The organism is Georgenia sp. G2120 (genome assembly GCF_055326485.1).
In genome coordinates this window covers 114,813-225,050 of the sequence record NZ_JBUZNL010000004.1, presented here as the reverse complement: position 1 = coordinate 225,050, position 110,238 = coordinate 114,813, and the positions used below count along the sequence as shown (strand labels likewise).

Annotated in this window: 108 protein-coding genes and 2 pseudogenes (2 of these 110 running past the window's edge); 56 read left to right on the top strand and 54 right to left on the bottom strand. The window is 73.4% G+C overall.

Translation table 11 applies throughout. The features are described from left to right. A protein-coding gene (locus tag ACZLMO_RS06675) for a TA system VapC family ribonuclease toxin (RefSeq protein ID WP_463653261.1) crosses the window boundary here: on the top strand, positions 1-135 show its end. It extends 315 nt beyond the left edge of the window; 135 of the gene's 450 nt are visible here — the last part of the coding sequence; its start codon lies off the left edge, out of view; the stop codon is at positions 133-135. A gap of 84 nt (positions 136-219) precedes the next feature. Here ACZLMO_RS06675 and ACZLMO_RS06670 read toward each other — a convergent pair whose 3' ends face one another. After that, a complete protein-coding gene (locus ACZLMO_RS06670; RefSeq protein WP_463653260.1) occupies positions 220-714 on the bottom strand; it encodes a VOC family protein in 495 nt (164 codons plus the stop codon). Between the two features lie 137 nt (positions 715-851). Between ACZLMO_RS06670 and ACZLMO_RS06665 the strand changes: the two genes are divergently transcribed. After that, positions 852-1,613, top strand: a complete 762-nt coding sequence (locus ACZLMO_RS06665; RefSeq protein ID WP_463653259.1) for a DedA family protein — start codon at positions 852-854, stop codon at positions 1,611-1,613. Next, positions 1,610-2,242 (top strand): GNAT family N-acetyltransferase, encoded by a 633-nt coding sequence (locus ACZLMO_RS06660; protein ID WP_463653258.1) that lies wholly within the window; start codon positions 1,610-1,612, stop codon positions 2,240-2,242. The genes ACZLMO_RS06665 and ACZLMO_RS06660 overlap by 4 nt, the downstream gene beginning before the upstream one ends. A gap of 118 nt (positions 2,243-2,360) precedes the next feature. Here ACZLMO_RS06660 and ACZLMO_RS06655 read toward each other — a convergent pair whose 3' ends face one another. The 3 genes and pseudogenes from ACZLMO_RS06655 to ACZLMO_RS06645 all read right to left on the bottom strand — a co-directional run. Next, positions 2,361-3,377: a Ppx/GppA family phosphatase gene (locus ACZLMO_RS06655; RefSeq protein WP_463653257.1), complete on the bottom strand. Its 1,017-nt coding sequence runs from the start codon at positions 3,375-3,377 to the stop codon at positions 2,361-2,363. 31 nt (positions 3,378-3,408) lie between these two features. Continuing rightward, on the bottom strand, positions 3,409-4,431 hold the full coding sequence (locus ACZLMO_RS06650; protein ID WP_463653256.1) for an SRPBCC domain-containing protein: 1,023 nt from the start codon (positions 4,429-4,431) through the stop codon (positions 3,409-3,411). A 103-nt stretch (positions 4,432-4,534) separates the two neighbouring features. Beyond that, positions 4,535-4,921 (bottom strand): annotated as a pseudogene (locus ACZLMO_RS06645) (ArsR/SmtB family transcription factor); the annotation flags it as partial. A 129-nt stretch (positions 4,922-5,050) separates the two neighbouring features. Here ACZLMO_RS06645 and ACZLMO_RS06640 point away from each other — a divergent pair. From ACZLMO_RS06640 to ACZLMO_RS06605, 8 genes are all read left to right on the top strand, one after another. Further along, the gene (locus ACZLMO_RS06640) at positions 5,051-6,550 is read left to right on the top strand and encodes a hypothetical protein (protein ID WP_463653255.1); all 1,500 of its coding nucleotides are present in this window, start codon (positions 5,051-5,053) and stop codon (positions 6,548-6,550) included. A gap of 232 nt (positions 6,551-6,782) precedes the next feature. Beyond that, on the top strand, positions 6,783-8,831 hold the full coding sequence (locus ACZLMO_RS06635) for an SPFH domain-containing protein (protein WP_425713873.1): 2,049 nt from the start codon (positions 6,783-6,785) through the stop codon (positions 8,829-8,831). Then, entirely contained in the window at positions 8,824-10,251 is a 1,428-nt protein-coding gene (locus ACZLMO_RS06630; protein WP_425713874.1) for an SPFH domain-containing protein, read from the top strand. The genes ACZLMO_RS06635 and ACZLMO_RS06630 overlap by 8 nt, the downstream gene beginning before the upstream one ends. A gap of 46 nt (positions 10,252-10,297) precedes the next feature. Continuing rightward, positions 10,298-13,261 (top strand): lysylphosphatidylglycerol synthase domain-containing protein, encoded by a 2,964-nt coding sequence (locus ACZLMO_RS06625; protein ID WP_463653254.1) that lies wholly within the window; start codon positions 10,298-10,300, stop codon positions 13,259-13,261. Continuing rightward, positions 13,258-14,856 (top strand): DUF2079 domain-containing protein, encoded by a 1,599-nt coding sequence (locus ACZLMO_RS06620; RefSeq protein WP_463653253.1) that lies wholly within the window; start codon positions 13,258-13,260, stop codon positions 14,854-14,856. The genes ACZLMO_RS06625 and ACZLMO_RS06620 overlap by 4 nt, the downstream gene beginning before the upstream one ends. Positions 14,857-14,959: 103 nt before the next feature. After that, on the top strand, positions 14,960-15,904 hold the full coding sequence (locus ACZLMO_RS06615; protein ID WP_463653252.1) for a copper resistance CopC family protein: 945 nt from the start codon (positions 14,960-14,962) through the stop codon (positions 15,902-15,904). A gap of 127 nt (positions 15,905-16,031) precedes the next feature. After that, a complete protein-coding gene (gene ilvA / locus ACZLMO_RS06610; protein ID WP_463653251.1) occupies positions 16,032-17,291 on the top strand; it encodes a threonine ammonia-lyase IlvA in 1,260 nt (419 codons plus the stop codon). Continuing rightward, a complete protein-coding gene (locus tag ACZLMO_RS06605; RefSeq protein ID WP_463653250.1) occupies positions 17,288-18,250 on the top strand; it encodes a hypothetical protein in 963 nt (320 codons plus the stop codon). The genes ilvA and ACZLMO_RS06605 overlap by 4 nt, the downstream gene beginning before the upstream one ends. A gap of 726 nt (positions 18,251-18,976) precedes the next feature. Here the strand turns inward: ACZLMO_RS06605 and ACZLMO_RS06600 are convergent. After that, on the bottom strand, positions 18,977-19,207 hold the full coding sequence (locus ACZLMO_RS06600; RefSeq protein WP_463653249.1) for a hypothetical protein: 231 nt from the start codon (positions 19,205-19,207) through the stop codon (positions 18,977-18,979). An 82-nt stretch (positions 19,208-19,289) separates the two neighbouring features. Between ACZLMO_RS06600 and ACZLMO_RS06595 the strand changes: the two genes are divergently transcribed. After that, positions 19,290-20,696 (top strand): HNH endonuclease, encoded by a 1,407-nt coding sequence (locus ACZLMO_RS06595; protein WP_463653248.1) that lies wholly within the window; start codon positions 19,290-19,292, stop codon positions 20,694-20,696. 122 nt (positions 20,697-20,818) lie between these two features. Here the strand turns inward: ACZLMO_RS06595 and ACZLMO_RS06590 are convergent, their stop codons facing one another. Continuing rightward, positions 20,819-23,620 (bottom strand): MMPL family transporter, encoded by a 2,802-nt coding sequence (locus ACZLMO_RS06590; RefSeq protein ID WP_463653247.1) that lies wholly within the window; start codon positions 23,618-23,620, stop codon positions 20,819-20,821. Positions 23,621-23,757: 137 nt separating this feature from the next. Here ACZLMO_RS06590 and ACZLMO_RS06585 point away from each other — a divergent pair, with 137 nt between their 5' ends. From ACZLMO_RS06585 to ACZLMO_RS06575, 3 genes are all read left to right on the top strand, one after another. Then, the gene (locus tag ACZLMO_RS06585) at positions 23,758-24,339 is read left to right on the top strand and encodes a TetR/AcrR family transcriptional regulator (RefSeq protein ID WP_425713882.1); all 582 of its coding nucleotides are present in this window, start codon (positions 23,758-23,760) and stop codon (positions 24,337-24,339) included. A 53-nt stretch (positions 24,340-24,392) separates the two neighbouring features. Further along, the gene (locus tag ACZLMO_RS06580; RefSeq protein WP_463653246.1) at positions 24,393-26,108 is read left to right on the top strand and encodes a patatin-like phospholipase family protein; all 1,716 of its coding nucleotides are present in this window, start codon (positions 24,393-24,395) and stop codon (positions 26,106-26,108) included. A 128-nt stretch (positions 26,109-26,236) separates the two neighbouring features. Further along, complete coding sequence (locus ACZLMO_RS06575; RefSeq protein WP_463653245.1) at positions 26,237-27,298, top strand: zinc-binding dehydrogenase; 1,062 nt, start codon at positions 26,237-26,239, stop codon at positions 27,296-27,298. A 70-nt stretch (positions 27,299-27,368) separates the two neighbouring features. Here the strand turns inward: ACZLMO_RS06575 and ACZLMO_RS06570 are convergent, their stop codons facing one another. Then, positions 27,369-28,007 carry a CYTH domain-containing protein gene (locus tag ACZLMO_RS06570; protein ID WP_463653244.1) on the bottom strand — a complete coding sequence of 213 codons (639 nt, stop codon included), beginning with the start codon at positions 28,005-28,007 and terminating at the stop codon, positions 27,369-27,371. Between the two features lie 344 nt (positions 28,008-28,351). Here ACZLMO_RS06570 and ACZLMO_RS06565 point away from each other — a divergent pair, with 344 nt between their 5' ends. After that, on the top strand, positions 28,352-28,972 hold the full coding sequence (locus tag ACZLMO_RS06565) for a 1-acyl-sn-glycerol-3-phosphate acyltransferase (RefSeq protein ID WP_463653243.1): 621 nt from the start codon (positions 28,352-28,354) through the stop codon (positions 28,970-28,972). Between the two features lie 170 nt (positions 28,973-29,142). Here the strand turns inward: ACZLMO_RS06565 and ACZLMO_RS06560 are convergent, their stop codons facing one another. Both ACZLMO_RS06560 and ACZLMO_RS06555 read right to left on the bottom strand, forming a co-directional pair. Next, complete coding sequence (locus ACZLMO_RS06560) at positions 29,143-30,288, bottom strand: glycerol dehydrogenase (RefSeq protein ID WP_463653242.1); 1,146 nt, start codon at positions 30,286-30,288, stop codon at positions 29,143-29,145. A 143-nt stretch (positions 30,289-30,431) separates the two neighbouring features. Beyond that, on the bottom strand, positions 30,432-31,031 hold the full coding sequence (locus ACZLMO_RS06555; protein WP_463653241.1) for a TetR/AcrR family transcriptional regulator: 600 nt from the start codon (positions 31,029-31,031) through the stop codon (positions 30,432-30,434). 87 nt (positions 31,032-31,118) lie between these two features. Between ACZLMO_RS06555 and ACZLMO_RS06550 the strand changes: the two genes are divergently transcribed. Beyond that, positions 31,119-31,988, top strand: coding sequence for an SDR family NAD(P)-dependent oxidoreductase (locus ACZLMO_RS06550; protein ID WP_463653240.1), 870 nt, complete (start codon positions 31,119-31,121; stop codon positions 31,986-31,988). Positions 31,989-32,094: 106 nt separating this feature from the next. Here the strand turns inward: ACZLMO_RS06550 and ACZLMO_RS06545 are convergent, their stop codons facing one another. After that, positions 32,095-32,859 (bottom strand): dihydrofolate reductase family protein, encoded by a 765-nt coding sequence (locus tag ACZLMO_RS06545; RefSeq protein ID WP_463653239.1) that lies wholly within the window; start codon positions 32,857-32,859, stop codon positions 32,095-32,097. A 188-nt stretch (positions 32,860-33,047) separates the two neighbouring features. Here ACZLMO_RS06545 and ACZLMO_RS06540 point away from each other — a divergent pair, with 188 nt between their 5' ends. Next, on the top strand, positions 33,048-34,538 hold the full coding sequence (locus ACZLMO_RS06540) for a gluconokinase (protein WP_463653238.1): 1,491 nt from the start codon (positions 33,048-33,050) through the stop codon (positions 34,536-34,538). Between the two features lie 34 nt (positions 34,539-34,572). On the opposite strand, the gene ACZLMO_RS06535 is transcribed toward ACZLMO_RS06540, so the two are convergent. After that, positions 34,573-35,358 (bottom strand): hypothetical protein, encoded by a 786-nt coding sequence (locus ACZLMO_RS06535; RefSeq protein WP_463653237.1) that lies wholly within the window; start codon positions 35,356-35,358, stop codon positions 34,573-34,575. Positions 35,359-35,509: 151 nt separating this feature from the next. Here ACZLMO_RS06535 and ACZLMO_RS06530 point away from each other — a divergent pair, with 151 nt between their 5' ends. The 5 genes from ACZLMO_RS06530 (at position 35,510) to ACZLMO_RS06510 (ending at position 37,722) form a co-directional block, all read left to right on the top strand. Then, entirely contained in the window at positions 35,510-35,779 is a 270-nt protein-coding gene (locus ACZLMO_RS06530) for a WhiB family transcriptional regulator (protein WP_425713893.1), read from the top strand. 314 nt (positions 35,780-36,093) lie between these two features. Beyond that, a complete protein-coding gene (locus ACZLMO_RS06525; protein ID WP_463653236.1) occupies positions 36,094-36,447 on the top strand; it encodes a VOC family protein in 354 nt (117 codons plus the stop codon). 11 nt (positions 36,448-36,458) lie between these two features. Then, entirely contained in the window at positions 36,459-36,803 is a 345-nt protein-coding gene (locus tag ACZLMO_RS06520) for an ArsR/SmtB family transcription factor (RefSeq protein WP_463653235.1), read from the top strand. Further along, positions 36,793-37,242, top strand: coding sequence for an SRPBCC family protein (locus ACZLMO_RS06515; RefSeq protein WP_463653234.1), 450 nt, complete (start codon positions 36,793-36,795; stop codon positions 37,240-37,242). The genes ACZLMO_RS06520 and ACZLMO_RS06515 overlap by 11 nt, the downstream gene beginning before the upstream one ends. Before the next feature lie 102 nt (positions 37,243-37,344). Next, positions 37,345-37,722 carry a DUF3052 family protein gene (locus tag ACZLMO_RS06510; RefSeq protein ID WP_463653233.1) on the top strand — a complete coding sequence of 126 codons (378 nt, stop codon included), beginning with the start codon at positions 37,345-37,347 and terminating at the stop codon, positions 37,720-37,722. Positions 37,723-37,870: 148 nt separating this feature from the next. Here the strand turns inward: ACZLMO_RS06510 and ACZLMO_RS06505 are convergent, their stop codons facing one another. Continuing rightward, positions 37,871-39,328: a UTP--glucose-1-phosphate uridylyltransferase gene (locus ACZLMO_RS06505; RefSeq protein ID WP_463653232.1), complete on the bottom strand. Its 1,458-nt coding sequence runs from the start codon at positions 39,326-39,328 to the stop codon at positions 37,871-37,873. Positions 39,329-39,419: 91 nt separating this feature from the next. Between ACZLMO_RS06505 and ACZLMO_RS06500 the strand changes: the two genes are divergently transcribed. The 3 genes from ACZLMO_RS06500 (at position 39,420) to thiD (ending at position 43,068) form a co-directional block, all read left to right on the top strand. Continuing rightward, positions 39,420-41,090 carry an AI-2E family transporter gene (locus ACZLMO_RS06500; protein ID WP_463653231.1) on the top strand — a complete coding sequence of 557 codons (1,671 nt, stop codon included), beginning with the start codon at positions 39,420-39,422 and terminating at the stop codon, positions 41,088-41,090. Positions 41,091-41,164: 74 nt separating this feature from the next. Beyond that, positions 41,165-42,013, top strand: coding sequence for an aldo/keto reductase (locus tag ACZLMO_RS06495; protein WP_463653230.1), 849 nt, complete (start codon positions 41,165-41,167; stop codon positions 42,011-42,013). 251 nt (positions 42,014-42,264) lie between these two features. Further along, positions 42,265-43,068 carry a bifunctional hydroxymethylpyrimidine kinase/phosphomethylpyrimidine kinase gene (gene thiD / locus ACZLMO_RS06490; protein WP_425713901.1) on the top strand — a complete coding sequence of 268 codons (804 nt, stop codon included), beginning with the start codon at positions 42,265-42,267 and terminating at the stop codon, positions 43,066-43,068. Positions 43,069-43,138: 70 nt separating this feature from the next. Here the strand turns inward: thiD and ACZLMO_RS06485 are convergent, their stop codons facing one another. The 3 genes from ACZLMO_RS06485 to ACZLMO_RS06475 form a co-directional block, all read right to left on the bottom strand. Continuing rightward, entirely contained in the window at positions 43,139-43,564 is a 426-nt protein-coding gene (locus ACZLMO_RS06485) for a type II toxin-antitoxin system VapC family toxin (RefSeq protein ID WP_425713902.1), read from the bottom strand. Beyond that, entirely contained in the window at positions 43,561-43,824 is a 264-nt protein-coding gene (locus tag ACZLMO_RS06480; RefSeq protein ID WP_425713903.1) for a hypothetical protein, read from the bottom strand. The genes ACZLMO_RS06485 and ACZLMO_RS06480 overlap by 4 nt, the downstream gene beginning before the upstream one ends. Before the next feature lie 121 nt (positions 43,825-43,945). Further along, complete coding sequence (locus ACZLMO_RS06475; RefSeq protein WP_425713904.1) at positions 43,946-44,164, bottom strand: hypothetical protein; 219 nt, start codon at positions 44,162-44,164, stop codon at positions 43,946-43,948. Between the two features lie 301 nt (positions 44,165-44,465). Between ACZLMO_RS06475 and ACZLMO_RS06470 the strand changes: the two genes are divergently transcribed. Next, positions 44,466-47,861 carry a DEAD/DEAH box helicase gene (locus tag ACZLMO_RS06470; protein WP_463653229.1) on the top strand — a complete coding sequence of 1,132 codons (3,396 nt, stop codon included), beginning with the start codon at positions 44,466-44,468 and terminating at the stop codon, positions 47,859-47,861. A 108-nt stretch (positions 47,862-47,969) separates the two neighbouring features. On the opposite strand, the gene ACZLMO_RS06465 is transcribed toward ACZLMO_RS06470, so the two are convergent. The 3 genes from ACZLMO_RS06465 to ACZLMO_RS06455 all read right to left on the bottom strand — a co-directional run bounded on the left by ACZLMO_RS06465 (position 47,970) and on the right by ACZLMO_RS06455 (position 51,482). Next, positions 47,970-49,205, bottom strand: coding sequence for an MFS transporter (locus ACZLMO_RS06465; protein ID WP_425713906.1), 1,236 nt, complete (start codon positions 49,203-49,205; stop codon positions 47,970-47,972). Between the two features lie 208 nt (positions 49,206-49,413). Then, complete coding sequence (locus tag ACZLMO_RS06460) at positions 49,414-50,046, bottom strand: HdeD family acid-resistance protein (RefSeq protein ID WP_463653228.1); 633 nt, start codon at positions 50,044-50,046, stop codon at positions 49,414-49,416. A 35-nt stretch (positions 50,047-50,081) separates the two neighbouring features. Next, positions 50,082-51,482 carry an Nramp family divalent metal transporter gene (locus ACZLMO_RS06455; protein WP_463653227.1) on the bottom strand — a complete coding sequence of 467 codons (1,401 nt, stop codon included), beginning with the start codon at positions 51,480-51,482 and terminating at the stop codon, positions 50,082-50,084. A 241-nt stretch (positions 51,483-51,723) separates the two neighbouring features. Between ACZLMO_RS06455 and ACZLMO_RS06450 the strand changes: the two genes are divergently transcribed. Continuing rightward, positions 51,724-52,116, top strand: a complete 393-nt coding sequence (locus ACZLMO_RS06450; protein ID WP_425713909.1) for an ectoine synthase — start codon at positions 51,724-51,726, stop codon at positions 52,114-52,116. Positions 52,117-52,317: 201 nt separating this feature from the next. On the opposite strand, the gene ACZLMO_RS06445 is transcribed toward ACZLMO_RS06450, so the two are convergent. The 5 genes from ACZLMO_RS06445 to ACZLMO_RS06425 all read right to left on the bottom strand — a co-directional run bounded on the left by ACZLMO_RS06445 (position 52,318) and on the right by ACZLMO_RS06425 (position 60,288). Continuing rightward, a complete protein-coding gene (locus ACZLMO_RS06445) occupies positions 52,318-53,607 on the bottom strand; it encodes a hydantoinase/carbamoylase family amidase (RefSeq protein ID WP_425713910.1) in 1,290 nt (429 codons plus the stop codon). Next, entirely contained in the window at positions 53,604-54,167 is a 564-nt protein-coding gene (locus ACZLMO_RS06440) for an L-2-amino-thiazoline-4-carboxylic acid hydrolase (protein ID WP_425713911.1), read from the bottom strand. Before ACZLMO_RS06440 ends, ACZLMO_RS06445 begins: the two co-directional genes overlap by 4 nt. A gap of 46 nt (positions 54,168-54,213) precedes the next feature. Continuing rightward, positions 54,214-57,096 carry an alpha-amylase family glycosyl hydrolase gene (locus tag ACZLMO_RS06435; RefSeq protein WP_425713912.1) on the bottom strand — a complete coding sequence of 961 codons (2,883 nt, stop codon included), beginning with the start codon at positions 57,094-57,096 and terminating at the stop codon, positions 54,214-54,216. Between the two features lie 453 nt (positions 57,097-57,549). After that, entirely contained in the window at positions 57,550-59,196 is a 1,647-nt protein-coding gene (locus tag ACZLMO_RS06430; protein ID WP_425713913.1) for a DEAD/DEAH box helicase, read from the bottom strand. A 279-nt stretch (positions 59,197-59,475) separates the two neighbouring features. Continuing rightward, positions 59,476-60,288: a VOC family protein gene (locus ACZLMO_RS06425; protein ID WP_425713914.1), complete on the bottom strand. Its 813-nt coding sequence runs from the start codon at positions 60,286-60,288 to the stop codon at positions 59,476-59,478. 240 nt (positions 60,289-60,528) lie between these two features. On the opposite strand from ACZLMO_RS06425, the gene ACZLMO_RS06420 reads away from it, so the two are divergent. From ACZLMO_RS06420 to ACZLMO_RS06410, 3 genes are read left to right on the top strand one after another with little or no spacing between them, the layout of a single operon-like run. Further along, the gene (locus tag ACZLMO_RS06420; protein WP_463653226.1) at positions 60,529-61,344 is read left to right on the top strand and encodes a CoA transferase subunit A; all 816 of its coding nucleotides are present in this window, start codon (positions 60,529-60,531) and stop codon (positions 61,342-61,344) included. Positions 61,345-61,348: 4 nt separating this feature from the next. Further along, positions 61,349-62,002, top strand: a complete 654-nt coding sequence (locus ACZLMO_RS06415; RefSeq protein ID WP_463653225.1) for a CoA transferase subunit B — start codon at positions 61,349-61,351, stop codon at positions 62,000-62,002. Then, on the top strand, positions 61,999-63,279 hold the full coding sequence (locus ACZLMO_RS06410) for an acetyl-CoA C-acyltransferase (protein WP_463653224.1): 1,281 nt from the start codon (positions 61,999-62,001) through the stop codon (positions 63,277-63,279). The genes ACZLMO_RS06415 and ACZLMO_RS06410 overlap by 4 nt, the downstream gene beginning before the upstream one ends. 21 nt (positions 63,280-63,300) lie before the next feature. Here the strand turns inward: ACZLMO_RS06410 and ACZLMO_RS06405 are convergent, their stop codons facing one another. Then, positions 63,301-63,801 (bottom strand): SRPBCC family protein, encoded by a 501-nt coding sequence (locus tag ACZLMO_RS06405; RefSeq protein WP_463653223.1) that lies wholly within the window; start codon positions 63,799-63,801, stop codon positions 63,301-63,303. Between the two features lie 115 nt (positions 63,802-63,916). On the opposite strand from ACZLMO_RS06405, the gene ACZLMO_RS06400 reads away from it, so the two are divergent. Together ACZLMO_RS06400 and ACZLMO_RS06395 are read left to right on the top strand one after the other, a co-directional pair. After that, complete coding sequence (locus ACZLMO_RS06400; RefSeq protein WP_463653222.1) at positions 63,917-64,504, top strand: TetR/AcrR family transcriptional regulator; 588 nt, start codon at positions 63,917-63,919, stop codon at positions 64,502-64,504. A gap of 67 nt (positions 64,505-64,571) precedes the next feature. Beyond that, entirely contained in the window at positions 64,572-66,533 is a 1,962-nt protein-coding gene (locus ACZLMO_RS06395) for a BCCT family transporter (RefSeq protein WP_463653221.1), read from the top strand. 58 nt (positions 66,534-66,591) lie between these two features. Here the strand turns inward: ACZLMO_RS06395 and ACZLMO_RS06390 are convergent, their stop codons facing one another. Both ACZLMO_RS06390 and ACZLMO_RS06385 read right to left on the bottom strand, forming a co-directional pair. Further along, a complete protein-coding gene (locus tag ACZLMO_RS06390; RefSeq protein ID WP_463653220.1) occupies positions 66,592-67,395 on the bottom strand; it encodes a sulfite exporter TauE/SafE family protein in 804 nt (267 codons plus the stop codon). 56 nt (positions 67,396-67,451) lie between these two features. Beyond that, complete coding sequence (locus tag ACZLMO_RS06385) at positions 67,452-69,149, bottom strand: thiamine pyrophosphate-binding protein (RefSeq protein WP_463653219.1); 1,698 nt, start codon at positions 69,147-69,149, stop codon at positions 67,452-67,454. A 187-nt stretch (positions 69,150-69,336) separates the two neighbouring features. Here ACZLMO_RS06385 and ACZLMO_RS06380 point away from each other — a divergent pair, with 187 nt between their 5' ends. The 4 genes from ACZLMO_RS06380 to ACZLMO_RS06365 all read left to right on the top strand — a co-directional run bounded on the left by ACZLMO_RS06380 (position 69,337) and on the right by ACZLMO_RS06365 (position 72,221). Next, positions 69,337-69,735 (top strand): RidA family protein, encoded by a 399-nt coding sequence (locus ACZLMO_RS06380; protein WP_463653218.1) that lies wholly within the window; start codon positions 69,337-69,339, stop codon positions 69,733-69,735. A gap of 91 nt (positions 69,736-69,826) precedes the next feature. After that, positions 69,827-70,612: a cyclase family protein gene (locus ACZLMO_RS06375; protein ID WP_425713925.1), complete on the top strand. Its 786-nt coding sequence runs from the start codon at positions 69,827-69,829 to the stop codon at positions 70,610-70,612. 104 nt (positions 70,613-70,716) lie between these two features. Further along, a complete protein-coding gene (locus ACZLMO_RS06370) occupies positions 70,717-71,163 on the top strand; it encodes a thiol-disulfide oxidoreductase DCC family protein (RefSeq protein WP_463653217.1) in 447 nt (148 codons plus the stop codon). 179 nt (positions 71,164-71,342) lie between these two features. Beyond that, entirely contained in the window at positions 71,343-72,221 is an 879-nt protein-coding gene (locus ACZLMO_RS06365) for an HAD-IIA family hydrolase (protein ID WP_463653216.1), read from the top strand. Positions 72,222-72,301: 80 nt separating this feature from the next. Here the strand turns inward: ACZLMO_RS06365 and ACZLMO_RS06360 are convergent, their stop codons facing one another. Beyond that, positions 72,302-73,048, bottom strand: coding sequence for an SRPBCC family protein (locus tag ACZLMO_RS06360; RefSeq protein ID WP_463653215.1), 747 nt, complete (start codon positions 73,046-73,048; stop codon positions 72,302-72,304). A gap of 42 nt (positions 73,049-73,090) precedes the next feature. Between ACZLMO_RS06360 and ACZLMO_RS06355 the strand changes: the two genes are divergently transcribed. Together ACZLMO_RS06355 and ACZLMO_RS06350 are read left to right on the top strand one after the other, a co-directional pair. Next, positions 73,091-74,098 (top strand): aldo/keto reductase family protein, encoded by a 1,008-nt coding sequence (locus ACZLMO_RS06355; protein ID WP_463653214.1) that lies wholly within the window; start codon positions 73,091-73,093, stop codon positions 74,096-74,098. A gap of 65 nt (positions 74,099-74,163) precedes the next feature. Further along, positions 74,164-74,802 carry a hypothetical protein gene (locus ACZLMO_RS06350; RefSeq protein ID WP_463653213.1) on the top strand — a complete coding sequence of 213 codons (639 nt, stop codon included), beginning with the start codon at positions 74,164-74,166 and terminating at the stop codon, positions 74,800-74,802. 224 nt (positions 74,803-75,026) lie between these two features. Here ACZLMO_RS06350 and ACZLMO_RS06345 read toward each other — a convergent pair. After that, positions 75,027-75,227: pseudogene (locus tag ACZLMO_RS06345) on the bottom strand (helix-turn-helix domain-containing protein); the annotation flags it as partial. Then, complete coding sequence (locus ACZLMO_RS06340) at positions 75,227-75,709, bottom strand: DUF2975 domain-containing protein (protein ID WP_425713932.1); 483 nt, start codon at positions 75,707-75,709, stop codon at positions 75,227-75,229. The pseudogene ACZLMO_RS06345 and the gene ACZLMO_RS06340, both read right to left, overlap by 1 nt. 126 nt (positions 75,710-75,835) lie before the next feature. Here ACZLMO_RS06340 and ectA point away from each other — a divergent pair, with 126 nt between their 5' ends. The 4 genes from ectA (at position 75,836) to ACZLMO_RS06320 (ending at position 79,224) form a co-directional block, all read left to right on the top strand. After that, complete coding sequence (gene ectA / locus ACZLMO_RS06335; RefSeq protein WP_463653212.1) at positions 75,836-76,366, top strand: diaminobutyrate acetyltransferase; 531 nt, start codon at positions 75,836-75,838, stop codon at positions 76,364-76,366. A gap of 152 nt (positions 76,367-76,518) precedes the next feature. After that, positions 76,519-77,784, top strand: coding sequence for a diaminobutyrate--2-oxoglutarate transaminase (gene ectB, locus ACZLMO_RS06330; RefSeq protein ID WP_425713934.1), 1,266 nt, complete (start codon positions 76,519-76,521; stop codon positions 77,782-77,784). Positions 77,785-77,892: 108 nt separating this feature from the next. Further along, complete coding sequence (locus tag ACZLMO_RS06325; RefSeq protein ID WP_425713935.1) at positions 77,893-78,288, top strand: ectoine synthase; 396 nt, start codon at positions 77,893-77,895, stop codon at positions 78,286-78,288. Between the two features lie 141 nt (positions 78,289-78,429). Next, positions 78,430-79,224 (top strand): methyltransferase domain-containing protein, encoded by a 795-nt coding sequence (locus tag ACZLMO_RS06320; RefSeq protein WP_463653211.1) that lies wholly within the window; start codon positions 78,430-78,432, stop codon positions 79,222-79,224. 74 nt (positions 79,225-79,298) lie between these two features. Here the strand turns inward: ACZLMO_RS06320 and ACZLMO_RS06315 are convergent, their stop codons facing one another. The 4 genes from ACZLMO_RS06315 to ACZLMO_RS06300 all read right to left on the bottom strand — a co-directional run bounded on the left by ACZLMO_RS06315 (position 79,299) and on the right by ACZLMO_RS06300 (position 82,015). Next, positions 79,299-79,637: a GNAT family N-acetyltransferase gene (locus tag ACZLMO_RS06315; RefSeq protein WP_425713937.1), complete on the bottom strand. Its 339-nt coding sequence runs from the start codon at positions 79,635-79,637 to the stop codon at positions 79,299-79,301. After that, positions 79,630-80,193: a carboxymuconolactone decarboxylase family protein gene (locus ACZLMO_RS06310; RefSeq protein WP_425713938.1), complete on the bottom strand. Its 564-nt coding sequence runs from the start codon at positions 80,191-80,193 to the stop codon at positions 79,630-79,632. The genes ACZLMO_RS06315 and ACZLMO_RS06310 overlap by 8 nt, the downstream gene beginning before the upstream one ends. Beyond that, the gene (locus ACZLMO_RS06305; protein WP_463653210.1) at positions 80,193-81,230 is read right to left on the bottom strand and encodes a pirin family protein; all 1,038 of its coding nucleotides are present in this window, start codon (positions 81,228-81,230) and stop codon (positions 80,193-80,195) included. Before ACZLMO_RS06305 ends, ACZLMO_RS06310 begins: the two co-directional genes overlap by 1 nt. 215 nt (positions 81,231-81,445) lie before the next feature. After that, a complete protein-coding gene (locus tag ACZLMO_RS06300) occupies positions 81,446-82,015 on the bottom strand; it encodes a GNAT family N-acetyltransferase (protein ID WP_425713940.1) in 570 nt (189 codons plus the stop codon). A 74-nt stretch (positions 82,016-82,089) separates the two neighbouring features. Between ACZLMO_RS06300 and ACZLMO_RS06295 the strand changes: the two genes are divergently transcribed. The 3 genes from ACZLMO_RS06295 (at position 82,090) to ACZLMO_RS06285 (ending at position 84,597) form a co-directional block, all read left to right on the top strand. Then, complete coding sequence (locus ACZLMO_RS06295) at positions 82,090-82,713, top strand: CDP-alcohol phosphatidyltransferase family protein (protein ID WP_463653209.1); 624 nt, start codon at positions 82,090-82,092, stop codon at positions 82,711-82,713. 73 nt (positions 82,714-82,786) lie between these two features. After that, the gene (locus ACZLMO_RS06290; RefSeq protein WP_463653208.1) at positions 82,787-83,803 is read left to right on the top strand and encodes a hypothetical protein; all 1,017 of its coding nucleotides are present in this window, start codon (positions 82,787-82,789) and stop codon (positions 83,801-83,803) included. Positions 83,804-83,868: 65 nt separating this feature from the next. Next, complete coding sequence (locus ACZLMO_RS06285; protein ID WP_463653207.1) at positions 83,869-84,597, top strand: hypothetical protein; 729 nt, start codon at positions 83,869-83,871, stop codon at positions 84,595-84,597. Between the two features lie 356 nt (positions 84,598-84,953). Here ACZLMO_RS06285 and ACZLMO_RS06280 read toward each other — a convergent pair whose 3' ends face one another. Then, entirely contained in the window at positions 84,954-85,649 is a 696-nt protein-coding gene (locus tag ACZLMO_RS06280) for a DsbA family oxidoreductase (RefSeq protein ID WP_463653206.1), read from the bottom strand. A gap of 79 nt (positions 85,650-85,728) precedes the next feature. After that, a complete protein-coding gene (locus ACZLMO_RS06275) occupies positions 85,729-85,986 on the bottom strand; it encodes a hypothetical protein (protein ID WP_463653205.1) in 258 nt (85 codons plus the stop codon). A 243-nt stretch (positions 85,987-86,229) separates the two neighbouring features. Here ACZLMO_RS06275 and ACZLMO_RS06270 point away from each other — a divergent pair, with 243 nt between their 5' ends. Together ACZLMO_RS06270 and ACZLMO_RS06265 are read left to right on the top strand one after the other, a co-directional pair. Then, positions 86,230-86,763 (top strand): MarR family winged helix-turn-helix transcriptional regulator, encoded by a 534-nt coding sequence (locus tag ACZLMO_RS06270; RefSeq protein WP_463653204.1) that lies wholly within the window; start codon positions 86,230-86,232, stop codon positions 86,761-86,763. A gap of 9 nt (positions 86,764-86,772) precedes the next feature. Continuing rightward, entirely contained in the window at positions 86,773-87,063 is a 291-nt protein-coding gene (locus ACZLMO_RS06265; protein WP_425713947.1) for a DUF1905 domain-containing protein, read from the top strand. Positions 87,064-87,172: 109 nt separating this feature from the next. Here the strand turns inward: ACZLMO_RS06265 and ACZLMO_RS06260 are convergent, their stop codons facing one another. From ACZLMO_RS06260 to ACZLMO_RS06240, 5 genes are all read right to left on the bottom strand, one after another. Beyond that, positions 87,173-87,760 carry a dihydrofolate reductase family protein gene (locus tag ACZLMO_RS06260; protein WP_463653203.1) on the bottom strand — a complete coding sequence of 196 codons (588 nt, stop codon included), beginning with the start codon at positions 87,758-87,760 and terminating at the stop codon, positions 87,173-87,175. 97 nt (positions 87,761-87,857) lie between these two features. Beyond that, positions 87,858-88,220 (bottom strand): hypothetical protein, encoded by a 363-nt coding sequence (locus ACZLMO_RS06255; protein ID WP_463653202.1) that lies wholly within the window; start codon positions 88,218-88,220, stop codon positions 87,858-87,860. Between the two features lie 116 nt (positions 88,221-88,336). Beyond that, complete coding sequence (locus ACZLMO_RS06250) at positions 88,337-88,825, bottom strand: SRPBCC family protein (RefSeq protein WP_463653201.1); 489 nt, start codon at positions 88,823-88,825, stop codon at positions 88,337-88,339. 1 nt (position 88,826) lies between these two features. After that, a complete protein-coding gene (locus tag ACZLMO_RS06245; protein ID WP_425714046.1) occupies positions 88,827-89,171 on the bottom strand; it encodes an ArsR/SmtB family transcription factor in 345 nt (114 codons plus the stop codon). 117 nt (positions 89,172-89,288) lie between these two features. Continuing rightward, positions 89,289-91,118: an FUSC family protein gene (locus tag ACZLMO_RS06240; RefSeq protein WP_463653200.1), complete on the bottom strand. Its 1,830-nt coding sequence runs from the start codon at positions 91,116-91,118 to the stop codon at positions 89,289-89,291. 151 nt (positions 91,119-91,269) lie between these two features. Here ACZLMO_RS06240 and ACZLMO_RS06235 point away from each other — a divergent pair, with 151 nt between their 5' ends. Further along, positions 91,270-92,547 (top strand): serine hydrolase domain-containing protein, encoded by a 1,278-nt coding sequence (locus ACZLMO_RS06235; RefSeq protein ID WP_463653199.1) that lies wholly within the window; start codon positions 91,270-91,272, stop codon positions 92,545-92,547. 76 nt (positions 92,548-92,623) lie between these two features. On the opposite strand, the gene ACZLMO_RS06230 is transcribed toward ACZLMO_RS06235, so the two are convergent. The 6 genes from ACZLMO_RS06230 to ACZLMO_RS06205 all read right to left on the bottom strand — a co-directional run bounded on the left by ACZLMO_RS06230 (position 92,624) and on the right by ACZLMO_RS06205 (position 97,485). Further along, on the bottom strand, positions 92,624-92,770 hold the full coding sequence (locus tag ACZLMO_RS06230; RefSeq protein WP_463653198.1) for a hypothetical protein: 147 nt from the start codon (positions 92,768-92,770) through the stop codon (positions 92,624-92,626). A 32-nt stretch (positions 92,771-92,802) separates the two neighbouring features. Beyond that, the gene (locus ACZLMO_RS06225) at positions 92,803-94,338 is read right to left on the bottom strand and encodes a serine hydrolase (protein ID WP_463653197.1); all 1,536 of its coding nucleotides are present in this window, start codon (positions 94,336-94,338) and stop codon (positions 92,803-92,805) included. Between the two features lie 77 nt (positions 94,339-94,415). Then, positions 94,416-94,754, bottom strand: coding sequence for a formate/nitrite transporter family protein (locus tag ACZLMO_RS06220; protein ID WP_425713956.1), 339 nt, complete (start codon positions 94,752-94,754; stop codon positions 94,416-94,418). A 12-nt stretch (positions 94,755-94,766) separates the two neighbouring features. Beyond that, a complete protein-coding gene (locus ACZLMO_RS06215) occupies positions 94,767-94,985 on the bottom strand; it encodes a hypothetical protein (protein WP_425713957.1) in 219 nt (72 codons plus the stop codon). A gap of 15 nt (positions 94,986-95,000) precedes the next feature. Then, positions 95,001-96,521, bottom strand: coding sequence for a molybdopterin-dependent oxidoreductase (locus ACZLMO_RS06210; RefSeq protein WP_463653196.1), 1,521 nt, complete (start codon positions 96,519-96,521; stop codon positions 95,001-95,003). Between the two features lie 235 nt (positions 96,522-96,756). Next, a complete protein-coding gene (locus ACZLMO_RS06205) occupies positions 96,757-97,485 on the bottom strand; it encodes a TetR/AcrR family transcriptional regulator (RefSeq protein ID WP_463653195.1) in 729 nt (242 codons plus the stop codon). Positions 97,486-97,531: 46 nt separating this feature from the next. Between ACZLMO_RS06205 and ACZLMO_RS06200 the strand changes: the two genes are divergently transcribed. From ACZLMO_RS06200 to ACZLMO_RS06185, 4 genes are all read left to right on the top strand, one after another. Next, on the top strand, positions 97,532-98,650 hold the full coding sequence (locus ACZLMO_RS06200) for a hypothetical protein (RefSeq protein ID WP_463653194.1): 1,119 nt from the start codon (positions 97,532-97,534) through the stop codon (positions 98,648-98,650). A 118-nt stretch (positions 98,651-98,768) separates the two neighbouring features. After that, positions 98,769-99,791, top strand: coding sequence for an alpha/beta hydrolase (locus tag ACZLMO_RS06195; RefSeq protein WP_463653193.1), 1,023 nt, complete (start codon positions 98,769-98,771; stop codon positions 99,789-99,791). Continuing rightward, positions 99,788-100,888 (top strand): ABC transporter ATP-binding protein, encoded by a 1,101-nt coding sequence (locus ACZLMO_RS06190; protein WP_463653192.1) that lies wholly within the window; start codon positions 99,788-99,790, stop codon positions 100,886-100,888. The genes ACZLMO_RS06195 and ACZLMO_RS06190 overlap by 4 nt, the downstream gene beginning before the upstream one ends. Then, positions 100,885-101,853: an ABC transporter permease gene (locus ACZLMO_RS06185; RefSeq protein WP_463653191.1), complete on the top strand. Its 969-nt coding sequence runs from the start codon at positions 100,885-100,887 to the stop codon at positions 101,851-101,853. Before ACZLMO_RS06190 ends, ACZLMO_RS06185 begins: the two co-directional genes overlap by 4 nt. A gap of 138 nt (positions 101,854-101,991) precedes the next feature. On the opposite strand, the gene ACZLMO_RS06180 is transcribed toward ACZLMO_RS06185, so the two are convergent. Both ACZLMO_RS06180 and ACZLMO_RS06175 read right to left on the bottom strand, forming a co-directional pair. Continuing rightward, a complete protein-coding gene (locus ACZLMO_RS06180) occupies positions 101,992-103,590 on the bottom strand; it encodes an MDR family MFS transporter (RefSeq protein WP_463653190.1) in 1,599 nt (532 codons plus the stop codon). A 252-nt stretch (positions 103,591-103,842) separates the two neighbouring features. Further along, complete coding sequence (locus ACZLMO_RS06175; protein ID WP_463653189.1) at positions 103,843-104,856, bottom strand: MsnO8 family LLM class oxidoreductase; 1,014 nt, start codon at positions 104,854-104,856, stop codon at positions 103,843-103,845. A 156-nt stretch (positions 104,857-105,012) separates the two neighbouring features. Here ACZLMO_RS06175 and ACZLMO_RS06170 point away from each other — a divergent pair, with 156 nt between their 5' ends. The 3 genes from ACZLMO_RS06170 (at position 105,013) to ACZLMO_RS06160 (ending at position 107,543) form a co-directional block, all read left to right on the top strand. Further along, positions 105,013-105,609 carry a maleylpyruvate isomerase family mycothiol-dependent enzyme gene (locus tag ACZLMO_RS06170; RefSeq protein ID WP_463653188.1) on the top strand — a complete coding sequence of 199 codons (597 nt, stop codon included), beginning with the start codon at positions 105,013-105,015 and terminating at the stop codon, positions 105,607-105,609. 10 nt (positions 105,610-105,619) lie between these two features. After that, the gene (locus tag ACZLMO_RS06165; RefSeq protein ID WP_463653187.1) at positions 105,620-106,591 is read left to right on the top strand and encodes an RNA polymerase subunit sigma-70; all 972 of its coding nucleotides are present in this window, start codon (positions 105,620-105,622) and stop codon (positions 106,589-106,591) included. 88 nt (positions 106,592-106,679) lie between these two features. Continuing rightward, positions 106,680-107,543 carry a GNAT family N-acetyltransferase gene (locus ACZLMO_RS06160; protein ID WP_463653186.1) on the top strand — a complete coding sequence of 288 codons (864 nt, stop codon included), beginning with the start codon at positions 106,680-106,682 and terminating at the stop codon, positions 107,541-107,543. 84 nt (positions 107,544-107,627) lie between these two features. Here ACZLMO_RS06160 and ACZLMO_RS06155 read toward each other — a convergent pair whose 3' ends face one another. The 6 genes from ACZLMO_RS06155 to cmtR all read right to left on the bottom strand — a co-directional run. Next, complete coding sequence (locus ACZLMO_RS06155; RefSeq protein ID WP_463653185.1) at positions 107,628-108,296, bottom strand: DUF2461 domain-containing protein; 669 nt, start codon at positions 108,294-108,296, stop codon at positions 107,628-107,630. Beyond that, positions 108,293-108,640, bottom strand: coding sequence for a TfoX/Sxy family protein (locus ACZLMO_RS06150; protein ID WP_463653184.1), 348 nt, complete (start codon positions 108,638-108,640; stop codon positions 108,293-108,295). Before ACZLMO_RS06150 ends, ACZLMO_RS06155 begins: the two co-directional genes overlap by 4 nt. A 44-nt stretch (positions 108,641-108,684) precedes the next feature. Then, positions 108,685-109,119, bottom strand: a complete 435-nt coding sequence (locus ACZLMO_RS06145) for an SRPBCC family protein (RefSeq protein ID WP_463653183.1) — start codon at positions 109,117-109,119, stop codon at positions 108,685-108,687. Then, positions 109,112-109,447: an ArsR/SmtB family transcription factor gene (locus tag ACZLMO_RS06140; protein ID WP_463653182.1), complete on the bottom strand. Its 336-nt coding sequence runs from the start codon at positions 109,445-109,447 to the stop codon at positions 109,112-109,114. The genes ACZLMO_RS06145 and ACZLMO_RS06140 overlap by 8 nt, the downstream gene beginning before the upstream one ends. A gap of 84 nt (positions 109,448-109,531) precedes the next feature. After that, the gene (locus tag ACZLMO_RS06135) at positions 109,532-110,212 is read right to left on the bottom strand and encodes a cation efflux transmembrane domain-containing protein (protein ID WP_463653181.1); all 681 of its coding nucleotides are present in this window, start codon (positions 110,210-110,212) and stop codon (positions 109,532-109,534) included. Beyond that, positions 110,209-110,238, bottom strand: the 3' portion of a protein-coding gene (cmtR, locus tag ACZLMO_RS06130; RefSeq protein WP_463653180.1) for a Cd(II)/Pb(II)-sensing metalloregulatory transcriptional regulator CmtR. It continues 330 nt past the right edge of the window; only the last 30 of its 360 coding nucleotides appear in the window; the start codon falls outside the window, past its right edge; its stop codon occupies positions 110,209-110,211. The genes ACZLMO_RS06135 and cmtR overlap by 4 nt, the downstream gene beginning before the upstream one ends.

Sequence of the window (110,238 nt, the reverse complement as noted above, 5' to 3'; positions counted from 1 at the left end):
ACCACCGACGCCCAGATCGCCGCGCACGCGACGCTCGAAGGCGCGACCGTCGCGTCCAACGACGCCGACTTTCATCGTTTTGACGGACTCGCCGTGATCAATCCGCTCGCCGGGTCGAAGCGTTCGGCCGACTGACGGTGCCGCACACGGTTGCACTGACCCGGTTCGAGGACGCCGAGGGCTGACCGCGCTCAGTTCCCCCGGGCGCCCCTCGCGAACTCAGTCCGACTGGCCCTGGCCGGGATGGACGAGCGCGCCCTGCACGTACTCCATGTTCGCGACGAACTCCGGGTCGGCGGCCCGGCGTGCCATCTCGTCCTCGTCGACCTCCTCGATCCGTTCCATCAACCAGTACAGGTTGCCGAACGGGTCACGCACGCGTGCCGCCATATCGCCCCAGAACAGCTGGGTCGGTCGGGTCACCGACAGTGCTCCGGCGGCGAGCGCGCGGTCGTGGACCTGCTCGATGTCGCTCACGTAGAGCCGGAGGAATCCTGGGGTCGGCGGCCAGTCAGGCTGGTCGAACATCAGCACCACCGAGTCACCGATCCGGACCTCGGCGTGGGCGATCCCGCCGTCGTCGGTCGTCGTCCGGCCCAGCTCGGTCGCGTCGAAGGCTTCGACGAGGAAGTCGATGAGGCCGGCGGTGTCCTGGCCGATTATCCAGGGCGTGACGGTGTGGTAGCCGTCGGGAACGGTGCTCGGGCGGTTCATGGTGCACTCCTCGTCGTCGGTGAGGTCCTCATGTCGCGGCGACGGTAGGAGGGAATGCGGACAACGACTGACCTCCGTCGGCCATCTCACGGGCACGCCGCCGCACGCGCACACCCCATGCGCCATAGGTTGGAGCGGTGACGACCCCAGCCCTCGCCCACGCGACCCCCACGGCACTCGGCCCCGCCGCACCGCTCGCCGCGTCCGCAGGCGGGACCGACGACCTCACCGGCATCGCCGGCTGGGCCGTGTCGATGATGGAGAGCCTCGGCGCCTTCGGGGCGGCTCTGCTCGTGGCCATCGAGAACCTGTTCCCGCCGATCCCGTCGGAGATCATCCTCCCGCTCGCCGGGTTCACCGCCTCGCAGGGTCAGACGTTCGGGCTGGTCGAGGTCATCATCTGGTGCACCGCCGGCTCGGTGGTCGGCGCCTACGCGCTGTACGGCGTCGGCGCGCTCCTGGGCCGCGACCGGACGCGGGCGATCATGAACTGGCTGCCGCTCGTCGACGTCGAGGACGTGACGAAGACCGAGGACTGGTTCGACAAGCACGGCCACTGGACGGTGCTGCTCGGCCGGTGCCTGCCGATCTTCCGCTCGCTCATCTCGATCCCCGCCGGCATCACGCGGATGCCGCTCCTCATGTTCGGCCTGCTCACCACCGTCGGCTCGCTCGTGTGGAACACCGTGCTCATCCTCGCCGGCTACTACCTCGGCGAGAACTGGGACGTGGTCGAGCAGTACACCGGCTGGCTGCAGTACGCGGTCATCGCGGCCGTCCTCATCCTGCTCGTGTGGTTCGTCGTCAGCCACGTCCGCAAGCGCCGGGCGCGCGGGGCCGCGGGCGAGGGCACGGTCGACGGACAGGGAGCCACCGACACCGCCGACCCCGCGTCGTGAGCACACCCGAGGTCGTCCCCGTCACGGGGTCCGACGTCGAACGGCTCGGCGCGGTCATCGCCGACGCCTTCGACGACGATCCCCTGTTCACGTGGGCCGTCCCGGACCGGGAGCGTCGTCACCGGCGCCTGCCCGCGTGGGCCACGGCGAGCGTGCGGACCGGGCTCGCGCACGGCGTGGCCGACACGGCCGGCGGCGGATCGATCGCGGTCTGGTACGCACCGGGCCGGGCGCCGCGGATGGTCGACCAGCTCAGGGGCGGCGCGCTCGGCGCGCTGCTCCGGCTCCGTCCGGGCGACGTGCGCCGGCTCGCCGCCGCCGAGCGCCAGGCCGAGGTCGCGCACCGTCGGCACGACCCGGGATCGGCCGCGTGGTACCTCGCGTTCCTCGCGGTGGCGCCGGAGGACCAGGGCAAGGGCCACGCCGGCGCACTGCTGCGCCACGGGCTCGCTCGCGCGGACCGCACGGGCGCGCCGGTCTGGCTCGAGACGAACACGGCCCGCAACGTGGCGATGTACGAGCGCTTCGGCTTCGAGGTCGTGGCGCACGAGCCCGCCGGCGCGCTGCCGGAGTTCTGGGGACTGCTCCGCCAGGGCCGCGGCGCCGACGAGCCGCTCCGCGACGACTGATCCCTCGCCCCCGGGGGCAGCGCACGTCCGCCGCCAGGCGCAGCACTCGTCGCCGAGCGCGACACCACCGGCCGGGCGCCACGGACGCCGGTCTCTCGCCGCGCCTCCGAACCCCTGCTCAGACGAACGAGGACCGCAGCGCGCCCCCGGGCGGCCCCCCGGCCGAGGCGCCGCCACCGACGGGAGCGAGGTTGTCCCCGTTCTCCGGCCCGGACATGTGGTCGATGCGCCGCAGAATCGCACCCTCGCGCAGGGCCCACGGGCACACCTCGACCCGGTCCACGCCCAGGTGCCGCATCGCCGACTCCGCCACGACGGCCCCGGCCACGATCTGGTGCGTGCGCTCGGGCGTGATCCCGGGCAGCTCCATCCGCTGCTCGGCGGGGATGCGGGCCAGCCTCGGCACCCAGTCCTGGAGGTCGCGCAGGGCCATCCGGCGCCTCTCCTCGGGCCCGATCACCGCCTGCGAGTGCCCGGCGAGCCGCGCGAGCGAGCGGAACGTCTTCGAGGTGACGACCACGTGGTCAGGGGCGGGCAGCTCGGCGAGGTCCTCCGCGACCGGCGCGAGCAGCTTGTCCACGCGCCGCTGGAGGGTGGTCATCTGGTTCTTCTCCGGCGGGTCCGTCTTGAGGAAGTGCCGCGTGAGCCGGCCGGCGCCGAGCGGCAGCGAGACCCGGTACTCGGGGGACTCGTCGATGCCGAGCGCGACCTCGAGGGAGCCGCCGCCGATGTCGAGCACGAGCAGCCGGCCCGACGCCCAGCCGTGCCACCGCCGCGCCGCGAGGAACGTCAGTTCCGCCTCCTGGTCGCCGCTGAGCACCCGCAACGGCACGCCGGCCGCCTTCTCGAGCTTGGCCAGCACCTCGGGACCGTTGCGCGCCTCGCGGATGGCGGACGTCGCCATGCCGACGAGCTCCTCGCACCCGAACTTCTCGGCGGCCTTCCGGGCCCGCTTGACGGCCTTCTTCAGCGCCTTGACGCCGTCGTCGTCGATCGTGCCGTCGTCGGTGAGGTACTGCATGAGCCGCACCGTCGACCGGTCCGAGGACTCCGGGTCGGGACGCGCGTCGCGCACGGCGTCGAGCACCACGAGGTGCACGGTGTTGGATCCGACGTCGAGGACTCCCAGGCGCATCCGGACACGGTAGTCCCCACCGCCGCGCCGATCAGACAGCCGCGGCGAGCGCGCCGAGGGTGAACGCCCAGCCCTGCCGGTAGCTCGACGCGGGCGCGTCGTCGGCCCACGGTCCCGAGTGCCGCACGACGACGAACGACCCGCCCGGCCCGCCGCCCCGCGCATCGGTCCCGTCGGTGGGCCCGTCGGGCACCACCGCTGCCTCGGCGCTGCCGGCCGCTTCCCCACTGCCGTGCTCGACCCGGATCTCCACGGCCTCGTCGGCGCTCGTGCCGTCGGCGTCGGCCCACCGCCACGTCATCGCGAGGCGCCCGGGCCTGCCGGCGGCCGGGGGTTCGACGTCGAGGTAGCGCCCGTCGAGCACGATCCCCGCGCCGGGGGCCTCGATCCGGTAGGCGCCGCCCACCCGCACGTCCGCCTCGACAGTGACGTCGTCCCAGTGGTTCCACCACCAGCTGCGCAGGCCGTCGGCTGTGGCGAGGGCGGTCCACACGCGCGCCGGGTCGGCGTCGACAGCGCGTCCCAGCTCGAGCGGCGCTCGCGTGATCGTGCGCCAGACCTTCACCGCGGCGGCCTCGATCTCGTCGTCGCTCGCGCTCACCGCACCAGCAGCACCTTCCTCCACGGCGCCGAGCGCGCGGGCGAGCGCCTGGAGGACCTGCTCCCACCCGCCGCCGTAGCCCACGGCGTGGCCGGGCTCGGCGAGCTCGTGGCGCAGGGTGAGCTCGGCGCGGTCGGCGTCGACCTCCCGGAAGCGCGCGGAGATCACGCTCGTGGCCTCGCCCTGCCAGGCCCACTCCACCGCGACCTCGTCGTCCGTGCACCTGAGCACGCGGCCGGTCGCGCGGTCGTCCGGGTCCTCGGACAGGGCGGCCTCGAAGGCGTCGCCCACGCGGGCCGGGTCGCCGGTGACCGTGCCGAACCAGCGCGCGAGGCGGCCGATGTCCGTGCAGGCGTCGCGCAGGTCGGCGGCTCCGGCGCGGTAGGTGCGGGCGAAGGTGAGGACGGGCTGGTCACGCGGTCCGGTCAGCGCCCGGACGATGCTCTGGTCCACGGTCGGTCTCCTTGTCGGTGCGTGCGTTCCGATGGATGGTCGGTCGGCGGGGCGTGCCGGACGTGCGGCCGGCGCTCTGCCGGTCGGCGTCCCGCCGGCCGGCGCCCTGCCGGTCGGTGCTCTGCCGGTCGGCGCTCTGCCGGTCGGCGCTCTGCCGGTCGGCGTCCCGCGAGTCACGCCTCCCGCGGGCGAGCTCGGTCTCGAGGGCGTCGAGGCGCTGGGGCCACAGGCGCGCGTACCGCTCGGCCCAGGCGTCGACCTCGTCGAACGCCCCGTCGGCGAGCCGGTAGATGCGGCGGGAGCCGCGGGCCTCGACCTCGACGGCCCCCGCCTCCCGAAGCACGCGCAGCTGGTTGGACACGGCCGGCTGGCCGATCCCGAACTCGCCCTGGACGAGCGCCCCGACCTCGCCGGCCGCACTCTCGCCGTCGGCGAGCACCTCGACGATCCGGCGTCGGACCGGGTCGGCGAGAAGGGCGAAGGCGTCCACGCGCCATTTATATCAGTGTTGACTGATATCAGCAATTCCTGAAGCACTACCGAACCGCCCGAGCACCACCCACCGGCCCCCGCCGACTCACGTACCGTTGCCACCAGGATCCCGACCCGGAAGGCCCCCATGTCCCAGCTCGTCCTGCAGAAGGCCGTCACCCCCGCGATGGCGAAGGTCTACCTCGAGAAGGGCCTCGACCGGGTCTCCGGCTTCGTCGTCCCGGCGGCCGAGGTCGCCACCCTCGGAAACACCGAGGACCTGTTCCGCCTGCACGCTCTGGGCTTCACGGGCTCGCCCTTCTCGCCGGACCAGCCGATCGACGTCCTCCACGTCCCGCTGTCCCCGACCTGGCAGATGGTCCCGGCGACCGGCGGCCGCACCGAGGCCGAGCGCGCCAAGGTCCGCGGCAACTTCCTCGAGCGCGAGCCCTTCGACGGCTCCGGGTTCAGCCAGGTCGGCGACGTCCGCGCCCCGCTCGCGTGGATCGAGCACGACCGCCTCACCGTGGGCGCCCGCCTCTGGCGCTTCCTGCCCGGCCAGGCCGAGCCGGAGCACCTGGGGACCTACCACGGCCCCGCGTACGGCTGGCAGAACCACGCGGCCGGCGACCTCTTCGCCACCGCCGTGCCGTCCAAGCTCGTCGGCTACGTCGCGCGGGTCGACGGCACCGCCTGGGCCGCGGACGTCCGTCTCGACGACGACAACAAGCCCTCCCTCATCACCCTCGTCTCGCCGAGCAAGGACGCCGAGGAGCAGGGCTTCACGATGACCGAGGCCGGGACGTGGGCCAAGCAGGTCGTCCGCTCCGAGGTCGACGAGCTGTTCTCCATGCACTGCACCGCCCGCTGGAACGGCGTGCCGGTCCGCGTGGTCGACGACCAGGTCGACCCGCAGGGCACCCGCCGCGCCCGGATCTTCTCCATCGCCCGCGACGCCAACGTCAACGAGCGGCACAAGATGGACAAGCTCGACGCCGGGGTCTACGAGAAGACCGTCGAGTGGGACGAGCTGAGCGACGTCGTCTACGCGCAGCGCATCCCCAAGCAGTGGGCCACCGAGGAGCAGCTGGCCAAGGGCGAGGAGTACCAGCGCGAGCGCCGGTCGGGAACCTCGGTCACGCCCGCCCCGCACTCGGTCGCCGGCGCGAACACGCAGGTCTCGCTCGGCACGCCCGAGGGCGCCGACGACTCCCACCCCGCCGTCAAGCACCGCGCCGAGCTGCAGACGATCGTGCGCGGCATGGTCGACGTGGTCCCCGCGGACTGGAAGCGTGCCCGCCTCGTCGCCGTCATGCTCGGCACGCGCGGCGAGATCCGCTCCGGCGCCACGACCGCCGACGGCACCGAGGTCACCCTGACAGGCCTGACCAAGGAGGTCGCGCAGGCGGTCGCCAAGCTCCGCGTGGACTCGGCGGACAACGGCGGCAAGGGCGCGTGGCTGACGGCGGTCATCACGGTCGAGCCCGCCGGATCGGTCAAGCTCGCCACGGACCACGACATCCAGCCGACCTGGCGCACGAAGCCTGCCGAGACCGACTACCGCCTCGAGCTCGAGCGCCACCCGCGCGCGCCGGAGAACATCCCGGACTGGTGGCAGGAGCACCTCACCGCCGGCACCACCGACTGAGGCGCGCGTGCGCGCCCGGGGCGAGCGACGCCGTCGGACGACGTCGACACTCCGGATGCACGGCGATGCACCCGGGGCGAGCGACGCCGTCGGACGACGTCGACACTCCGGACGCACGGCGATGCACCCGGGCCGATCTCCCCGCCCGGACCGTGACCCGCGCCGCACTCTCCTGGGACACTGAACCCGCCGGGGCCCACCCCCGGTCCAGGTTCCCCAGGAGAGGTACCCCATGTCACAGGACAGCGGCTGGGTCGGGCGAGCCCGCGGCCTCGCGCAGAAGGCCCAGCAGGGCCTGCAGAGCGTCGAGGAGGCAGCGACCGCACTCGGTGGCGGCGGCTCCGACTCGTTCAGCGTCGACATCGACGCGTTCAGCACGGCGAAGACCACGGGCGGCGTCGGCACGCGGATCACGTCGAAGCGGTCCTCGCTCAACGACGCCGGGCAGACGCTCAACCGGTCCGAGTACGAGAACGGCCCGTCGGGCCCGGTCCACGTCATCACGCCGATGGTCATGCCGAGCGGCGGTCGCGTGCGGGCGCTCGTCCCCGTCGTCGTGCTCGCGATCGTCGGCGCGGTCGGGTACTGGCTCCTCGCGGCGACGAACGTCGTCGACGTCACCCGCATCGCCGGCGACGGCGGACTGACCGGCGGACTCGCGACCACGCTGTTCGGCATCCACTACTGGGTGCTGCTGCTCGCGCTCGCGCTGTTCCTGTGGTGGCGCGCGGGGATGGTCATGGTCCCGGACGGCTGCCAGGCGCTCATCTCCCGGTTCGGGAAGGTCGAGCGCGTGGTCGGGCCCGGGCTCGTCACGCTGCTCAACCCGTGGCGCCGCGTCTCCTACATCGTCAACACCACGCGCGAGTATCCCTTCAACGCGCCGATCCACCAGGCGCCCACGCGCTCCGGGGTTCAGGCCTCGGTCGACCTCTTCCTCCAGTTCCGGATCAACGACCCGCGCGAGTTCATCTTCGTGCTCGGCGCCGTCCAGGGCTTCCAGGACAAGCTGAACAACGCGATCTCCGAGACCACGCGCTCGCTCATCTACGAGCAGGAGGCGGCGGACATCTACGACCTGGTCGGTGAGTCCACGCAGATCCTCCTTGACCAGCTCAACGAGCAGTTCCGCCCCGCGGTCGAGCTCACGCACGCGAACATCACGCACGCCGAGCCCTCGAGCGCGGAGTACCGGGCGGACCTCGGCGCGCCGGAGATGATCCGCGTGGCGAAGGAGGCCTACACCTACGAGTACGAGCTCCAGCTGAAGAAGGAGCAGAACGAGGGTGACCTCAACAAGGACCTCGCCTCGCTGCGGGAGACGCTGAGCTCGATCCAGGCGGACATCGCCAAGTACCAGGCACAGATGGACACCGCCCTCGAGCGCGAGACGAACCGCGCGGATGCCATGGCCCGCCAGCGCTTCGTCGAGTCCGAGTCGACGGCCCACGCGAACGCCGCCCTCCTCGAGGCCCAGGCGCTCGATATCCGCGCCCTCTCGGCCGCGAACGCCCCGGAGATCCTCTCCTTCCGTTACCAGCAGGACCTCCTCGACCGCCTCGAGCAGGTGGCCGAGTCCCTGCCGCAGATCGTCCAGGTGGGCGAGCACGGCGGCGGCGTCGACTTCCTCAAGATCGCCTCCGAGCTCGTGGGCGGCAGCGACCTCGAGCTGTTCTCCGAGGACGAGCTCGCCCAGATCCGCGAGCGTGCCGCCGCGATCGAGTCCCGCGTGGCCGAGCGGCAGGACCGCATCGCCGAGCTGCTCGAGCCGCCGGAGGAGACCGAGGTGGCGATCGTCGCCCCGTCCGACGAGGACGAGCTCCCCGGCGCCGACCGCCTCGAGGAGATCCGCCGCTCGGTCGCGCAGGAGATCGACGAGCCGGGCGCGGAGGGGAGACCCGACGACGACGAGCGGCGCCGTCGTGGTGCGCACGCCGCTCCTGTGACACCCGCCGGGTCCGACGCCGACGCACCGCGCGATCCGGCCCCCGACTTCGGCGGCGACCTCCCGCCGTACCCGGCAGGCACGGAACGGACCGCCGAGGAGTACTCCACCGGCAGCACCGGCCCCGACAGCTCCGACACCGCGGACCGCACGACCTCCGCGTTCGCCTCCGACGCCGCCGCCCTCGCGGCGCGCGTGCGCAGCGGGGGCGGCGCGAGCGCCACCGACGACGCGGCCGCCACCGGCCCGGGCAGCCCGCCCGACACGGCCGGCACCGACCAGGCCGCCACCGACCACCCGGCCACCGACACAACCGAGGAGAACCGCGATGTCTGAGGCACCCGTCGCCCGGTCGATGTCGTCGATCAAGGAGTCGCTCGCGTCGTGGAGCGACGTCGCCCAGCTGCTGCGCGGCGGCGACCGCGGGGCGCTCGTCCCCGTCGTCATCCCCAAGGACCAGCGCGGGCTGCGCTGGCTGTTCCTCGCGGGCATCGGGCTGTGGCTCGTCGTCGGCGGGGTACTCACCGCGATCGACGGCCACGGCGGCCGCGCGATGTGGCTGTGGATCGTCGGGGCGCTCGTCATCGCGCTGTCGGTCGTGTGGTGGTGGCGCTCGTCGATCATCGAGATCGAGGAGGGCACCGTCGGCGTCCGCTCGCGCTTCGGCGCGATCACGGCCGCCCCGCTGAGCCCGGGCCGCCACTACCTGTGGCACCCGTGGACGCGCGTGGACTACGTGGTCGACGTCAGCACGGAGATCCCCTACACGGCACCCGTCCTCGCCTGCCCCACGGCCGAGTCCGTCCCGCTGCGCTCGATCGAGTTCTTCCTCAAGTTCCGCATCCACGACGCGATCCAGTTCGTCCGCACGATCGGCGCCGGCAACTTCGACCTCGTCCTGTCCAACGCGGTCCAGGACGCGATCCGCCAGCGCTCGCGGCTCGTGCGCACGGAGCGGGCGCACGACCTGCGCGGATCCGACGTCGCCGACATGCAGGCCCTGCTCAACCGCCAGCTCGCCCGCTACGGCGTGCAGATCATGGGCTGCAACATCCCGGACGTGCAGCTGCCCGAGCAGTACCAGCAGCACATCGCGACCCGCGAGCGGGTGGCCAAGGAGCTCCAGGCGTACGAGAAGGAGTGGGACCTCACCCGCAAGCGCCGCATCGACACGCTCCTCATGGACATCGAGCGGTCGAAGAAGGTGCGCGACGCGAAGATCGTCGAGGTCAACGCCTCCCTCAACGAGGCCCGCAAGAACGTGGCCCAGATGCTCGAGGAGCAGGAGACCGAGGCCCAGAAGATCAAGTGGGAGATCGAGACGAAGGGGCGGACGAACCTCGTGGCCGCCCAGGGTGAGGCCCGCGCGCAGGAGCAGCTCGCCACGTCCTACCGGGACAACCGCGCGGTGCTCGGCTACGAGCTCGCCCGGCGCCGGCTCGAGGTCGGCTCCGAGCTCACCTCGCAGGCCCCGCGCCCGGTCCTCGTCCGCACGGACGGCGCCTCGACCGACACCTCCGCGCTCTCCACGCTCCTGCTCGCGCAGATCCTGCCGGGCATGGAGACGGGTCGCCGCGGACCGCGCCCCGACCCGTCCACGCGCCGGCCGGGCCCCGACCAGGGCGACGTCGACGACATGGCCCGGGCCGCCCAGGCCGTCCTGTCCCGGCGGCTCGGCGACGAGCAGCAGGCCGACGAGCCGTTCGACGGACCCGGGGACGTCCCCGGGGGTGGCCGGGATCGCGGTCGCCGCTGATCAGGAGGTCCCGGCGGGCGCGGCGGGTCGGTCCTAGACTCCCCGCATGACCGGACCGGCCGAGGAGCCGGGCACGAGCGTGCCCGAGGCGACGGGCCGTCCGGCATCCCCCGCCGGGACCACCACCCCCGACACCCCTGACACCCCGGACGACGACGCCGCGCACCACACGCAGGCCGCGGCGCCCGTCCCCCTCCCCGGAGCCGCGGACGAGACCCGTGACCGCACGGCGATCACGGCGGTCACGCCGGACGAGGACGGCGACGGCCCACAGATCGACCCGGTCAGCGGCCGCCCCGTCTACCTCCGCACGCCGGTGCCGCCGCCGACCGCCCGCGCACCGCGCCGTGAGGTCCTCCTCGTCGACGCGCTCGAGAGCCGTGTACGGCGCCCGGTCGACCTGCTCCGCCTTTTCACCGCGGTCCTGGGCCTCGCCCTCGTCCTCGTCCTCGCGGTCTACGCGCGCGGCACCACACTGGCGGTGACCGAGGACGTGCAGGACGCCGTCACCGGGTTCTTCCGGCAGCTCTTCCAGCTGCCCGTCACGGCGCTCGGCGGCCTGCTGACATTCTTCGTCCCGATCGCAGTGCTCGCCGAGCGCGCCTGGCGGCGACGATGGCGGTCCGCCCTCCAGGGCCTCGTCGCCGGCGCGCTCGGCGTCGGCCTCGCGCTCGGCTCGCTCGAGCTGCTCGACGCGCTCACGGGCTCCGAGCTGTTCACGTCGCTGACGATCACGAGCGTCGGCCGCGCCACGGTGGTCCTCTCCCCCTTCATCGCGGGGCTCGCCGGCGTGCTCACGGCGGTGGGTCCGGCGACCACGAACCGGGTCGCGCGGTGGTCGTGGAACCTGCTGTGGGTGGTGCTCGCACTCGAGATCATCCAGGGAGCGCAGACCCTGCCGGGCGCCATCATCGCCGTCCTGCTCGGCGCGATCGCGGGCTACACCGTGCGGTACGTCGACGGGGTCACGCACGAGCGCGCGGACGGCACCTCGCTCGTGCGCGGCCTGCGCCGGGCGGGCATCGACGCCGTCTCGGTCATCCGCATGGACCGGCCGAGCCGCTCCGCCGTCGCGGCCTACACGGTGACCACCGAGGCGCCGCTCGGCTACATCGAGCCCGCCGCCCCGGGACGCGTCGGCGCCGACACCGGACGCACGGCACGGACCGGACGCGCGGACGAGGACGCCTCAGCCACCACCGCCGGCATGCTCGACGCCGAGGAGCCGCCGAGCGCCGAGTCCCTCATGGCGGCCGTCGACGCCGCGGGGACCGACACGATCCGCCCGGACCCCGTGACCGACGTGCCCGCGCTGCTCGAGCGCGTGGGCTCCGAGGCCCACCCCGCGCGCCGCGGCGACTCCGCGCCCGGCCGCCAGTACGCCGTGTGGGACACCGCCGGCGCGCGGCACGACCTCCGTCTGCTCGACGGCGACCGGCAGGTCGTCGGCCTGCTGTCCTCGATCTGGGAGGCCATCCGGTTGCGCGGCATCGACCGCCGCCCGGTCACCTCGCTCAAGGACGCCGCCGGTCGCACGTCGCTCATGTCGCTCGCCGCGACGGCCGCCGGGGTGCGCACGCCGGCGATCTCGTCGGTGACGACGGCGCGGAACTCGGTCCTCGTCGTCGAGGACCACGTCGACGAGATCGCCCCGATCGACGAGGTTCCCGCCGAGGACCTCCAGGACGACGTCCTCGACGACGTCTGGCGCCAGCTCCGACGCGCCCACGCCGCCGGCCTCACGCACCGCGACCTCACCACCGAGAACGTGCTCGTCGACGGCTCCGGCGCGGTGTGGCTCGTCGGCTGGGAGGCGGGCGAGGTCGCCTCCACCGAGCTCTCCCGCCGGATGGACCTCGCGCAGACCCTCGCGCTGCTCGGCGTCGTCGCCGGTCCCGAGCGGGCGCTCGCGTCCGCCGGCCGCGCGCTCACCCGCGAGCAGATGGCCGCCGTCGCGCCCGTCCTCCAGCGGGTCGCCCTCCCGGTCTCCACGCGGCAGGAGCTCCGGCGCAGCCCCCAGCTGCTCGGCTCCCTGCGGGACACGCTCGTGGCCCTCGTCCCGACGGCGGACGTCCCCCCGATCCAGCTCGCCCGGTTCTCGGTCTCGCGGGTCGTCATGACGACGCTGCTCCTCGTCGTCGTGTACGTCCTCATCACCTCGCTCAACTTCCAGGAGGTCTGGACGACCCTGACGTCGGCCGACCCCACCCTCATGGCGATCGCCTACGTGCTCGGCCTGGCCACCTACATCGGCGCGGCGATGTCCCTCATGGCGTTCTCGCCGAACCGGCTGCCGTTCGGGCAGACCGTCCTCGCGCAGTCGGCGGGGGCGATCGTCGCGCTCGTGGCGCCGGCGGGCATCGGTCCGGCCGCGGTCAACATGCGGTTTCTCGCCAAGCACAAGGTGCCGACGCCGCTCGCGGTCGCCTCGGTCGCGCTCGTGCAGGTCTTCCAGTTCGTGGCAACGATCCTCCTGCTCGTCCTCGTCGGGCTGACGACCGGCTCGGTGGGGACGCTCAGCCTGCCGAGCGGCTCGGTGCTGTGGGGCGCCGGAGCGGTGATCGTGGTCGTGGCGGTCGCGCTCGCGGTGCCGCCGGTGCGGCGCTGGGTGTGGTCGAAGACGGCGCCCACGATCAAGCAGATCGGGCCGCGCATCATGTGGCTCGTCTCGAGCCCGCAGCGGCTGATCGTCGGCGTGTCCGGCAACCTCCTGCTCACCGCGTTCTACGTGGCGACGTTCGGATTCTGCCTCGCGGCGTACGGCGAGTCGCTCCCGCTGACGACGCTCGCGCTCACCTACCTCGTCTCGAACTCGGTCGGCGCCCTCATCCCCTCCCCGGGCGGCATCGGGCCGGTCGAGGCGGCGCTCACCGGCGGCCTCACCGTGGCGGGGATCCCGCCTGCCACGGCGCTGTCCGTCGCGCTGCTCTACCGGCTGCTGACGATGTGGGGCCGCGTCCCGATCGGCTGGGGCGCCCTGACCTACCTGCGGCGGAAGAACCTCGTGTGACGGGTCGGGCGCAGCGCGGCCGGCCCGTCGGGTCATCGCCGCGCCGCTGGGACGACCACCTCGTGCCGTGGCTCGTGGCGGCCGCGGCCGCGCTCGCGTACGTCGCCCTCGCATGGCCCGCGTGGCGGGACGTCGCGACGCCGTCGTGGGACCTCGGGATCTTCACCCAGCTCGCGCGCGCGTACAGCGAGGGCGGTCCGCCGGTCGTCGACATCAAGGGGCACGGGTTCAACCTGCTCGGCGACCACTTCCACCCCCTGCTCGTCCTCCTCGGGCCGCTCTACCGGCTGCACCCGTCGGGGTGGACGCTGCTCGTCACGCAGGCGGTGCTGCTCGCGGTCTCGGCGGTGCCGATCACGTCGGTCGCCCGGCAGATGCTGGGGCGCGCGGTGGGCACGGTCCTCGGCGTCGGGTACGCGTTCTCGTGGGGGCTGCAGGGCGCCGTGCTCGCGCAGTTCCACGAGATCGCGTTCGCCGTCCCGCTGGTCGCGATGTCGCTCGCCGCGTTCCTCCGCGGCCGCGCGCTCGCCACGGCGCTGTGGGCCGCGCCGCTCGTGCTCGTCAAGGAGGACCTCGGCCTGACGGTCGCCGCGCTCGGCCTCGTGCTGGTGTGGCGGGCGGCGCCGCCCTCCGCCGGGACGAGCGGGGCGCACGACGACGAACCCCCTGCTCGGCACGCCGCCCTGTCCGACCCACGGCCCGGCGCGCCGGCCGAACCACCCACCTCGTCGCCGCCCGGCCTGCGGGAGCGCGCCCGCTCCTTCGTCACCCGCACGACCACGGCACTCGACACCCGCGACGGCCGGATCGGCGCCGTGCTGACGATCTGGGGCGTCGTATGGGTGGTGCTCGCCGTCGTCGTCATCCTTCCCCTGCTCAACCCCGGCGGCGAGTACGACTACGTCGGGCGCATCGGCGAGGAGCACTCCGACTGGTTCGCGACGGCGGTGACGATCCTGTGGCCGCCGGTCAAGGTCGTCACGCTCGTCCTCCTCGTGCTCGCCGCGGGGATCGTCGGCGTCCGCTCGCCGCTGGCGTGGCTGCTGCTTCCCACCCTCGCGTGGCGGTTCGTCGGCAACGTCGAGTACTACTGGGGCTGGGAGTGGCACTACTCGGCGATCCTCATGCCGGTGGTGGCGGCGGCGCTGATCGACGTCGTCCGCCGGCCGCAGTGGCCCGACCTCGCCCGGTCGGTCGCGGTGGGGGCCTCGGTGGCGAGCACGCTCGCGGTGTGGCCGACGCTCCCGCTCGTCACCACGTTCGGGGACGGGCCGCCGGAGCCGAGCATGCGCATCGACGCGGCGCACGCGGCCGTCGCGGCCGCCGGCGCGGTCACGCCCCGCCACGGCGACGAGCCGCTCGTCGTCGGCGACATCTTCCTGCTCGCGCACCTCGTCCCCACGACCGACGTGCACTGGATCGGCAACGAGGGGAACCCCGTGCCGGACGCCGTCGTGCTCGACACGTGGCGGCGCGAGCCGGGCGATCAGGACGTCGAGGTCGTCGCCGAGCGCGAGTTCCCGGGCTGGGACTTCGAGGTGGTCCAGGACGAGCTCGGGTACGCGGTCGCGGCGCTGGTCGGGCCGCGCGACTGACGTGGCGGCGCACGGACCTCGCGGCGCACCGGAGGGCCGCGGTCCTACGGTGGGGGCGAGCGTCCGGAGTCCGGGCGCCGGCTCGTCGAGGAGGAACCCACCGATGTCACGCCCGTCCGCCCGCACCGCAACGACCTCGTCGATCTCCCCGGCGGCCCGGCACGGCGCAACGGGCGGGGGCGGCGCAGCGACCAGGCACGACGTACCGGGCGGTGACGGCGCCACGGCCGCCTCCCGGACCTCGCCCCGACGGCGAGCCCTGGCCGTGCGCGCCGTCGCGGTCGCCACGTTCGCCTCGCTCGGCCTCGGGCTCGCGGCCACGCCGGCCCTCGCGCACGACACCCTCGTCGAGTCGGACCCCGCCGACGGCGCGACGCTCACGGAGGCGCCGGAGGAGGCGGTCCTGACCTTCTCGGCCGACCTCACCCCGAGCGGCGCCGTCGCGGTGCTCCAGGGCCCGGGCGGCGAGGAGATCGAGCTCGAGGAGCCCGAGTACGACGGCCGCGACGCCGTCTGGGAGCTCCCCGAGGTCGAGGCCGGCGAGCAGGTGCTCGTGTGGTCGGTCATCTCCTCCGACGGGCACCGCATCGAGGGCGAGCTCCCCTTCACCCTCGAGACCTCGGGCGACGACGCGGACGCCGACGGCTCGGACGACGACGCGAACGAGGACGACGCGAACGAGGACGACGACAACGCGGACGACTCCGACTCCGCGCCCGGCGCCGCGGCCGACGGGTCCGGCGAGAACCCGTCCGACGACGCCGGGGCCGACGACGACACGTCCGCCGACTCGTCCGACGACGCCGGCGACGCGGGCGACAGCGACGGGTCCGCCGCCGGGTCGGACGACGGTGCCGGCGACGGCTCCGACGAGGCCGGCTCCGACGAGGACTCCTGGCTCCCCGGCAGCCGCAACGCGTGGATCGTCGGCGGTCTTGCGCTCGTCGTCGCCGCCGCGGCCGCCGTGTGGTTCTTCGCGGTCCGCAACCGCGGCAAGGAGACCGACGCCAAGGACCGCCGCGACGAGTCCGACGACCAGGTGTTCTGACCTTCGCGCACCCGCTCCACCCACGGCACGCATCCGCTCCGCGCGCGCTGACCACCCACCGTCGCCGGCGCCAGCCACCCGCTGACCGCCCACGCCGCCGACCCCGGCGCGGTGCCACGATGGGGGGATGGACGTTCCCAACGCGACCGCGGTGAGCCGGGCCGCGCACCTGCTGCGCCCCGTCGTGCGCCGCACCCCGCTCGAGACGAACCCGCGCCTGTCGGAGGCGGTCGACCACCGGGTCCTCCTCAAGCGGGAGGACCTCCAGCTGACCCGCTCGTACAAGGTCCGTGGCGCCTACACGGTGATGGCGGGGCTCACCGATGAGCAGCGCGCCGCGGGGGTCGTGTGCGCGTCGGCCGGGAACCACGCGCAAGGCGTCGCGCTCGCGTGCGCGCGCCTGTCGATCCACGGCACGGTCGTCCTCCCGGGCACGACGCCGCGGCAGAAGCGCGCCCGCATCGCGGAGATCGGCGGCAGCTGGGTGACGACCGTCGTCGTCGACGGTCCGTTCGAGGACGCCGACGCCCGCGCCCGCGAGCTCGTCACCGAGCAGGGCCTGACCTACGTCCACCCGTTCGACCACCCGCTGACGATCTCGGGGCAGGGCAGCGTCGGCGTCGAGATCGCCGAGCAGAGCGCGGACCGGGGCGAGCGGCCGGGTGTCGTCGTCGTGCCCGTGGGTGGTGGCGGTCTTCTCGCGGGTGTCGCGCTCGCGCTGAAGAACCGCGTGCCGGGGGTGCGGATCGTCGGCGTCGAGCCGGAGGGGGCGGCGTCGATGCAGGCGGCGCTGGCCGCGGGCGGGCCGGTGCGGCTCCCCGAGGTCGACGCATTCGTCGACGGTGCGGCCGTCGCGCGCGCGGGGCAGGTCGGCTTCGACATCGCGCGCGACCTGGTCGACGACATCATCTCCGTCCCCACCGGCGCCGTGTGCACCGAGATGCTCGCGATGTACCAGACCGACGGGATCATCGCCGAGCCGGCCGGGGCGCTGGCGACGGCGGCGGTCGCGAACGGGCTCGTCGAGGTCGGGGACGCCGGGCCGGTCGTCTGCATCGTCTCGGGCGGGAACAACGACGTGTCGCGGTATGCCGAGATCGTCGAACGCTCGGCGATCCACGAGGGGCTGCGGCACTACTTCCTCGTGACGTTCCCGCAGGAGCCCGGGGCTCTGCGGAGCTTCCTCGAGGAGACGCTCACCGGCGACGAGGACATCATCCACTTCGAGTACACGAAGAAGAACAACCGGGAGACCGGCCCCGCGCTCGTCGGCATCGACCTCGCGCGCGCCTCCGACCGCGCAGGGCTCGAGGACCGGATGGAGCGCTCGCACATGCGGATCGAGCGGCTCACGCTCGGGAGCGGCGTGCTGGGGATGCTGCTGTGAACACCGCGTCCGACGGCGCCGCTCCGGCCGACGGGTCCGCCCCCGACGCCGGCGGCTCCCGAGCCGACGGGACCTCGCCGGCCGACAGCCTCTCCCCCACCACGCGGCTGGTCATCACCGCGGCGCAGGCGTACGCGGCGCTGCCCGGCGTCGTCGGGGTCGCGGCCGGCGGCTCCCTCGCGACGGGTCAGGAGGACGCGCGTTCCGACGTCGACCTGTACGTCCTCTCCGACGGCGGACCCCCGCCCGTCGAGCTGCGCCGCGCGGTCGTCGAGGCGCTCGGCGGTGCGCGCCGGCTCGACCTCGACCAGCGCTACTGGGACGTCACCGACCTGTGGACGCACGCGAGCGGCACCGACCTCGACGTCATGTTCTGGGACACGAGCTGGGTGACCGACCGCCTCGACGCCGTGCTCGAGCGCCACGAACCGTCCGCGGGGTACACGACGGCGCACTGGCACACGGTGCGGCACTGGCTTCCCGTGGCGGACCCCGACGGGTGGGTCACGCGTGCCCGGGAGCGTGCGCTGGCGGAGTACCCGGAAGAGCTGCGGGTGGCCGTCGTGCGGCACTGCTGGCCGCTCGTGCGCGGGACGATCACGAGCTTCCCCGCGCAGATCGCCACAGCCGCGGCGCGCGAGGACCTCGTCGCACTCAACCATCGCGTGGCCGAGCTGCTCGCCGTCGTCCACGACGTCGTGCTCGCCGTCAACCGCGTGCCGCACCCCGGGGAGAAGCGGCTCGGCAGGCGCGTGCAGGAGCTGTGCCGCTCGCTCCCCGAGGGCTTCTCCGAGCGCACGACGGCGGTCCTCACCTCCGCCGCCGATCCCACCTCGGTGGTCGGTGCGGTCGTGCGGCTCGTCGACGCCGTGGAGGAGTGGCTTCGGGTCGAGCTGCCCGAGGCCGAGATGCCTGGGGTCGAGATTCCTGGCGGCGTCTCGCCTCGCACGGGGTCGTAGCTCGGGTCTCTTAGCGCAGGACTCGTCGCGCAGGTCCCGTAGGCGCGTGGCGCCCTCGCGGGCGGTCCTCTCACCTCCCACGACGCCGCAGCGCGGGTACCGCACGTCGGCGCGACCTTGCGGTCGCCACCTCACCTCCCACGTCGTCGCAGCGCGTCTCACCTGGCGCGCTCTCGCTGACGGGCCCTTCACATCGCACGACGCCGCAGCGCGGCCCACGTGGGCCGGCGCGCCCTCCCGGGTCGCCAACTCACCGCCCACGACGCCGAAGCGCACCTACCGCAAGCCCGCGCACCCTCCCGGATCGCCACCTCGCCCCCCACGAGGCCAGAGCTCCCCTCTTCGTCGGCGTGCCGCGCGCCTCGGGTGCTCTACGTCCGCGCCTGCGCGCACCGTGACGTCGCGCCCTCGCGACCTCCGCGCCGCCGCACCCCAGTCCCAGACCTCCGCGCCGCCGCACCGCAGACCCAGACCTCCGCGCCGCCGCACCGCAGACCCAGACCTCCACGCCGCCGCACCGCAGACCCAGACCTCCACGCCGCCGCACCGCAGACCCAGACCTCGACGCGCTGGACGGCCACACTCCCGGACCTTTGCGCCGCTGGGCGGTCCCCCGGTCACACCCCGATACTGCTGTTTGCTTGCGGTCAATGCGTCCACATGCCTGTCTATTACCAGCCTGTCCACAGATTTGCACTGAATCCTTCCATGTGTCGTTTGATACCGCTAGAGTGAGGAGTGTTCGAACACGCGTTCGGATTGTTCCGGCTCGACGACGAGGGAGGCAGCAGCAATGACGACCCACGACTCCGACGGCGACACCACCACTGCCACCCCCTCGTCGGATCCCGTCGCCGTCATGGACTCGCCGACAGCAACCGGGCAGCCACCGCTCCCACCGAGCAGCGGCAGCGGCAGCGGCAGCGGCAGCGGCAGAACAATTACGAGCACGAGCACGAGCGACCATCCCAAGGACGCCGGCTCGACAGACGCACGAGGTTCGGCGCTGCCGGTGCTGGGTGCGACGGACGTGCGCGCGATGCGCGACGCGCTGGTCGGGCTCCGCCGCGATAACGAGGCCGACGCGATCGAGCAGATCACCGCCCTGGACGAGCTCGTTGCCGCCGCCCACGCCGCCCAGGCCCGGGCTGCCGCGGACCTGCGACACACGCGCATCGAAGCCGAGCGCGCCAGAGGTGTCCCGGTTGCGAAACAGGGCGCCGGCCTGGCGCAGGAGATCGCGCTCGCCCGCCGCACCACCGGCGGTCGCGGAGAACAAGCACTCGCTCTAGCCCGGGCTCTGGACGAGGACCTCCCCCACACCCTCGACCTCATGGAACAGGGCCAGGTCACCGAGCACCGGGCGGCCATCGTCATGCGCGAGACGTTCGGCCTCGACCCCGCCGACCGGCGCGAGGTCGATGCCCGGCTGGCCCCCGACCTGCCCACCATGAGCGATCACCAGGCCCACACCCACACGCGCAAGCACGCCATGGAGCTCGACACCGAGCACGAGAGCGCCCGCCGCAAGCACGAAGCCGCCCAGCGCCGGGTCACGATCCGCGGTGGAAAGGGCTCGATGGCCTACGTCACCGCCCATCTCCCCATGGCCGACGCCGTCCGGGTCCACGCCTCCCTCGTCACCCAGGCCCACGCGATCACCAACGACGGGGCAGCCGACGGCCGGACCCGGCACCAGATCGCCGCTGACCTCCTCGTCGAGCACGTCACCGGCACTGCTGTCACCGAACCCCGCGACATCGAGCTGAACATCGTCATGCCCGCCGGCACTCTGGTCGGCGGGAACGAGCCCGCCTGGATCCCCGGCGTCGGCCCGCTCCCCGCCGCCACCGCCCGCGACCAGGTCCGCGACGCCGGCTCCGTCTGGTTCACCCGACTGTGGACCGACCCCGCCCACGGCGGCGTGCTGACCACCGAGTCCCGCTCCCGCACCTTCACCGGCCGCCTCCGCCAGCTCATCCTCACCAGGGACGACACCTGCCGGACCCCCTACTGCACCAACCCCGCCGAGCACGCCGACCACACGACCAGCCACGCCCGCGGCGGACGCACCACGGCCGAGAACGGCACCGGGCTCTGCGCCTCCTGCAACTACACCAAGCAGAACCCCCAGTGGCACCACACCACGAGCCCCAACGGCAGCCACGAGGTACGCACCCCGACCGGCCACCGGTACGCCGTCCCCCGCTCTCCCTTCCCCTACCGCCGCACACCCACGCCAGAGATCTCCCCCGAGAAGTACCGGGAGATGAAGGATCGCGTTGCCGCCCGCGTGGCCAACAATCGCGCCCCCGAACGCGAACGGGAACGCGAACGCGAACGCAAACGCAAACGCGAACGAGTACGTGAGCGAGGCCGAGAACGGGAACGAGAACGGGAACGGAAGCAGGAACAGGACCGCGCAGACGAACTCGTTCCCGACTAGCACCTCCACGCCCACACACAGCAGGACGCCCGGCCCCCAACGGCACATCTGCCGCTGGTGGACCGGGCGTCAAGCGCGCCGTCGGGCCTCAGGTGTCAGGTGTCAGATGTCAGGCCGAGGGCCTACGGCCCCGAGCTCGCGTCGGCATCGGTCGTCGGCGCGGAGTGGCGCCCGGCCCTGGCGTCAGCACGTCGGGTGTCGTCGTCCTCGGCATCACGCACGTGCTTCCCACCGGCGCCAGTGGCGGAACCTGACCGAGCCCCGTCCATGTCCCCGGCCACGGCCCCGTCCCCGTCCCCGTCCATGTCCCCGGCCGGCGCCGCACCATGCTCGACCTCCTCGACGAGCGCCGATCCCTCGACGTCGACGTTCGGCACGACCTTGTCGAGCCAGCGCGGCAGCCACCAGGCCGAGCGCCCGAGGATGTGCAGGGATGCCGGCACGATGAGCATCCGCACGACGAACGCATCGAGCACGACGCCGACCGCGAGGCCCACGCCGAACGACTTGATCATCACCGAGTCCGAGGTGATGAAGCCCGCGAACACGGCGATCATGATGAGCGCGGCCGCCGTCACCACGCGCCGGCCCGCACGGAAGCCCTCGGCCACCGCCTCCCGTGCGCTCGCTCCGTGCACGTACGCCTCGCGCATGCCCGTGGTGAGGAACAGCTGGTAGTCCATCGCCAGCCCGAACAGCACGCCCACGACGATCACGGGCAGGAAGCTGAGGATCGGGCCCGTCGTGTGGACCCCGATCAGCTCGGCGAGCCATCCCCACTGGAACACGGCGGTGGCCACGCCGTAGGTGGCGAACAGCGACAGCACGAACCCGGCGGTCGCCACCAGCGGCACGAGGAGCGAGCGGAACACCGCGACCATGATGAGGAACGACAGTCCGACGACGACCGCGAGGTAGCCCGGCAGCGCGTCCGAGAGCCCCTCGGAGATGTCGATGTTGATGGCCGACTGCCCGGCGACACCGAGCTCGTACTCGCCGCTCACCGGAGGCAGGGCGCGCAGGTCGTTGACGAGCTCCGCCGTCGACTCGCCGTTGGCGTCCTCCTCCGGCAGCACCTGGAAGGAGGCGAGCGTGCCGTCCTCGGACACGGCGATCGGCGCGACGGCGACCACAGCCTCCTGCGAACCGATCTCGCGGACGACCTCGACCTGGGCCTCGAGCAGCTCGTTCTCGTCGAGGCCGCCGGGCAGGTCCGCCGTGACCAGCAGCGGCCCGTTCGCGCCCTCCCCGAACTCCTCGGAGACGATCTCGTACGCGCGGTAGGCGTCGGAGTCCACCGGCTCGTTCTCACCCGTCGGCAGGCCGAGGCGCATGTCCAGCGCCGGGATCGCGAGCACGAGCAGAGCGACGACGCCGACGAGCACCCGGCCGACCGCCGAGCCCATCGACATCGGTCGCACAGCCTTCCTGCCGGACGACGACGGGCTCGTCGCTGCGTCGTTCGTCGTCGTACCGGTGTCTCCGGGTCCCTCGACCGCGACCCCGCCCGCACTCTCGGCGAGCGCCGCCTCGCGGCGCGCCCTCCCCTTGCGACCGAGCATGCGCAGGCCGGCCATCGACAGGAGGGCCGGCGTCGCCGTGACGGCGAGCAGCACGGCCACGACGATGCTCACGGCACCGGCGGTGCCCATGATCCCGAGGAACGGGATGCCGACGACGTTGAGCGCGAGCAGCGCGAGCACCACGGTCGCGCCGGCAAACACGACCGCCGTCCCCGCGGTCCCGTTCGCGAGAGCGATCGACCGGCGCACGTCGACCCCCTCGAGCAGCTGCGTGCGGTGCCGATTGATGATGAACAACGAGTAGTCGATACCGACGGCCAGCCCGAGCATGACGCCGAACACGGGCGTCACCGAGGACATCTGCACGACCCCCGAGAACGCGAGGGTGGCGAGCGAGCCGATCGCCACGCCCATGACCGCGGTGACGATCGGGAACGAGGCGGCCAGGGCCGAGCCCAGCACGACGACCAGGACGATGCCGGCGATGACGACACCGATGACCTCGCCGATCCCGAGGATCTCCGGGACGGTCTGCGACAGGTCGGAGGCGGGGACGATCTCCACGCCCTCGATCTCGGCGGACTCGACGACGTCGACGACCGCCTGCCGCGAGGCGTCGTCGAGCTCGAGCATGGGCTCGCTGAAGGAGACGGTGAGGCGCGCGGTCGAGCCGTCCTCGGAGACGACCCCGATGCCCTCGGAGTGCTCGAGGAGCTCGGCGCCCAGCTCCGTCTGCGTGCGGCCGGCGTCGAGCTCGGCCTGCCCGGTCTCGAGCTCGGCGAGCCCGTCGTCGATGCGCTCCTGCTCGGCGTCGAGCTCGGCGCGCTGCTCGTCGAGGAGGGTCTGTCCGGCGTCGATCTCGTCCGTCGGGGCGCCCGCGGCCTCCGCCTGCTCGCGCGCCCCGTCGAGCCTGGTCTGCTCCTCGTCCAGCGCGGCACGCCCCTCGTCGAGGAGCGCCTGGCCGTCCTCGAGCTCGGTGCGGCCGGCGTCGAGCTCCGCCTGACCCGACTCGACCTCGGCGGCCCCGGACTCGAGCTCGGCGGCGCTGCCGGCGAGCTGCTCCTGGGTGGCGAAGGGATCGACGACGGCGGCCACGTCGTCCTGCTGCTCGATCTCCGCACCGAGGTCGGCGACGGCGGAGATCTGCTCCTCGGTGAACGCCCCGTCCTCCGAGCGCAGGACCACCGTGCCGGTGGCGCCGCTCTGGTCGGGCAGCTCCTCCTCGAGCTCGGCGATGACCTCCGACGACGCCGTGTCCGGCATGTCGAACGATCCGGTCAGCGTGCCGGCGAACGCGGCGAACGCACCACCGGCCAGGATCAGCACTGCGAGCCACGCCCCCAGCACCGCCTTCGCGTGCCGCGCGGCGAACCTTCCTACCCCGAACAACCATCCGGCCATGAACGTGCCACTCCCCGACGTCGACAGGCCGCCGCAGGCACGGATCGGCCTGCGTTAGGATAAGACGAGACGTTTCGTCTCGTCAACGAGATCCGGCCGCCTATGGTGACGGCCACAGCAGGAAGGACGCCGACGCCATGACCTCGACCCGCAGCGGACCCGTCCGGTCCGAGACGGCCCGGCTCGCGATCCTCGAGGCGACCGCCCGACTCTTCGACGAGCACGGGTACGACGCCATGACGATGGCCAGGATCGCGACCGAGGCCGGCGTCGGCAAGCAGACGATCTACCGGTGGTGGAGCTCGAAGGCCGACCTGGTCGCCGAGTGCCTCGTCGAGGGGATGCTGCTTCCCGTCGACGTCGTCGTCCCGGACACCGGCGACCTGCGGGCCGACCTCGTCAGCTGGATCCTCGCGATCTTCCGCACCGTCGGCCGGCCCGAGGGCGAGGGCACTGTGCGCTCGCTCATCTCCGCCAGCATCGAGAGCGCCGACATCGGCCTGCGCGTGCGCGACAGCCTGACCGGCGAGGAGTCCCTCGCGTCCCGCCTGCAGGCCGCGACCGGAACGTCGGCCAACCTCTACCCCGGCGCGCCTCTGGACGAGATCGCCGAGTCGCTCGTCGGCACGGTGGTCCTCAGGGTCATCAGCCGCACGCCGCCGGAGCCCGCGGAGGCGCAGCGGATGGTCGACGCCGTCCTCGGACCGCCGACGAGATAGGCCGCCCCGAGTCCCATCGCGGCCTCCCGTCCTCTCGCCCTACCCTGGAGGGCATGAGTCGCCGCCTCCCGCCCGGCCGATGGGTGCCGAGCGTCGGCCGGCGCCGCGCCCGCACGACCGGCCTCGTACTGTCCGGCGGAGGCTCGCGTGCCGACTTCCACCTCGGCGCGCTGCGCTACCTCTACGACGAGGTCGGCATCGAGCCCAAGGTGATGGCGGGCGCCTCCGCGGGCGCGATCGTCGCGGCGATCCTCTCCCAGGGCCGCACCCGGGACGAGCAGCGCGCCTGGCTCGACCACCTCGACACGCTGTGGCGCTCGATGGACTCCCCCGACGCCATGTTCCGGCCGCTCCCCTGGTGGAAGGCCCTCAGCGAGCGCGGTCCCGGCTACCTCCAGCTCCTCGACCCGGTCAACCGCGGCAGCACCCAGCGCACATCCACGCCCCCGGGCACGGTCCCGGAGACCGCGGCCGAGGCGCGCGCCGCACGGGCCACGCAGGGCGAGGAGCCCGAGCGGGGCTGGAGCGCCGCCCAGATCGTCCAGATGATCGGCAACCTCCCGGCGCTCGGGAGAGCGGGCGGCGATCTCGCCGCGATCCTGCGCAGCGCCTCCGAGGCGAGGTCGATGTACACGCCGGGACTCGTCGTCGACTCACTCATCGACACCGAGACGTTCGATCCTGCGCGCGTGCGAGCCTCCGGCGTCGTGCTCCGCATCGCGATGGTGGGACTGCAGTCCGGCGAGCTGCGCTTCGCCGACCAGGACGGGGTCATCCGCGACCGGGGCGACGTCCCGCTCCTTGGGGACGACGGCGAGCCGGTGACCGCCGCCGACCTCGCCCTCGCCGTGTGGGCCTCGTGCGCGATCCCCGCGGTCTTCGAGCCGATCCCCATCGCCGGCGAGCACTACATCGACGGCGGCGTGCGCGAGAACCTGCCCGCCGACGTCGTCATCGACAAGCTCGGCGTGCCCGACGTCTGGGCGATCGTCTGCCACCCGCCCGGCGCCGACGCCGGCGACTCCCCGGTCGGCACCGACATCGTCTCCGTCATGATGCGCACGGGAACCTCGATCATGTCCGACGAGCAGCTCCGCGACGAGGTCGTCTTCGCCCGCAGGGCGGGTGCGCGAGTCGTCCACGCGACCGTCGACGTCCACGACACGATGACGGTGGACCGGGGCCTGACGGCGCTCATGGCCGACCACGGCTGGATCCGGGCCGCGCAGACCCATCTCGGGGCGAGCGAGGCGGACGAGGACGCCGGCTCGGCGCTCATCCGCGCCCGACGCCGCGCGTGGGAGATCGAGGAGCTCATGCTCGCGCCCGACGGGTCCGGGAGCGTCCAGCCCCCCGACGGCGCCTCGGGGCTCGCGAGCCTCGCGCGTCCCTCGTCGGCCGGCGCACGGGCGCCCACGGCCACACCGGCCACACGCACTCCCGAGGCGGGCCGCACCTCCGCCGCCCGCACCCCCGAGGCCGCCCGCCCGCCCGCGCATCGCACGGACCTGCGCACCGAGCTCCGCCGCCTCCTCCACCGCGAGCCGGCGGGCGACTCCCGCACGGGTCTCGTCGAGGAGCTGACCGCGGTGAAGACCGAGATCCGCGCCCTCCTCGAGATCCTGCCCGCCGGGCACGTCCCCGCCCACGCCGACTCGTGGTGGCGCACGTGGGAGACCCACGGCGAGCAGATCGAGGCCCCGCCGCTCTGGCGGCTCGACGACGACGACGCCGGCACGTCCGGCGGGCCGCGGCCCGGCGGCGCCTGAGGCGTCGCGCGGCGCCCGAACCCACCGGGCGGGTGACGCCCGCGGCACCCCGCGCCGCACGTACCCGCAGGGTGGCGCCAGAGGCATCGCGCGCAGCACCCCAACCCACCGGGTGGCACGCTGGTGCCATGCGCGCCACCGTCCTCCACGCCGCCCGCGACATCCGGGTCGAGGACCGCCCCGACCCCACCCTCCTCGCCCCCACCGACGCCGTCGTCCGCATCACCGCCGCGTGCGTGTGCGGGTCCGACCTGTGGCACTACCGGGGGATCGTCCCCGTCGAGGAGCCCCGCACGATCGGGCACGAGGCGGTCGGCGTCGTCGAGGAGGCGGGCGCGGAGGTGACGACGGTTCGCACGGGGGACGTCGTCGTCGTGCCCTTCGCGTTCTCGTGCGGCGAGTGCTTCTCGTGCCGGAACGGCATCCAGACCTCGTGCGAGCGCGGCGGGTTCTGGGGCGCCCCCGACGGCGACGGACTGCCCACCGGACGCCTCCAGGCCGAGGCCGTGCGCGTCCCCTTCGCGGACGGCACGCTCGTGGGCGCGGGCCTCGACACCGCCGACGTCGACGACACCCTGCTCGCCCACCTCCTCACGTTGTCCGACGTCATGGGGACCGGCTGGCACGCCGCCCGCGCGGCCGGGCTGCGCGCGGGCACGACGGTCGCCGTGGTGGGGGACGGCGCCGTCGGGCTGTCCGCCGTGCTCGCGGCGTCGCGCCTCGGCGCGTCCCGGGTCGTCGCCTTCTCCCGCTACGCCGACCGGCAGGCTCTCGCGCGCCGCTTCGGCGCGACCGACATCCTCACCACCCGCGGCGACGAGGCCGCCGAGGAGCTGGGCGAGCTGCTCGGCGTCCCGGGCGCCGACGTCGTCCTCGAGGCCGTCGGCACCGACGAGTCGATGGACCAGGCGATCACGTGCGCCCGGCCCGGCGGGACGGTCGGGTACGTCGGCGTGCCCAACGGCGTCACCCGAGGCATCCGGCCGCGCTCGTTGTTCGGCCGCAACGTCGCGCTCGCCGGCGGGGTCGCTCCCGCCCGCGCCTACCTGCCGGAGCTGCTTGCGGAGGTCACGGCCGGCCGGATCCAGCCCGGCGCCGTGTTCACCGCGAGCGTGCTGCTCGAGGACGTGGCCGAGGCTTACGCCGCGATGGACGAGCGACGCGAGATCAAGGTGATGGTCCGGCCGTAGCGGGTGGGCGGTCGTAGCGGGTCGGCGGCCGTAGCGGGTCGGCGGCCGGGCGGCCGGGCGGTGACGGACGCTACCCCTGGCTCGGCAGCCGGTTCTGCCCGAACTCCTGGGAGAACACGGGGCCGGTGACGGCGAGCTCCCGCTCGAACGTCGAGCGCCAGGTCGAGTACGGCTCGACGGCGAGGTGCTCGTTCCCGAACCGCGCGTCCGCCGTCACCTCGCTCACGCAGAAGTCGGGCACGACGAGGTCGACGACCGGGCCCCCGCGCTCGCACTCCGCCACGACGAGCGGCGCGTTGGCTCCGGCGAACTCGTCGATCACCCACCCGTCGTCGCCGAGCCAGACTGCGTGCCGGAGCTTGACCACGTGGTGCCGACCGCGCCTCACGAGCTCGACGGCGACACCCGGGTCCAGCTCCCGCTCCGCCTCGTAGCGCGTCCCCCCGACGTGCGGACCCTTGGCCGTCAGCGCGGCGAACTCGACGCGCGGCGCCAGCTCGTCGAGCACATCGTCGGTCCGCCCGAGGTCCGCCGCGGTCAGTCCCGCCCCCGGGCCCTGGACGCGAACGCGCACCGCGTAGCCCTCGTCGGCCAGCAGGTAGGCCTGCACGATGAGGACGGGGTCCGCCTCGGCGGCGACGATCTCCGGCAGGCCCGCGCAGACGAACTTGCGCTCGAACTCGAAGTCCCCGTAGCCGGTGTCGCTCATGACCCGAACCTACTGCCCGCCCCCGCCGACGCACGGGACCCCGCCCCGCGACCGGTCGAGAGTGCGACTCGGGCGCGCCACTCCGTCGAGATTGCGGTTGGGCCCCCTCCCATCGAGATTGCGGTTGGGCCCCCTCCCGTCGAGATTGCGGTGGGAACCCCTCCCGTCGAGATTGCGGTTGGGAACCCCCTCCCGTCGAGATTGCGGTTGGGAACCCGCGACCGGTCGAGTGTGCGGCTCAGGTGCCCACCCCCATCACTTGCCGGGAGTGCGGTTCGGGTGCGCGCCCTCCGAGAGAACGGCTCGGACGCGCGCGGGCGCGGACCGGCGATTACCGTGGCCGTGTGTCCGCCCCCCGCATGCTGCGCCGCGCCCTCGGCAAGGCTCTCCTCGCCGCCGTCCGCTACCGACTCGTCGCACCCGACGTCCGGGAGCCACGCGCGATCTTCATCGGCGCCCCGCACACCGCCCGCCTCGACTTCGTGCTCATGCTCGGCATCGCCTGGTCCCGCGACCTCACGCCCAAGGTGCTGATGAAGAGGGAGTACTTCGACGGCATCGCGGGCCCGTTCTTCCGGGCGCTCGGCGGTATCGCGGTCGACCGCGGGAACCCGGAGGGACTCGTGGCCGACCTCGTCGCCCGGGCGGAGCGCGGCGAACGGTTCCACCTCGTCATCACCCCGGAGGGCACGCGCGGGCGCCGCGAGCACTGGAAGTCCGGCTTCTACCGGATCGCGCTGGCCGCCGACCTGCCCGTGGTGCTCGGCTTCCTCGACTCGGTCACGCGCACCACGGGCCTCGGCCCCACGATCCGCCTCACCGGCGACGTCCGCGCGGACATGGACCGATTCCGGGCCTTCTACGCCGACAAGGTGGGCGTCCACCCCGAGCTCGGCACCCCGCCGTCGCTGGCCGACGAGGAGGCGGCGACCTACGCGGACCCCGCACCGGCGCCGGCAGGCTGACGCACCGTGCGGACCTGCGCCCGCCCGTCGGCGCGGGCCGACCGGCCCGGACGACGGCACGGGCGCGGCGTCTCCTCGGACGCCGCGCCCGCCGCACGGCCACCGGGCGCCCCACCGACGCCCGCCGCGCGGCCGGCGGGCGCTCCACCGACGCCCGCCGGCGCGCCACCTCAGTGCTGGTGCATCGGCGCCGGCGCAGGCAGCCCGGCCTCCTCGCGCACGCGCGCCGCATAGTCGTCGAGGAAGCGGAGGGCGTCGACGAGCGTCGTCGTCGTGATCTCGACGTCCATGTTGTGGATCGTCTCCCCCTCGGCGGTGGCGGCCTCGGCGACGGTCCGCAGCGAGTCGAGGTCGTCGACGTCGATCCCGGCCTCGACCAGCGTGTTCGGCAGGCCGACGCGCGTGGTGAACCGGATGTGCTCGTCGAGCTCCTCGGTGGGCGCCGACTCGAGGACGAGCTGCGTGGTGGTCCCGACGTTGACCTTCTCGCCGTGCGTGAGGTGGTGCGTCTGCGGCACGGCCGTCAGCCCGTCGTGGATCGCGTGCGCGGCCGCCAGCCCGCTCGACTCGAAGCCGAGCCCGGACAGGAGCGTGTTGGCCTCGACGACCCGGTCGACCGCCGGCGTGACGACGTTCCGCTCCACGGCGGCGATCGCCGGCAGCGCGTCCTCGTGGAGGATGTCCCAGCTCAGCCGGGCGAGTGCCTTCGCGGACATCGTCGCCTGACCGCCGGCCATCGTGGACTTCTTCGCGCGGGCGACGGCCCGGGCCTCCGGCCAGGTGGCGAGCGCGTCGCCGATCCCGGCCACGAGCAGCCGCGCCGGGGCGTTCGCCACGAGCTGCGTGTCGACGAGCACGAGGTCGGGGTTGCGCGGGAAGAAGCGGTACTCCTCCATCGCCCCCTCCTCCGTGTAGACCACGGACAGGGCCGAGCACGGGGCGTCCGTCGACGCGATCGTCGGGACCGAGGCCCAGCGGATCCCGGCGAGGTGGCCGGCCGCCTTGACGGCGTCGATCGTCGACCCGCCGCCCACGCCCGCCATGACGTCCGCGCCGAGCTCCTTCGCGCTCGCCGCGAGCGAGTCGATCGAGCGCGCCGTCGCGTAGCCCTCGAACGGCACGCGGTGCACCGGCAGGCCCTTCGCCTCGAGCGAGGCGGTGACCGTCTCGGCGACGATGCCCCACACGACGTCGTCCGCCACGATCATCGGCACCTCGCCGAGCCGCGCGAGCTCCTCCCCGATCGAGGCCATGGCGCCGCGGCCCTGCGTGTAGCGGGACGGGGCGATGAGCGACATGAGCGACTGGGCGGACATCCGGGTCTCCTTCGTGAGCCGTTGACGGGTTCACGAACCACGCTAGGAGCCGCGCCGGTCGGAGTCCCGGGCCGGAGGTCCCGAACCCCTTCCAGCCCGACGACGAACACCGACACCCCCGTCGTCGCCCGTCACCGCGCCCGCTACGGCCCGGCGAGCGCACGCACGAGCAGGTCGATCTCCGCAGGGCCGAACAGCTCCTCGACCTCTGCTCCGTCGCCGCGGAAGGCGGCCGCCGCCATGATCGACCCGACGACGACGAGCGCCGCCCGGTCCGCGTCCACGGCCGGCTCGTCCCCGCGGTCGTGCGCCCGCGCCAGGATCGCCGCCAGTGCATCGCGGGTCGGGCGGTAGACGATCCCCCGGACGACGCCCGCCAGCTCGGCGTCGTGGGCGGACTCGGCGATCAGCGACAGGAGGGCCGTCACGACCCGGCCCGTGAGGACCTCGTTCTTGTGCTCGAGCATCGCGCGCACGTCCCCGGCGGTCGACCCGGTGTCGACGTCCTTCTCCTCGTTGCCCACCGCAGACGCCGCGGCCAGGACGAGGTCCCGCCTGGTCGGCCAGCGCCGGTAGAGGGTCGCCGTCGAGACGCCGGCCCGTCGAGCGACGACCGCCGTCGTCATGGCCGCGTACCCGGACTCGGCGATGACGTCGATGACGGCCTCGAGGATGCGCGGGCCGAGGGTCGGGTCCACGGGGCGGCCCTGACGCGTGCGGCCGCCGGCGTCGGGGAGGTCCATGCGGCCACCATATCCGAGCGATACGAAACTATTTCGTTTCGCTTCGTGGTACGGTCGTCACGCCCACCTCGACCCCGGAGGCACCCCATGCGCACGATCGTCCTCACCGGCGCCAGCGACGGCATCGGCGCGGCCGCCGCTCAGCGGCTCGCCGGAGACCCGGTGCGGCTCGTCGTCGTCGGCCGCTCCCCCGAGAAGACCCGCTCCGTGGCCGGGCGCGTGGGCGCCGAGCACCACGTCGCCGACTTCACCCGCCTCGACGAGGTGCGCGACCTGGCCGCCGAGCTCGACGGCACGCTCGACCGGATCGACGTCCTCGCCAACAACGCTGGCGGGTTCTTCGCCGGCCCCGTCCGCACCAAGGACGGCTTCGAGAAGACGTTCCAGGTCAACCACCTCGCCCCGTACCTGCTGACGAACCTGCTGCGGGAGAAGCTCGTCGCGAGCAGTGCGAGCGTGGTGGCGACCGCCAGCGTCGCGAACATCGTCTACGCCCGGCTCGACCTCGACGACATCGAGAGCCTCTCGGACTTCCGCCCGGACCGCGCGTACGGGAACGCGAAGCTCGCCAACATCCTGTTCACGCGCGGGCTGCACGCCGCCCTCCACCGACACGGGGTCTCGTCGGTCGCGTTCCACCCCGGCGTCGTCGCGACGAGCTTCGGCGCCGAGACGAGCGGCCTCCTGCGCCGGATGTACCACGGCGCGCTCCGTCCGCTCCTCACCCGACCCGCGCGTGGGGGAGCGACCCTCGCGCACTTCGTCGACGGCACGCCCGGCACCACGTGGGAGTCGGGCCGCTACTACAACGACCGGCGCCGGCCCGGCCTGCTCAACCGCGCGGCGAAGGACCCCGCGACCGTCCGGCAGCACTGGGAGATGTCCGCGCAGATGCTCGGCGTCGACTGGTCGCTCGCCTCGGTCGATTCCCCCGACGACGGCGCCGCACCCGGGTAGGCCGAGCACCCCGCGCATTCGAGGGCACGCGGACAGGACGGGCGGGTGCGCGCAGGTGGCCGCCCACCCGCGCACGGCTCGCCCGCGTTACCGGCCCGACGTCGACCTACGTCAGGCGATAGCGCGCCACCAGCAGCGAGTCCGACCGCAGCAGCGAGACCAGCTCCGCCTCGCGCACCGCCTCGGCCGCGCCGAGCACCATCCGGCGCCCGGTGCCGCCCGCGACGACCGGCGAGTAGCTGACGAGCATCTCGTCGAGCGCGTCCTCGGCCACGAGGGCGCCCAGGAGCGTCGGACCGCCCTCGGTGAGGATCCGCGCGTGCCCGCGCTCGCGCAGGGCGTCGACGGCGGCACGCCCGCTCACCCCGCCGCCCTCACCGGGCGGCAGCAGGACGACCTCGGCGACCTCCTCGAGCGCCGCCACACGATCCTGCGGGGCTCCGGTCACGGTGAGCACGAGCGGCCGCTCGGGGGCGGCGCGGAACATCGGGGAGGACTCGTCGAGGTCGAGGCTCGCCGAGACGGCGGCGAGCCGCGGGTGGTCGCTCTGGCCGGCGGCGCGGCGGCGGGCCACCCCGGTCTCGTCGGTGCGCACCGGTCCGTAGCCCTCGGCGCGCAGCGTCCCGGCGCCGACGAGCAGGACGTCCGCGGCGCTCCTGGCCAGGTGGAGGTGCGCCTGGTCGACCGGGTCCGACAACCCGCCGGCCCGGCCGTCCATCGTCAGCGAGCCGTCGATCGAGGTGACCATGTTCGACCGCACCCCGGGCTCGAGGTAGGTCGCCGCGAGCTCGTCGGCCGTCACCTCACCCGGCTCCGGCCACAGCCGGTCGAACAGGGCACCCGGCACCGCGTCACGCGTCTCGTCCGTCACGCCGCACAGGCTATCCGCGGGGGTAGCGGGATGTGATGGAAAGGCGGCGAGCGGCTGTGGATGCGGGCGGTGGCGCAGCGGCCGCCGGGCGATCGGTGGACGGTCGCGGGAACGGCACTCCCGGCGGGCCGCTACCGTGGCCGCATCGTTCACCCGCGTGGGGAGAAGCCCACCCGTCAGGGAGACACATGTCCGACGCCTTCCGCACGACCTTGTCCGACGCCGAACGGCCGCTCGTCCTCGCCATCGACGTCGGCTCCACGGCTACCCGCGGAGGGCTGTACGACGCGGCGGGCCGACCCCTGCGCGACTCCCGGCACAAGGTCTCCCATGCGTTCACCACCGACGTCGACGGCACGTCGGTATTCGACGCCGACCAGGCGACCGACGAGGTCTCCGAGGTGATCGAGAAGGTGCTCGACGGCGTCGACGGAGAGGTCGCGGGCGTCTCGCTCGACGCCTTCGCCGCCTCGCTGGTCGGCGTCGATGCGTCGGGGGCCGCGGTCACGCCCTGCTACACCTACGCCGACTCCCGCAGCGGGCCCCAGGTCGCCGCGCTGCGCACCAAGCTGGGCGAGTCCGAGCTCCAGCAGCGCACGGGCACCCGCCTGCACACGAGCTACCTCGCGCCCCGGCTGCGGTGGCTGCGCGAGACGGAGCCGAACCTGTTCTCGAGCGTCGACCGGTGGATGTCCCTGCCGGAGTACGTCCACCTGCGGCTCCTCGGCGTCGCCGTCGCGAGCACGCCCACCGCCTCGTGGACCGGCCTGCTCAACCGCCGCACGGGCGAGTGGGACACGCAGCTGCTGCGGCTGTCCGGGATCCGGCGCGCCCAGCTCTCACCGGTCCAGGACCCCGGCGTGCCGATCGTCCTCGAGCCCAAGGCCGCTCGCGCGATCGCAAAGAGGTGGCCCGCCCTCGCCGACGCGCGGTGGTTCCCCGGGATCCCCGACGGGCTCGGGTCGAGCCTCGGCGCCGGTGGCACAGGCAGCTCGACCGCCGTCCTCGCGGCATCGACGACCGGCGCGATGCGCCTGCTCGTCGAGACGATCCCCGCCACCCTGCCCCCCGGCCTGTGGGGCTACCGGGTCGACCACGGGCACTCGCTCCTCGGCGGCGCCCTCACCGACGTCGGCAGCGCCGTGACCTGGCTCCGGGAGAACATCCGGATCGACGACGACCTCGACGCTGTCCTCGAACCCGAGCCGCTGTCCTCCACGCCGCTCGTCCTGCCGTTCCTGTCCGGCGAGCGCTCGACGGGGTGGTCCGCCGGGGCGCTCGGCACCGTCCTCGGCATCTCGGCGGCCCACACGCCCACGGACCTCGCCCGCGGCCTCCTCGAGGGCGTGGCGCTCAGCTTCGCGCGCCTGGCCAAGCAGCTGCGCGGGGTCGCCGGCATGCCCTCGGAGATCCGGGTGAGCGGCGGACTGATCGGCGCGATCCCGGGCTTCGCCCAGCTCCTCGCCGACGTCCTCGGCGCACCGGTGACGCCCGTGACCTACAAGCGCACGACGATGCGGGGCTCCGCCCTCCTCGCGCTGCGGGTGCTCGCGCCGAACGTCACGCCGGCCGTGGGCCCGCTCGGGGAACGGTGCGAGCCGGTCCCGGCCCGCACCGCGCACTACGCGCGTCGGCTCGCCCAGCTCGAGGACGCCTACGCGGCGGTCACGCCGCTCTGACGGGCGCCCCCGGGGAGGCCGACGGGTCGCGGAACTACCGCTGCGCGCCCCAGCCCGGCGGGAGTCCCTGGCCGGGCTCGCCGGCCCACCCGGGCTGCTCGCCCGGTCGGCCCTGGGGAGCGCCCTGCGGCGGTCCCGGCTGCCACTGACCCGGCTGACCCTGCGGCGGGCCGGGCTGCCACTGACCCGGCTGGCCCTGCTGACCGTGCGGCTGCCCCTGCGGCGGCCCAGGCTGCCACTGGCCGGGCTGACCGGCCGGCTGGCCGTGGGGGGCGCCCTGCGGCTGACCGTTGCCCTGCGGCTGCCCGTGCCCCTGCGGCGCCTGGCCGCCCCCGGCGCGCTGCGCCCGGCCGTTGATCTCCTGCTCCATCGCCTGCCAGGTCGGCAGGTCCCGCTTGCCGATGGAGAACTCCCAGTGGTTGCCGTCGCGCATCGTCACGTGGACGGCGTAGTACGCCATGCCGACCTTCTCGTGCCAGAGGCGGTCGAGCGCCGAGTAGTCGAAGCTGGCGAACACCCGCTCGGGGATCCACTTGCCGAAGCCCGCACGGGTGTCGATGCAGATGGCCGCCGTCGGCGTCATCGCCCAGACCACCGGACCCTCGGGCGGGAACGGCATCCCCAGGACGTGACCGCCGGGGCGGACCTCGGTCTTGACGATGGCGTCCGCGACCAGACCGCCGATCGAGAACTTCTTCGGCCCCTTGTCCATGCTCTGCGCCACCCAGTTCTGGCCGTCCCTGGGGAGCATGAGCACGGCGTCCTCGGGGGCGTACCCGAGCACCTCCGTCACCTTCGCGGCGAGCTTCGGGTTGGCCATGGGATCTCCTCGTGTCGGCGCTTCCGGATCGACTCTGCTGTGCCGGTCGGGGACTCCCCGGCCAGGGAGAACCTAGCGCGATCCAGGATTCGCAGATGATTGTGCGGCCATTCCCAGGCTCCATCCAGGTTCGACCGGTGAAGTCATACCCATGAACAGTTTCCCGGAGGACACCGACCCGAACTGGCGAGTCCAGGGTGCGTGCACCGACCTCCCCACGGACGACTTCTTCCCCGAGGGGCAGGGCAAGGCCGTGGACGCACAGGTGGCCCGGGCCAAGGCGGTCTGCGCGAGCTGCCCGGTCGCGGAGATGTGCCTCGAGTTCTCGCTCCGGACGAATCAGCCCTTCGGCATCTTCGGCGGCACCACGCCGTCGGAGCGTCGGGCGATCCGGAAGGAGCGTCGCATCGTCGCTGCGTAGGCGGGTGGGCCGCCTCGCAGGGGACGGGGGATGAGGGCCATGGGGACGCCTGGTACACGGACCCGTGGTTCTCGCACAGAAGGAGATCCACCACCCCGGGGGGGAGTGGTGAGGTCACCGGCCCTTCGTGCGTCTACCGGGCGCCGGCCCTTCGTGCGTCTACCGGGCGCCGGCCCTTCGTGCGTCTGCCTGCCGCCGGCCCTTCGTGCGTCTGCCTGCCGCCGGCCCTTCGTGCGTCTGCCTGGCGCCCGCCCTTCGCATCGCCGGCTTCAAGGCCCTTGACGTGTAGGTTTATTCCTACCTATTCTATCGGCATGGCTGTCACCACCGTGAGGACCGTGACCGTGTTCGTCGCTGACCAGGACCGTGCCCGCGACTTCTACGTCGACGCGCTCGGGCTCGAGGTCACGACAGACCAGACCTTCGGCGAGAACCGCTGGCTCGAGGTCGGCGCACCGGGCGGCACCACGCTCGTGCTGCACACGCCGTTCCCCGGCATGAGCGCCGGCGGCGGGCAGGGCATCCTGTTCGCCAGCTCGGACCTGGACGCCGATGTCGAACGTCTGCGGGCGGCCGGCGTGGTCGTCGACGGCCCGAACGAGATGCCGTGGGGCCGGCAGGCCACCTTCTCGGACCCGGACGGCAACGGCTACATCCTGCAGGGCTGAGGTCGTCCAGCTTGCCTCGACGTCTCAAGAACGGCCCGCTGGACGAGGTGTTCGGCGCGCTCGCCAACCCCACGCGTCGCGACATCCTCGACGCGCTCCTCGGCGGCGAGCACACCGCCGGGGAGCTCGCCGGGAAGTTCGACATGGCTCGTCCCAGCGTCTCCGAGCACCTCCGCGCGTTGCGCGAGTCCGGACTCGTCGAGGAGCGGCAGGAGGGCCGTCACCGCTACTACCGCGTCACGGGCGAGCCGATGGCCGAGCTGATCGACTGGCTCACTCCCTACGAGCGCTTCTGGCGCGACCGGATGACCGCGCTCGGCGGTGTCCTCGACGAGATGGACGACGATGACGCATGACGACCTGACCCGGATCGAGGTCGACCAGTACTTCCCACACCCGCCATCGAAGGTCTGGCGTGCCCTGACGACACCGGAGCTGATGGCGCAGTGGCTGATGCCCAACGACTTCGCACCCGTCGCGGGTCACCGGTTCACGTTCTGGGCACGCCCGGTCGCGCAGACCGGGTTCTCCGGACGGATCGCATGCCGGGTGCTCGACCTGCGACCACAGAAGATGCTCCGGATCAGCTGGGCCGACGCCGAACAGCCCGACTGGATGGCGACCACCGTCACCTGGATGCTGCAGCCCGAGGGGAAGGGCACCCGCCTGTTCCTCGAGCACGCCGGCTTCGACCTCGACGACCCGACCCAGCAGCTCGCGCGGAAGTTCATGAACGGCGGTTGGCGGAGCCACGTCCTGCGCCGACTGAGCGAGCTGCTCGAGCACCTCCACTGATCCGCTCGACCCATCTGTCCTGCATGTTCTCTGGGAGGGCAGGACCGCATCCACCACCTGTGGCCGGCACCCGCCAGCCACGACACGACGAGAGGCCACGTCATGGCGCGCACGATCGCGGAGAAGCTTCAGATCAAGCCCGGCACCGAGCTGCTGCTCGGCCCCGCCACGCCAGACCAGCGAGCACTGCTCGATCCCCTTCCCGAGAACGTCACCGTCGTCGACGGGATCGACCGCGACACCACCGGGGTCGCGGTGATGTTCGCCCACAGCCGCGACGAGCTGGACACGCTGCTCGACGACGTCTTCCCGCTGCTGTCGACGCCGAAGGCCGTCTGGATCGGCTACCCCAAGGGCAACAAGGCCGACATCAACCGCGACAGCATCTGGAAGCGCGCCGAGGAGTCAGGCTGGACCCTCAACGGCAACATCTCGCTCTCCGACACCTGGTCGTCGGCCCGTCTCAAGCCCGCGAGCTGACCGCGGGTACGCGAGCGTCACCAGGACGCCAGGACGGTGCGGGGGACGGTCGGCCGGGCCGGACAGCACGCCGCCGTCGTCGCCCGGCCGGGCGCTGTCGGGTACGTGTCCCTACGTCCCTCACGCACGTTCCGCTCCGGCCGCCGGGCTACTCCCCACCCAGCCGGGCGCCGTCGGGCACGTGGTCCCCGACCTCGTCGGCGCGCACGACGACCTCGCCGGTGACGACGACGTCCCCACCGAAGGTCACGTCCCCCTCGACGGCGAACGACCGGGCCCCGCGCAGCGACGGCGGGCCGGCCGGGAACCGCGACTCGAGGGCGTCGACCAGCTTGTAGACGTCGCGGTCGAGGTCCACCGACGGGACCGGGTCGACCTGCGCGACGAGCCGGTACTCGTCGTCGAGCTCGTAGGCGTCCGACCGCACGAGCAGGAGGTCGTCCGTGGTCTTGACCGGCGAGAACCGGTCGCGCCCCACCTCGAGCGCCACGGCCCCCTCGAACAGCTCGATCGCCGCTCCCATCGCCGTCTCGACCTGGACGACCGACGTGGACCCCTTGTCGGACGGGTCGACCGTCTTGACGTTGCGGATGAGCGGCAGCCCCAGTGCGCCGTCGTGCTCGGCGAGCGCCGCGTCGAGGGCCTCGAGGTCGAACCACAGCGAGTTCGTGTTGAAGTACCGGTGCCGCTCGACGTCCTGGAACGCGCCCAGGTCCTCCTCGGCCGTCTGCGCGACCTCGCGCAGCACGAGCTGCTCGTCCTCCGTACGGACCGCGAGGTGCCCGCCCTTGCGGTCGGCCCGGGTACGGCGGCACACCTCCATGGCGAAGGGCGCCCCGCTCGCGGCGAACCAGCCCGCGAGCCGGCCGTCCGGCGTCGCCCCGAGGTTGTCGATGTTGGACACCGAGAGGTAGCGGTACCCGCCGTCGAGCAGCGTGCGCGGCAGGCCGGTGTCGTGCAGGACCGTGTAGAGGTCGCCGTGCCCCGGCGGCGCCCACTCGAGCTCGGGGTCCTCCGGCCAGTCCACGGGCACGAGGTCGTCGGCACGCAGGCGCGGGACCCGGTTCTGCACGACGTCGGTCGGCACCCCGTCGACCGCGAGGTCCGGGTGGGCGGCGAGCGCCTCCCGGGTGGGGCCCTGGGTGCGGAACGACTGCATGAGGACGAGCGGCAGCGTCGCCCCGGAGGACTCCCTCGCGCTGCGGACCTGGTCGATGACGATGTCGAGGAACGTCCGCCCGTCGCGCACGGTGAGGAGCGACTTCGGGCCCGACATGCCCATCGACGTCCCCAGGCCGCCGTTGAGCCGCAGGAGCGCGGTGGCCCGCAGCGCGGCGTCGGCGGCCGCCTCGTCCACCTCGACGTCGGCGAGCCGCGTGACGTCGTCGAGCGGGCGGAGCGTGGACTCGGGCAGCGTGCCGGACGCGCCGCGGGCCAGCTGGTCGTACTGGGCGGCGAAGACCCGGCGGGCCGTCTCGGAGGTGTCGGCGTCGGCCATCCGGCGGAGCGCCTCGTCGAGGCCGGCGGCGCGTCCGTCGTCGGAGCCGTGGTCCGGTCCGTCGTGACGTCCGGCGCCGGGGCCGTGGTGGTGACCTGCGTCAGTCATCCCCGCACGCTACCGCCGCTCCCCCGGCCTGGCAGGATGTGCCTCGCCCGCCGAGCACCGCGGCGGTGCACCGGGCACCCGTGGAGGATCGATGAGCACGAGCGACATGGCCGACCACCGGAGGTCGTTCCCGATCGGGCTGGTGGTCCTCGGCGTCGCCGCGGTCACCGTCATCGCGATGGCCGGCGTCCAGACGATCAGCTCGATCATCGCGCCCGCGTTCTTCGGCCTGACCATGGTCGTCACCGCTCGGCCGCTCATCGTCTGGCTGCGGAAGTACCTCCACCTGCCCGGCTGGCTCGCGACCCTGCTCATGCTGCTCGCGGTCTACCTCATCCTGCTCGGCATCATCGGCGGGATCGCGTACGGCGTGGCGGAGACGGGCACGCTGCTCGCCCGCGAGGAGTACCGCGAGACGTACCAGCAGATGTACACGGACTCGCTCGCCTGGCTGTCGAGCCTCGGGGTCGACGTCTCGAACTTCGAGCAGTACCTCTCGGGCATCGACTTCAACCAGATCCTCAGCGTGGTCAGCGGCGCGGCGAACATGCTCACCTCCGGCACGTCGCAGGCCGTGCTGTTCGTCGTCATCACCGCGTTCATGGGCTTCGACACCATCAACGTGCGCGGCCGCACCGAGTCCCTCCGCGAGGCCGCGCCCTACCTCACCGACGCTCTGACCGGCTTCACCACGCAGGTCCGCAAGTACTGGATCGTCTCCACCGTGTTCGGCGCCATCGTCGCGATCGGCGACGGCGTCGCCCTCACCGTCATGGACGTCCCGCTGGCCTGGACGTTCGCCCTGTTCGCGTTCGTCACGAACTACATCCCCAACATCGGCTTCTTCATCGGCCTCATCCCGCCGGCGCTGGTCGGGCTGCTCGACGGCGGCGTCAGCACGATGATCTGGATCATCGTCGTCTACACGGTCATCAACAACGGCTTCCAGACGTTCATCCAGCCCAAGGTCACCGGCGACGCCGTGGGCCTCAACTCCACCGTCACGTTCGTGTCGCTGGTCTTCTGGACCTCGATCGTCGGGCCGCTCGGCTCGATCCTCGCCGTCCCGCTCACCCTGTTCGCCAAGGCCGTCCTCATCGACTCCGACCCGCGCACGAAGGTCTTCGCCGTGTTCCTCCAGTCGGGCGACAAGAAGGTCACCGGCACCCAGGCCGAGCTCGACGCCGCCGACCGCATGCGCGCCGAACGCCGTGGCCGCAACGCGCGGCGGGAACCGAGCGGCGAGGACGGCGCCGAGGATCTCGCCGGCAGCCGTCACAAGTCGGGCGAGATCACGGTCGGCGAGCTCCGACGGGCACGCGCCGGGTCCGGTGGGTCCCACCCCATCGCCCCGACGACGCAGCGCACCTCCGTGGACGGCGCCGGGACCGCGGGAGCCACCGGGTGGGCCGCGTCGCGCGGCACGCACCCGGGGACGCACCCCTCCGACGACGCCGGACAGGCCGGCCATGCGGGTGACACGGGGCGCGGGGGCCGTGCAGGCGGCGCCGGGACGGCGGGCGACACCCGACCGGTCCGCGTCCAGCCCCGCCGGGACGGCGATGCGGCGGGCGGCGCGACCGTCGACGACCGGGCTGCCGCCGGAGCCGGACCGGGCGCGGAGGAGCCGGCCGGCACCGGCAGGAGCGACGCCCGCGGGCCGAGGTGGACCGACGCGCAACGGCGCGACGCTCGCGGACCCGGCGGCACCGAGCCGGGGAACGACGCCCCGCACGCTCCCGACGACGACGCGCAGCGGTAGCCGCCCCGCCGTCGGAGGCGTCCGATCGGTGGTCCCGGGTCGCCCCGACGGCCCTTGGCCGTTAGAACAGAGGCATGACACCTGCTGACGACCACCACGTCACTCTGGCCTCGGGCGTGACCATCCCGCAGGTCGGGTTCGGCACGTTCCAGATCCCGCCGGAGGAGACCCAGGCCGCCGTCGAGCACGCGCTCGGCTACGGCTACCGGCACATCGACACCGCCGCTGCCTACAACAACGAGGCCGGCGTCGGCGCCGCCCTGCGCGGGTCCGGCCTCGCCCGCGACGACATTTTCGTCACCACCAAGCTCCGCAACGGCGAGCAGGGGCACGACGCCGCCCTGCGCGCCTTCGACGACAGCCGTCAGCGCCTCGGCGTCGACGTCGTCGACCTCTACCTCATCCACTGGCCGGTCCCGAGCAAGGACCTCTACGTCGAGACCTGGCGCGCGCTCGCCGAGATCAAGGAGAGCGGCGCCGTCCGCGCGATCGGCGTCTCGAACTTCCTCCCCGAGCACCTCCAGCGCCTCGCGGACGAGACGGGTGTGCTGCCCGACGTCAACCAGATCGAGGTCCACCCGACCTTCCAGCAGCGCGCCACGCTCGAGGCCACCCGCACCGCCGGCATCGCCGTCGAGGCCTACTCGCCGCTCGGTCAGGGTGCCGACCTGCAGTCCGAGGAGGTCGCCGAGCTCGCGGACGCCCACGGCGTGACGCCGGGCCAGATCGTGCTGCGCTGGCACGTCCAGCACGGCCACATCGTCATCCCCAAGTCGGTCAACCCGGCGCGCATCGAGGCCAACCTCGACCTCTTCCGGTTCGAGCTGACGGCGGACGAGATGGCCGTCCTCGACGCCATGGACTCCGAGGACCGCGTCGGCGGCGACCCCGCCGTCTTCGACCGCTCGCAGATCCGGGCCTGACACAACCGGTCCCGTCCCACGACCGATCGGGGGCGCTGCCTGCGGGCGGCGCCCCCGTCGTCGTACCGGGGGTCGGCCCACGGCGTCGTTCGTCGTCGTGCGGGGTGGTTGTCGTCGCGCGGATGGTCGTCGTCCCGGATGGTGGCCCTCGCGGCGCCGGCGATGACGGCCCGCCCGGCCCGGCGTATCGTTCCCTGCCACACGCGACGCCGCCCGGCGCCCGCCCGACCAGCTCCCGAAGGAAGTCCTCAGTGACCGTCCCCCTCGCCTACGTCATCGCCGGCTCCGAGGCGACCGGCGGCGCCGGCATCCAGGCCGACCTCAAGACGTTCCAGCAGCTCGGCGTCTACGGCGTCGGCACGCTGACCTGCATCGTCAGCTTCGACCCGACGAACGGCTGGGGCCACCGGTTCGTCCCTGTCGACCCCCAGGTCATCGCCGACCAGATCGAGGCCGCCACCGCGACCCACCCGCTGCGCACCGTGAAGATCGGCATGCTCGGCACCCCGGCCACGATCGACACCGTCGCCGCTGGGCTCGGCTCGCAGGAGTGGGAGAACGTCGTCGTCGACCCGGTGCTCATCTGCAAGGGGCAGGAGCCCGGCGCCGCGCTCGACACCGACAACGCGCTGCGCGAGCAGATCCTGCCGTTCGCCACGGTCATCACCCCGAACGTCTTCGAGTCGACGATCCTGTCCGGCGCGGACTCGATCGGCACCGTGGACGAGCTCGTCGAGGCGGCCAAGGTCATCGGCGCGCACGGCCCGCAGTACGTCTACGCCAAGGGCGGGGCCGAGCTGCCCGGCGACGAGGCCGTCGACGTCCTGTGGGACGGCACCGACATCCACGTCTTCGCCGAGCCCAAGATCGGGGAGCACCGCGTCTCCGGCGCCGGCTGCACCGTCGCCGCGGCGATCACGGCCGAGCTCGCCAAGGGCACCGAGATCCACGACGCCGTGCGGGTCGCCAAGGACATGGTCACCACGGGCATCCGGGCCCGCGTCTCGGCGGCCACCCCGTTCGACACGGTGTGGCAGGGCGCCTACACGCGCTGACCGGTGGGCGGTGGCTGGCGGCAGGTGGCAGGTGACTACCCGCCGGTAGCCACGGCGGCGCGGTCAGGCGCTACCCGTTCCGCTCTAGGTCGGCGGGCCTCACGCGCGTCAGCGCGGGGACCGCGTCGAAGTCAGTGTCGCTGCTCAGCAGCGTCGGCAGTCCGTGGAGCAGAGCGGTCGCTGCATGGACGGCGTCGCGGCCCCGCACGGAGGTCGTCGCGACGAGCTCGAGCGCCCGCTCGAGGACGGTGGTGTCGAACGGGTGCAGGACGCACAGGTCCCTGACCGCACGCACCTGCCGAAGGGCGGCGTCGCGATCGACGCGACGCATCCGGTGGTGGAGGAGTTCCTGGAGCATCTCGACGCTGGCATGCAGCTCGAGCTCACCGGCGGTCGCGAGCTCGACGACGCGCCGGGACGGGGCACGCTCGGCGTGCTCCCCGCCGAGGGCGTACGCGAAGATCGATGTGTCGACGTAGCAGCGCTGCACCGTCATGGCAGCTTCGAGTCGAGGTCGTGCTCGAGGGCGGCCTTCGACCCGGCCCAGTCAGGCTCGGTCGCGGCCTCGTCGGAGTACTCCGCCATCAGTCGCCGTCCGGCGTCCGCACGAGCGTCGTACGCACCCCGCAGCCGGAGGTCGATCGCGTCACGCACGATCGAGGCCACGCTGCGCCCAGACTCACGCGCCTCGCGCTCGAGCCGCTCGTGCCGCTCGGCATCGAGCAGGACCTGCAGCCGCCGCTCCAGCTGGGACATGCTCATACATTAGCAGGTGCAGGTCGTTGGACAACGGGAGCGCGACGGGTGCCGGGGTGAAGGGGACCAGGACGGGGGCCCGGGCCACCCCGGCCCGGACCCCCGTCGATGCGCCTCGCGGTCAGCGGCGGTCGCCGCGCCTCGACGACCAGGCGATGGCCATCCACATCAGCGCGATGAGCGGGGCACCGATCCACAGGTAGTAGGGCTGGGCGCCGGTGTCCCCGACCCAGATCCAGCCGATCCCCCACGCCATCGTGAGGACGACCGCGACCATCGAGATCATCCGTGTCGTGTCCTGCGGCCGGTCGGCCGCCGTGCTGCTCGGTTCCGTCGTCATGAGCTCGCTCCAGTTCTCGGTACGGGAAGGTGTGCGGTCGTCTCGGCATCGGTGTCGGGTACGGGCACGGGCCGGACGCGCGTCGAGGCGGCCGAACCGCGCCATGATGTGACCTGGGCCACGCGCGGAGCATCCCGCATGTCGACCGGGCGCGCAAGTGGTGGCGCGCGGCGGGTCGGGCGCGGGCGCTTGGGCGGGCGTGCGCGCCTGGTCGGGCGGGCGCCTGGTCGAGCGCGCGCGTGCGCGCCTCAGCATCGGCCGCGCGGCCCCGGGTGTCTGCTCGGCAACCTAGAGTGTCGGGGTGCCTCAGGACGTCGTGCTCGAGTGGGTCTCTGAGCTGACCGACGGCGAGATCGAGGCGGCCCTCGGCTCGGCGGCGCTCGAGCGCGCCCAGGGTCTGGCCGGAGCCGGCCACGTCGCGGACGTGACCACCAACGGCGAGGGCAGCGTCGTCGTCGCGCAGGTCGTCGGCAGCCAGGGGGACCGGTACACGGTCGTCGTCCGGGCCGACATCGGTCCGTCCGCCACCGTGTGGCACGGCTCGTGCACGTGCCCGGTCGCGAGCTCCTGCAAGCACGTCGGCGCCGTCCTCCTCGAGCTGCGGGACCGCGCCCGTCGCAGCCCGGACGGCCGGGGATGGGAGGACATCCTCGCCCCCATCGTGGCCGACGGCGCCGCCGCCGGCTCCGAGCTGGCCCCGCTCGGCCTCCAGGTCAGCGAGGTGCAGCGATCGTCAGGGCTGCGCACCCAGCGGCTCGCGATCGGGTCCGACCGGGGCGCCGTCCCCCGGCTCCGGCTCCGCCCGGTCGTGCGCGGGCGCTCCGGCCGCTGGCTCACGGGCGGCCGCTCGTGGTCGTCGGTGACCACCGGCTACACGGCCCAGGACTACGTGCCGGACCACGTCCGGGCGCTCTCGCACCTCAAGGCCTCGGCGCACGGCACCCGGCCCGAGTGGCAGCGTGCCGAGGAGGTCTACCTCGACGAGCTCGACGCGAACGGCTGGCACGCGCTCGTCGAGGCGTACGTGGCGGGCGTCGACCTCGTCGGGGGCCAGGGTGTCGAGCAGCTGCAGCTCGCCCCGGGCGCCACGCTCGGGGTCGACCTCACGGGGGCCGGCGACGGCATCCGCGTCACCCCCTACGTCGAGGTCGACCTCAACGGCGGGCACTCGAGCCTCGTCGGCCCGTTCGCGCCCGCCGAGCGCCCCGGGAGCCGGGTGACGCTCGAGGGCGATCCCGCCTGCGGCGTGTCCGTGCGCTACCCCGACGGCGCGTACGTCCTCGCGCCGCTCGACCACGCGATCGACGCCAACCTCCGCGACCTCACGCTCGCCTCGGTCGTGGTGCCGGAGTCCGACCGCACGCGCTTCACCCACGGGTACCTGCCGCGCCTGCGACAGCGCATCGCCGTGCGCTCCTCGGACTCGTCGGTCGAGATCCCCGACGCGCTCGAGCCGCACGTGCTGCTCACCGTCACCGTGGGCCCGGCGCACCGCAGCCGGGTCGAGCTGGGGTTCCGGTACGTCGGCGGCGACCGGCACGTCGACGTCCCCCTGCGCGGCGGGGAGCTCGACCTTCCGCGCGACGCGGCGACCGAGTCCGGGCTCCTCACCGCCGTCGCGCGCGAGATCAGCCTGGTCCCGCGCCTCCACCCGCCGGAGCAAGCCACGGTCGACCTCACCCCCGCCGAGACCGCGGTCCTCGTCGACCGCGTGGTGCCGCGGATGCGGGAGGCGGGCATCGTCGTCGAGGTGGTCGGGGACGCCGCGGACTTCCGACGCGCGACCGAGGTGGCCACCGTCAGCGTCGCCTCCGCCGAGGGCCTCGACACCTCGACCGACTGGCTCGACCTTCGCGTGAGCGTCCACGTGGGCACGGAGGAGGTGCCGGTCGACGACCTCCTGCAGGCGCTCGCCACCGGGGCCGACCTCGTGGTGCTGCCCTCGGGTACCTACCTCCCCCTCGACACCCCCGAGCTCAACGCGCTGCGCCGCCTCGTCTCGGAGTCGCGGGCCCTGACCGACGCCCCGCCGGGCACGGTCCAGGTCTCCCGGTACCGGTCCGAGCAGCTCGAGGAGCTCGCCCACCTCGACCTGCTCGACGAGGAGATCGCCGCCTGGACCGACTCGTTGCAGGCCCTCGCGGACATCGCCGGCCGCCCCACCCCCGAGCCGCCCGCCGGCCTCGACGCCACGCTGCGCCCCTACCAGCGCGAGGGCTACTCCTGGCTGTCGATGCTGTGGGATGCCCGCGCCGGCGGCATCCTCGCCGACGACATGGGGCTCGGCAAGACCCTCCAGACCCTCGCCGCGATCCAGCGTGGCAAGGAGCGCGGGGAGGTCGGCGGACTCGCGGTGGCCGCGGGACGGGGTGCGGCCGGCGACCACGGCGCGACCCACGTTCCCGGTGCGGCCGGCGACCACGGCGCGGGCACGAACGAGGTGCCCGACGGCGTCGGGCCGGTTCTCGTCGTCTGCCCCACCTCGGTCATCGGTACCTGGGTGCACGAGGCCGAGCGCTTCGCGCCCGGCCTCGAAGTGGTCGCGCTGCGGGCGACCGGGGCACGCCGCGAGGAGGAGCTGGCCGAGGTCGTCACCCGGGCCGACGTCGTCGTCACCTCGTACGCGATCGTGCGCCTCGACATCGACGAGCTCGCACCGGTCCCGTGGTCGGCGCTCGTGCTCGACGAGGCCCAGTTCGTCAAGAATCCCCGCACCGCGACCCACCGCGCCGTCTCCCGTCTCCGCGCGCCGCGCAGGCTCGCCATGACGGGCACGCCGGTCGAGAACTCGGTGGCCGACCTGTGGTCGATCCTCGCCCTCGTCACGCCGGGCCTCCTCCCGAAGGCCGATGTCTTCACCGCCACGTTCCGGCGCCCCATCGAGGCCGGCACGGACCCCGAGCCGCTCGAGGAGCTCCGGCGCAGGATCCGACCGTTCGTTCTGCGGCGGACCAAGGAGCTGGTCGAGCGCGACCTGCCGCCCAAGCAGGAGCAGGTCGTCTACGTCGAGCTCTCCGCCGCGCACCGGCGCAGCTACGACCGGCACCTCCAGCGCGAGCGGCAGCGCATCCTCGGGCTGCTCGACGACATCGGGCGCAACCGCGTCAGCGTCCTCTCGTCACTCACCACGCTCCGGCTCGCGGCGCTCGACCCTGCGCTGGCCGACCGCGAGGGCACCGCCGGCGAGCGCTCGACCAAGATCGACACCCTGCTCGACCACCTCGGTGCCGTGCTCGCCGAGGGCCACCGCGTGCTCGTGTTCAGCCAGTTCACGTCGTTCCTCGCGGCCGTGCGCACGCGCCTCGAGGAGGCCGGGATCTCCCACCTCTACCTCGACGGCTCCACGCGCGACCGCGAGGGCGTGGTGCAGGCGTTCCGCGACGGCGAGGCCCCCGTCTTCCTCATCTCGCTCAAGGCCGGCGGCTTCGGGCTCACGCTGACCGAGGCCGACTACGTCTACCTCCTCGACCCCTGGTGGAACCCGGCCGCCGAGAACCAGGCCGTCGACCGGACCCACCGCATCGGCCAGGACCGGCGGGTCAACGTCTACCGGCTCGTCTCCGCCGGGACGATCGAGGAGAAGGTCCTCGCGCTCCAGGACCGCAAGCGCGACCTCGTCTCACGCGTGGTCGGCGACGGCGGCGCACTGTCCGCCCCGCTCACGCCCGAGGACGTGCGGGACCTGCTCGAGCACTGAGGCGGCAGGGTCTCCGCGGGGCGTGGCGGGCCGATGGCACGGCGCCCGCGCGGCGGGTGTCGCGTACCGGCGCCACTCATGACGCGGCGAGTCGCGGGACGCGGCGACTCAGGTCGTCGCGGGCTGCGGCTCGTCGGCCTGGACCGCCCCCGGACGCGGGCTCACCCGGTCCCAGTGGATGCTGACGAGCGCGAGGACGCCGCCGGACACGGCGAGGGCCACGCCCACCCAGCCCGGGGCGAGGTAGCCGAACCCGCCGGCGATGACGAGGCCACCCAGCCAGGCGCCGAGGGAGTTGCCCACGTTGAAGGCCGCATGGTTGAGCGCGGCGCCGAGCAGCTCGGCCTCCCCCGCGATGTCGATGATCCGCGCCTGGACCGACGGGATGAGCGAGGAGGAGGTGATCCCGATGGCGAGCACGAGGACGAACAGCAGGACCGGGTGCCAGGCGAGCAGGGCGTACAGGGCCATCGCCGCGGTCAGGCCGGAGAATCCGACGACGACCGTGCGGGACAGGTCCCGGTCGCTCGCCCAGCCGCCGATGATGTTGCCGACCACCATGCCCGTGCCGAGGGTGGCGAGCACCCACGGAACGAGCGACTCGGACAGGCCTGCGGTCCGCGTCGCCACCTCGGAGATGTAGGAGTACACGGCGAAGAAGCCGCCGAAACCGATCGCGCCGACGGCGAGCATGAGCCACAGCCGCGGGTTGCGGAACGCCAGCAGCTCGCGCGACGGGTGCCGGTCGGGGTTGCCCGGGACCGCCGGGATCGCCCGCAGGGCGAGCACGAGCGTGAGCGCGAAGATGGCCGCCACCGTCACGTAGGCCCAGCGCCAGCCGGCCTCCTGGCCGAGCCACGTCCCGAGCGGGACCCCCACGACGTTGGCCACCGTGAGGCCGGAGAGCGCGATCGCGACGCCCGCGCCCTGACGCCCGGGGCCCATCAGCCGGGCGGCGAGCAACGAGGCCACCCCGAAGTAGGCGCCGTGCGGGAGCCCGGCCACGAAGCGGGCGACCGCGGTGAGCCCGAAGCCCGGCATGAGGGCGCTGGCGAGGTTCGCCGCCGCGAGCGCGGCCACGAGGACGAGGACGAGCGTGCGCTGGGACATCCGTGCCGTCGCCACCGCCGTGACCGGCGCGCCCACGACGACGCCGAGCGCGTAGGCCGTGACGAGCCAGCCCGCGTGGGCGATCCCCGCCGTCGGGTCGGCCCCGAACCCCGGGACGAGCTCGCCCGCGATCTGCGGCAGCAGACCCATCGTGACGAACTCGGTGGTGCCGATCCCGAACCCGCCGAGCGCGAGCGTGAACAGGGCGAAGTTGCGGCGGGCGGTGCTCAGCATCGACAGGGCCTCCGAGGTGGTTGGCGGCGCGGGACCGTGGGCGATCCTCGGCGTCCAACGTCGTCGTCGGCGCGGTCATTCCGGGTGTGACGGGCCGCTCGTCCGCCCGGACGGGCGCGGCGACCCGGGTGCGGACCGGGACGGGGCGGAGGCGGCGGGTCCCGGGACGGGCGAGGACCGGGACGGGGACTGCGACGGGGACCGCGCGTCAGCCGATCATCCGCGGCGGCTCGCGGTCGACCTCGAGCCGGTCGTCGATCGTGGTGATCCAGCGTCGTACGGCCAGGGCGATGACGATCTGCATGACGCCCCACAGGATCGCGGCGATCGCGATCGTCCACGCGATCACCTCGAGCGAGACCCACGGCCGCCAGATGACGAACGCGCCCACCACCACGAAGAACACCCCCGCGACGACGAGCGGCTGGACCCCGCCGACGTACTTCCGCGCTCGCAGCGCGGTGACGAGCTCCCACAGCCCCATGACGACGGCCCACACCCCGATGACGGTGATCATGAGGGTGGCGACGTTGCCGGGTCGGACGAGCCCGAAGATGCCCGCGCCGAGCTCGACCACGCCGAGGGCGATCGTGAGGATCTTCTGCGTGGGCCGGTCCGGCTCCTGGTCCCGGGCGTCGAGCCGGATGCCCGCGGCGCCGAGGATGTTGAGGAGCCCGTCCACGACGAGGAAGATCGCGAAGAGCTGGATGACGGCGTCGACCATCGCGCCGGGCCACAGGATGACGGCCACGCCGACGGCGATCGCGGCGATGCCGCGGCCTGCCGTGGCCAGCCACGAGGTCCGGAAGATCTGCCGGACGGGGTCGCGTCGGTCCCTCATGGGCTCAGTCAACACCCATGGGGGACCGACGGCGATCACTCGGGCAGGAATCCGAAGATGTCGGCGAACTGGTAGCCGGCGAGGAACACGACGACGGCGACGACGAGCCAGCCGAGCACGTTGCCGACCGGGCCGTTGCGGTACTTGCCCATCAGCTTCTTGTTGTTCATGACGATGATGAGGAAGATCGCCACGACCGGCAGCAGCAGGCCGTTCGCCGCCTGGGCGACGACGATGATCTGGATCGGGTTGAACCCGGTCAGCGCGATGATCCCGCCGACCACGAGGATCGAGACCCACACGATGCGCGCCGGGAGCGAGCGCAGGTCGCTCGAGAGCCCGAGCACCCCGGTGATCGCGTAGGCGGCGCCGAGCGGGCCCGCGATGGCGGAGGTGAACCCGGCGGCGAACAGGCCGAGCGCGAACACCCACGGGGCGGCGTCGCCGAGCAGTGGGGTCAGGGCCTGCGCGAGGTCGGTCCCCTCCTCGGCGGCGATGCCGCGCACGAACATCGAGCCGACGGCCGTGACCATGACGGCGAGCGTGATGAGCCCGCCGATGCCGATCGAGACGGCCGTGTCGGTCCGCGCCTCCTTCATCGCCCGGTCGACCGGGACGTCACCCCAGTTCTCCTTGACCAGCTGCGCCTGGAGGAAGAGGTTGTAGGGCACCACGGTGGTGCCGATGAGCGCGATCGCGGTGAGGATCGCCCCCGAGGGGACCGACGGCACGAACATGCCCTGGAACAGGTCGCCCACGTTCGGCTTCACGATGATCGCCGTCACCACGAAGATGACGACGAGGATCGCGACCATCGCCATCAGCACCTTCTCGATGACCTTGTAGCTCCCCGTCCACAGCAGGGCGAAGATGAGGCCGAGCAGGACGACGACGACGATCCGCGTGTCGACGTCGACCACGTTGGTGACGGCGAGCGCCGTGCCCGACGTGTCGCCGCCCGCGTAGGAGGCGCCGCCGATGCCGATGGCCGCCACCACGAGGACCGCCATGAGCAGGCGGGCCACCGGTGAGTGGAAGACCTCGCGCATGGCCTCGCCGAGCCCGCGGCGGGTGCCGAGGCCGAGTCGGGCGGACATCTCCTGGAGGATGATCGTCGCGACGATCGAGAAGACGATCGTCCACGCCAGCGCGTACCCGACCTCGGCGCCCGTGACTATCGACGTGGTGATCGTGCCGGGGCCGATGAAGGACGCGGCGATGATGAGGCCCGGACCGAACCGCGAGCCGGTGCGACGGCCGGAGACCTTCGCGCCCGGCGCCTGGGTCGCTGCCTCGCCGGCGGTCAGGGGCTCGGAGCTCGAGCCGTGGGGACGCGCGGCCGCCGAGCCGTCCGGTCGCGCGGCGTGCGCGCCGCCCGAACCGTGGGCACCGGAGGCGGGTGCGCCGCCTGCGTGCGTTCCGTCGTCGGTGGACATGGGGGGCTCCTCACGGGACCGGGTCACGTGCGCGGCGCGCTGCCGGCGGCGACGACGGTCGGTTGCGCGGCCACTATGCCTGCCGATCGGCACGCTGTCATACGCAACCGCGGCGTGTCCCGCCGCTCGGACGACCGGATCCGACGGGCGAACCGGACGGACCTAGTATCGATGGGGCGCCCGCATCGGGCCGCGCGCGGCGCGGCAGCACCGGGGCGCCCACCCATCACGAGGAGGTTGCATGTTCATCCGGTCGATCGACGAGGTCCCCAAGGTCGAGTGGGGCCAGGGCACGAGCCAGCGCGTGCTGACCAAGAAGGACGGCATGGGGTTCGCCGTCGCGCACACGGTCGTCCGCAAGGGCACCGAGGCGGCGCTCCAGTACCGCAACCACCTCGAGGCCTGCTACTGCATCGGGGGCAAGGGCTACGTCGTCAGCGAGGACCGTCAGACGCGCTACGAGATCACGCCCGGCGTCATCTACGTGCTCGACGAGCACGACGCCCACTACCTCCAGGGCGGCGAGGACGAGGACCTCATCCTCGTCTCGATCTTCAACCCGCCGATCAACGGCGACGAGGCCCACGAGCTCGTCGACGGCGGCTTCTCGTCCTACGGCCCGACCGAGGCCTGACCGAGGACCGGCGGAGTCCCCTACCGACGAGTGAGGGGACTACCCGCCACGAGTGAGGGGGTTCTTCCGCGTGCTCGCGGAAGAACCCCCTCACTCGTCAGGTTGAGACGCGATTGCTCGCCGACGAGGCGTTGCCACGCTCACTCGTCAGGCGGCTTGCCGCTCACTCGCCAGACGGGGCCGGTCCGGGTATGCCCGCCGTTACGGGAGGCGGGCGTCGAGGTCGAGGACCGCGCGCAGCAGCACCTCGGCGCCGTCGAGCGCCCACTCCGGGGTGATCGCCTCCTCCTCGGCGTGCGAGACGCCGCCGACGCACGGGATGAACAGCATCCCGGTCGGCACCCGCGAGGCGACCTGCACGGCGTCGTGCCCCGCGCCCGAGACCAGCTCCCGCGGCGGATGCCCCAGCTCGCTCATCGCCCGCGTCACGGCGTCGCGCACGAGCGGGTCGAACGTCACGGGCTCGGCCCTCGACGTCTCCGTCACCCGGGCGGTCACTCCCCCGTCCGTGGCGCGCTCGACGGCGGCACGCACCTCGCCGGCCATCGCGTCGAGCTCGGCGGCGTCGGGATGCCGCAGCTCCACCGTGAACCTCGCGCTGCCCGGCACGACGTTCGGGGAGCCGGGCCCGACCACCAGGCGGCCCACCGTCGCGCGTCCCACCTCGGGGCGGGCCAGGCCGATCGCGTGCACGTCGGTCACCACCCGCGCGGCGGCGACGAGGGCGTCCCTGCGCGACTCCATGGGGAACGTGCCGGCGTGCGCGGGCGCGCCGGTCTGCTCGACCTCGAGCCAGCACATCGCCTGCACGCCGGTCACCGTGGCGACCGTCAGGCCCTCGGCCTCCAGCAGCGGGCCCTGCTCGATGTGCGCCTCGAGGTAGGCGGCGTGCTCGTCCGGGGTGACCGTGTCGGTACCGGCCCAGCCGACGTCGGCGAGCGCCTCGGCGAGGGTCTGCCCCTCGGGCGCGCCCGGGACGTCGAGCCCCTCGCGCGAGCGGGAGGCGAGGGCGGTCTCGGCGGCGAGCCGTCCCGCGTACACGGAGCTGCCGCCCATCATCGGCGCGAACCGGGCGCCCTCCTCGTTCGTCCAGTCGACGAGCTCGACGTGGTGCCGTGTCGCGTGACGCGCGCGGTCGAGCGCGTCGAGGACGGCCAGGCCCGCGACGACGCCGTACACCCCGTCGTACCGCCCCGCGGTCGGCTGCGAGTCCAGGTGGGAGCCGATGAGGATCGCCCGGCGGTCCTCCTCGGCGTCGTCGGCCCCAGCGGCGGGACGACGGAGGAACACGTTCCCCACCCGGTCGACACGCGCGACCGCCCCGGCCTCGCCCGCGCGGTCGCGCAACCAGGCGCGGGCGTCGGCGTCGTCGGGCCCCGCCGCGAGGCGGTGGAGCCCGCCCGCCGCGGTCGCGCCGAACGTGCTCACGTGCTCGAGGTCGGCCCAGAGCCGGTCGCCGTCGATGGTCGGGGTGGCAGCGGGGGCGTTCACCGGTCCCGTTCCTCGGCGGCGACGTGCGCGACCTCCGCGGAGTCGTGCGCGCCCGAGACCGCGTGGGCGTTCGGTGCGCCGGCCGGGCGGCGGTAGCGGAAGTCGCAGTGCGAGGCCCCGGACATGATCGTCTGCGTGCGCTCGAGCGTGATGCTCGGGTCGTAGCCGTGGGGGAACTCGAAGTCCCGCGTGCACGAGAGCAGCTCACCGATGTCGCCGAGCCCCATCTCCTGGTACGTCTCGGCGTAGCGGCAGCGGTGGACGTCGTAGGAGTAGACCTCGTCGGTGGCCTCGATGGTCTCGATCTCCTGGGCGTCGTCGGCAAGCCACAGGTGCTGCAGGTCGATGAACGTCCGCAGGTTGGAGCCGCCCGGCTCGCGCTGGGCCAGGCGGGCCCCCTGGGCCCGGGCGTCCTCGCGGATCGCCTCGGAGAGGATCTCCTTGGCCCGCTCCTCGCCGAGGTCGCGCACGAGGATGCGGTACACCGGCGCGAGGATCGCGGCCTCGATCCGGCGGCGGGTGAGGATGGGCAGGTCGTCGTCGTGGGTCGGCGTGGTCATGGGACCAGTGTCCGCCCCCTGTGCATATCGGGGAAGCGGGAGCGCGTCAGGCGAGCTGGAGCAGCGCCACCGTCCACGGCTGGACCGCGTAGTGCCCCTCGACGATCTCGGCCACCGGGGTCGGCCAGACGTTGCCGTCCTCCTCGGCCCACGCCGCGGTGTCGACGACCCGGCGCCACCGCAGATCGTCGTGCTCGCCGCCGAGCGCGAACCGCGCCACCTCGGTCGTCATGTTGACGCACAGGAGGTAGTCGTGGCCGCCGACCGGGGATCCGTCGACGTGCACGCGGACCGCGCGGTCGCCCTCCTCGGTGCCCCGTTCGGCGTCGGGGGCCGTGAAGAGGTAGGTGACGTCGCCGTCGTCGAGGTGCACGCCGCCCCACTCGCGCTGCCGCAGCGCCGGCTCGACGCGCCGCAGGTGGGCGAGCGCCTGCGTGAAGGGCAGGAAGGGGCTGGTGCCCTCGGGGGTCGCCGCCTCGCCGACGTTGTCGTGGTAGGCCGCCTCGACCTCGCCGCTCGGGTCGACGGGCAGCTGCGTGGGGCTGTTCGTCGTCGCGAACCCGTAGTTGGTCCACATCCCGACCGAGTTGAGGGACCACGGGTTGTTGTTGCCGTTCTGGGTGCGGCCGAGCTCGTCGCCGGCGACGATCATCGGCACGCCCCGCGCGAGGAAGAGGACCGTGAGGAACGAGCGCAGGCGTGCCCGGCGCAGCGCCTGGTCGCCGCCGGAGTCCCACGAGCGGTTGTCGTCCGCACCGCCGTCGGACGGGCCGAAGGGGGGCGGGCCGTCGTTGACCTTGTCGTTGTAGGAGACGAGGTCGAGGAGCGTGAAGCCGTCGTGCGCGGTGACGAAGTTGATCGAGCGCGGGGGGCCGCCCTGGTCGTGGAAGTGCGCCCAGTCGCCGTTGACCTGCTCGACGAACGCCATGGTCGAGCCCTCGCCGCGCATGAAGTCGCGCACGGCGTCGCGGAACCGGCCGTTCCACTCCCCCCAGCCGGCGGGGAAGTTGCCGACCTCGTAGCCCCACAGGTCCCATGCCTCGGCGATCACCTCGACCTTCCGGTCCGCCGCCAGGTCGCGGATCGACGTGAGCAGCGGGTGGAGGGTGTGGAACTCCTTCTGCGCCTCCCAGTCCTCGCGGGCGGCGTCGTCGGGCTTGCGACCGAGCACCGGCGCCAGATCGAACCGGAAGCCGTCGACGCCCATGACGTCGGTCCAGTACGCGAGGGAGTCGAGCACGAGGCGCTGCGAGACCTCCGACGAGAAGTTGACCTGGTTGCCGGTGCCCGTCGCGCCGTCGACGAGGACGTGGTCGTCCGTCTGGACGTAGTACTCCTCGGTCGCGAAGCCGCCCATCGAGACGAACGCGGACGTGGCCGGGTCACCGCCCCAGCTGCCGCCCTCGCCCGTGTGGTTGAAGACGACGTCGATGTACAGCTCGATGCCCTGGTCGTGGAGCGCGCGGACCATCTCCTTGAACTCGCGGGTCGGCCCACCGGGGCTCTGGTCGGCGGCCAGGTCCCGGTTGGGGGCGAAGAACGCGAGCGTCATGTAGCCCCAGTAGTTCGACGTCCCGTCGTCACCGGGCCGGGCGGTGGTGTCCGTGGCCTGCACCGGGAGGAGCTCGAGCGTGGTGAGGCCCAGGCCCTTGAGGTAGGGCGCGAGCTGGGCGACGCCCTTGTAGGTGCCGCGCGCGTCGTCGTCGATGTTGCGCACGTCCGCGAACCCGCGGCGACCCGCGAGGTCGTCCCCGAGGGTGGCGACGGACGGGTGCGCCGTCAGCGCGTGCGTGTGCGCCTCGTAGATGCTCGTCCCCTCGGGCGGGAGGTGGGGGCGGGTGCCGACGGACGTCTCGTCGACGACGACGATCCCCTTCGGTGCGATCCGCCCCGTGTCGACCTCCCGGCGGGGACGACCCTGCTGCGCGTGGGGCTCCGGACCGCCGGCGAAGTCCTCCGGCGTGCCACCGGACTCGCCGATGAGCGGGGAGGACAGGTTGTGCGTGATCTCGCGGGCGTAGGGGTCGAGGAGGACCTTGTTGGGGTTGAACCGGTTGCCCACCTCGTCGAGGTCCGCGCTGAAGCCGGCCGCCGAGCCGCCGCGCGACCAGGCGTCGTCCGGCTCGAAACCGGGACCCCAGACGCGGTAGCCGTACAGGGTGCCGTGGCCCGCCCCCGCGACGGCCGCGCGCCAGACGCCGTCCTCGCCGCGCTGCGTGTCGAACTCCGCGGACGCGTCGGCACCGGTCGCGCTCGGGTAGATCTCGAGCAGGACGCGGGTGGCGAGGGGCGCGTGGACCGCGAAGGTCGTGCGCGAGGTGGGGGTGGTGGTGCCGGTGCCGGTGTCGGTGTCGGTCGAGAGTGCGGCGTGGGCCCCGAGCGGGTAGGTCGCGGTGGACCATGACGCCTCGTCGACCGGGGTGGGCGTCTCGCCGGTGGCGGAGGCCGACGTGTCGTCGCTGGAGGTCGTGTCGTCGCTGGTGGTCGTGTCGTCGCTCGTCGGTCCGGGCGTGGGCGTCGGCGTCGCCGTCATGGCAGCGCCCTCCTCGTCGTCGCGGTGGATCGCTGGATCGGTGGGTCGTGGGGCGAAGGAGCGTGCCGGTTCGGTGGTGGTCCCGTGCGGCGTCGTCGTGCCCGCAGGTGTGCCCGCGAGGCCACCAGGGGCCGCGGACCCCGGGGCCGACGAGGTGGTCGTGCTCGGGGGCGTCGGTGCGGTGGGCGCCTCGTCGCGCGCGCGGGCGTCGAGCTGGGGGCGCGCCGGGCCGGCCTCGAGCTCGAGCGGGCCGCGGCGCCGCGCCTTCCGGTTCGCCATGTCGGTCGACCGGCGCAGCCGTCGGGCGGAGACCGCCGTGACGACGCCGGCCCCCACGGCCGTCAGCGCGACCAGGGCCTTGCCGACGGCGTCAGGGATCCCGTTGCTTCGTGCCATGCGTCCATTGTGTCGGGAACCGAGCTGCACCGCCCGGCGTCGGAGCGGCAGTCCGCGTGGCAGCGACGAGATCAGCGGGATGCCGCACGAGTGCGGGGACCGTGCCACGAGTGCGGGGACCGTGCCACGAGTGCGGGGACCGTGCCACGAGTGCGGGGACCGTGCCACGAGTGCGGGGACCGTGCCACGAGTGCGGGGACCGTGCCACGAGTGCGGGGACCGGACCACCGCCGCTGGTCGGGAACGACTGCCCCACGAGATGGGGGGATCGGTCACGAGAGCAGGGGTTGTTTCCCCTGATCTCGTCCGTCTTCCCCTGATCTCGCCGCGGCGAAGATGCGCAGGAGGGGCAGACAGGCCTGGACGGCCGCGAGCTCGTCAGCCTGGGTCAACTACAAGCTTATCAGCCTCGGTCGGCCGAGTGCGCCTCGACCTGGGTCGGCCGAGTGGGCATCAGCCCTGGTCGGTCGAGGGGCGCGTCGCACGGCGCGGGCCGCGGCGCGACGCTCCCGAACCGGCCGGGCGCTGCACCGGCGCACCGCTGCTCGCGTGCCCGCCGCCCTGGCGACCACCGGTCTGCCCGGCCCCGCCATGACGACCGCCGCCCTGGCCGGCGCCGCCCGAGCGACCGCCGCCCTGCTGCGCGGCGTCCCGGCCGCCTCGGCCCGCGCCCTGACGCGCACCCTGCCAGTTGCCGTGCTCGACGAGCGGGGCCTGCCCACCGGAGCGACCACGACCTCGGCCACGACCTCCGCGCCGCCGACCACCACCCGAGCCGGAGCCCGAACCACCGCCGGAGCCCTGGCCGGCGCGGCCACCGCCCTGGCCACCCCGCGCGCCACCACCGGCACCGGGGCCGCCGCCCGCACCAGCACCCCCGCCGGCGCCACCACGCCCCCCGGCCGCCGGCACCTCGGCCACCGGGTTCTCCTTCGCGCTGCCGTCGGCGATCTCGGCGAGGACGCCGTCGCCCGGTCGGACCCGGTGCAGCGTGGGCCGGATGCCGGCGGCACGCATGAGGGTGCGCACGTCAGAGGTCTGGGCGTCGGTCGACAGCGTGACCACGGTGCCCGACGCGCCGGCGCGAGCGGTGCGCCCGGAGCGGTGCAGGTAGGCCTTGTGCTCGGTGGGCGGGTCGGCGTGGACGACGAGCGCGACGTCGTCGACGTGGATCCCCCGCGCCGCGATGTCGGTGGCGACCAGCGTGGGGGCCGATCCCGAGTGGAACGCCTCGAGGTTGCGCTGCCGCGCGCCCTGGCCGAGGTTGCCGTGCAGCTCGACGGCCTGGTGCCCGCGCGAGCCGAGCTGCTTGGTCAGGCGCTTGGCCCCGTGCTTGGTGCGGGTGAAGACGATCGCCCGCTCAGCCTTGCCGGCGAGCTCGGCGACGACGTCGATCCGCTCGTCGTCGCGGACCTGCAGCACGTGGTGCGCGGAGGTGGGGGGCGGCGCGGTGGCGGAGTCGGCCTCGTGGACGACCGGGTCGGTGAGGTACTTCTTCACCACCACGTCGACGCCGGCGTCCAGCGTGGCCGAGAACAGCTGGTGCTGGGCGGCGCGCGGGACGGTGTCGAGGATGCGGCGGACCATCGGGAGGAAGCCCATGTCGGCCATGTGGTCGGCCTCGTCGAGGACGACGATCTCGATCCCGTCGAGCCGCGCCTCGCCCTGACCCATGAGGTCGAGCAGGCGGCCCGGGCAGGCGACGAGGATGTCGACACCGGAACGCAGCGCCGTGACCTGCGGGTTCTGGCCGACCCCGCCGAACACGGTGCGGGTGGTCAGGCCCGCGGCCTTCGCCAGCGGGTCGAGGGTCTCGGTGATCTGCAGGACGAGCTCGCGGGTCGGCGCGAGGATGAGCGCGCGCGGGCGACCGCCGGACGTACGGCGGGGCCGGTCGACGGCCGCGAGGCGCCCGACGAGCGGGAGGCAGAACGCGTAGGTCTTGCCCGAGCCGGTGCGGCCGCGGCCGAGCACGTCGCGTCCCGCGAAGGAGTCCGCGAGCGTGGCGGCCTGGATGGGCGTGGGGGTCGTGATGCCGGCGCGCTCGAGCACGGTCAGCAGGTTCTGGGGCACGCCGAGGCGTGCGAAGGCAGTCGTCATGGAGGGGGTGATGTCCGTCCGTCGTCGTCCCCGTCCGGGCGCTCGTCCCGCGCAGGTCGCGACGGGGGCGCTGGCGGCGGGTGGTCCCGCGGCGCCGGCAGCCCGGGACGAGGAGTGCACGGACTGCGGGTCCAGACTACGTCACACGGGCACCCCGGGGGACGGCAGCGAGACCGAGGTCTCGCTGCCGGCGGTCACCCGCGGGGCGCGCTCGTCGCACGCGCGGGCCACCCGTCGAGACGCGAACGCCCCGCCGGACCGCACCCGCGCAGCCCTGGTTCAGTCGTCGGCGGGCCCCATGAGGTGGAAGACGGCGCCCTGGTCGTCGGCGACGGCGGCGAGCCGCCCGTACGGGGTGTCCCGGGGCTCGACGACGACGGTCCCCCCGATCTCGACGACCCGGCGGACCGAGGCGTCGGTGTCGGGGGTGCCGAAGTAGATCGCCCAGCGCGAGCGCACGTCCGGCCAGTCCTGCAGGCCGGTGATCCCCGCGCCGCCGTCGGGCGCGTCGCCGAGGACCGTGTACGTCAGCTCCTCGGAGCGCTCGAGCTCCCGGCAGTCCCAACCCAGCGCGTCGCCGTAGAAGGTCACGGCGGCGTCGTGGTCGATCGACGCCAGCTCGAACCACACCGGCGTCCCGTTGCCCGGCTGAGCCTGGACGCCCCTGAGGATCTCGGCCTCCCACAGGCCCACCTCACCGTTCGTGGGATCGGTGAGGACGGCGAACCGCCCCCACGACGCCGACGCCTGCGGCGGCACGAGCACGGTAGCCCCGGCCGACTCCGCCGCCGTCACGCTGCCCTCGAGGTGGTCGGTGGCGAGGTAGACCGACCACCGGCCGGACCCGCCCTCGTCGATGGGCCGGAAGCCCGCCACGCGCTCGCCCTCGAGCAGGCCGAACGAGAGCTTCTCCCCCGCCGGCCGGTTGTGCTCCCACCCGAACAGCCGACGGTAGAACTCGGCCGCGCGCTCGGTGTCGGGGACGCAGAGCTCGATCCAGGCGGGGTCGCCCGTGCCGTAGCTGCGCGGGCGCGCGGGGGCCGGGGCCTCGCTCTGCCCGGTCGGCTTACCGGTCGTTCGTGACGTGGCCAAGACGGTCCTCCCAACGGCGCCCCGGGACGGGACGCGAGCGGTCGCTGTCACATCCAGCCTATGCCGCTGGGCCTCGGCCCCGCCGACCGCTCCTCGCCCGCCCAACCGCTCACCTCTCGCCAGATCACCCCTCGGAATGGCATGATCTCCCCAACCTGACGATCGGTTCACCTTTGGCGGACAGGCCCACGAGCCCCTCCGTCGGGACCGAGAAGGACGACACGACGAGGGAGTCGACGCATGACGGTGAGTGAGCGGCTCGCGACCGGGCGTGGTCTGGACAAGGTGGTGGGCTCGGCGGCCGAGGCCGTCGCGGACATCGGCTCGGGGTCGTTGCTGGCGGTGGGCGGGTTCGGTCTGTCCGGCAACCCGTCGTCGCTGATCGACGCGCTGCTGGCGCAGGGCGCGGACGACCTCACGGTGGTGTCGAACAACTGCGGGATCGAGGGCGTGGGGCTCGGCGTGCTGCTGGGCGCGGGGCGGCTGCGGAAGATGGTCGCCAGCTACGTCGGCGAGAACAAGGACTTCGAGTCGCAGTACCTGGGCGGGACCCTCGAGGTCGAGCTCAACCCGCAGGGCACCCTCGCGGAGCGCCTGCGCGCGGGGGGTTCCGGCGTCGCGGCCTTCTACACCCCCACGGGCGTGGGGACGCAGTTCGCGCTGGGCGGCCTGCCGCAGGTGTACAACGCGGACGGGACGGTGGCCAAGGCGTCGGCGCCCAAGGAGACGCGGACGTTCGTCGTCGACGGGGAGCCTCGCTCGTACGTGCTCGAGGAGGCGATCCGGGCGGACTTCGCGCTCGTGCACGCGCTCGTGGCGGACCGGCACGGGAACCTCGTGTTCAACAAGTCCTCGCGGAACTTCAACCCGCTGGCGGCGATGTCCGGGAAGGTGACGATCGTCGAGGCCGAGGAGATCGTCGAGCCCGGCGAGCTCGACCCGGACGACATCCACCTGCCGGGGGTGTTCGTGCACCGCCTGGTCCACGCGCCGGCCACCGAGGGGTCGAAGCCGATCGAGAAGCGGACCGTGCGCACAGAGAACGAGGAGGCCTGACGATATGGCGTGGAGCAAGGAGCAGATGGCCGCGCGGGCGGCGAGCGAGCTGACCGACGGCGACTACGTCAACCTGGGGATCGGGCTGCCGACCCTCGTGCCGAACTACCTCCCCGCAGGCGTGGAGCTGAGCTTCCAGTCGGAGAACGGGATCCTCGGCGTCGGGCCGTTCCCCTTCGAGCACGAGGTCGACCCGGACCTCATCAACGCGGGCAAGCAGACCGTGACGGTGCTGCCGGGCGCGGCGTTCTTCGACTCGGCGATGTCGTTCTCGATGATCCGCGGCGGGAAGATCGACGTGGCGATCCTCGGCGGCATGCAGGTCTCCTCCGGCGGGGACCTGGCGAACTGGATGATCCCGGGGAAGATGGTCAAGGGCCCGGGCGGCGGCATGGACCTGGTCCAGGGCGCGCGCCGGGTCGTGGTGCTCATGCAGCACCAGAACAAGGCCGGCGAGCCGAAGATCCTCACCACCTGCGATCTGCCCCTGACCGGCACCGGCGTGGTCGACCGCGTCATCACCGACCTCGGCGTCCTCGACGTCACCGACGACGGCCTCGTCCTCGTCGAGCTCGCCGACGGCGTGACCACCGACGAGGTCGTGGCCGCCACCGGTGCCGACGTCACCGTGGCCGAGCACCTGCGGGCCACGGCATGAGCGCGGCGGGCACCGCGGGCGCGTCAGGGCCGGAGAGCACGGACACGCGCACGACGACGACCGGCGCCGCCCAGGGGGCGGGCGCCTCGCCGGACGACGTCGTGATCGTGGGCGCGGCACGCACGCCGTTCGTGCGGTTCAACGGTCAGCTGGCGACCCTGTCCGCCGTCGAGCTGGGTGCCACGGCGATCCGCGCGGCGATGGGCCAGGCGGGCGTGTGCGAGGAGGCCGTCGACGTCGTGCTCATGGGCCAGGTGCTCCAGGCCGGCGCCGGCCAGAACCCGGCGCGGCAGGCCGGGCTCGCGGCCGGGGTCCACCCGGGCGCGCACGCGACGACGATCAACAAGGTCTGCCTGTCCTCGCTGGCCGCGATCATCGACGGCGCCCGGCTCATCCGCCTCGGCGAGGCCGAGGTCGTCGTCGCCGGCGGCCAGGAGTCGATGTCCCAGGCCCCCCACCTGCTCGGTGGGACCCGCAAGGGGTGGGCGTACGGGGACCGCACCGCGGTCGACCACCTCGCCCACGACGGCCTGACCGACGCGGTCTCGGGCAACGCGATGGGGCTGGACACCGACCGCTACAGCGCGGCCGACCACCCGGGCCTCACCCGCGAGCAGCAGGACGCCGTGGCCGCGGCGTCGCACGAGCGGGCGGCCGCCGCCCAGGACTCGGGCCGGTTCGACGCCGAGATCGCGCCGGTCACCGTCACGGGCCGCAAGGGCGACACGGTCGTCGACGCCGACGACGGGCTGCGCGCCGGCACCACCCCCGAGTCCCTGGCGAAGCTGCGGCCGGCCTTCACGCCCGAGGGGTCGATCACCGCGGGCAACGCCTCCCAGATCAGCGACGGCGCCGCCGCCCTGGTTCTCGCCCGCAGGTCCACCGCCGAGGCCAACGGGTGGGCGGCCCTCGCGACCGTGCGCGCCTCCGGCCAGGTCGCCGGCCCGGACTCCTCGCTGCACGACCAGCCCGGCAACGCGATCGCCGCCGCGCTGGACCGGCAGGGCTGGGGGGTCGACGACCTCGCCCACGTCGAGATCAACGAGGCCTTCGCCGCGGTCGCCGTCGCGAGCGCCGGCGTGCTCGGCCTCGCCCCCGACGACGAACGGATCAACCCCCACGGCGGGGCCATCGCGCTCGGCCACCCCATCGGCGCGTCCGGCGCGCGACTGGCCGCGCACGCCGTGCACGAGCTCGTACGCGCCGGCACCGGCCGCGCGGCCGTGGCCCTGTGCGGCGGCGGCGGGCAGGGCGACGCGCTGCTGCTCGAGCGCTGAGCGGGGCGCGGGCAGGTCGGCTCAGTCGCTGCCGACCTGCCCCGCGACCCACTCGAGCTGCGCCTCGAACCCGGCCTGCGTGCCGTCGAGCATGCCGCCGAGGAACGGGACCGCGACGCCGGTGAAGCGCTCGCTCTGCACGATCTGCGTCCCACCGTCGACCTCGTCGAGCTCCCACACGTGCACTCCGTCGACGATGCCGCGCACCCCGAACGTCCCGCGCCAGCGCAGCGCCTCGCCGGGGCTCACCTCGAGGACGACGGGCGAGAAGTCCATCGACCCGCCGTCGACGGGCTGCACCGTGATGCCCAGCGTCGCGCCCTCGACGAGATCGCCGTCGAGCCGCACGAGAAACGGGTCCCCGCTCCGGTCGGACCCGGTGAGGACCTCCCACACCTCCTGCGGCGAGGCGTCGACCCAGCGTTCGGCCCGGACCTCACGGGCGCCGACCAGACCGGTCCCGGTGAGAGCGAGTCCGGCCACGACGGCGACGGGCACGCCCACCGCAAGGAGCCGTCGCACGGCTCGCGTGGATCCACCCCGCCCTGCCCGCGCGCTCGTCCGGTGACCGTCATCGCACACTTGCGACAACTGTCGCATCTCGCTCATGCGACAACTGTCGCAGTAGGGTGCGGGCATGTCAACAGACCCGCGCCCCTCCCCCACGCGCCGGACTGCGACCCCCGAGCTCGTGCGCGCCGCCGTGATGGCCCTGCTGCAGACGGGCGGCTGGCCGGCCGTCACGCACGCCGCCGTCGCCGCCCACGCCGGCGTCCACCGCGCGACCGTCTACCGCCGATGGCCGGCCCGCGCCGACCTCCTGCTCGAGGCGATCACCGACGCCGCGAGCCGCCAGATCGACGCCGAGGCGACCGACGACCCCCGGCGCGACCTCGCCGCGCTCCTGCGCCGCACCGCGGAGGGCGTCACCCGCTACCGGGTGGTCATCGACGCGCTGCTCGGAGCACGCGCCGAGTCCGACGAGGTGAACGACGTCGTCGTGCGGTGGTTCGACGCCCGCGAGGCGGGTTTCGGCGCCCTGCTCGCGCACCACGCCGACCGTCTGCCGGGCGTGCCGGACCGCGTCACGCACGCCTTCACGCTGGGCATGGGCGCGGTCTGGGGTCAGCTCGTCCTCCGTCGTCGACCGGCCTCGAGCCTCGACGCCGATGCCGTCGCCGACACCCTGGTCACGGTGCTCGAGAAGCCCTCGCGCACCGCCTGACACTTGCGCACCGGCCCAGAGGTGGACAACCTGGACCAACCCCCACGACCGCGACGATCGGAATGACGTGACGACGAACGAGCCAGGCACGCCGCCCACCGGCGCACCCACGGCCGACGACGAAGGCACCCAGGACCCGAACATCTCGCTCCCCGGCGTGCCCGACGACCTCCCCGAGACGGTCCATCTGCCCAGCGAGGTGCAGATCGCGGACGACGACACCGACGACGAGATCGCCGACAAGCTCCGCGCCCACGGCGTCCGCATCGGGTGGGGACTCGTGGCGCCCCGGGTGTTCTGGCCCGCGCTCGTGGTCATCCTCGCGGTCGCGATCATGGCCGTGACCCTCCCGGACACCACCAGCGACGTCTTCACGAGCGTCCAGACGTGGATCACGACGAACCTCAGCTGGTACTACATGCTCGCGGTCGGCGCCTTCGTCGTCATCGCGATCGGCATCGGGCTGTCGAAGTACGGCCGCATCACGCTGGGCCACGACGGCGAGAAGCCCGAGTTCGGTCTCCTGTCCTGGTTCGCGATGCTCTTCGCCGCCGGCATGGGTATCGGCCTCGTCTTCTACGGCGTCGGCGAGCCGCTGACCTTCGCCACGACGGAGCCGAAGCCCGGCTGGAGCGGTGACGAGGCCGAGATGTCGGCGCACGCGATGGCCCAGACGTTCCTGCACTGGGGCCTGCACCCCTGGGCGATCTACGCCGTCATCGGCCTCGCCCTCGCCTACGCGATCCACCGCCGTGGCCGCCCGGTCTCGATCCGCTGGGCCCTCGAGCCCCTGTTCGGCGACCGGGTCAAGGGCTGGACGGGCGACATCATCGACATCCTCGCCATCTTCGGCACCGTCTTCGGCGTCGCGACCTCGCTCGGTCTCGGCGTCGGTCAGATCTCCGCGGGCATGGCCGAGATCGGCATCGTCGACGAGGTCGACAACACGCTGCTCGTCATCCTCATCATCGGCATCACCTTCCTCGCCACGCTCTCCGTCATCAGCGGCCTCGGCGCCGGCATCAAGATCCTGTCCAACGTCAACCTCTCGATCGCCGGCCTGCTGCTCATCAGCCTGCTGCTCCTGGGCCCGACCGTCTTCCTCCTGCAGAACTTCGTCGAGTCGCTCGGCGCCTACCTCGCCGGGGTCATCGGCATGACGTTCGACGTGGGCGCCTACTACCGCGGCGAGGGCGCCTCCACCTGGTACCAGGACTGGACGATCTTCTACTGGGGCTGGTGGATCTCCTGGTCGCCCTTCGTCGGCGTGTTCATCGCCCGCATCTCGCGCGGCCGGACGGTCCGTCAGTTCATCGCCGGCGTCCTGCTCGTCCCGACGATCGTCGGTTTCCTCTGGTTCTCCGTCCTCGGCGGGACGGGTCTGTTCCGGCAGTTCTTCGGCGAGGGCGACCTCGTCGAGAACGGCGAGGTCGGCGTCGAGGCAGTTCTGTTCCAGGTGCTCGGCGACCTGCCGATGGGCCAGGTGTTCTCGATCGTCGGCATCCTGCTGGTCGCGATCTTCTTCATCACGTCCTCGGACTCCGGGTCCCTCGTGGTCGACATGCTCGCGTCCGGCGGGCACCCGAACCCCCCGGTCTGGTCGCGCGTGCTGTGGGCGGCGCTCGAGGGCCTCCTCGCCGCCGCGCTGCTCCTCGCCGGCGGGCTCGGAGCGCTGCAGTCGGCGGCGCTCGCCACCGCCCTGCCGTTCAGCATCGTCCTGCTCCTCATGGCGTGGGCGACCATCCGAGCACTGCGCATCGACTCCCAGATCCTCGAGCGGGAGGAGCTCATGCAACGCATCGGCACCGCCAGCGAGCTCACCCGCATGGAGATCGCCGGGAAGATCGACAAGCTGCCCCAGCTCGAGCGGTTCGTCGACAACCGGATCGACTACCGGATCTCCCGCAGCCGGGGGATCTTCGACCGGCGCGAGGGCGGCCCTGCCCGGAGCTCGAGCGGCGGCAAGGAGCGCCGTGAGGACGGCGGCAATGAGCGCGGCAAGGGTCGGCGCGGGAAGTCTGACGGCTGACGGTCGCGCGTTCCGGGCCGGGTCGGGCCTCCTCGGGGTCCGGCCCGGCCCGTCCGGTTCAGAGCAGCTCGCGCACGAGCGCGAACAGCGCGACGACGACGATGATCCCGCGCAGCACGACGGACGGCAGACGCTTCGCGACGTCGGCCCCGAGGTAACCGCCCACGAGCGAGCCGACGCCGATCGCGGCGGAGGCGACCCACACGACGTCGGCGTCGCCGGTGAAGAACGCGACCGTGTAGAAGAGCGCCGCCACGAGGTTGACGATGACGCTGAGGAAGTTCTTCACGCCGTTGACCTCGGCGAGCGGCTTCCCGGTGAACGACCCGAGGATGCCCATGTAGAGGATCCCCTGGGCGGCCGTGAAGTAGCCGCCGTAGATCGAGGCGCCGAACATCGAGGCCTGGAGGCCGCGCGAGCCGTACGGTCCGCGGTCCTGCCGCGCGAGGGTGTCGCCCGCGGCCGCGCGACGCTCACGCCGGCGGCCAACCGCGCGCACGATCACGGGCTGGAGCACGACGAGCAGGATCGCGGCGACGATGAGGAACGGGACGACGACCTGCAGCGCCCCGGGCGGCGAGATGAGCAGCATCGTGGCGCCGACCGCCGCGCCGAGCGCGGACATCAGCATGAGCGGCCTGAGGGACGGCCCCTCCTTCGCCAGGTCCTTGCGGTAGCGCAACGATCCGCCGACGGCGGAGAACAGGATGCCGATCGTGTTCGTCACGAGCGCCGACGCCGGCGCGAAGCCGAGAGAGAGCAGGGCGGGCAGCGTGATGAGGGAGCCCGAGCCCACGGCGCCGTTGACGGCGCCCGCCGCCACCGCCACCACGGCGAGCAGCGCCAGCTCCGTCAGTTCCATCCGTCCTCCGGCTCGATCCCGACGCACACCGTAGTCCGAGCCGAGATCCCGCCCCGTCAGTGCCCGCGGAAGGCCTCCTGCAGCCACCACGCGCCGCCGTCGTTCGCGATCTTCGCGTCGACGACGAGGGGCCGGTCCCGATCACCGGTGACCCACTCGCGCACCGCCTCGAGATCGCCGACCCCTCGGACAACGACGCCCTCGGCACCGAACCCGCGGGCGATCGCGGCCACGTCGACGTCGGGGAAGGTGACGGTCGACATGTCGGCACCGGTCGGTCCGTCGTCGTCGACCCCGAAGTGGTGGACCTCGGCGCCGTAGGCGGCGTCGTCGTAGACCACGACGACGAGTGGCAGGCGCAGCCTGACCGCGGTCTCGAGCTCGGCGACGGCCATGAGGAACCCGCCGTCGCCGGTGCCGAGGACGGGAAGGCGGTCCGGGCGGGCGAGGGCGGCGCCGATCGCCGTGCCGAGGCCGAGCCCGATCGACTGGAAGGCCTGGGTGAAGCAGAAGCCGTTCTCGTCCGGGACGGACAGGTACTGGCTCGGGTAGCCCATGAAGTTGCCGGAGTCGATCGAGACGATCCGCTCGGCGGGCAGCAGGTCGTCGAGCGTGCGGGTCAGGGTCCGGGCGTCGATCCGCTCCCCCGTCGAGGCGTCCTCGAACGGGACGTCCCGCCAGCGCGAGCCGAACGCGATGCGGGCCCGGACCTCGTCCGTGCGGTAGCCGGTCCGGGTGGTCCCGCGCCGCTCGAGCTCCTCGGTCACGGCCGTGGCGGTCTCGGCGGCATCGCCGAGCACGCCGAGGTCGATCGGTCGGTTCGCGCCGAGGGCCTCGTCCTCGACGTCGACCTGGACCACCGTCGTGCCCCGCGAGATCAGCCGCCCGTGGCGCATCGTCCACATGTTGAGGGTGCAGCCCACGCCGACGACGAGGTCCGCGCCGGCGATGTGGTCCGCCGTCGTCGGCGAGGAGAAGCCGCCCGAGATCCCCAGGTCGAACGGGTCGCCCTCGAACAGGCCCTTCGCGACGGCCGAGGTGGCGAGGAGGGCGCCGGCGCGCGCCGCGAGGAGACGGAGCTCCGGCCCGGCCCCGCGGGCGCCGCGGCCCGCGACGAGGACCGTCCGCTCCGCCCGCTCGAGGAGGTCCGCCAGGCGGACGACGGCGTCACCGGACGGCCGGACGGTCTGCGGGGGTGCGACGTCAAGGAGGGGGGGGTCGACCGGCGGAGCGGGCTGGGCCTGGACGTCGAGGGGCAGGTTGAGGACCACCGTGCGGCGCTGGTTGCGGGCGGTGCGGAACGCGCGGACGACATCGGTCAAGGCGCTCGCGGCGGAGTGGACGCGGTCCGGGACGGCTCCGCCGGAGCGGGCGAGGCCCGGCTGGTCCATGGCGAAGTTCGAGCGCACCGCTGCGGGCGCGGTCTCGGCGGCGAGCACGATCATCGGCGTCCGGGACTTCGCCGCCTCGACGATCCCGGTCACCGCGTTCGTCAGCCCGCAGCCCTGGTGGACCGAGACGAGGGCGACCTGGCCGGACATGCGTGCGTACGCGTCGGCCATGACGGCGGCGCCACCCTCGTGCCGGCTCGCCGTGAACGGCACGCCGTAGGTCCGCAGCGCGTTCGTCACGTGGAAGTTCCCCGAGCCGACGACGCCGAAGCAGTGCCCGGCGCCCAGCCGCGCGAGGGCCCACCCCACGAGGTCGGCCACGGTCGAGCCCGCGGGGAGGTCGGGTGCGCTGATCGGATCCATCGGGGACCGCCTGTCGTCGTCGGGGGCATGGGGTGGACGGGCCGCCCGTGGGCGGTCGCGTCTCGTGGCCGGTGAACTTGTGAGACGGGGGAGCCACGGGGGCCGCCCCGCCCTATGGTGACGCGTGTCGCACAGTGCCGTGCCCGCGTTCGCGGGACGGACACACCTCACCCCCCGGAGGAGACCCATGTCCGAGCAGCGCGAGCTGGTCAGTCCGACCGAGCTCCATCCGACCCCCGGCTTCAGCCACGTGACCGTCGCGCCCCCCGGCCGCACGATCTACGTGGCCGGCCAGGCCGCCCTCGCCCCCGACTTCTCGGTCATCGGCGGCGACGACCTCCGCGAGCAGACCGTCGCCGCCATGCGCAACCTCGAGATCGCGCTGGCCTCGGTCGGGGCGGGCCTCGAGCACGTGGTGCGCCGCACCGTCTTCACGACCCGGCCCACCGAGCACGCCGTCATCACCGACGGCATCGAGGAGGTCCAGGGCTCGAGCGAGCACCCGGCGCAGTCGATCGTCGGCGTGACGGGGCTGGCCGTGCCCGGCATGCTCGTCGAGATCGAGGTCACCGCCGTGGTGCCCTGAGCACCGCGGCACCGCAGCACCGCAGCACCGTCCTGTCCGGGCCCGTCCGCCCGCACCGTCCCGTCCGCGCACCGGCACCAAGGAGATCCGCATGACCGAGCAGGCCCGCCCGTCCGTCCTCGCCGCCCTCACCGAGGCGCTGACCTCCGGTGCGGTCGAGATCGTCGACCTCACCGCCCCGTTGACGAGCTCGACCCCGATCCTCGAGCTGCCCGAGCAGTTCGGGCAGACCGCCAGGTTCGAGCTCGAGGAGATCAGCCGCTACGACGACCGAGGGCCGGCCTGGTACTGGAACAACTTCCGCACCGGCGAGCACACGGGCACGCACTTCGACGCCCCGAACCACTGGGCGAGCGGCAAGGACGGAGCGGACATCGCCTCGGTCCCCGTCGGCGCGCTCGTGGCACCGGCGGTCGTCCTCGACGTCACGGCGGAGGTCGCTGCGGACCCCGGGTACGTGGTCGGGCGCGAGCAGGTCGAGGCGTTCGCGAAGGAGACCGGGCTGCCGAACGGTGGCTGGCTGCTCGTGCGGTCCGGCTGGTCGTCGAGGCAGACCCAGGAGGAGATGATCAACCGGACCGAGGACGGCCCGACGTCCCCGGGGCTGTCGGTCGAGGCGGCGCGGTGGGTCGCCGAGGAGACGCCGCTGCAGGGGCTCGGCGTCGAGACCGTCGGGACCGACGCCGGGGCGGCCGGCGGGTTCGACCCGCTGTTCCCGTGCCACCACTTCTTCCTCGGCAACGGCAAGTACGGGCTCTCCCAGCTGCGCAACCTCGACCTGCTGCCGACCACCGGGGCCGTGATCGTCACGTCGCCGCTGAAGATCGTCGGCGGGTCCGGGTCCCCGACGCGCGCGCTCGCTCTCGTCGAGCGCTGAGGCGCGTCGAGGTCCGACGGCGGGGCGGGCGAGCCGGACGGGGCCGGGCTGGGCCGATCGTCGTGGTCGAGAGTGCGGTTCGGAGCCCCGCGTACCGTGGTGGCATGCCCGACGGACACCTCCTCTTCGACGGCGACTGCGGGATCTGCACCCGGCTCGCCGCATGGCTCGGCCGCCGCGGTCTGGGCTGCGGGATCGAGCCGATCCGGCCGGCGCGCCTGGCGGAGCTCGGGGTCGATCCTGACCGTGCGACGCGCGAGATCCCGTTCGTCCTTCCGTCCGGCGAGGTCCGGTACGGCGCCCGGGGCATCGCCGCCGCGCTCGCGACGGGTCCCGCCTGGCTGCGCGCGGCCGGGGCCGCGATCGACGCCCGACCACTTCGACCGGCCGCGGCGTGGGTCTACGGCCTCGTCGCACGGAACCGCGGACGGCTGCCGGGCGGCACCGCGGCGTGCGAGCTGCCCGCGGGCGTCGGCGGTCGCAGCGCCGACCTCACAGGTCAGGTGCCGACCACACCGACGCCGTCGGCTGCGTCAGCGCACACCGTGTGAGGTCGGGGGTACGGGGACCCCGGTCGCCCGACGGCGCCCCGGATCGTCACCCCACGGTCGCCCGTCCGAAACGTGAACGATTCGTCCGCGTTACCGACGGCGCTCCTGGTGACTCGGTTCACCGCCTGTTGGTGCGCTGGGTCCTTACCCCCGGCGGCCGGACCCGGAACACTGGAGGCATGAACACGCCCCACCTGCCCTCCTTCGACGAGGTCAAGCCCGTCGACAGCTGGCTCACCGACATGGACGGCGTTCTCGTTCACGAGGAGAGCGCCCTGCCCGGCGCTGTCGACTTCATCGACGCGCTCAAGAGTGCCGACCTGCCCTTCTCCGTGCTCACCAACAACTCGATCTACACCCCGCGCGACCTGCGCGCCCGCCTGCTCGCCTCGGGCCTGGACATCCCCGAGGAGTCCATCTGGACCTCCGCCCTCGCGACCGCCGAGTTCCTGCGCACGCAGCGCCCCGGCGGCACCGCCTACGTCATCGGCGAGGCCGGCCTGACCACCGCCCTGCACGAGGCCGGCTACACGATCACCGAGCGCGATCCCGCATACGTGGTGCTCGGCGAGACCCGTACCTACTCGTTCGAGGCCATCACCCGCGGCATCCGACTCATCGAGAACGGTGCGCGGTTCATCGCCACCAACCCGGACGTCTCGGGCCCCTCGCCCGCCGGCACGCTGCCCGCGACCGGCTCCGTCGCCGCCCTCATCACGGCGGCCACCGGCCAGACGCCCTACTTCGTGGGGAAGCCCAACCCGCTGATGATGCGCTCCGCGCTCAACCGCCTCGACGCCCACTCGGAGTTCACCGTCATGGTGGGCGACCGGATGGACACCGACGTGAAGTCGGGCCTCGAGGCCGGCATGCGCACGATCCTCGTCCTCACCGGCTCCACGCGGCCCGACTTGGTCGACCGCTTCCCCTACCAGGCCACCCGGGTCCTCGACTCGATCGCCGACGTCGTCCCCCTCGTCGAGAAGCACGCCCGCATCGTGGCCGAGCCCACCGAGAAGCCCACCTCGCTCACCGACCGCCTCCGCGGCGTCAAGTAACCCCGAGCAACTCCCCCACCGCCCCCGCCCGACGGGCGCCCGAGCCACCGGCCGGGCGCCCGTCGTCGTTCCAGGCGCCGTCAGAGCTGGGCGGTGAAGTGCTCCGCCATCGCCGGGTGGTACTCGGCGAAGTCGACGGCCGTCGGATCGCCCCCGCTCTCGGCCGCGAGCAGACGGTCCATGTAGAACTCCCACCCCGGCCCGACGTCGCCGACCATCGCCGGGTCGAGGTCGAGGTGGGTGAGGGTGACGAAGCAGGCCTCGACGTCGGGCTGGAGGTCGATCGCGAGCTCCCAGGCACCCTCGCCGACCGAGCGCACGACGAACCGCTCGGGCGCCCGGCACTCGACGACGTCCATCGGCATCGTCGGGTGGCCCTCCTCGGCCAGCATCGTCACGTCGATGCGGCCCGACGCCGGATCGCCGTCGTAGGGCCCGTACCAGCGGGCCAGCCCGTCGCTCGTGGCGAGGTTGTACCAGGCCACCGACTGCGGGACCGGGAGGCGTCGGGAGACCACGAGGTGGACCCGCCCGGGAGTCGTGCCCGGCGTGACCGTCCCGGTCGCGCGGGGGGCCGGCAGCCCGGACGGCCGCACGGCGGCGCGGGCCTCGTCGAGCCGCTGCTGGGCGCGCAGGAGCCGGGGGTCGTCGGGCGCGAGCGGCGCTCCGTGGGAGTGCCCCGCATGGTCATCGGCACCGTGGGAGTGCGTGTCGTCGTGGCCGCCGGCCGCCTCGCCGTGACCGTGCGCGTCCTGGCCGTCCGGCGAACCCGGCCTGTCGTCGTCGGGGGGGCTCGCCGGGCGGGTGTTGTCGCCGTCGTGGGGCATGAGAGCACGCTAGCCGGGCGGGACGGGCATACGCTCGTCCGCATGGAGCACCGCTACCTCGGCCGTTCGGGCCTGAAGATCTCGGAGATCACCTACGGCAACTGGCTCACGCACGGGTCCCAGGTGGAGAACGACGTCGCCTCCGCGTGCGTCCGCGCCGCCCTCGACGCCGGCATCACGAGCTTCGACACCGCCGACGTCTACGCGAACACCGCCGCCGAGTCCGTCCTCGGCGAGGCGCTGGCCGGCGAGCGCCGCGAGTCCCTCGAGATCTTCACGAAGGTGTACCACCCGACCGGGCCCAAGGGTCCGAACGACTCCGGGCTCTCGCGGAAGCACATCATGGAGTCGATCGACGGCTCGCTGCGCCGGCTGCGCACCGACCACGTCGACCTCTACCAGGCCCACCGCTACGACGTGGAGACGCCGCTCGAGGAGACGATGCAGGCGTTCGCGGACGTCGTGCGGCAGGGCAAGGCCCTCTACATCGGCGTGAGCGAGTGGACGACCGAGCAGATCCGCGACGGCGTCTCGCTCGCCCACCAGCTCGGCTTCCAGCTCATCTCGAGCCAGCCGGAGTACTCGATGCTCTGGCGCGTCATCGAGGAGGAGGTCGTCCCCACCTCCGAGGAGCTCGGCCTGTCCCAGATCGTGTGGAGCCCGATGGCGCAGGGCGTCCTGTCCGGCAAGTACCTCCCGGGCGCCGAGGCGCCCGCCGGGTCGCGCGCCGCCCACGAGTCGACGAAGAAGGCGATCTCCCGCTGGATGACGCCCGAGGTCCTCACCCGCGTCCAGGAGCTGCGCCCGCTCGCCGACGAGGCCGGGCTGACGATGTCGCAGCTCGCGATCGCGTGGGTGCTGCAGAACGAGAACGTCGCCGCGGCGCTCGTCGGCGCCTCCCGCCCCGAGCAGGTCACGGAGAACGTCAAGGCCGCCGGCGTCCGGCTCGAGCCCGAGCTCATGGCCCGCATCGACGACGCGCTCGGGGACGTCGTCGAGCGCGATCCCGCCCGCACCGCCGAGCGGACGCCCGCGGCCAGGCTCAGCTGAGGGCGCGCGGTGCACCGGCACACGGACGCCCCCCGAGCAGCACCGGACGAGGGCACACCACCGCGATGACGGACCACCCCGGCCTGCCGCCCGAGCCACGTCGGCGCGCCCTCGCGGTCTCGCCCGTCTGGGCGGTGCTGGGGGCCGCCCTCGCGGCGGCGCTCGTCGGCCTGGTCACGGGCTGGGACGACTGGGGAACGGCCCGGACCGCGGTCGTCCTCGGCGGCGCCGTGGCGCTGTGGGCGGCCGGCACCGCGTACCTGCTGCTCGTCGTCGTCCCTCCGCAGCTCGCGGTGCGACGCGCGCTCATGGGTGACCACGTAGTGCGCACGTTCCCGCAGCGGCAGCTCGACCACGCCTACCGACGGCACGCACTCGTCGAGACGGGGCGATGGTGGCTCGTCCTGGACGGGAGCTCCGCGAGGTTCACGTGGACGGCGGGCGCGGACCGGATCGACTCCCCCGTCCTGGGCCTCGACCACCTGTCCGAGGCCGGTCGCGCCGCCCTCACCCGCGCGGCCGAGGGGTGCCGGAACGGAGAGGTCGGCTCCGCCCGGCCGGACGCCACGGCGGTGCCGGTGGACGACCACCGAGTCGTCGACCTGCTGCTCAGCGGGGATCCCGCGGTCCTCGAGACGCTGCGGCCGTTCGTCCTCGACGTGCGCCGGCGCGCCCGCGAGCTCGGTCCGACCACCCGGTCATGAGCTCGGTCCGGTCGACCGCCGACGATGTCCTGACGACGTGTCACGGCGGGGGTCGGCGGTACGCACCGACCGACGCATCACCCCCGACGACGACGCACCCCCGGTCCGCCGACCGCTCAGTCCTGCGGCACCCCGGTCCGGGCCCCGCCCCCTCCGGCGGTCTCGCTCCCGACGCCGGGCATGTCCTCTCCGGCACCGCCGGGAACGTCCTCACCATCGCCGCCGGGAACGTGCTCGAGGATGTCCCCGGGCTGGCACTGCAGGACCCGGCATATCGCCTCGAGGGTGCTGAACCGGATCGCCCTGGCCCGACCGTTCTTCAGCACGGCGACGTTCGCCGGCGTGAGCCCGACCAGGTCCGCGAACTCGCCCACGCCGAGCTTCTGCCTGGCCAGCTCGACATCGAGGCGCACGACGATCGCCATCAGATGACCCCCTCGAGCTCGGCCCGGTAGCCGGCCGCCTGCCGGAGCAGGCCACGCATGACGACCATGAGCAGGACCGGGAGGGCGGAGAGCACGACGACGCCGGTCAGCAGCATCGGGACGCCCGGGTCGCGCTCCGGCCCGAGAAAGACGAGCACGCAGACGTAGGCCGCGAGCAGCGCCACGAGCACCCAGGCGACCGCCAGTGCGACGACGATCGCGTCGACCCACCGGCGGGACTCCGAGCTGAAGATCCGGTCGCGCCGCACGAGCGTGAGCAGGCGCCAGATGCACACGACGACGACCTGGACGCACAGCAGCACGACGACGGCGACCGCCTGGGTCGGGATCCGGATGTGCAGCTCCTCCGCATCGTGCGCGAACGAGCCCGGCAACGAGAACACCTGGAGGACGGTGAGCCAGATGGTGGCGGCGACGAGGCCTGCGCGAAGGAGGGCGACAACCCACGTGACACGAAGCATGGATCGAGTATCGGCGCGAATCTATCGATAGGCAATAGATTTGCCCGCACGAATACACGAACCGTGGGCCACCTCTCATCACTGTCTGGGATAACGCAGTTCGACTCGATATCCTGGAGGTCCTTTATGAGGCCATCGACATCGACGATCGACACGAACCCACCCTCGACGGGGCCCGTCGAGATTCTCCCCCCGCAGCTCGCGCACGGCGCCGGCATGTGGCGCGTGGCGCGTGACTCGGGAGCCCTCGAGCTCAACACCTCCTACGCCTACCTGTTGTGGGCGCGCGACTTCTCGGCCACCTGCAGGGTGGCCCTGCTGGACGGCGAGGTGGTCGGCTTCGTCTCCGGCTACCTCCGGCCCGACGCCCCCGACCACCTGTTCGTCTGGCAGGTCGCCGTCGACTCGCGGCTGCGCGGGCAGGGCGTCGCCGCGCGGCTGATCGACGAGCTCGCCTCGGCGCACCCGCAGGCCACCGCCCTGGAGACCACGATCACCGACGACAACGCCGCCTCCAACCGGCTCTTCGCGTCCTTCGCCGAGCGCCGCGGGGCGGAGCACCGCACGGAGCGGGGTTTCGACGTCGGGGACTTCCCCGACGGGCACGAGGCCGAGGTGCTGCACGTGATCGCCCCGCTGCACCCCGCCGCGACCTGACCCCCTCCGCGCCGCCGACGCGCGGCGCGACCGACCGGCCGTCCGGCGTCCGCCGCCCGCACCCACCGTCCGCCCGCCCCCTCGACCACGCCCGACCTCGCACCGCCTGCACCCCCGACACCGCATCGCACGACACCGATACAGGAGCGAAGATGACGACGACGACACCCCCCACGACAGAGCTCGAGTCAGAGGTCCGCAGCTACTCCCGCAGCTGGCCCACCACGTTCACCACCGCGACCGGCAGCACGATGACCGACGAGGACGGCCGCGAGTACCTCGACTTCTTCGCCGGCGCCGGAGCGCTCAACTACGGCCACAACAACCCGCTGCTCAAGAAGGTCCTCGTCGAGCACCTCACGTCGGACAAGGTCGTCCACGGTCTCGACATGTTCACCGACGTGCGCCGCGACTTCCTCCAGACCTTCCGCTCCCACATCCTCGAGCCGCGCGGGCTCGACCACCGCGTCGTGTTCCCCGGCCCGGGCGGCGCGAACGCCGTCGAGGCGGCGCTCAAGCTCGCCCGCAAGGTCACCGGCCGCGAGTCGGTCGTCAACTTCACCAACGGCTTCCACGGCATGACGCTGGGCGCCCTGTCCGTGACCGGCAACTCGATGAAGCGCGGGGGCGCGGGCATCCCGCTCGTGCACGCCACGCCGATGCCCTACGACGACTACTTCGACGACGAGTACCCGGACTTCCTCTACTTCGAGCGGCTGCTCCAGGACCTCGGCAGCGGGCTCAACGAGCCGGCCGCGGTCATCGTCGAGAGCGTCCAGGGCGAGGGCGGCATGAACGCCGCGCGTGCGGACTGGCTGCGCAAGCTCTCCGCGCTGTGCAAGGAGCACGAGATCCTGCTCATCCTCGACGACATCCAGATGGGCTGCGGCCGCACCGGCGGGTTCTTCAGCTTCGAGGAGGCCGGGATCGTCCCGGACATCATCACGCTCTCGAAGTCCATCAGCGGCTACGGCCTGCCGATGGCGCTCACCCTCATCCGCCCCGAGCTCGACATCTGGGAGCCGGGCGAGCACAACGGCACGTTCCGCGGCATCGGCCCGGCCTTCGCGACCGCAACCGCAGCCATCAAGGAGTTCTGGGGCGACGACACGCTCGAGAAGTCCACGACGGCGAAGGGCCTCTACATCGAGGGCCGGCTCAACAGCATCGCGGCCCGCCACGAGGCCCACGGCCTGACGTCCAAGGGCCGCGGCCTGGCCCGCGGGATCCAGTTCGAGGACGCCGAGAAGGCCGGCGAGGCCTGCGCGCTGGCCTTCGAGCGCGGGCTCCTCGTCGAGACCTCCGGACCCATGAGCGAGGTCATCAAGTTCCTGCCGGCACTGACGATCACCGACGACGAGCTTGCCCGCGGTCTCGACATCATCGAGTCCTGCATCGACGACGTCCTCGCCGCCTGACCGACCGCGCTACCGTGCCGCCGGCCCTCGCGCCGGCGGCCGGGCAGTCGCGTCCGCGGCCGCACGTCGCACCACCGATCACCCGACACCTGAGACCTGGAGGTCCCCATGCTCGTCCGCACGATCGATGAGATCACCGACACCGACGCCGACATCAAGACGCCGAACTGGCGCAGCAAGCGCATCATCCTCGCCAAGGAGGGCGTCGGCTTCTCGGTGCACGAGACCACGCTGTACGCCGGGACCGTCAACGAGTTCTGGTACGCCAACCACATCGAGGCCGTCTTCATCACCTCGGGCGAGGGCGAGATCGAGGACCTGGCCACCGGCGAGGTGCACCAGCTCGCGCCCGGCTCGCTCTACCTGCTCAACGACCACGACAAGCACGTGGTCCGGCCGCGCACCGAGATGAAGACCGTGTGCGTGTTCAACCCGCCGGTCACCGGCCGCGAGGTGCACGACGAGAACGGCGTGTACCCGCTCATCACCGAGGACGCGGGCTGACCCAGCCCCCCTGCAGTACCGACGGCCGCCGGTCCCACCGCTTGGTGGGGCCGGCGGCCGTTCGTCGTGCTCCGTCGACAACTATCTTGACGTCGAGATAGTTGCGGTGGTGTGCTGGAGCCCCACCTGACGGAGGCACCGATGGCGCACACCTGGGATCCCGAGCTCTACGACGTCCATGCCGACGAGCGTGCCCGCCCGTTCGTCGACCTGCTCGCCCGCGTCCGTACGGCCGGACCGGACGCGGAGGTGCGCACCGTCGTCGACCTGGGCTGCGGACCCGGCGAGCTGACGCACGGGCTCACCCGCCGCTTCCCCTCCGCGCAGGTGGTGGGCGTCGACTCGAGCCCCGCCATGCTCGCCACGGCCGCGCGCCACTCGGGGCCCCGGCTGCGGTTCGAGCAGGCCGACCTGCGTGACTGGCTCACGTCCGCCGATCCGGTGGACGTCCTCGTCTCCAACGCCACCCTGCACTGGGTGTCGGAGCACCTCGAGCTGCTGCCGGAGCTGGTCGCGGCCGTCCGGCCGGGTGGCTGCCTGGCCTTCCAGGTGCCCGCCAACAACGCCACGCCGATACACGCGCTCCGGCGCGAGCTGGCCGCGCGGCCGCCCTACGCGGAGCACGCGGCGGGGGCCGCCGGTCCCGTCAACCACGAGCCGGAGGAGTACCTGCGGGCGCTGACGGAGCTGGGCTGCGCCGTCGACGCCTGGTCGACGACCTACCTGCACGTGCTCACCGGCGAGGACCCCGTGCTGACCTGGGCGAGCGGGACGGCGGCGCGACCCACGCTCCAGGCGCTCCCCGAGCCGCTGCGTGAACGGTTCGTGGACGAGTACCGCGCACGCCTGCGAGAGGCGTACCCGGCCACGGACCTGGGTGTGGTCATGCCGTTCCGGCGAGTCTTCGTCGTCGCGCGGCGGTCCGCCGCGGCCTGATCGTCACAGGACCCACGCGCCCCCATCATCGTGGGGGCGAGCCTCTCCACCTCGGTGCAACCCCGGCCCTGTGACTACCCGAGTTCGAACTCGGCGCGGCGGTCCTCAGGGACGAGGTCGAGATACTCGGCGCGGTTCTTGTCGATGAGCCGCCGCACGTAGGGGCAGTACGGCAGCACGCCGGCGCCGCGGGAGCGCAGGTCGGCGAGCGCCTCGTCGACGAGGTGGCGGGCCAGACCCGGGACGGATCGCTCCGGGTTGACCTCGGTGTGGGTGAGCGCGACGTCCGTGCCGCGCACCCGGTAGTCGATCCGGCCGAGCAGCTCGTCGCCGATCTCCACCACGTAGCGGCCGCCCTCGGCGTCGTTGCGGACCGTCGGCACCTGGCCGTCCACCAGCACGTCGTCACTCATCGCTCGCTCCTGTCGTCGTCGGTCGTTCGGTCTGCTCGTCGCGCCCCTGGGCGGCGGCCGAATCCTCGCGCGGCGGGAGCGCGTCGTGCCCGGACATGATCGAGATCCGGTTGAAGGCGCCGATCGCGATCGCCACCCAGACGATCGCGGCGACCTGCTCGTCGGTCAGTCCGCCGCGGCGCCCGGCACCGCCGCTCGCGGCCAGGGCGGCGCCGTGCGGCAGGTTCGTGGTCAGCTCGGCGATCTCGAGCGCGGCCCGCTCGACGTCCGTGAACACCGACGACTCCCGCCAGGTCGGCAGCAGGTCGAGCCGGTGCTGCGTGACCCCGGCGCGGCGCGCCCTCGGCACGTGGACGCTCAGGCATCGCGCGCAGCCGTTGATCTGGGAGACCCGGACGTCGACGAGCTCGACGACGTCGCGGCCGATCCCGACCGCCTCGGCCGCGTCGGTCGCCGCCTTCGCCATGCCGCTCGCGGCCCGGTACACGGGCCGGTGCGCCTGGGTGATGTCCACCGGCTCGGACACGCCCCGGCCCACCGCTGCTCCTCCGGTCATCACTGCTCCGTCCGTCCCACGACGGTCGTGGCGTTGGGGTTGCGCCTCGGCCGCAGACGCACGCCCGGGAGGTCGGGCGCCGACAGCCAAGCGCGCTCGCCGACATAACCCTCGACCCGGCCGAACAGCTCGCTTCCCGTGTACTCACCCGCCGGGTCCCCGCCGCCGTTCCAGGCGTCGCGCGCGGCGACGATCTCGTCGTGGTCCGCGCCGATGAAGTTCCACCACATGACGATCTCCTCCCGGAACGGCTCACCGCCGAGGAGGATGACGCGCGCGGGCTCGTCCCCGGTGCTCGCGAGCCGCAGCGTGTCGCCGCAGGGCGCGCGGAAGGCGAGCTCGGCCCGTTCGATCGCGACGTCGTCGACCTCGACCGCCCCCGTGTCGAGCAGGACCCCGTGCTCGAAGTCCGCACGGACAGGCAGGTCGACGACGGCGCCCGGCGGCAGCGTCAGCTCGGCCCCGAGCAGCGGGGTCGCCGTCGTGACGGGCGAGGCCTCGCCGAGCAGCTCGCCGATGAACACCGACACCGTCCCGGACCCACCCGGCAACGGCACCGGGGTCGGTGCGTGGTGCTGGAACCCGCGCGGGCCCGTGCGTGCCTCCCGCGGAAGCACGAGCCACAGCTGGACGCCGTGCAGCACCGTGGTGCCGGCGGTCGAGACCTCGGAGTGGCAGATGCCGGCGCCCGACGACATGAGGTTGAGCTCGCCTGGGCGGACCATCGCGTGCACGCCGGCCGAGTCGCGGTGCTCGACCTCGCCCGTGAACAGCCAGGACACGGTCTGCAGGCCGGTGTGCGGGTGCGGGGCGACGTCCATGCCGCCGGTGGCCGCGACGTCGTCGGGGCCGTAGTGGTCGGCGAAGCACCAGGCGCCGACGAAGCTGCGCTCGCGGCTCGGCAGCGTGCGGCGCACGGGCATCGCGCGCGGACCGCCGAGCGGGACCACCCGCGAGACGACGACCTCGATGCCGGGCGGGTCGGCCGTGGGGCACGACAGCAGCATCTCCGCCGGCCGGGTCTCCAGGTTGCTCACGGGCCACCTCTCCTCGATGCCCGGCGCCAAGGGCGCCGCGTGGTCCCATCGTGCGCGGGCGGGGGCCGATGGGCAACCAGGCGGGGGTGCGGACGCCCGGGAGGGCGCCCGCACGAACTGCCGGTGGCACCCGGCTCAGTCCGGTGCCATCCGGCTCAGTCCGGTGCCATCCGGCTCAGTCCGGTGCCATCCGGCTCAGGTCGGTGCCATCCGGCTCAGGCCGGCGCCTCGATGGCGAACAGCTCGGCCTCGGTGTCGTAGTAGGCGGTCGTCCGACCCTCGTGCCGCATGCCGATCCGCCGGGCGACGGCCTGGGAGGCGGCATTGTCGGGGTGGGTCACCGCGAGCACGCGGCGCACCCCGTGCGCCCACGCGTGGGCGAGGACCGCGCGCGCCGCCTCGGTCGCATAGCCGCTCCCCCACCGGTCGGGGTGCAGGTGCCACCCGATCTCGAGGTCCCCCGACGGCGGGCGGGAGCGGTCCGGCGAGCTGGCCGGCAGGTCGACGAGCAGGACCGCGCCGACGACGGGGGCCGCCGGGGTTCCGACGTCGGAGGCATCGGTGATCGCCCAGATCCCGCGGGGGGCACCGCCGGCCATGCGGGTCTCCCACCGGGCGAGCCGCTCGATCGCGTCGGCGCGCGTGGCGAGCTCCGTCCCGGGTCCGCCGGACCACCGCACGACCTCCGGTCGCGAGTAGATGGCGAGCACGGTGCCGGCGTCGTCGGGCCCCCAGGCGCGCAGCGCGAGACGGTCGGTGACCATCGTGGGCAGAGGAGGACTCATCCGGCCACGGTAGGGCGCGGTGTCCACGTGAAATCAGGACCCGCTCCCGGCCGCGCCACGCGTAGGCTCAGGTCATGCCAACCGATCCGACGACGGACGGCCGTCTTCGTCGGGCATCGGGACGGCCGGACTGGGCGACCATCCCCAACCTCGTCACGCTGCTGCGCTTCCTCCTGCTCGGGCCCGCCTGCTGGGTGATCGTCGACGACCCCGAGGGCAGCTGGTGGCCCCCGGTGCTCGTCGGCGTCTGGGCCGTCACCGACTGGGTGGACGGTCTGCTCGCCCGTGCGCTGAACCAGCAGTCCCGGACCGGGGAGATCCTCGACCCGGTGGCGGACCGGATCGGCATCGCGCTCGTCGTCGTCGCCCTCGGTGTCGCCAACGCACTGAGCTGGGTGCCCGTCGCCGTCATCGTGCTCGTCGACCTCATCGTGGTCGCCCTCGCCGGGCGTGCCGCGCAGCAGGGGCGGATGCGCGTGACGTACGTGGGCAAGGCCCGCACCGCGGTGCTGTTCTTCGGCATCTGCGGCATCGTCCTCGGCATCTCGGTGTGGCCGGAGGCGATGACCGTGGGGCGGGTGCTCGTGTGGGTCGGCGCCGCGCTGCACCTCTACTCCGCCACCCTCTACATCCGGGCCGCGCGGCTCGGGACCGGGCCGGCGGTGCGGCGGCCGGGCGGAGTCGAGGACCAGGCATGACGTGTCAGGCGTGAGCCTGTCCGAGTGACGGGAACGAGCGGGATCGAGGACCAGACGTGAGCGAGGACCGGGCGTGAGCAGGCCGAGCGGTCAGGACGGGATCGACGACCAGCTGGCCGGCGAGCTGGCGATGGACTCCGCCGAGCGCACGCGCCTCGTCCTCGGCGGCGGGGGCGACCGGCCCGACTCCGTGCGGCTGACCTGGCGTCGCGGAACCGAGCACGCCACCACCCCGTCGCTGGTGCTCGAGGAGCTGCCCGATCAGGCGCGCGAGATCCTCGCGGGGATCGGCGCCGATCCCGGGGACCCGAGCGTCCGACGCCAGGGGCTGTCGCTCACGCCGGAGGACCTGCACCTCCTCGTCTCGGGGCCGGACGCGCTGGCCGGTCCGGTCGGGATCTTCCTGCTCGACGTCGGCCGGCTCGAGCACGCGGCCCGCTCGGCCGAGGAGCGCGAGGCGGCCGCGCAGTCAGCGGCGGACGGCCCGGCGGGCGCGGGCGGGGGCGGGGGCGGCGCGGGCCCCACGCGCTCCGGGTCGAGCGGACGCCGCTCCTCTCGCGTGGCGCCGCTGGAGTGGATCCCGGGCCTGCTCGTGCTCGTCGCCGTCGGGCTGCTCGTCGGGATGATGGTGACCGGAGCCGGTGCGACGGCGACGGCCGTGCTCGCCGGCTGCCTCGCACTCACGGTGATCGTCACGGCTGTGGTCGGTTGGCTCGGGATGCGGCTCCGGTGGCGCCGACTCGCGGCGGCCCAGCTCCGCACCCCCAACCGCGCTGCGGTCGAGTCGACGACGACCGCGGCGCGCCACTACCGGACCGGCGGCCGCATCCAGGTCGGTGTCTACGGCGCGGTCGGGCTCTTCCTGCTCGTCGCCCTGACGCAGGACCGGGCGGGATGGTGGGTGCTGCTCCCGGCGGCGGCGCTCCTCGCCGTCGGGGCCGTGGTCATCGCTCTCGCCGTGCGCCGCGACGGCCCGCTCCATGACCGCGAGCGGGCCGAGGTCGAGCGCCGCGGGATCCGCGGGGTGCCGGGCGGCATCCACCTCGACGTGACCGAGCGCATCCAGCCCGATCCCCGGCACCTGCCGTAGGTCAGCCCGCCCGGGTGACCGCCCGTGCGGACGAGGCACCCGCCCGAACCTGGGAGACTTCCGCCATGGCGAGATCGACCGAGCGCGGCGCGGGCCGGGCGCTCCCCCACCCGGTGACGGCCGCGCTCCGTCAGCTGCTCGCGGCGGCCCTGGTCTCGGCGCTGCTCGCGGTGCTCGTCGTCGTCGGCGTCACGATGGGCGTGCGCCGGACATTCTCCGTCGATCCGGGCAACCTGCCGTCGGTGGCGGTGTGGATCGGCATGGGCATCGGCGCACTCGTGCTCCTCGCTGCGATGGTCGGGATCTACCGTTCGGCGCATCTCCACCTCTACCTGCGTCGGCACGCCCGGCCGCCGCGCCGGAAGGGCTCGCCCCGCCGGCCCGTGCCGCGCATGACCGAGCGCCTGCTCGAGGAGATCGACGCCGGGGATCTCGGCACCGGCGACGCGCGGTTCCGCATGGTGGTGGTGGACCGGGGGTCGTTCGCCGTCGCGTTCATGACGCCGGGCTACCGCATCGAGACGACGCCGACGATCGCCCCCCTCCGCCTCGGCGAGCACGGCCGCACCGCCCTGGGCCACGTGGGCTGGCTCGAGCCGGAGCGCCGGACGATCGGAGCGGACGGCGACTGGCAGTACTTCGGCACGGAGTACACGGGACCGGGCGCGCACCTCGCCGACAACCCGGGGATCCCGCTCGACGCCGGGAAGGTGGCCGTGCTCGTCACGTGCGGCGACGAGGCCCTCGCGGGGCCGGTCCGCGACCTCCTCGCGCAGGCGCGCGCGACCCGCTGAGCGGCGACGGCACGTCGAACGACGGCGCTGCGGCGCCATGCGACGTGCCCCCGCGGCGGCGAGCCGCGGACGCGTCCGGCCGTCCCCGGGACGGTCCGGAGGTCCTCAGCAGCCGTCCGGGCCGCAAGCGGGAGCGTCGTCGAGGCCGGGGAGGTCGAGGCCCCCGAGCGGGGTGAGCGGCGCGAGAGACGTGACCGGGGCGGGCGGCGACGGCAGCGGGCTCGCCGACTCGTGCGGCGCCACGGTCGGCCTCTCGGCCGTGTCGGAGGCCGAGTCGGAGGTCGGGTCCGCCGCCGATGCCGTGGCCGACCACGAGGCCCCCGCGGCGGCTCCCGTCGTCGAGGTCCCGGCGGCGGTCACGCGTCGGCCCGCGTCGCGTCGTCTGTCCCACGCTCGGTCGCCACCTGGCCGAGTGCCTGGGCGAATGCGGTGGACTCCTGCGCCCCCGAGATGCCGTACTTCTCGTCGAGGACGAAGAAGGGCACACCCTGGATGCCGTATGCGCGGGCCTGGTCGATGTCGGCCCGGACGTCGGCCGCCCAGCGGTCCGCGCGCAGGTCGGCGGCGACCTCCTCCGCGTCGAGCCCGATCTCGTCGGCCAGCGCGGCGAGCTCGTCGACGTCGGAGAGGTTCTTCCCCTCGACGAAGTAGGCGCGCAGCAGGCGTTCCTTGGCCTCGGCCTGCTTGCCGTGCGCCTTGGCATGGTGGATGACCTGGTGGGCGCGCAGCGTGTTGATGTGCACGACCGAGTCGAAGTCGTAGTCGAGCCCGACGGAGGCCGCGATCCCCGTCACGCGCTCGAGCATCTGCTCGACCTGCTCGACCGGCATGCCCTTGCGCTCAGCGAGGAACTCGGTCGTCGAACCGGTGAAGTCGACCGGCGTGTCCGGCGAGAGCTCGAACGAGTGGTACGTGACCTCGACCGCGGGGGCGTCCGCGTGCTGCTCGCGGAACTCCGCGAGGCCGGCCTCGAACTTGCGCTTGCCGATGTAGCACCAGGGGCAGGCGATGTCCGACCAGATGTCGACGGCGATGGGGGGCTGTGCGGTCACGATGCTCCTCGGGTGGTGGGGTCCTCGAGGTGCAAGGCGCGCGGGCGCCGCGGCATTCCCGGCCGGGGGTCGGGAGCCGTCAGACCAGGCCGAGGGCGAGGCCGATCGCGGCCGCGACGCCCGTGAGGATCGCTCCGACGGCGACGGCGCGGTCCGTGCCGGAGACGGGCTCGCTCCCGTCGCGCTGCGCGAGGTCGAGGATCACGACGCGCCCGGGGGCGATGGCGTGACGGTCGATCCGGGCCTCCATCTCGTGGCGCGTCGCGTGGGTGGCGGGGAAGACGTCCCGGCCAGGGACGGCGCGGGTGTCGGCGGTGGTCAGGTCGGCGGTGGTCATGCGGGTCTCTCTTCTCCGCGCGGGGCGGTTGGTCGTGCGTGGCGACGTCCGGGGGAGGGACGCGACCGGGAGCGGGGGAGGTCGGTGTACGGGCGTAGGCCTCGCGCCGGAGCTGCCCGGTGCCGCTGCCGTCGGTCGAGAACGGGAGCACACACCGTTCAACGCCGAACGCTTCGACGTGAAAGAGTCTAGCGTGACGCGGTCGTCTCGTCAAACTTTTCGATCTTGAACTATTCTTGGCGGATGCGTGACCGAGTGAGCGACTACCTGGGACAGTGGCGCGAGCAGCGCCCCGAGCTCGAGCTGGCACCGATGAGCGTGACCGGCCGGGTCTCGCGCGCGTCCGACCTCATCTCCCAGGGCATGCGCGAGTTCTTCGCCGAGCACGACCTCCAGCCGGGCGAGTACGACGTCCTCTCGGCCCTCCGGCGCGCGGGTGACCCGTTCACTCTCACGCCCGGCGCCCTCACCGGCAGCATGATGGTGACGGCGGCGGCCATGACCAACCGGCTCTCGCGCCTCGAGGAGAAGGGCCTCGTCGACCGCACGACGGACCCGGACAACCGCCGCAGCGTGCTCGTCAGCCTCACTCCCCGGGGCCGCGCCGTCATCGACGACGTCGCCCCCCGCCACGTCCGCGCCGAGGGGGAGCTGCTCGCCGCGCTCGACGACGCCGAGCTCGCGCAGCTGGCGGGACTGCTCGAGAAGCTGCTCGCCGGCCTCGGCGACCGCTCCCAGCGCGAGGCCGACGACGCCGATGACGGGGGTGCCGCCTAGCCTCTGCGCATGGACCTCGAGTTCTCCGGCGAGATCATCCACTGGCGCGGCCCCGCGCCGTTCCTGTTCGTCCCGCTGCCGCCGGACCCGCGGGAGGCCGTCCGCGAGGTCCGGCGCGAGGCCACCTACGGCTGGGGCGTCATCCCGGTGACCGCACGCATCGGGGAGACCACGTTCACCACCTCGCTCTTCCCGCGCGACGGCGGCTACCTGCTCCCGGTCAAGGTCGCGGTGCAGCGGGCCGAGGGGATCGGCCTCGGCGACGAGGTCTCGGTGCGCATGGCGATCGACCTCGGCTGAAGGGTCGGGCCGGGGCCCGTGGGGCCGGGCACCCCGAGGGGGCGGTCGGGTCAGTTCGGGCGCTGCTCGGCCGCGGCCCGCGGACCGGGCACCCGCGGGCCCGAGCGGGTCAGGCCGGGACCGGACCGTCCGGCGTCGAGGCGTCCGCCCAGGCCGGGTCCCCCGGGCCGAGGACGTCGTAGACGACCGAGACGAAGTCGCCGACCCGCTCGACGGAGCGCAGCCCGAGCGCCAGCCGGCGCGGGAGCAGCGGTCGCCCGGACCCCAGGGTCGCGGCCGCGATCGAGAGTCGCAGCTCGTCGAGGAAACCTGCGTCGGCGAGCTGACCGGCCAGGTCTCCTCCCCCGACCACCCAGATGTCCTTCCCGCCGGCCGCAGCCACGAGGCCGGCGTGGATCTCGCGCGCGTCCCCGGCGACGAATCGGACGTCGGCCCCCTCCGGCGCCGCGAGGTCGGCGTGGGTCGCGACGAACGTCGGAAGGTCGTAGGGCCACGAGGCGCCCTCGCCGAGCTCGCGCAGGATCCACTCGTAGGTGGTGCGCCCCATGAGCAGCGCACCGATCCCGGAGACGAAGCTCTCGTAGTCCCCGGTCACCGCCGGGTCACCGCGTTGCGCGAACAGCCACGCGAGGGAGTCCGCCTCGTCCGCGATGAATCCGTCGAGGGTCGTGGCCGTGTAGAAGACGGTGCGCGTCATCCCCCGAGGGTGCCGGCGACCACCGACATCGGGAGGTCGCCGGTCGATGCCGGACGGACGGCGGTCGAGGTCCGTCGCACGCGCACGGCCAGCCGGCCTACGGCTGGATGCGGTCGAGGATCTCGTGCAGCCCGTCGGCCACCTGGACCCCCGGCGAGCCGAGACCGGCCGCGGCGAGGATCTCGCGGAGCGCGTCCGCGTCGGGCACTCCGGCCTCGCCCACGCCGCCGCCGGGGTACGTCACGCTCTCCGAGTCGTCGGCGGGTCCGGAGTCGGCGGCTCCGTCCTCGACCGGGTCCGCCGTCGTCGGGTCGGCGCCGGGCCGTCCGTCGACGACGTCCGGCTCCGGCCACGCCACGACCATCGAGGGCACCGACCGCTGGTCGTCCGCGCAGCCCGACATGCCTGCCGCCACGAGCGCGCAGCCGAGCGCGGCGGCTGCCTTGGTGGAGACGATCATCCATTCATGCTGGCACCGTATCGCCGCCCGCACAGATCGCCCCGGCGCGTCGCGCCCGAGGAGTGCGGCCGACCGGGCAGGGAACGTCCCCGCCCGGCCGGTCCACCGGGCGCGCGTCAGCGGGTCGCGAGGAAGTCGTCGATCTGGTTCATCGACTCCCGCACACCCTCTTCCTGGCCCATGTCCATGACGGTCCGGAGCGCGTCCTCCGACTCGTAGGTCGCGGTCGCCGTCGCCGTCGTGCCCGACCCGTCGGGCTCGAACCGGTAGACGTTGCGGGAGACCGGCATGGAGTCCACCGGCCGGAGGTCGGCGTCGGCGAACCCGTCCCGGAACTCGAACCCGTTCGGCTCGTCGACGGCGGTGATCTCCCACCAGCCGCCGTACCTCTCGCCGTCGGGGCCGGTCATGTAGTAGCTGCTACGCCCGCCCGGCCGGATGTCGTGCTCGACGAAGGTGGCCGGGTAGCCGGGCGGCCCCCAGACCTGCTCGAGCTGGCGCGGGTCGGTGTAGAGCGACCAGATCCGCTCCACCGGCGCATCGAAGTGCGCCGTGATCGTCATGGTCCTGCCGGGGACGTCGGTCGTGATGTCGGTGACGGGCATGTCAGTCCTCCTCGAGGTCGAGCTCACGCGCGAGCAGCGCGTCGATCCGTTCGACGCGGCCCCTCCAGATGCCCTCCAGCTCGCCGAGCATGGAGGCCACGGAGCGGACCGCCGTGACGTCGCCCGAGGCGAGCTGCTCGCGGCCGTTGCGCCGCTTGGTGAGCAGACCGGCCGTCTCGAGGACGCGGACATGCTTCTGCACCGCGGCGAAGCTCATGTCGTAGCCCGCCGCGAGCGCCGAGACCGAGTGCTCCCCGGCGAGGACCCGGCGCAGGATGTCCCGCCGGGTCCGGTCGGCGAGGGCGTGGAACAGGGCGTCCGCCCGGTCCTCGTCCCCGGCCTCGATCACGTCACAAACATACAACCGATCAGTTGTACGTGGCAAGGGGCGACGACGAGGTGCGCAGCGGCGGGTGTGCGCGAGGCGGGCGTCCGGGTGGGGGGAGGCATCGACCGGCGCCGCCTACGCACCGGTGAGCGCGGACTCGACGCCGCGGAGCTCCTCGGTGATGTTCGCCGCCGGCCGCCGCACCGTCACGCGCTGCCCCAGGGTGACGGCCGGCCGCTCCCGGGCGAGCTCGAACCGCTCGCGGCGGCCCCACAGGTGCTGGTGCCACCCCGCGCCGAGCACGAGGTAGCCGATCGTCGAGAGCACCCGTTCCGTCTCCCGGAAGGGGGCGACCTGGTCGGGCGCGTCGGCGAGCGCCCGCCGGGCCACGGCGTCCGACTCGAGCAGCTCGACGTAGAGGTGCTGGCGGCGCCGCACGCCGTCGGCGGTGTCGTGGCCGCCGGCGACGAGGTCGGCGAGCACGGCATCGAGGGCGATCGCGACCCGTCGGGCGTGGGCAGGCAGGACGACCTCCTTCCCGCCGAGACCGCTGAGGACGAGCACGACGATCGCCGTGCCCACGCCGATCGCGGTGTCGATGAGGCGGTCGCCGACGACCGTCTCGGTGCTCATGCCGGTCACCGCGACCGAGATCGTCATGGCGAGCGGCGTGATGAGCGTGACCGCGAGCAGGTAGTTCCGGGTGACGAGCAGCTCGACCGAGCCCTGCATGACGATGATCGTCGCGACGAGCCACCACGCCTGCGGGTCCACGGCGAGCACGACGGCGAACACCCCGAGCCCCAGCACCGTGCCAAGCACGCGCTGCAGGGCCTTGGTGGCCTGGGCGTAGCGCGTGCCGCCGGTCTGCACGATGAGGGCGGCGAAGACGACCGCCCAGTACACGTGCTCGTTGCCGATGAGCGTCGCGATCGACCCGGCGACGGCGGTGGCCACGAGCACGCGCAGGGCGACGAGCATGCTCTCCGACGGCCACCAGGCGGCCTGGCGCAGGAGGTAGCCGCCCGCGGGGCGCCCCAGCGACGAGTATCGGACCTGCGTGCGCTCGACCTGGCGCTGCTCGTCGTCGGTCCGCCCGAGGTCGGCGCCCGCGCGCTCGTCCGTGTCCTGCGCCGGCTCGTCGGCCCGGTCCACGTCGTTCTCCCACGGGCTGGGGTCGATCCCGGACACGCGGCCCGAGAGGTGGGCCGACGTCGCGGCGTACCGCTCGTGGACGACCTGCAGGCGCGCCTCGAAGTCGCTCGCCGTCCCGCCATCGGTCACGGCGGTCCACGCCGCGTGCAGCGCCGTCGAGGCGTCGGCCCGGCGACGGTCGAGCCGGTCGAGGTCGGTATCGGGGTCGGTCGAGCGGGCGGCCGCCTCGAAGCGCACCACCGTGTCCTCGGCGTGCGCGACGGCGCTCTCCTCGATGCCGCGCCGCCGCAGCCAGATGTCTGAGGTCCCGACGACGACGGCGCTCACCACCCCGACCGCCGCCATGCCGAGGATGAGCCACGGGTCCGTGCCGCCCACAGCGGCGAGGTTGGCGACTCCCGTGCCGAGGGCGAAGAAGTAGACCCCCGGCGGGCCGACCCGAAGCGCGTGCGTGCCGAACCCCACCACCGAGCTGACCGCGACGAGGGCGGCGAGCGACCCCCACGTGCTGCCCGCCGTGAGGACGCCGACCAGGCTGCACATCCACATCCCGGCGCCGACGCCGCCGATCACCTTGACGCGGCGACGGGCAGGCGCCCCAGCGCCGTAGAGGATGGAGAAGCCGCCGAGGCTCGCGAGGAACCCCGCGGACGTGTGTCCGAGCGCGGTCGCGACGACGAGCGGGAGGCCGATCGCGACGGCCGCGCGCAGGCCGACGGCAAGGCGCGGCGGGCTGGGCGCGATGGTGACCAGGCTGCGCAGGTCGACGAAGGGGGTGCCGCTTACGGCCTCGATGGTAGGTCCGGCCACGCCAGGCCCCTCCGACGTGTCACCACCCACGGGGCGCCACCCGGGGGTTCCGTCCCGGGGTCGCGGCCCAGTCCTCGTCGCCCCACGGTCACCTTCCACCCGATCCGACGACCGTGGTCCGGCGACGGTGGTCACCGTTAGGGTCGCCACCATGGCGACGAGGCACGACGTCCGGGCGGCGCAGGTCGTCGAGGCCATGCGCGAGCACGCGGGGACGGGGCCGGCGCCGGGGGCGGTGTGGGCGGTCGCGTCCGGTCCGCGCACGGAGCGGCGCGTGACCGTGGCGGCGGCCGGCGGTCTGCGCGAGAACGCGCTCGTGCGTACCGCGTCGGTGACCAAACCGGCGGCGACCGCGCTCGTGCTCGGACTGGTCGAGGACGGTGCGCTGGCTCTCGAGGACCCTCTGTCCCGGTGGGTTCCCTCCTGGGCCGGCCGCGAGGTCCTTCGCGAGCGCCACGGGGCGCTCGAGGACACGGTTCCGGCCGCCCGCGAGCTGATGGTCCGCGACCTGCTGACCATGGGGCTCGGGCTCGGCTACGACCTCGACGACGCGCCCGGCGACGCCCTCGCGGAGGCGACGCAGGACGCCGGCGTCCTCTCCGGCTGGACCGGACCGGCGCTCGCGCCGACCGAGTGGGCGGAGCGGGTCGCCGGTCTGCCGATGGCCCACCAGCCCGGCGAGGGGTGGCTCTACCAGTCGTCGTTCGATGCCCTGACGGTGGTGGTCGAGGCGGCCACCGGGCGCGGGTTCGACGACGTGCTCCGCGACCGCGTGCTCGCCCCGCTCGGGATGGTCGAGACGGGCTACTCGGTGCCGCGCTCGCAGCTCGACCGGGTGCCTCCGTTCCGCTGGGTCGGCGGGGACGGCGAGTCCGGCGAGCTCGCTCCTGCTGCGGCGCCGGCGCTGGCCCGCCGGCCCCTGTTCTGCTCGGGCGCCGCGGGCCTGCTCTCCACCGCCGGCGACCTCGTCCGGCTCGGCCAGATGCTGCTCGACGGCGGGCTCGCCCCGCCCGCGTACCGCGGTCCGGTACCGACCGGGGTGCCGGCGGCCGGGGCGCCACCGACCGGCGTGCCGGTGGCCGACGACGGCACGGCCGAGGACCTGACGGCGGACGGCCCGAAGGCCGACGGAAGCCCTCGCGTCCTGGCCGCCGAGTCGGTCCGGGCGATGCGCACGGACACCCTCACCGACGCCACCCGCCCCTGGGCATCTGGATTCCTCGAGCCGGGCTGGGGGTGGGGCCTCGGCGTCGGGCTCGACGAGCGCGGCGGCTTCGGCTGGGACGGCGGGACGGGCACGAGCCTGTGGGCCTACCCCGAGCAGGGGGTGACCGCGGTCCTGCTCACATGGCGCGGCATGGCCGGTCCGGCCCGGCCCGCCTACATGACCGACTTCTGGGACGCGGTCCTCGCCGAGCCCTGGTCCTGACCACAGCTGCACACCGGGGCTCTGGCTCCGCCTCGGACACCTCCCCCAGTGTCGGCCGCGGCCGGGCAGGACCCGGTCACATGGCGGAGGCGACGTCCGTCTCGGCGAAGTGGTCGCCGACGAACAGCAGGGAATCCCCGGAGGTGGCCGCGAGCGCGTGCACCCGCTCGTTCTTGATGTTGAGCCCCATGGGTAGGTTCTGCCGTCCGACGTGTCTACCCATCGACCCTTCTCGGCACCTGATCGGGTCGCCCACTACTGCTCGGCGAGGAGCCCGACGCCGGCGTCGACGATCGTCGTCGCCCGCATCTGGTCGACGGCCTCCTCGGACCGGGTCTGGACGACGAGCACGCGGCCGCTCCCCTCGTCGTCGTCGGCGGTCTCGAGGTAGAACGCGAAGGCGAGGACGCCCGGGGCCGAGCCACCCTTGAAGCCCTGGTAGCCCACCCCCTCGGGGATGCCCACGCCGGGGTTGTCCGAGAGGATCTCCCGCACGGGCTCGCCCGCCTCGGTCCCCGCCCGCTGCTGGAGAAGCGCGTGGAGGGAGCAGATCTCGCCGCCGGTAAGCATCCAGCCGACGCCCTCGTCCCAGCGCGGCACGGTGACGGCCGTGGGCGCCACGTCGAGCTCGGCGGGCAGGGAGTCGAGCACGGCCTGGCGCTCCTCGGGCGTCGCGGCCGCCTCGTACTGCGCGCGGACGTCGTCCTCGACCTGCCAGCCCAGCTGGAAGAAGTCGCGCGTGCTCGGCACCGGCAGGACCCGGTCGGCGTCGAGCCCGGCCTCCTCGACCACGCCCGCCACGCGCTCCTGGCCCACGGCGTCGAGGATGAGATCAGTGGCCGTGTTGTCGCTGATCGAGATCATCAGCCCGGCGGCCTCGCGCACCGTGACCGTCGACCCGGCCTCGCGGTCCTGGAGGGTGCCGGACGGGAGGCTGCGCAGCTCGTCGGTGATCGTCAGCTCGTCGTCCCAGGAGATCTCGCCCGCCTCGACGGCGTCGACCAGCCCCGCAAGCACGATCAGCTTGAACACCGAGCCGCTGGGCGCGGGCACACCGCCCTCCTCGACACCCGCGGTCGTGTGCTCGATCGTGCACTGCCCGTCCTCGACCGTGCCGACGACGACCTGCGTCTCCCCACCGAGCTCGGTCAGGCTCTCGTCGAGGTCCTCCCAGGCACCGAGCTCGGGGGCCTCGCCCGCGGTGTCGGGGACGAACTGGAGGCCCTCGATGAGGCCGTCCTCGCCGACGAACACGGTCATCACCAGGGGGCCCGCGGCGGAGTCGAGCCGGAGCTCGGCGCCGGCCATGTCGCCGAGCTGCTCGGCGGCCGCGGTGACCGTGTAGGGGGCTCCGGTGCGGAGCTGGGCGAACACGCCGGTGTACTGGTCGGCGGGCACCTGGGCGAGCATCTCCTCGGAGAACCGCTCCTCGACCTCGCTCTCCTCCGGGCCCTCCGCGTCCGCCTCGAGCTGGGCGAGCACCCACTCGACGTGCTCGAGGAGCTCGGGGTCGGTGAGGTGGTCCGCGGGGTCGACGGCCTCGGCGGCGCCGTCGGAGGCCGTCTCGCCGTCGGAGGCGGACTCACCCCCGGTGGGGCTCTCGCCCGACGACGACTCGGCTCCCTCGCTCGGGCTCCCGGTCTGCGAGGAGGACTCCGTCGCCGCCCCGCCGTCGTCCGGGTCGTCGTCCCCGCCGGAGCAGCCGGCGAGGACGAGCGCGAGCGCGACCCCGACGGCGGGCGCGGTGCGGCGGGCGAGGGAGGAGCGGCTGCTGCGACGCGAGGGAGTCATCTCGCCCATTCTGGCAGGGGCACGGATCCCGGGCTCGGGAACGCCGCCTGCGCGGGAGTCTGCGTGGCCGTCCGTCCTCAGGCGCCGGCTCCGGAGGCGATGCCCTTGCCACCCTGCTCGGGCGAGTCCTTGCGGCCCGCCACGTAGTGGAAGATCGTCCAGCAGAGGATCCCGACCATCACGCCGCCACAGACGACGTTACCGAGCGTGACGGGGAGGAGGTTGTCGACGACCAGCGCACCGCAGGTGAGATCGCCGAACGCGGCCTGGCGCCACGTCCCGCCGGCGTGGACCAGTCCGACGATCGTCGGTGCGCCGACGAAGTTGGCCACGTGGAAGACGAACCCGAGGGCGATGTACCCACCGGCGGTCAGGCCGAGCAGGAAGGACTTCAGCGGCCGGCCGGTGCCGGTCACCGCCGACCGGCGTCAGATGACGGAGTAGTCACCGGCCGCACGCAGGGCGCGGTCGATGACGTCCGGGTCGAGCACGACGTCGTCCTTGTGCTTGAGGATGATCTGCGACCCCTGTTCCTCGATCTCCGCCGAGAACCCGCCGACCCCGGCCACCTTGTACATCGCGGCGCGGACGGCGAGCACGTCCCCGTTCGTCCGCATGCCGTCGACGGCGAATGTCGTACTGATCAACTGCTCCCCCTCGATCTAGATCACCCCGTTGAACGCCTGCATGGCGCCGTCCTCGCGGGTGCCCCCGCGGCCGTCACCGTACTCGGCGTAGTCGCGGATCCACTCGACGCTCCGGACCCACTTGACCATCTTGTACCCGTGGTTGGACTCCACGCGCAGTCGGAGCGGGGCCCCGAGGTGGATGTCGAGCGGTCGGCCGTTGCGCTCGTAGGCGAGGATCGTGTTCTCCTCCTCGAGCATCTTCATGTCGAGGACGGTGTAGAAGGGCTCGCGCGGCCGGTGGTCCCACATCTCCTGGGCGAGGCCGTACGAGGTGATCATCACGTAGTTCGCTCCCTCGGGCCGGGGACCGAGGCGGTCGAGGACGTCCGTGAGCTTGACGCCCGCCCACCTCGAGGTGGCCGACCAGCCCTGCATGCACGTGTGGACGGCGACGTACTCCGTCCTCGGCATGGCCTTGAGGTCGTCGAGGCCGAGCTCGATCGAGGTGCCGTCGAGGGCGTTGCCGACCTCGAGCCGCCAGTCCTTCCACCCGGTGTCCCGATGGTGCAACCACTCGGTGGACTCGTCCTCGGTCGGCGGCAGGCCGTTCGTCCAGTGGAACTCGGACAGGTCCTCGTCCGTGTACGCGTTCTGCTTGTGCATCCGGGGCTTCATCCAGCCGAGGAAGATCTTCCGTCCCGGCTCGGTGAGAGTGACGAGGATCTTCTGGGTGAGCGGCCGGTTGATGAGCGAGGCGTAGCTGAGGCCGATCCAGAACGCGAAGACGAGGGCGATCGTGATGATCACGATCGTGAACGCCTGGGCGTAGCGGGCGGTGTCGGTGACGCCGAAGACCATGTGCGGCAGGTTGTACTCCGGGTGCACGAGGAAGACGAGCCCCACGTGCATGACGATGAACAGCGTCATGAAGACCATGGCGATGAAGTGCAGCGACCGCGCACCCTGGTGGCCGCCGAACAGCTTGACGTACCACGGGAACCGCGAGCGGATCGCCGGGGCCATCGCGAGGCCGCTGAGGATGAGGAACGGCGCGAGCAGGAAGATGACGGCCGTGTAGCCGAGCATCTGCAGCGCGTCGTACGGCGTGAAGTGCTCGATCCCGGGCACACCGAGGCCGAGGTAGACCTTCAGCGACTCCCACGCCTCGGGGAACACGTCCCACGACGTCGGGATGATCCGTCGCCACAGCCCGGTGCCGAACAGGAGCACGACGTAGACGAGCCCGTTGAGCACCCACAGCATGACGCCGAGACCGTGGAAGTGCCGGCCGAGCCCGATGTTCTTCCGTCCGGGCAGCCCGAACACCGGGCTCATGCTCCGCTCGTCCATGAGCGAGGTGTAGACGCCCTCCTCCTTCGGGAGCTCCTGCCGGGTGAACTTCAGCCACTCCGTACCGGGCTTGCTGTCGTTCCGCCACCACAGGCGCGGCAGCGAGGAGAGCATCTCCCACCCGCTGCGCAGGAGAATGCCGATGAGCACGAAGTTGAGGAGATGGGTGGCGCGCAGCCACAGGGGAAAGTTGGGGTCCTCCATGGATTCCTCCGACGAAGATGAGCAGGTGCGGGGGGCCGTCCCACTGTATCGAGCGATTGCCGAAAAGGAATGGCGAAACTGCGGGAAAAGTCCGGAACCATGCATTTCTCGGACACATTGCTGAAACTGGGCCGGGGCATTGTCTCAATAGTCCGATTCCGGGTCGTCCGTCTCCGCGGCACCAGTTTCCGAACGATCCGGGTGCGGGTCGGTCGTCTCCGGATCTGCGCGCCGGTCAGGTGCGACCGGTCGGTGCTCGACCGGCCGGGCCGTCAAGGAGCGCAGCCACCTGCTCGTGGAGCATCGGCAGCTCGCGACCTGCGTCGACCTGTCCGCCGGCGACCCCGGCGGCGAAACCGTCGAGCAGGAGCAGCACCCAGGTCGTGAGGCGGTCGGCCGGGACGTCCACCCGCACGGCCCCGGCCCGCTGGGCGCGCGACATCCGCTCCCCCAGCAGCTCGCGGGTGACGTGTTCGTCCGCCTCGAGTGCCGCCGCGATCGTCGGGCGGTGCGTCAGCGCGCCGACGGCACGCACGAACCCGGACGCGCGGGGGTCGGCGAGGTCTCCTGCGGCGTGGTCGACGAAGCCGAGGACGGTTCCACGCGGCGAGGCCCCGGCACCACTGCTGCGCGACGCGCGCCCCGAACCTGCGCCGCGGCTTCTCGTCGTGCGGACCGCCCCGGCACCGGGCACGCTCGCGGCGCGGGCCGAATCCTCCGGGTTGTCGTCGTCGAGGGAGGCGAACAGCTCCCGCGTCTCCTCGGTACCGAGCTCGACGATCGCCACCACGAGCGCGTCCTTGGTCGCGAAGTGGTGGAAGAAGGTACCCGAGCCGACACCGGCGATGCGGCAGATGTCGGCGGTGGTCGCGGCAGCACCCCGCTCGGCGAAGGCGGTGAGGCCGGCGTCGATGAGCTGGAGGCGCCGGGCGCGGCGCAGCTCGGGGTCGACGGGGCGGGCCATGCCCCCACCCTAGTTAATGGAGTGCCCACTCTGCTAACGTCGCGGCATGCTCCCGCTCCGGCAGCGCGCCGCCTCGATCGTCCTCGTCGCGCTCGCCGCACCGATCTGCGCGGAGATGCTCCAGGCCTACCTGGCCGCGACCGGCGATCCCGGTGAGCTCGCGCTCGCCACCGTGTTCCTCGCGCCGCTGTACGGCGGGGCGGCGCTGCTGATCCGGGACCTCGCCGTGCGGACGGGGCGGGGCTGGGCCGGCATCCTCCTGCTCGCGGCCGCGTTCGGGCTCGCGATGACGGGGGTGATCGACCTGTCGATGTTCGCCGGGGACCGCCCCGACGTGTCCTACTGGGACGAGCTGCGCGAGCCGACGATGATCGCCCCGCTCGGGTTCAGCGCGTACGCCACCCTGGTCTGGGTCCTCGGGCACGTGACGATGAGCGTCGGGGCGCCGCTGGCGATCCACCGCGCGCTCGCGCCGCGCCACGAGGGCCGGCCGCTCCTCGGCCGGCTCGGGACGGCGGTGGCCATCGCCGCGTGGCTCGCGGTCGCCGTGGCCATCCACTTCGACGGCCGGGACATGTACGGGTACGCGCCGTCGCTCCCCCAGGTGGTCGCGGTGCTCGCGGGGGTCGCGGCACTCGTCGCGCTCGCGATGTCGCCGGCCGGCCGGCCGCTGCGGGCGCGGGGCAGGGTGTCGGCCCGAGAGGTCGGCTCCCGCGGCAGCGAGGTCGAGCAGGGCGAGTCCGACCCGTCGGCCGCTCGCCCCGTCCAGGCATGGGTGATCGTGCTCGCGGGGATCCTCGGCAAGGTGCTGCTCGACCTCACGCCGCCCGCGTGGGGCGGGTTCGCGTTCGTGGTCGCGGTGGTCGTCGTCGCTGCGTGGCTCCTCGCCCGGGTGCCCACCCGGCGCCGGTGGGGCGCGCGCGAGGGCGGGATCCTCGGGGCGTCGCTCGTCGTCGGAGGGGTGCTCGTCGGCATGCTCGCCCCGCTGCCCGACGGGGTGACGATGGGCGCGAAGATCGCGCAGAGCGTGGTGCTCCTTGGGGCGGCGATCGGCGTGCTCGCGCTCGTGCTGCGGCGGGAGCGGCCACGTGCGGCGACACCTCCGACAACTTCTGTTGACAGACATTCGGCCGACGAGAATGTCAGTGAAGTGCCCCTGGAGTGACATTGTTCCCGGAGGCGGCGGACAGCACCCGGGAGACAGCACCCCGTACCCCGGTAGGGGCGCGAATGGCTCTGGCGGGTGACGCGGCGCACCGATCCGCGTTCCTAGCGTCCCCGCCATGACGACGACGATCCCGCTCCGGTCGGCCACCACCACCAGGCCCGCCCCGCTCGCGCCAGTACCCGAAGCCGTGACCGTGCCCGCGCACGGCGCGATCACGCCGGCGCCCCGCACCGCCGCGCCCGCCCTGCTCCGCTCCATCCCTCGCCACGCCGACCCCCACTTCCCGTACGCCCCGCTCTCCTACGCACCGCGCACGGTCGAGGGGCACAAGCTGCTCGCTCTCGACCCGCCGGGCGGACCGCGGGTCGTCGAGGTGTTCGGCGACCTCGTCACCGCCGACCACGTCGTCGTGATGGTGCCGGGCAACGGCCACCACCAGGGCAACTACTTCCGGGCCCGCGGCCCGCTGGCCCTGCGCTCGCGGGCCCAGCTCATGCTCACCACGACGGCGGGGATCGACCCGGCGGCGCGGGTCGCCGTCGTCGCGTGGGTGGGGTACCGGACCGCCCCGGACCTGCGCGCCTCGTTCGCCATCCGCTACGCCCGCGAGGGCGCCGGCGACCTCGCCCGCCTCACCCACTACCTGCCACGCTCGGCGCACCTCACCGTGGTCGGCCACTCGTACGGCACCACCGTCACCGGCCTCGCGCTCGCCGACGCGCAGATCGACGACGTCGTGGCGCTCGGGAGCCCCGGCATGGGCCTGAGGCACCGCACGGACACCGGCCGGCGCGCGCGCATCTGGGCCGCCCAGGCCCCGACCGACTGGATCCGCCACTTCCCGCGCGTCAGGTTCGGCCCGCTCGGCCTCGGCCGCTCGCCGCTGCACCCCGCCTTCGACGCCGTCCGCATCGGCACCGGCGATATCACGGGCCACCTCGCCTACTACGACGAGGGCAGCGAGTCCCTCCTCAACGCCGCGCGCATCGCGCTCGGCCGGTTCGACGAGGTCACGCTGCACGACGGCGGGACGGCGGTCCCCCGGCCCGAGCTCGCGCCGACGGGGGCTGCGGCCCCCCGCCCGGCCGGCGGCCCGACCGGCACCGCGGCGACGACCACCCTGGTGAGGGCCGCATGAGCGCGCCCACGGGCCTCCGAGCCGCCACCGTCGGGTTCGCACCCGCCGCGGCCACCACATCCCGCCCGGCACCCGTCGGGTCCACCCCAGACCGAACCACCGCCGCGCCGTCGTCCGCCGATCGACGCCCCGACTCCGCGACGCCCGCGGTCCTCGCCGTCGGGCTGCGCTCCTCCTACCCCGGGCGCGGCACGGTGCTCGACGGGATCGACCTCGCCGTCGCCCCCGGGACCGTCCACGGCCTGCTCGGCCCGAACGGCGCCGGCAAGACGACGACCGTGCGGATCCTCGCCACTCTCCAGCGCTTCGACTCGGGCACGGTCCGGGTGGCGGGGCACGACCTCGCGCGCGAGCCCGGCGCCGTCCGGTCGCGTATCGGGGTGGCCGGGCAGCACGCCGCGCTCGACCCGGTGCTCAGCGGCCGCGAGAACCTCACGATGTTCGCCCGCCTCCACCGGATGCGACCCCGCGCCGCCCGCACCCGCGCCGACGAGCTGCTCGACCGGTTCGACCTCGCGGCGGCCGCCGACCGCCCGCTGCGCCACTACTCGGGCGGGATGCGGCGCCGCCTCGACCTCGCGGTCAGCCTGATCCGCAGCCCGCAGGTCCTCTTCCTCGACGAGCCGACGACCGGCCTCGACCCGCGCAGCCGCAGCGAGGTGTGGGACGCCGTGCGCGAGCTGGCCGCGGGCGGCACCACCGTGCTGCTCACCACCCAGTACCTCGAGGAGGCCGACCGCCTCTGCCGCCGCATCTCCCTCCTGCGGGCGGGGCGCATCGCGATGGAGGGCTCGCCCGACGAGCTCAAGGCCACCGTCGGCGGGAGCCGGCTCGAGGTCGCCGTGCCGCCGGGCGCCTCACCGGCCGACATCTCCCGCACGCTCGCCGGCGCCCTCGGCGTCACGGCCGACGTCGACGACGCCGCCCGCCGGGTCTCCGCGCCGCTCGACGGCGCGACCGACGCCCTCGCCCGCGCCGCGGACGCGCTGTCCGGGCTCGGCGTGCACGTGGACGACCTCGCGCTGCGCCGCCCCGACCTCGACGACGTCTTCCTCCGCCTCACCGCACCCGACATCTCCGAAGGGCCGCACCGATGACCGCGCATCTCGTCAGCCCGCCCGCACTCCCCTCCCCGACGGCGGCGCTCGCCTCCCGCGCGCCGGCACCCGCACGGGGACGCACCTCGGGAGCCGGGGCCGCGTCGGCGCCCGGTCCCGCAGCCGGTCACGCCCGCCCACGGGGCGTCGGCTCGTCGTCGGGCTTGTCCGCCCTCGGGTGGGCGTTGTCGGACACGTGGGTCGTGGCCGGTCGCCACCTGCGCCGGCTCCGCCGACGGCCCGACGAGCTGCTCAGCACGCTGCTCGTCCCCGTCATGGCGGTCGCGATGTTCGGGCTCGTCCTCGGCGACGCCTTCGGAGCCGCGATGGCCGCGCCCGGGGTCGACTACCGCGAGTTCCTCCTGCCCGGGGTCTTCGTCCTCACGATGGCGTTCGGCATCGGGTCGACCACCGTGTCGGTCGCCGCCGACGTCCGGGACAGCGTGGTCGACCGGATGCGGTCGATGCCGACGGCGCCCACCGCGATCCTCGCGGGGCGGGCGCTCGCTGACCTCGTCACCGCCGTCGTCGAGCTGGCGGTCCTCGCCGGGATGGGCGCGCTGCTGGGCTGGCAGTGGCACGGCGGCCCGGTGGCCCTGGCCGGCGCGCTCGGTCTGCTCCTCCTCCTGCGCCTCGCGTTCTCGTGGATCGGGATCGTGCTCGGCCTGCTCGTCAGCGGCCCGGAGGCGGCGATGAAGTACTTCGCGCTCGTCTTCCCGCTGGCCATGGTGGCCGAGACGATCGTCCCGACCACCCTCATGCCGGGGTGGCTCGCGGGGGTCGCGGCGTGGAACCCGCTCTCGTCCACGGTGGTGGCCACCCGGGAGCTGTTCGGCGTGGGCGGCCCGGAGGCGTCGACCTGGATCGCCGAGCACGCCCACGTCATGGCGCTCGCGTGGCCCGCGGCGATCGTCGCCGTGTGCGTGCCGGTGGCGCTGCTCCTGCTCCGCAGGCTCGGCCGGTGACGCGGCGGAGCCCCGGCCGAGCCGCTCCCGAGTCGGTCGGCCGGGGCTCCGGCGTACGGCGGGCTCGACGCCGGACCCGGAGGACGACAGATGTGGCTCCTGCGGCGGTCGCGCCGGTCCGAGAGCTCGCCCGCGGGACTACCTGGCGTCGGTCGCGGGCCCGGCGACGGCTCCCACGAGCGCGGCACCGTCGTCGTCGGCGGTCGTCCCTGTCGAACCGGTCGTGCCGTCCTCGACGGCGGGACCGTCCGACGTCGTGGACGCCGAGTCCCGGCCGGCGCGGATCGTGAACGACATCGCGACGGCAACCAGCCCCGCGACGATGCCGACGACGAACGCGGCCCGCGTGCCGAGCTCCTGGGTGTCGCCCGCGCTCGCACCGCCGTCTGCCAGGCCGATCCCGATGGTCATGACGGCGACGAACACGCCGGTCCCGACCGCGCCCGAGAGCTGCTGGACGGTGTTGACGATCGCGGACCCGTGACCGTAGAGATCGCGCGGGAGGGAGCCGAGCGAGACGGTCATCAGCGGCGTCATCAGGCACGCCATGCCGACGCAGAAGACGACGTGCGCCGCGACGACGACCGTCAGCGAGGTGTCGACGCCGATCGTGCTCAGCCACGCCTGGCCACCGAGCAGGAGGAACGCGCCCGGGATGACGAGGGGGCGAGGGCCGTACGCGTCGAAGATCCGCCCGGCGAGGGGGGAGATGACGCCCTGGACCAGCCCGCCGGGCAGGAGCAGCAGACCGGTGGTGAGGGCGTCGACGCCCATGGCGCCCACGAGGTGGAGCGGCAGGACGATGACGGTGCCGAGCTTCGTCGCCATGCAGAGCCCGATGATGATCGTCGACCGGCGGAAGACCCCGACGGACAGGGGCGCGAGGTCGAGCAGCGGGGCGCCCGAGGTCCGGGCGAGGCCGAGCTGTCGGCGTACGAACAGGAGGAGGCCGGCGGCCCCGACGACGAGGGCGATCGCGGGCACGACGTCGCCGTCGACGAGCGCGCCGAGCGTGCTGAGCGCGTAGACGATGCCGCCGAACGCGACGGCGGAGAGCAGGACGGAGGCGAGGTCGAACGGGGGCCGGCGGGTGGCGCCGTCGGTGCGAAGGACGATCAGGCCGGCGACGAGGAGGACCACGGCGATCGGGATCATGCCGAGGAACAGCCAGCGCCAGCCGAACGACTCGACGACCAACCCGGAGATGGTCGGGCCGAGCGCCGGGGCCGCCGAGATCACCACCGCGTTGAGGCCCATGACGGTGCCGCGGTGCCGGGCGGGGACCGTGGACAGGGTGGTGGCCATCAGCTGCGGCAGGATGATCGCCGTCCCGGCGGCCTGGAGCACGCGCCCGGCGAGGAGGAGCCCGAACGACGGTGCGACCGCCGCGGTGACGGTGCCGAGGAGGAACACGGCGAGCGCCGCCCCGAACAGGGCGCGCGTGGTGAACCGCCGGAGCAGGTACCCGGTGGTGGGGATGACGATCGCCATCGTCAGGAGGAACCCGGTGGTCAGCCACTGGCCGACCGCCGCGGAGACGTGCAGGTCCCCCATGACGGCGGGGAGGGCGACGCTGAGGGCGGTCTCGTTGAGCATCGCGACCAGCGCCGCGAGGACGAGGACCGCGAGCACCGAGACGACGCGTCCGGTCACGCGCTCCGGCTCGAGGTCGTGGGCGTGGTGCTGGGCGTGGTCGTGGGCGTCCGAGCGGGGCTCGGCAGGGTCGTGCGTGCGCATGGCTGGTCCTTCACGGTGTCGTCGAAACAGGGTTCGACGCCACGCCGCGCCATGCCCAGGAAGAGTGGCACGGACGAAGGTCCCGAGGTGATAGTGCCCTCAGTCACATCGCGAGGGTGGAGGCCGGACGTGTCCGCGCAGGTGGATGCGACGGTCCGGTCTGGTCGGCGCCGAGGTCCGGGCTCCGCCTCACACCTGCCGGCGCGGATTCCGGACCGGTCACCGGCCGGCGGTCTCGGCCGGGTCGCAGCGTCACACGGAGGGTCCAGAGAGCGCGGCGAGCGCGACGTCCGAGTCGGCGAGCGCCGACCGGTCGTGGGTCGAGGAGAACGCGACGACCTCGCTCGCTCCCGTGCGCTCGACCAACTCCCGGAGCCGGGCGGAGACCTCGGCCTGCGTGCCGTGGATGCCCTGGTCGAGGTGCCGCTGCACGGCCGCCTCCTGCTTCTCGGTCAGGCGCGCGTGCGGGGCCGTGCGCAGCGGCGGGAACGCGCCGCGGGCGGTCGACTCGACGATCGCCCACGCCTCGGGCAGGGCGAGCTCGCGGGCCCGCTCCGTCGTCTCCGCGACGAGCACGTCGACGCTGACGAGCACCCGCGGTTCGGGGTTGTCCGGCGTCGGGCGGAAGTCGTTGCGGTATCCCTCGATCTCGGAGAGGTCGCCCCACAGGACAGGGCCCCCGACGACGACGGGCAGCCCTCGTTCGGCCGCCACCGCGAGGCCCGACCTGGTCGCGAGCACGTACACGGGGGGCGCCTGGACGTCGCGGGGCATGGCGGTGACGGGTCCGTCGTCGTCGAGGTAGGCGGACAGCTCGGTGAGGTCCCGGGCGAGGTCGCCGGTCGCATACTCGTCGACCCCGAGGGCGTGTCGCACCGGCGCCGTGAAACCGAGGGAGCGGCCGATGCCGAGATCGATCCGGTCCGGGTGGAGCGCCTCGAGCATGCGCGCCTGCTCCGCCACGACGATCGGGCGGTGGTTGGGCAGCATGACACCGGCCGAGCCGACCCGGATGCGTTCCGTGCGCGCGGCGATCGCGGCCATGAGCAGCATCGGGGCGCCGCTCGCGATGCCGGGGACGGCGTGGTGCTCGGCGACCCACACGCGGGGCAGGCCGAGGCGTTCCGCGCGGACGGCGCGCTCGATCGTGGTGGCGAGGGCGGCGCCGGCGGGCTCGCCGTCGCGCGTGCGGGAGCGGTCGAGCAGGGAGATCGGCACCGGGAGCGGGGCGGGCGTGGCGTCGTGAGCTGCGGGCAGGGCGGCCATGGTGCTCCCGACGGTATCCGTACCGGCGCGCAATGCCGAGGGCGATCTCCCGGTCCTCCGCACCAGCGCGACTCGGCCGCGCGACGAATCCGCGCGCCGGCCCGCGTATCCACCGGTGAGGCCGTCGGACGGCGGCCCGCCACCGATGGGAGAGAGATGACCGACACCTACGACCTGATCGTCGCCGAGCGCACGCGCCTGGCGGAACTATTCGCGGGACTGTCCCCCGAGCAGTGGCGCGCCCAGAGCCTGTGCGAGCGCTGGTCGGTGCGCGAGGTGGTGGCCCACATGACCGCGCACCTCACCCACTCCGAGGAGGAGTACGGGTCGGCCGAGATCACGTCGATCGCGGACATGAACGCCATGCTCGACGACTGGGCGCGGTCCGACGCCGCCGCCCGGACCGACGCCGAGCTCCTCGAGCTCTACCGCTCCGGCATCGAGAGCCGCTGGGCCCCGGACGCCGGCGGCCTCGAGGGCGCCCTGTCGCACGACGTCATCCACGGACTCGACATCACCGTGCCGCTCGGGCTGCCCGGACCACCGGCCGGGACCGTGGCCCGCGCGATCTCCGGCGGCGGGCCCGAGAACTGGGGGTTCTTCGGCGTCGACCTCGCCGGGTACCGGCTCGTGGCGACGGACGCGGACGTGAGCGTCGGCGAGGGCGAGCGCCTCCTCGAGCGTCCCGTCACCGAGCTGCTCGGGATCCTCACCGCCAGGCGTCCCTTCCCCGCGCGGAACGGTGCCGCGTAACGTCGTGGGGGTGGTGACCACCGACGCGAGCCCCGGCCCGGCCGCCGTCAGCGCGGAGGACCTCGACGGCCTCCGCAGGGGCCTGACCGGCTTCTGCTACCGGATGCTCGGCGACGCGCACGAGGCGGAGGACGCGGCCCAGGAGACACTCGTGCGCCTGTGGCAGGCGGCCGACCGGTTCGATCCCGCCCGTGGGTCGCTGCGCAGCTGGGCCTACGCGGCGGCGTCACGGGTGTGCATCGACCTGCGCCGACGTGTCCAGCGGCGCGCGCTGCCGATGGACCTCACGGGGCCGGCCCGGCCGGGCACCGCGATCGGCGAGCCGGAGCCCGAGCGATGGGTGACGCCGGTCGCCGACTCCCGCGTGATCGATCCCGCCGAGACCGCGGTCGGGCGCGAGAGCCTGCGGGTGGCCCTGATCGTCGCCCTGCAGCGGCTGTCCGCCCAGCAGCGCGCGGTGCTCCTGCTCCGCGACGTGTACGGCCTGAGCGCGCGGCAGACGGCGGAGGCGCTCGGGCTCGGCGAGTCCGCCACCCACAGCACCCTGCAGCGTGCGCGACGGGCACTCGAGCCCGGCGACCGGGGTGACACGCTCGTCGACGAGGCGACAGTCGACGCCGACCTCCTCGCGCGCTACCGGGTCGCGTTCGAGGCGCACGACGTCGCCCTCATGCGCGCGCTCCTCCACGAGGACGTGCGCAACTCGATGCCGCCGTTCTCGTGGTGGCTCGACGGCCGGGAGGACGTCCTCGAGGCGTTCGCGCAGCCGGGCGGCTGCCAGGGCCACCGGCTCGTGCCGTTCGCCGCGAACGGCACGACGATGTTCGGCCAGTACCGCCCCGAGGCCGACGGCTGGGCCCCGTTCGCCGTGCTCGGCGTGGAGGCGGAGGGCGGCCGCGTGCGGCGCACCATCACCTGGCTCGACGCCGCCGAACGGTTCACCGAGCTCGGCCTGCCGGAGCGGCTCGGCCCGACGAAGTAGGAGTGCCGGCTCCAGGTCGACCAGCTCCAGCCACCGGATCCGGCATATTTCCGTCGACCCGGCACGTCCGGTCCGCTGTGATCACCCCATGGCGATGGAGCTGAGCACCCCGACCGTGGCCGAGCTGCCCGACATCGTCGAGGCGATGCGCCCCTGGCAGCTGGACGACGCCCCGATCCAGCTGCACCCCGGCGACGTCGCCTGGCACTGGCGTCTCGGCGCCGAGACCGTGGCCGCCGCGCTGCGCACATGGCGTGTCGACGGCAGGCTCGTCGCCGTCGGGTTCCTCGACGGCCCCGGGCTCGTGCGCACCGGCATCGACCCCGCGCACGTCGCGGACGAGGAGCTCGCCCGCACCATCGCCGACGACGTCGCCGACCCCGCCCGTGGGCTCCTCGCCGAGGGCGCGGCCGCCGTCGAGGTGCCGGCCGGCACGGCGCTCTCGGACGCGCTGCTCGGGTCCGGGTGGCGCGAGGGCGACGCCTGGGCGGCCCTGCGCCGCGACCTCACCGACCCCGTCGAGGAACCCGGCGTCCGTATCGAGGTGGTCGACGACGCCACCGCGGCGGAGCGGGTCGTGCTCCAGCGCGCGTCGTTCGACGTCTCGAGGTTCACCGTGGAGCAGTGGCGCACGCTCGCCGCGTCCCCGCCCTACGCCGACGCCGCGTGCCTGCTCGCCCGCGACGCCGACGGGACCGCCGTCGCCGCGGCGAGCGTGTGGTCGGCGGGTCCAGGTCGCCCCGGGCTCATCGAGCCGCTCGGCGCCCACCGCGACCACCGTGGCCGTGGGTACGGACGCGCGATCACGCTCGCGTGCGCCGCCCACCTGCGGCAGATGGGCGCCTCGTCCGTGCTCGTCAAGACGGAGGGGCACAACGCCGCCGGTGTCGGCGCCTACCGCTCGGCCGGGCTCACGCTCGACCCGCCGGCGCCGGACCTCGTTCGGGGGTAGTTCGGCCCACCAGGTGTGGCGCCGGCACCGGGCCCCTCGCTCCGGTCACCGCCGGCGAGCGCAGCTCCGGTGGCGACCGGCCGATCAGCTCCGGCCCTCCACCGGATCGCTGACGTGCGTCTCGAGCCAGCTCCTCAACGGTGCTGCGCCTCGCCAGACGTTGCGGATCGCGTCGAGCGACTCGGGCGTGTGCATCCAGTCGTCCGTCGCCCATTCCTGGACGACAGCGGCACCCTTCCATCTCAGGCGCTGGATGCGGGGGTGATCTGCGCTGTAGCCCTTCGGCGCTGTCGTCAACGGTTCCTCGGCGCCGTGCGAGACGGGGTGCGACCGTGCCTCGAGGGTGCGGGTCAGCTGCTCGAAGTCGCTGCCGCTCGCGTCGTCGTCGATCGCGGCGCGGTATCGGCGCAGCTGTGCGGGGGACATGAGCATGGCCCCGTACCCGGTGACGATGCCCGTGGCGGAGGCCTCGAGGTAGTAACCGATGCCGCCGGCCGCGCGGGACTCGCTGGTCGCTCCCGTCCACAGCTTGTAGGGCGACCTGTCGACGGAGAATCTCAGGTCGCGGTTCGGTCGGAACATGCGCAGCGTCCCGAACTCGTCCGACAGCTCGGCGAGCAGCGCCTGCACCGGCGCGCGGACGTCCTGCTCCCACCGCCGCTTGTGCGCCTGCCAGAACGTCTTCGTGTTGTCGGCCGCCAGGTCCTCGAAGAACTGGAACAGGCCCGGCGGAAGACCGTGGAACTCGCTCATCCTCCGCCACCCGTGACCCGGCGGTTGTGGTCCAGGGCGATCTCGACCCAGGTGTCGAGCGCGTCGTCGACGGCGACGACGTCGGAGGAGACCTCGATCCACCCCGGACCCATGTCGCGGCCCGGCCCCATCTCCGCCTGGGCCGCTCCCGGCCTGTCGAGCAGCTCGTCGTGCCGGTCCTTGTCGACCCGGACGAGGAGGCCGCCGTCCTTGAGTGCGCTGACGATCATCTTCTCGTTGACCATCACGGACCTGCCGCCGAACATCGACACCTCGCGCACCGCGGGCTCGTCGGTCAGACGTGCGCGGAGGCGCTCGACGAGGACGGTCTGCTCGGGAGTCATGGCGTGCTCCTGTTCTCGTGCCGTCGGGGCGGCGGTGGAGAGGGTCAGGTCGGGAGTGGCTGCCAGTGATCGGGTCCGGCGTCCCCACCGGCCCCGACCGTGGCGAGTCGGGGGAGGAAGTTCGCCCATCCGTCGGCGTGGCCGCGCACCTCGGTGTCCGGCAGGTCGGAGTGGCACAGATCCACACGGGTTCCGGCATCGGTCCGGGCGAGACGGAACTCGACGGGCGAGGCTCCCGCGGGCAGGTCGTCGCTGCCGACGAATCCCCACGACACCACCACCCGGTTCGGGCGCTCGACGTGCAGGAAGTCGCCCCGCACGGGGTGGCCGGCGATGTCGACGGCGAACCGCCCGCCGCGCGTCGGGTCCAGGTCGGCGTGCCGGCCCATCCAGGCGGTGAGGCCGTCGTTGGTGGTCAGGTACTCGAACACCGTCTCCGGTGCGGCGGCGATGTCGATGGAGTCCCGGAACTCAGCCATGAACCGTCCCCTCGTTCGACTCGATGACGGCCTTGAGGTCGGCCAGCCGGCTCGGCCAGAAGTCGTCGAGGTAGGAGCGCACGGCAGCGAGCCCGTCGGTGTCGATCGCGAACAGGTGACGGGTTCCCTCGCGAGCGCCGACGGCGAGGCCCGCCTTGCGGAGCACACCGAGGTGGTGCGAGGTCGTCTGCTGCGAGAGGCCGACCTCCTCGGCGATCGCTCCGACCGGCCGCGGCTCGCTCCGGATCGCCCGCAGGATCTCCCGCCGGTTCCCGTCGGCGAGCGCGCGCAGCGCCAGGTCCAGGCTGTCCGCCGTCGCTGCGCCCATCGCTCGCCTCCCTGATCGACGAACGACAACGTACCACAAGTGAGCATTTGTACTTATGTCGATCAGTTGAAGCGCCGGCCGGTCTCAGCTGCAGCAGGCGTCGCCGCACGAGTCGCCCTCGCGCTCCCCCGTGAGCACGGCGACAGGCATGGCGCAGCACGCATCGCCCCGCCATGCCTCGATCCCCTCACGGACGGCGACGACGGCGATGACCAGGGCCGCGACCGAGTCCGCCCACGCCCAGCCGAGCATGCTGTTGAGCAGCAGCCCCGCGAGCAGCGCTGCCGAGAGGTAGGTGCAGATGAGGGTCTGCTTGGAGTCCGCCACGGCGGAGGCCGAACCGAGCTCGCGGCCCGCGCGTCGCTCGAACCAGCTGAGGAACGGCATGACGAGCAGGCTGAGCACGGCGATGCCGATTCCGATCGGCGAGTGCTCCGGCTCGCGCCAGCCGGACAACGACAGCAGCGCGTCCACCGTCACGTAGGCAGCCAGGGCGAAGAAGGACACGGAGATCACGCGCAGCGCGACCCTCTCCCGCCGGTCCGGATCGGGCGCGGCGAACTGCCAGGCGACCGCCGCCGCCGAGAGCACCTCGACGATCGAGTCGAGGCCGAACCCGATGAGCGCGGCGGACGAGGCGACGCTGCCGGCGATCAGCGCGACGACCGCCTCGACGACGTTCCAGCTGATGGTGACGGCGACGACGATCCTGATGCGTCGCCGCAGCACCGCTGTGCGATCGGTGGCGAGCGTCGTCGCGGTCATCGCACCCCCTCCGGGTCGCAGCAGCC

Excerpts from the sequence above, each read along its gene's own strand:
- ACZLMO_RS06670 (WP_463653260.1), bottom strand. The coding sequence starts at position 714 with ATGAACCGCCCGAGCACCGTTCCCGACGGCTACCACACCGTCACGCCC.
- ACZLMO_RS06655 (WP_463653257.1), bottom strand. The coding sequence starts at position 3,377 with ATGCGCCTGGGAGTCCTCGACGTCGGATCCAACACCGTGCACCTCGTG.
- ACZLMO_RS06640 (WP_463653255.1), top strand. The coding sequence starts at position 5,051 with ATGTCCCAGCTCGTCCTGCAGAAGGCCGTCACCCCCGCGATGGCGAAG.
- ACZLMO_RS06635 (WP_425713873.1), top strand. The coding sequence starts at position 6,783 with ATGTCACAGGACAGCGGCTGGGTCGGGCGAGCCCGCGGCCTCGCGCAG.
- ACZLMO_RS06630 (WP_425713874.1), top strand. The coding sequence starts at position 8,824 with ATGTCTGAGGCACCCGTCGCCCGGTCGATGTCGTCGATCAAGGAGTCG.
- ACZLMO_RS06625 (WP_463653254.1), top strand. The coding sequence starts at position 10,298 with ATGACCGGACCGGCCGAGGAGCCGGGCACGAGCGTGCCCGAGGCGACG.
- ACZLMO_RS06615 (WP_463653252.1), top strand. The coding sequence starts at position 14,960 with ATGTCACGCCCGTCCGCCCGCACCGCAACGACCTCGTCGATCTCCCCG.
- ilvA (WP_463653251.1), top strand. The coding sequence starts at position 16,032 with ATGGACGTTCCCAACGCGACCGCGGTGAGCCGGGCCGCGCACCTGCTG.
- ACZLMO_RS06595 (WP_463653248.1), top strand. The coding sequence starts at position 19,290 with ATGCGCGACGCGCTGGTCGGGCTCCGCCGCGATAACGAGGCCGACGCG.
- ACZLMO_RS06590 (WP_463653247.1), bottom strand. The coding sequence starts at position 23,620 with ATGGCCGGATGGTTGTTCGGGGTAGGAAGGTTCGCCGCGCGGCACGCG.
- ACZLMO_RS06585 (WP_425713882.1), top strand. The coding sequence starts at position 23,758 with ATGACCTCGACCCGCAGCGGACCCGTCCGGTCCGAGACGGCCCGGCTC.
- ACZLMO_RS06580 (WP_463653246.1), top strand. The coding sequence starts at position 24,393 with ATGAGTCGCCGCCTCCCGCCCGGCCGATGGGTGCCGAGCGTCGGCCGG.
- ACZLMO_RS06575 (WP_463653245.1), top strand. The coding sequence starts at position 26,237 with ATGCGCGCCACCGTCCTCCACGCCGCCCGCGACATCCGGGTCGAGGAC.
- ACZLMO_RS06570 (WP_463653244.1), bottom strand. The coding sequence starts at position 28,007 with ATGAGCGACACCGGCTACGGGGACTTCGAGTTCGAGCGCAAGTTCGTC.
- ACZLMO_RS06560 (WP_463653242.1), bottom strand. The coding sequence starts at position 30,288 with ATGTCCGCCCAGTCGCTCATGTCGCTCATCGCCCCGTCCCGCTACACG.
- ACZLMO_RS06555 (WP_463653241.1), bottom strand. The coding sequence starts at position 31,031 with ATGGACCTCCCCGACGCCGGCGGCCGCACGCGTCAGGGCCGCCCCGTG.
- ACZLMO_RS06550 (WP_463653240.1), top strand. The coding sequence starts at position 31,119 with ATGCGCACGATCGTCCTCACCGGCGCCAGCGACGGCATCGGCGCGGCC.
- ACZLMO_RS06540 (WP_463653238.1), top strand. The coding sequence starts at position 33,048 with ATGTCCGACGCCTTCCGCACGACCTTGTCCGACGCCGAACGGCCGCTC.
- ACZLMO_RS06535 (WP_463653237.1), bottom strand. The coding sequence starts at position 35,358 with ATGGCCAACCCGAAGCTCGCCGCGAAGGTGACGGAGGTGCTCGGGTAC.
- ACZLMO_RS06530 (WP_425713893.1), top strand. The coding sequence starts at position 35,510 with ATGAACAGTTTCCCGGAGGACACCGACCCGAACTGGCGAGTCCAGGGT.
- ACZLMO_RS06525 (WP_463653236.1), top strand. The coding sequence starts at position 36,094 with ATGGCTGTCACCACCGTGAGGACCGTGACCGTGTTCGTCGCTGACCAG.
- ACZLMO_RS06515 (WP_463653234.1), top strand. The coding sequence starts at position 36,793 with ATGACGCATGACGACCTGACCCGGATCGAGGTCGACCAGTACTTCCCA.
- ACZLMO_RS06510 (WP_463653233.1), top strand. The coding sequence starts at position 37,345 with ATGGCGCGCACGATCGCGGAGAAGCTTCAGATCAAGCCCGGCACCGAG.
- ACZLMO_RS06505 (WP_463653232.1), bottom strand. The coding sequence starts at position 39,328 with ATGACTGACGCAGGTCACCACCACGGCCCCGGCGCCGGACGTCACGAC.
- ACZLMO_RS06500 (WP_463653231.1), top strand. The coding sequence starts at position 39,420 with ATGAGCACGAGCGACATGGCCGACCACCGGAGGTCGTTCCCGATCGGG.
- ACZLMO_RS06495 (WP_463653230.1), top strand. The coding sequence starts at position 41,165 with ATGACACCTGCTGACGACCACCACGTCACTCTGGCCTCGGGCGTGACC.
- ACZLMO_RS06485 (WP_425713902.1), bottom strand. The coding sequence starts at position 43,564 with ATGACGGTGCAGCGCTGCTACGTCGACACATCGATCTTCGCGTACGCC.
- ACZLMO_RS06480 (WP_425713903.1), bottom strand. The coding sequence starts at position 43,824 with ATGTCCCAGCTGGAGCGGCGGCTGCAGGTCCTGCTCGATGCCGAGCGG.
- ACZLMO_RS06475 (WP_425713904.1), bottom strand. The coding sequence starts at position 44,164 with ATGACGACGGAACCGAGCAGCACGGCGGCCGACCGGCCGCAGGACACG.
- ACZLMO_RS06465 (WP_425713906.1), bottom strand. The coding sequence starts at position 49,205 with ATGCTGAGCACCGCCCGCCGCAACTTCGCCCTGTTCACGCTCGCGCTC.
- ACZLMO_RS06460 (WP_463653228.1), bottom strand. The coding sequence starts at position 50,046 with ATGAGGGACCGACGCGACCCCGTCCGGCAGATCTTCCGGACCTCGTGG.
- ACZLMO_RS06455 (WP_463653227.1), bottom strand. The coding sequence starts at position 51,482 with ATGTCCACCGACGACGGAACGCACGCAGGCGGCGCACCCGCCTCCGGT.
- ACZLMO_RS06450 (WP_425713909.1), top strand. The coding sequence starts at position 51,724 with ATGTTCATCCGGTCGATCGACGAGGTCCCCAAGGTCGAGTGGGGCCAG.
- ACZLMO_RS06440 (WP_425713911.1), bottom strand. The coding sequence starts at position 54,167 with ATGACCACGCCGACCCACGACGACGACCTGCCCATCCTCACCCGCCGC.
- ACZLMO_RS06435 (WP_425713912.1), bottom strand. The coding sequence starts at position 57,096 with ATGGCACGAAGCAACGGGATCCCTGACGCCGTCGGCAAGGCCCTGGTC.
- ACZLMO_RS06430 (WP_425713913.1), bottom strand. The coding sequence starts at position 59,196 with ATGACGACTGCCTTCGCACGCCTCGGCGTGCCCCAGAACCTGCTGACC.
- ACZLMO_RS06420 (WP_463653226.1), top strand. The coding sequence starts at position 60,529 with ATGACGGTGAGTGAGCGGCTCGCGACCGGGCGTGGTCTGGACAAGGTG.
- ACZLMO_RS06415 (WP_463653225.1), top strand. The coding sequence starts at position 61,349 with ATGGCGTGGAGCAAGGAGCAGATGGCCGCGCGGGCGGCGAGCGAGCTG.
- ACZLMO_RS06410 (WP_463653224.1), top strand. The coding sequence starts at position 61,999 with ATGAGCGCGGCGGGCACCGCGGGCGCGTCAGGGCCGGAGAGCACGGAC.
- ACZLMO_RS06400 (WP_463653222.1), top strand. The coding sequence starts at position 63,917 with ATGTCAACAGACCCGCGCCCCTCCCCCACGCGCCGGACTGCGACCCCC.
- ACZLMO_RS06390 (WP_463653220.1), bottom strand. The coding sequence starts at position 67,395 with ATGGAACTGACGGAGCTGGCGCTGCTCGCCGTGGTGGCGGTGGCGGCG.
- ACZLMO_RS06385 (WP_463653219.1), bottom strand. The coding sequence starts at position 69,149 with ATGGATCCGATCAGCGCACCCGACCTCCCCGCGGGCTCGACCGTGGCC.
- ACZLMO_RS06380 (WP_463653218.1), top strand. The coding sequence starts at position 69,337 with ATGTCCGAGCAGCGCGAGCTGGTCAGTCCGACCGAGCTCCATCCGACC.
- ACZLMO_RS06375 (WP_425713925.1), top strand. The coding sequence starts at position 69,827 with ATGACCGAGCAGGCCCGCCCGTCCGTCCTCGCCGCCCTCACCGAGGCG.
- ACZLMO_RS06370 (WP_463653217.1), top strand. The coding sequence starts at position 70,717 with ATGCCCGACGGACACCTCCTCTTCGACGGCGACTGCGGGATCTGCACC.
- ACZLMO_RS06365 (WP_463653216.1), top strand. The coding sequence starts at position 71,343 with ATGAACACGCCCCACCTGCCCTCCTTCGACGAGGTCAAGCCCGTCGAC.
- ACZLMO_RS06360 (WP_463653215.1), bottom strand. The coding sequence starts at position 73,048 with ATGCCCCACGACGGCGACAACACCCGCCCGGCGAGCCCCCCCGACGAC.
- ACZLMO_RS06355 (WP_463653214.1), top strand. The coding sequence starts at position 73,091 with ATGGAGCACCGCTACCTCGGCCGTTCGGGCCTGAAGATCTCGGAGATC.
- ACZLMO_RS06350 (WP_463653213.1), top strand. The coding sequence starts at position 74,164 with ATGACGGACCACCCCGGCCTGCCGCCCGAGCCACGTCGGCGCGCCCTC.
- ACZLMO_RS06340 (WP_425713932.1), bottom strand. The coding sequence starts at position 75,709 with ATGCTTCGTGTCACGTGGGTTGTCGCCCTCCTTCGCGCAGGCCTCGTC.
- ectA (WP_463653212.1), top strand. The coding sequence starts at position 75,836 with ATGAGGCCATCGACATCGACGATCGACACGAACCCACCCTCGACGGGG.
- ectB (WP_425713934.1), top strand. The coding sequence starts at position 76,519 with ATGACGACGACGACACCCCCCACGACAGAGCTCGAGTCAGAGGTCCGC.
- ACZLMO_RS06325 (WP_425713935.1), top strand. The coding sequence starts at position 77,893 with ATGCTCGTCCGCACGATCGATGAGATCACCGACACCGACGCCGACATC.
- ACZLMO_RS06320 (WP_463653211.1), top strand. The coding sequence starts at position 78,430 with ATGGCGCACACCTGGGATCCCGAGCTCTACGACGTCCATGCCGACGAG.
- ACZLMO_RS06315 (WP_425713937.1), bottom strand. The coding sequence starts at position 79,637 with ATGAGTGACGACGTGCTGGTGGACGGCCAGGTGCCGACGGTCCGCAAC.
- ACZLMO_RS06310 (WP_425713938.1), bottom strand. The coding sequence starts at position 80,193 with ATGACCGGAGGAGCAGCGGTGGGCCGGGGCGTGTCCGAGCCGGTGGAC.
- ACZLMO_RS06300 (WP_425713940.1), bottom strand. The coding sequence starts at position 82,015 with ATGAGTCCTCCTCTGCCCACGATGGTCACCGACCGTCTCGCGCTGCGC.
- ACZLMO_RS06295 (WP_463653209.1), top strand. The coding sequence starts at position 82,090 with ATGCCAACCGATCCGACGACGGACGGCCGTCTTCGTCGGGCATCGGGA.
- ACZLMO_RS06285 (WP_463653207.1), top strand. The coding sequence starts at position 83,869 with ATGGCGAGATCGACCGAGCGCGGCGCGGGCCGGGCGCTCCCCCACCCG.
- ACZLMO_RS06275 (WP_463653205.1), bottom strand. The coding sequence starts at position 85,986 with ATGACCACCGCCGACCTGACCACCGCCGACACCCGCGCCGTCCCTGGC.
- ACZLMO_RS06270 (WP_463653204.1), top strand. The coding sequence starts at position 86,230 with ATGCGTGACCGAGTGAGCGACTACCTGGGACAGTGGCGCGAGCAGCGC.
- ACZLMO_RS06265 (WP_425713947.1), top strand. The coding sequence starts at position 86,773 with ATGGACCTCGAGTTCTCCGGCGAGATCATCCACTGGCGCGGCCCCGCG.
- ACZLMO_RS06260 (WP_463653203.1), bottom strand. The coding sequence starts at position 87,760 with ATGACGCGCACCGTCTTCTACACGGCCACGACCCTCGACGGATTCATC.
- ACZLMO_RS06255 (WP_463653202.1), bottom strand. The coding sequence starts at position 88,220 with ATGATCGTCTCCACCAAGGCAGCCGCCGCGCTCGGCTGCGCGCTCGTG.
- ACZLMO_RS06250 (WP_463653201.1), bottom strand. The coding sequence starts at position 88,825 with ATGCCCGTCACCGACATCACGACCGACGTCCCCGGCAGGACCATGACG.
- ACZLMO_RS06235 (WP_463653199.1), top strand. The coding sequence starts at position 91,270 with ATGGCGACGAGGCACGACGTCCGGGCGGCGCAGGTCGTCGAGGCCATG.
- ACZLMO_RS06230 (WP_463653198.1), bottom strand. The coding sequence starts at position 92,770 with ATGGGTAGACACGTCGGACGGCAGAACCTACCCATGGGGCTCAACATC.
- ACZLMO_RS06225 (WP_463653197.1), bottom strand. The coding sequence starts at position 94,338 with ATGACTCCCTCGCGTCGCAGCAGCCGCTCCTCCCTCGCCCGCCGCACC.
- ACZLMO_RS06210 (WP_463653196.1), bottom strand. The coding sequence starts at position 96,521 with ATGGAGGACCCCAACTTTCCCCTGTGGCTGCGCGCCACCCATCTCCTC.
- ACZLMO_RS06205 (WP_463653195.1), bottom strand. The coding sequence starts at position 97,485 with ATGGCCCGCCCCGTCGACCCCGAGCTGCGCCGCGCCCGGCGCCTCCAG.
- ACZLMO_RS06200 (WP_463653194.1), top strand. The coding sequence starts at position 97,532 with ATGCTCCCGCTCCGGCAGCGCGCCGCCTCGATCGTCCTCGTCGCGCTC.
- ACZLMO_RS06195 (WP_463653193.1), top strand. The coding sequence starts at position 98,769 with ATGACGACGACGATCCCGCTCCGGTCGGCCACCACCACCAGGCCCGCC.
- ACZLMO_RS06190 (WP_463653192.1), top strand. The coding sequence starts at position 99,788 with ATGAGCGCGCCCACGGGCCTCCGAGCCGCCACCGTCGGGTTCGCACCC.
- ACZLMO_RS06185 (WP_463653191.1), top strand. The coding sequence starts at position 100,885 with ATGACCGCGCATCTCGTCAGCCCGCCCGCACTCCCCTCCCCGACGGCG.
- ACZLMO_RS06180 (WP_463653190.1), bottom strand. The coding sequence starts at position 103,590 with ATGCGCACGCACGACCCTGCCGAGCCCCGCTCGGACGCCCACGACCAC.
- ACZLMO_RS06175 (WP_463653189.1), bottom strand. The coding sequence starts at position 104,856 with ATGGCCGCCCTGCCCGCAGCTCACGACGCCACGCCCGCCCCGCTCCCG.
- ACZLMO_RS06170 (WP_463653188.1), top strand. The coding sequence starts at position 105,013 with ATGACCGACACCTACGACCTGATCGTCGCCGAGCGCACGCGCCTGGCG.
- ACZLMO_RS06160 (WP_463653186.1), top strand. The coding sequence starts at position 106,680 with ATGGCGATGGAGCTGAGCACCCCGACCGTGGCCGAGCTGCCCGACATC.
- ACZLMO_RS06155 (WP_463653185.1), bottom strand. The coding sequence starts at position 108,296 with ATGAGCGAGTTCCACGGTCTTCCGCCGGGCCTGTTCCAGTTCTTCGAG.
- ACZLMO_RS06150 (WP_463653184.1), bottom strand. The coding sequence starts at position 108,640 with ATGACTCCCGAGCAGACCGTCCTCGTCGAGCGCCTCCGCGCACGTCTG.
- ACZLMO_RS06145 (WP_463653183.1), bottom strand. The coding sequence starts at position 109,119 with ATGGCTGAGTTCCGGGACTCCATCGACATCGCCGCCGCACCGGAGACG.
- ACZLMO_RS06140 (WP_463653182.1), bottom strand. The coding sequence starts at position 109,447 with ATGGGCGCAGCGACGGCGGACAGCCTGGACCTGGCGCTGCGCGCGCTC.
- ACZLMO_RS06135 (WP_463653181.1), bottom strand. The coding sequence starts at position 110,212 with ATGACCGCGACGACGCTCGCCACCGATCGCACAGCGGTGCTGCGGCGA.